A 115,343-nucleotide genomic window follows, 5' to 3' on the forward strand; every position below is an offset into this window, starting at 1 on the left:
CCGGACGGATGCGTCCTCCGTTATTGGCCCGCTCCATGTGGGCCAGCAGCGCTTCGGCCACCTCCTCTGCGGTTTCCTTCCCGCGTGCGTCAATCACCTCGAGCGAATGCCAGAACAGACGCCCGATGCAGCGGCTGTTATGCCGCCACGCTATCCTTGCTCCATGTGTCAACTCTTCTTCGGTATGCTTATAAGTACCGCTTTGCAGCACTTCTTCATGTATGGCCGATATCCGCTCAAGGATCTCAGGCTCGGATTTCTCCAGCTCCCCGTAGCATAACCGGATGAACGATTCGGCCTGACCTATTAAGTCTTCGCGCAAAACTCCGCAGTCATTATTTCCCATGCCGTCCACTCCCTTGCTTGATCCGGTTCTGCCGGATGTTAGTGATATTTTTCTCAAAACGGAATGAATTTGTATTCCTGTGTCCCTGAAGTTAATAGCATAATCATAGTAACTCCTGCAGGAATAAGCAAGAATCGGACAGGCTGTGGGCAGGGAGACGCAAGCGATCCTTTGAATGCTTATATACCGGAGACCAGCCAGCTCTATAAAAATATAAACTGAAAAAAAATCTAATTTTGTATATTATAGTATGGAGTTTTCAGTTGGCATTATGTGATCAAGTGGCAGCTGTCAAAGTTTGAAATACCTCTTTCGGAGATTGTGGAGGTTACACAGGACGATACTTATGGCGGTTCCGAAAAAAATGCCATTCGAATCGGTACTCCTTACGGCACAACGGACAGGGTTGTCATTAAAACACAGTCCAACATTTATATTTTATTTACCTCGGATGCAGTGGCAATTATAAAAAAAATAGAGGATCTAGGGAATTCTGAAAGTTAACCGCTTCTGTTAAAATAAGAATCTGGGGTGATACATATGAGCAAATATGGGATGTACGCTAAATTTACTGCACAACCCGGCAAACGTGATGTTTTGGCAGAAATCTTGTTGGAAAGCGCGGCAGCTGCTGAGACTGTCGAAGAGTGTGAGCTTTACATCATCAATTTCTCGGAGACCGAACCGGATATTCTCTGGGTTACCGAGGTATGGAGCAATCCTGAGGCACATGCGGCCTCGCTCAGCCTGGAAGCTACCAAAGCGGCTATCCAGCGCGCCATGCCGCTGATTGCCGGTGTGGAGTCCACAAAGCTCAAGCCTGTTGGCGGCAAAGGGCTGTCGTTTAATTAAAACGCAGACGAACTTAGTGAAGAATATAAAAGGCAATAAATGCAGCCGCTGCAGGCTGCGTTTATTGCCTTTTTAGCGTTATCTCAACTCAGCTATTCAAAAAAATCTATAACCATAGATTTATTCCATTTCAGCCAGCCTGGCAATAATTCTACGCTTACGGTACAGCATCCGCGCGGCCTCAGCCACATCCTCCAGCGCCTTCCGGTTTAGATATGCGCCAAAAAACATCCCGGCGACGGGAACGGCCTGGAGCATCTTTTTCCAGCCCCAGTTATCGCGGTAGACCGTAATAACCTCCTTCCAGCCCTGGATCTTGGAGACGGCAGCATTCGCTCCGGCAGTGATATCGCCGTTGCCTCCGGCCTGCAGATTAAGCTCCTGCAGGATGGTCCGTTTCCCCACAATATCCGAAGACGCGAACTGCATCACCTTCACCGTAAAAATCCGTTCCGCCTTGTCCGTAGGATTATAGCCATAGCATAGACCGATTTCCTGAATGACCTTCAGCGACAGGCCCAAGATAGCGGGAATATCGGCAGCAAGCGTGAAGAAACCCCCGAACCCGGTTGTAGCCCCTTGCGCCGTTGCTACATTCCGGCTGCTCTGACTCAGCTTCAATGCGGCCTCATCCATCACAGCGAGCGGAAACGGTCCCTTCTCGCTTCCCCCGGCAGCCCGGCTGGACGACTCCAGGAGCGAGCCCACCTTACGTCCAGCCACCAGATAGTTGCCCCCGTTCTGGATATAACTGCCCAGTTCATCCAGCAGCCTGCCCAGCTTCTCGTGTATCACCTTTGGTGTGATTTTGTCCAATAGCTTGAACGGCAAGCGGGTGATCCGGTCCCAAATCATCAGCTTGTTCTGCTCTTTTTCCCATTTTACAATTACGGCAAGTGCGGCCTGCAGCTCCGCAGCCGTTTCAAAGCGTGGCAAGCCTTCGGCAGTTTCCGGCATAGGGTAACCTCCTAAAAGTTTTGTGAGCGTTTCTTCACTGAGTTTACTTCGTACAAAATCCACACGCAACAGCGCCTCTTATCTTTATAACCGAATTAACGGCTATTGATTGCCTCATCCTACTATTCGTTTCCGGGTCAAGCCAAACAGGCATTTCCGGAGACTCACCGGAAATGCCTGCGGCTGCACATACTGCCTGGGAAACACCATCATTGAGCTGGGCTCTAATCCTTAATCTGGCTCTGCTGCACTTCCAGAGCGGCTAACCTTTCCTTCTCATCCTGTAGTCTTTCTTCGGTTAGATCAACGCCATGGCCGCCCACCGAGCCCTCCGGGGCATGCTTGACTGCATTTTCGGCATGCTCCAGACTATTCCCCGCTTGGGCAAGAGTCTGTTCATTCGGATGGCTTAAAGCCTGCGTTACTGAGTTATGCAGCTTGGTCACAGAATCTTGTGCCTGGTCCACCGTGCTGTTCGTCCGCAAACTGGATTCATAGTGCCTCATAAGTTGAATACTCCCCCTTCTGTCACGCTTCCGATCCTCTTTAGCATGGATAAGGGGAGGTTTTCTTATACACAATATCTACATCAGGAACATGGCGACAATCGTCGTCGCCGAAAGGCCCAGCAGCACCGGCTTCAGGTTCCGCCGGGCCAGCTCGAACGGGCTGACGCCGCAGATGGCGGCTGCCGGAATGAGCGCCCACGGAATCAGTGTACCGCCGCCGACCCAGATGGCGGCCACCTGTCCAAGGGCGGTCAAGGTCGCCGCGCCGGAATGAATCGCGGCGGCAAACATCTGGGCAATCGGGCCGACCAGCGAGATGCCGGAAAAGCCGGAGCCGTCAAGGCCGGTGATCGCGCCGATCGCCGTTAATGTTACGGCTCCTACCGCGCCATTCAGCGGAACGTGCGCTGCAAGGGCGACGCCAAGATCATTCACGATGCCGTGTGAGCCGCCGGGCAGTGTGTTCCCAAACAGCTCGGTGAAGGCCGAATCACCGAGATAAAAGAAGGCCGCGATGGGGATGACCGGGCCAAATACTTTAAAACCAAAGATAAATCCCTCGATCAGGTAAGAGGTGATTTTCTCCAGCCCCTGGTTATGATGGGCCTGCAAAGTGATCGTAATCAGGATCAGCACGGCGGTTCCGCCAACCAGGGCCGTAGCATCGCCACCCTGCAAGTCAAGGATAAACATCGCCACTACATCGAGCAGGAACAGTAAGGGGATGGTGATTGCCAGCCCTTTTTTCAGACCGGGGCTCATCAATACCGGAGCGGTCTCCTCCGCTCCTGCTGACAACGGACCTGAAGAACCTTTGACCGACACCAGCCCGTCTCTCCAGGTTCCATTTCTCTGATCTCTGCGCATCATCCAGAACGCCGTGACCGTAGTGACCAGTCCCATCACTATAACGAGCGGCAGGCTCGCCTCCATAACACTGGACACCGGAAGGCCTGCGGCATCTGCGGTCAGCTTCGGTGCCCCCTGAATTATATAATCACCGGATAAGGCAATCCCGTGGCCGAACAGGTTCATCGCCATCGCTGCGCCAAGCGCGGGCAAACCCACCCGGACAGCCACCGGGAGCAGTACCGCCCCGACCAGCGCCACCGCAGGTGAAGGCCAGAAGAAGAGCGAGGTAACCATCATAATCAGCCCGATCCCCCAGTAGGCCATCGCTGGTGTGCGCAGGAACCGGGTAAGCGGAGCCACCATCGTTTCATTAATGCCGGTAGCCCTCAGAATCCGGCTCATGGCCACAATAATGGAGATGATCATAATTGTGCTCATCAGCTCTTTGGTCGCATAGACAAATGAATTGAAGATTCCCGACACCGAACCGCTGAGCGTACTTGTTGCAAGCAGCCCCAGGGCAAAAATCCCGGTCACACAAATCATCGTTGTATCGCGCCGCCTGATCAGCAGCGTCATAATAAACACAATAAAGACCAGATACACCCAGTGAACCGCAGATAATTGAATGCTCATCATCTTTGGCGCCCCCTTTCCTCCTCAAGCAAGATGGTGCTATATGCTATGCGGAGGGTTGGGCTATTGTTCTACTGCCTCTTGTCTGACTTGCTGTTTCTGATCAGCAAACTTAGCTTTAGCAAATCCCTGGAGGACAGAGCTCTGATGGCAGCAGGAAGCGCTGGCTCCCCTGGCTGGGTAACAGGCTGCTTCCCGCTACCCTCCGGCATGACCCATTCGGTTTCATTCCGCGCTACTGCAGCAATATGTGCCTGCTCCGCTTTTTCCTTCAGCTTATCTGCCTCGATTCGTCTGCCTTTCTCCACTTCCCCGGGAGAAGCTACTGATGCAGACCAAACCGTATATGTACCATCTTTGTGTATAATCAGACTGTGCCCTGTCACTGTGACCCCATGCAGCTCTTCCATCTGGGCCAGACTCTTCAAATCTTCATGGATATAGCTATCAATATAACCGTAAACCTTCTTCTTTATGGAAGGGTCCTTGCTCATTAGATGCAGAATGTTTGGTGCCACCACCACTTCCTGCAGGCTGCCGCTTATACCTCGCTTGGTAATGTCCTTATCATCTGCCGGGATGGTTTCGATACTGACTGTAAAGTCGTAAATATCCCTAATCTTCTGCGCCTGTTCCTCAGTCATAGCCGTAACGGAAGCCAAGGTTTCAGAGAAGCCAAGGGAGGGCGCTGCTGTGGTATCCTTGATCTTGGACTGCGGCGGTCTTTTAATTGAGCTTCGCTGAACTCTTGATATTGAAATGTTCATTCAGCATTCCTCCTTCCTGCATAAACAATGCACTATACCCTATTTATCGGCGCATAAGAAAGAGTTATTAAACCGTGCAAGCTCCCGGCAAAATCTATAAGACTAACCAACAGTGCCGTCGTAACTGCGCTGAATCCGCAAAAAAACCACCCCGGCGCTTAGCCGAAATGGTTGATTAAAAAGTATTGGGGAAACTCATTTCCCTAAAGCGCTGCTGGCAGCATCTTCACCGCCAAGACGGCCGGAAGTGAATGAATAGCCGATGCCGACACCATTACCAACATAGGTATCGTTGAACAACACGCCTTCCGACTCCAGTCCGACAGCGTACAGGCCTTTAACAGGCACACGTTTGTCGTTCAACACCTGGAATTGGGTGTTGACGAGCAACCCGCCGACAGAGCCCAAGTTGTTGATCTCGGCAATAATTGCATAGTACGGACCGCTTTCTCCCATAGGAAGCAGATAGTCCTTCGCTTTGCCGAATTCAGTATCTACGCCTGTCTTGGTCGCTTCCTTGTATTTGCTGAAGGCATCTGCGAATACAGCCGCGTCCATTCCGGCATTCTTAGCCAACTCTTCAATGGTGCTGCCTTTATAGCCATCTCCATTCTCTACCATGGAGTCAAAGACTTTGTCCGCATCCTTCCAAGGGTTCTCCAGCGTGAACTGCTTCGCAAATGTTGCGTAGAATTCCGGCGGCATTCCCGGCAGACTAGGTGCTTGTACACCGTTCATCCCTTTAGCCTTCAAAGCGTCGATCTGTGACTTGGAGACAATCACGTAATGATAGGCACCGTTAAATGCACTCGTATTGGCGGCTGCCACTGCAGTAAGCGTAGCCGCTTCGTCTCTGAATCTCGCCCCGGACGAGCCTACATTCATGAAGTTCGGCAGGTAGGAAAGCATCAGCGGGTAGCTGGCCTCAAACGGCTCATATTGTGTCTTCAGCTTCTCTGTTGCTCTGGCCAGCGTCTGGTGAAGCATTTGTCCGCCGAAGTTATCAGGAACCTTGGCCCCGGCAGCCCAGGACATTTCCAGGCCTTCGCCGATATTCTGGCCCAGTCCGCCATTTATGCCCTCAAACCCGAAGGCTTCCTTAACCATTTCCTTGTTGGCAGCATAACCGCCGGTGGCCATCACGATGCTTTTGCCGGTAATCTCCAGCGTTGTACCGTCTGCCTTCTCGGCTACTACACCGGTCACTTCTCCATTACTGCCTGTAATCAGCTTCTTGGCCGTAGTTTCTGTGATAACCTGTCCGCCTTTTTTCTCCACCGATTCTGCCAGCATCGCCCGGAGCAGGTCCTGGCGGGTCTCGTAGGCCGGAAGCATATGCAGCTGTTCACCTGCGAAATTGATAAAGGTGGTTTTGTAGCCTTTTTGATTCAGCCAATCATAAGTATCCCCGGACTTCGTCACATACTGGCGGATCGCCGCGGCGTCCACACGCCAATGGTTATTGACGATCCAGTCGGAAATTTCTTTCTCCACACTGATCTTAAGCCCGCTGCTGACGGCAGCAGAGGAATTGTAGAATTTACCCGCCCAGGATAAATTGCTCGCTCCGCCGATCGTTGCCGTCTTCTCGATAATAATGACCTTTGCGCCTTTATCCGCTGCGGATACCGCCGCAGACACGCCAGAGGCACCCGCGCCCACAACGACAACATCGGCGGCCAGCTGTTCTGTCTTGCCTTCGCCGGCTTTGGCAACAGTTCTGGATTTGAAGGCTTCCACATTGCCGCCTGCCTGCTTCAACGCATCTTCAACAGCAGTCAGGATCGCTGTGCTGGATTCGGAAGCGCCGCTGACGGCATCGATGGCCAAGGTTTGACCGGCTATGATTTCTTCCTTCACTTTATTGATAGCTTCAACGCCGATGCCTGCTGTTTCATTTTGGCTTACGACCTGAATGTCCGTAATCTTCTGGGCTGCATCCAGTGTAACTTCCACCTGAATTTTGCCGTCTTTGCCATCAGCTTCCGCCTTGTACGTTCCCGCTTTGAAAGAAGCCGGGATTTCACCCGAATCGGCTGTTGGCTGCGTCGCTTCAGGCGATGCAGACGGCTGCTCCGAAGCGGCCGGTTCACTTGAATTGCCGCTGCAGCCTCCGATGATCGACAGGATCATGACCAGGCACAGCGATAACATGAATATTTTGGTAATGGATAGCTTGCGCATTGCTTATTTGCCCCCAGTATAGTTTTGTGGCCGTCCTTATTTCTCTCTTCCCGGACCGCCCATGCGTATGTCCAGAGTGTAAACCTTGGTGCAGCACCAAGGTCAATGAATTATATGTGAAACTTTTCTCAAAGTGGGGGGTAGGACGGGAAACCCTCTGCTTTTTGAAGAAGCAGTCAGGTTGTTATTCAATAGGCAAGTTTAGATCGGGATATTAATCTCCAGATAGGTTTTGTTCGTTCCGCTCCTTCGTTCTGTGAACAGAATTTTTCCGATAATGTCACCCGTGATGGCATAGCGGTGCTCTTCGGCATAATCCAGCATGAATTGAAAAGCACTCCGTTCGATGTACTCTTCACAAGAGGTTGCAATCACCGAAGATATGCAGGTCGCCGGCTGAAGATATTCAACACTTTCATTCAGGCTCACTTCAAGCTTCTCCTGGTCCTCCTCCAGCAAGGCCAAGCCCCAGCTGTAATCCAGCTCCGCGCTCCTGTAGATACTTTCCGTATTTTCAATCCGGAAGGAATAGAACGTAAAGGGCAGCAGCTCCATCCAGGCTTGGACCGTTCTTTTCAGGCAATCCTTCTGCAGCAAATGATTTTTGTTCGTCTGCTGGATTCTGTATATTCCCGGCAGATGCTTGATCCGGCACTTATAGAAAGAATGGCTGATTACCTTCAGCTCCTTATGGATCTCATTGATCTTGTTCAGCAGCATCGTGCTGCGCCTGATTTCCGCCTCCAATTGCAGCTGCGCGGCGGCGATCGACTCCACTACCTGCTCCGAAGGCGCATCATTAATAAGCTCGGCGACATCCTGAAGCGGAATCTGCATACTGCGGTACCACCGGCTGGACAGCAGATTCCGGGCATCCAAATCATCAAAATAACGGTAGTTGTTATGATGATCTTTCATGGGTCTGACAATATCATGCTTCTCATACAGCCGCAGCGTATCAGCCGTTATCCCTAGAATGGATGCGAACTCCCCGATTGAATATTTCATGAAATCCCCCCAGTTTGTCGAAATTTATATTTTATATCCTTAATGATAAGGGGTTTTGACGGGAGCCTTTGTGGGTTATATCACATCGCCATATTTCTCACACCGTAGAGCAGAAATCGGACTTTTCCAGTCGCCGCCGCCAATAGCATCGTTTATACTAGACTCTACTAGAGAACGTAATCAGCGGAGGAGATTTCATGCCTATGAATCTAACAGAAAAGGTGGCAGCCCTCCCTTTATCGCCCGGAGTCTATCTGATGAAGGACAGCCTCGGCCATATCATCTATGTCGGCAAAGCCAAGCAGTTGAGGAAAAGGGTGCAGTCCTACTTCTACAATTCCAAGGGGCATTCGCCCAAGGTAAACCGGCTGGTCAGCAACATCAGGGATCTTGAATATAGAGTGACCGATACGGAATTTGAAGCCTTTATGCTGGAGTGCCAGCTCATTAAGGAAATTAAGCCGATGTACAATAAAAAAATGAAAAATCCGCTCGCCTACACTTATATCACCATTCGCAATGATACCGCCTACCGGCAGCTTGAAGTGGGCTATGATCCAGGACAGGCTGAGAACAGCCTATCCTTTGGTCCCTTTACAAGCAGAAGCACGGTGGAACGTGCGGTGCAGGGTATTAAGGAATGTCAGAAGATCCTCTGCAGCAGTCCGCATGCCAAACAGACGCTCTGTCTCAACCATTCTCTGGGCCTATGCATCGGAATGTGTGGAGGCGGAGAAGCGCTGGAGAAATACAATGTCATTATCGACCGGATCATCGCCCTGCTGAATGGAGAGGACACGGGTATCCTAGAGGATCTGGAGCGGCGAATGGATGAGGCGGCGGAGAGATATGATTTCGAGGCGGCGGCCAAATACCGCGACTATGTCGGAGCTGTCCAGTCCCTGCTGCAGAAGGAGAAGGTTACCCGTTTCACGTCAGAGAACCAGAACATCGCCGTCCTGGAGCCGGTGAACGAACAACTTCTAAAGCTTATTCTGATAAAAGGCAGCCGCATTCTCTTCCGGGCCAAGCTGGAAACCGGACATCCGGATATGTCGCAGCTGCAGGCCGGCATCCAATCCGCTATTGCGGAGACTTTCACCCAGTTGACACGGGAATCGCCGGAAGCGGTCAACCGCCATAAAATTGACGAAGCTCAAATCATCTACAGCTATTTAAAAAGCAATTCCGGCAGCTATATCCTTGTTCCCCAGGAGCTGCTTCATCCAGAGCATCAATCGTCTCTTCGCGAGGCGGTGCGTGAACTGCTGGAGAATTATTTCGTGCTGTAACAAAAACGGCTGAATGAGCTTTCCATAGGAAAGCTCGCTTCGGAAGCATAACCAGTCACCGGATTTCCACCGCGTATAGCAGGTTATATCAAGAAATCTGGGGACAACAGCGGCCGGAACTCCAAATATTCACCGCAGTTACGTCCTCGCCAAAATGGGAAATCTTAAATTCAATCTATAGGAGGAAAACACTTGACTCTCAAAAGAACTTATACCTTATTAACAGCAGCTCTTCTACTTCTTGTACTGGCAGGATGCAGCAGCAATGCCGAGCCCGTCACCATGGAGCCGGATACCTTCTCCAAGCAGGATATGGCCATCTACAAGGCGGTTAACAGCAAGGAACGCGTCAGCTACGGCATGAGCCGCAAGGATGCGGAGAAGGTGCTGGGGACCGGAAATAAAGGGATTCCGAATTCGTATACATATGATCCCGGAGTGAGCGTGATCTACAGGGATGATAAGGTCGTATCCATAGCGCTGCGGAAAGAATCCCAAGGGGTATATAGAACTGCCCGGGGAGCTGAAGCCGGCATGAGCCATGCGGGTATTAAAGAGTTATATGGAGAGAAATATGCGATAGAGAATGCTGAGAATTATATGGATTATTACTACGATACAGAAACACGTCAACTTGTGAAAAGTTCTGTACAGGAGTTGAATTCGCTCTCGGGGGAAGCGCTCAGAGGCATACATATGGTTTCGACAGTCTATGATGAGGAAGGAAAGGCCACGATAATCATACTGATGGATAGGCAGGCAGCTACTACTATGAAATAGTTCCTTGAGAAGGAGTACACAAATACAGAAACTAACAATTATTATAATAACTTCCGATTAAATAATGTATTACATTATTTAGGAGGTTGGTATGAGCGATTTTTTCCAGGATTTTAAGTTGATCGAGAGCAATGCGGAAGAATTTCATATTTTGACACCGGAGTACATCTATTCTGAGATTGGAAAAGAGAATGAAGCACTTGTCGTCCAAGCACTTGCGAGAGGAGAGGATTTTCCGGCAGAAGTCCGTCATGGAAAAATATTTTCAATCGGGGATATTGAATCGGTATCCTCGAACAAAAAGGGAATGTTTACGAATATTGTAACTAGATCTAGTTTCGGAAAAACAGAGACTGACTTTATCGTAATTACGGATCCCGACATTCGCGAAGATTTCATCAGGTTATTACACATACATATGGGTAGTGAATATAAATTTAACAAAAAGCAGCTAACAAGCGTCACAGCTTCCTTAAAGCCCTTATTTTTTGTGCTAATCATTCTGGGGGTAGGGGCTGTTATGACTAAACTTTCAATCAATGCTCAAACTGAACCTATTGAGGAAGGTCGCATTTTGAAAGCTAGGGTTCGTGTTCTTTATTATTTACTGGGCCTGATTAACCCCGTCTGGGTAATGGTTTTTACCGGGATTGCCTTGTTCATTGCACTTGTAATCGTCATTCGCAGAATTGCAAATCCGCCACATATTATCCAAATCAAGCCTGCTAAAAGAAGGGTAGCTTATTTGGCCAGATTTCGATGAACTGTTAAGTTAACTAACTATGCAGGTATGCGGCATGGCATTGCTGCCCTGTATTCAAAAAAGAGTCTGCCCTCCGGTTATGACCGGCGAGGGCAGACTCTTCTTATATTCAAGCCAGCCTGAGCATTGACAGGCTGGCTTTGTGCGGTTCAGGCCAGTGTTTACGCCTTCGCACCGTTCAACATTTCACTTATGCCTTCGCTAAGCGGCGTGAGCGGACGCTGCAGCAGCTTCCCGAAATCGTCGCTCTCGATGTCCAAAGCACCTTCGCGGATCGCGGCTTGAATCGCGACCACAATCGGGAGCGCTGCTTCCGGCACGCCCGCTCCGGCCATAACGCTGGAGTAGGTGGCATCATCCACCTGCTGCACAGCAACGTCCTTGCCCAGCACGCTGCCGACTATTGCAGCCAGCTCTGCCTGGGTTGCCGGCTTGCCGGACAATTCGTACACGGCGTTCTCTGTACCTTCGCCAGCCAGAACAACGGCTGCTGCCTCTGCATAGTCGCGGCGGGTAGCCCAGCCAACCTTGCCTTCGCCGGCCGAAGTCAGCCAAGGGGCTCCGGCTTGAACGGCCTGAATGGAGCCGATCTCATTCTCCAGATACCAGTTGTTGCGCAGGAAGGCATAAGGAATGCCTGACTCAATAATGAATTGTTCCGTTGCACGGTGTACCGGAGCAAGGAACAGAGTACTGTTGTCGGCATGGCCAACGCTGGTGTACACGATGTAACCTACGCCTGCCCGCACAGCGGCATCAACTGCTGCCTTGTGCTGGCGGATTCGGGTATCATTGTCGCCGTCTGCTGATACGATCAGCAGACGGTCCACACCGGCAAATGCCGCATCCAGCGTCTCGGGCTGATCGAAGTCACCATGACGGACGTCGACTCCACGAGCCCGCAGGCTCTCAGCCTTCTCCGGGTTTCTTACACTGGCTACAAGCTTCTCAGCCGGTACGGATTTCAGCAAGGTTTCTGCTACGATAGAACCAAATTGTCCTGTTGCTCCTGTTAATGCGATTGTCATGTTAATTCCTCCATTGGATATATTTATTTGAATGACGTATTGCATTTCATGCTGTGTTGAGGTTTTGTTGATCCTGTAACCATTGTAGTTACATGTAGATAAAATGTCAAATATATTGTTTCCAGCCTTTATTATTTTCAAAAAAAAGGGAACTACTCCGCTTTTACTGCGTCTGTATAAATAAATTCTGAAGCTCATGCTTCCGAAGTGAGTTTGTACAAAGTCGATTCAAGGATGTTATGCTAACAAAACTTTTAGGAGGTTATTCATGAACAAGCTGATTGTTTATTCGTTGGCTGGGATCTTAACAATTGGAATTATGGCATCTTGTGGTGATAAATCCGGCACAAATGCTGCATCGCCAGCGGTGAGTGCTGAAACTGAGATTTCGGCAGCCCCTCAGGCAACGGCTCAACCAACCGCACATGCGACTGATCAGCCCGTAACTACTCCTCAGCCCAGTCAGGGGACTTTTACTACAGGGGTGTTTCTAGAGTTAGATACGATCGAAGATCCCTTATTTAACGAGGAGATTAAGAATCTATTGAATACAACATTGGAAGCCTTGGCTAATAAAAAGGAGGATGCCTTCCGCAGCGTGTTCAAAGACAGTCAGTCCGCGGATGCATTTATGTATTTGTTCGGGAAAGATTATTATTTTGATACTATAGGTACCGTTGAACAAGATAAAGAAGGAAGAGTAATCGTAGAAATTAGAGGGAAAGTTAAAGACAGCGGTGAAATAAAAGAGCCTAATTTGTTCTACTATTTCATGAAGGACGCAGACAATCACTGGAGTTTGCGGGCGATTGATTAATCGCCCGGCTCCCGTGCCCGCCATATGACGGCGGGAACGGGGAGTGATCTTTTAGAAAGGAGAGCCGATTATGCACTCACCGTTTTGAAATAGCGGTACACCTGCTGAAGCTTCTTCGCGTGCTTACCCCGCGGGCTCTCCATGCTGCCGAACTCGAAGAATTTCACCTTGCGGATACCCACGTAGTTAAACAACGCTTTACGCATCAGGGCTTTGTGCGAATTATTCAGCCACAGCAGCGGATAATGCGCCGGACCTTTCATGCTGGATACACATACCACCGATTTCCCCTTCAACAGCCCTTCCGGCAGAAGCCCGCCCTTATCCTTGTACGCAAATCCCGAAGCAAACATCTGATCAATATAGCCCATTAGCATTGCCGGAGGCCGTCCCCACCAGATCGGGTAGACCAGCACGATTTGGTCCGCCCAGATCAGCTGTTCCCTATACTTCGCCAATGCCGGATCACTGTGCATATCCCTCCTGCGTTTGTGCTCATTGAAGACCAGCACTGGGTCAAAACCTTCCTCATATAAATCCAGCACCTTAATTTCCTTGATCTTGCCATTCTCCTTGCTCCCCCGGATCACTTCCTGCAAAAAAGCATAGCTGAGGCTCTTGTGATTCGGATGTGTATAGATAACCAGTGTGTTCATATTCGCTGCCCCTTTACTTATCATTTGATAACAAAAGAGTAACACATCCCAATTTTAGTTGTCAAATGATAATTGTATTTTGATAATTATTTTGCTATGGTGTCCTATAGAGGTGATCCTATGGACCAGAATAATTTATTCCAGAAATTCGTGACTTTCACCACCGCTGTCCATCAAATAACAAGCGATATATCCAAAGGCGTGAAATCCGAGGCGCTAACGCCTGTTCAGTATAAAATTCTTGAATACATTGCCGTGAGCCAGCCCGTCACGCTCAGCGAAATCAGCGACTGCATGCATATGTCCATGCCCAACACGAGCCGTGAGCTGAAGAAACTAAGCGAAAAACATCTATGTCACAAAATCACCGATCCCGCCGACCGGCGCAAGCAGGGCATCACCCTCTCTCCTGAAGGCGAAACCATGATGAACGAGGCCTTCCAGCACATTGCCGTCCGGTTTGCTGACCGCCTCGCACATGTTACAGCAGAGGAACGCAAAGAGATCGAGCACGCGCTCGATCTGCTGCAGGAGAAAGTATTTTATTGAGCGGAATCTCCGTTACCAACATTTAACACAAAACCATTTCGGCTTGGCATCGTCCAACTGTATAGAATCAAATCTATCAGTAAGGTGATGAATACATGACGAAAAGCAAAACTGTACTATTCTCTTTATTGGGCCTGTCCCTCTTCTACTCGGCTTCTGCTCATGCAGACTCGGTGATCCAGACGCAAATCACACCGAAGAAGATCTCCATCTATTTGGACGACAGGCAACTCCAAGCCGAGGTTCCGCCGGTCAGCCTACGTGGCGCTGTGCTGGTTCCAATGCGCGGACTGTTCGAAGAGCAAGGGGCCAAGCTGAATTGGAATAACACGGCAAAGATCGTTACTGCCACCAAAGGTGACAAGAAGCTAACCTACCGCATCGGGGATACCACCGCCCAGTTGAACGGGCAATCGCTCACGCTGGATGTTCCCGGTCAAATTACGGATGGCTACACTTTAATTCCACTGCGCTTCGTCAGCGAAGCACTCGGAAGCAGCGTAACATGGGAGCCGATTACCCAGTCAGTGCGGATCTTTTCTCCAATAACCTATGAAACCTCCATCCTCTGGGGTGTCAACTTGCGGAGTGCCCCGGACGCCCAAAGCGGCTCCGTCCAGTCAGAAATGCTGCCTAGCGGTGCGAAGGTTCATGTGATCCGTGAGGTTAACGCTTTATGGCTGGAAGTGCGGACCGAAGACTACCAAAGAGGGTACATATCGGCGAAACCGAAATACAGCGATTATACCAGTGCTTCTCTGCTGGATAAGCAGGCCGAAGCGCTGATATCTTACGGAAAGACCTATCTGGGCACCCCGTATGAATTCGGGGCTTCTCCGGATCAGACGAAAACCTTTGACTGCTCTTCGTTTGTGAAGCGATTATTCGGGGACACCCTGTCCATTGAGCTTCCGCGCGTATCCTACGACCAGGCCAAAGAGGGCAAGAAAGTCGGCATCGACTCCTTGCGCAAAGGTGATTTGCTGTTCTTCAGTGCACGCGGCCTCGATATCGGCCATGTGGCCATCTATGCCGGAAACAATCAGATTTTGCATACCTATTCCAAAGACCTGAATGTTCACGTTGAAGCCTTTGACGGCCAGTGGAGAAAACGGTTTGTGACTGCCCGCAGAATTCTATAGATCAATTAACACCCCCTCCAAGGCGCATGAATTAGATCCTTATTGCGCCCTTTGAGGGGGTGTTGTCTTGCCGGCCGTTCGCAGCACTAAGCGAACAAAAGCCCCATATATAGATTGAACTGAAAAGTTTAGAGTAAAGGGCCAGTCGCAACTTCGGTGAATATTTGGACTTCCGACCGCTGTTTGCGGTTGAAATCCGAAGACAAAGGCGGGCGCTATCGCTGCCACAGTTCCAAAATTTCCCACCGTCGCTCCGCTCTCTTTCTTCAAGTTTCAAGTTCATTCTATATAACGGGCGAATAAGCTGGTTCACTAGAGAGATAACGGCAACGGGACCTCTAATATTATTTAACCTCTTATTTTATCTGGCCCGCATGCGGTGAATTCAAATGCATCTTTACCTCTCATTCCGCCATCTGTCCCGCATACGGCCAATTCAAATGCATCTTTACCTCTCATCCCGCCATCCGTCCCGCATACGGTGAATTCAAATGCATCTTTACCTCTCATTCCGCCATCTGGCCCGCATGCGGTGAATTCAAATGCATCTTTACCTCTCATCCCCCATCCGTCCCGCATACGGTGAATTCAAATGCATCTTTACCTCTCATTCCGCCATCTGGCCCGCATGCGGTGAATTCAAATGCATCTTTACCTCTCATTTCACTTTAGCAACTTGTAGGGGATGTAAGGTTCTTTACGTGCAGTATTCCTCACAGTGTTCACCGTAACGCGAGCTGAAACACAACGCGCCTACGTATCACCAAGTTTTATCTACACCCTTTTTTAGATTGCATAATTTGTACAAACAAAGGTGCCTTTACAGGAGCTTTACAGCAGCTAAATCAAGACTGTGGGTGGCACCGTTCCAGCCATTCATTCCGAATGAATTTTTCTCTTGCAGGTAACGTTGCGTCACCCGTTATACTTGAAGTAATGATTGTTATTCTGCCGCAAAGTTGAGGTGATGGACAGGATGCACAAAGGCTTAACCACCGGACAAATCTCCCGGATAACCGGGGTGACCGTCAGGGCGCTGCGGTATTATGACCGGATCGGGCTGCTGAAGCCCTCCCAATTCGAAGGAGACACCCGCCTGTATAACGAGGAGGATATCGCCAGACTCCAGAAGCTCTCGGTGCTTAAATTTATTGGGCTTTCCCTGGAAGAAATGAGCACCGTGATGGAGATCGGCAGCGGGAGTGATCTGCGCAGCGCTCTGCAGCTCCAGAAGCAGCTTATCCGTCAGAAAATAGATCATATGGAGAGTGTAGTCCAGGCCATCGATGCCTCCATGGACTATATGGAGCAACAAGAGCAGGCAGCGGACTGGGAAGAGCTGGCCCGGATCATCCACATGATCCGCACGGAAAGGGATTGGGGCCGGCAGTATCAGAATGCCGCCCGGCTGCAGGCGCGAACCCGGTTGTATGATGAGTTCAGTACGAACCCGCAAGGGTGGCACCGCTGGTTCTTTGAATACATGCTGGAGGCAACGCAGGAACTGCTTTCATCCTCTACCCTTCCTTTGCGGGTGCTGGATATCGGCTGCGGCGATGCGGCTCTTTGGGTTCGGAACCGGGAGCGGATCCCGCCCCGCTTGGAGATCACGCTTGCTGATGCCTCCCCGGGGATGCTGGAAGCTGCGCGCAGCGCACTTGGGGCGGCGGCTGGAAGATTTCAGTTCCGCCAGGCCGATGTTATGGCCATGCCTTTTGCGGATAACGAATTTCAGATCGTGATTGCCAATCACATGCTGTACCATGTAGAGCAATTGACGCCGGCATTCGCGGAAATTTCCAGAGTGCTTAGCCCCCGGGGGAGCTTCTTCGCCTCCACGATGAGCAGCCGGCACTTGCGGGAGATGGAAGAACTCGCCCGCGAATTCGATCCAGCCCTCCGGGTACTGGATGACACACTGGAACAATTCAACCTGGATAATGGCGCAGAGCTATTGCAGCCCTGGTTCCCGGCTGCACGGGTTGAACGTTATCCAGATTCTCTTGTTGTGACGGAAACCGGTCCGCTGATCAGCTATATGACCTCTACGCCCATGAATGCGGGCAAGGTGCTGAAGGGTGAGACGCTGGAACAATTTATAGATTTTGTAGGGCGTAAGATGGCAGACCAGGGAAGCCTGGCCTTTGCCAAGGATATGGGCGTGTTTACATGCCGTAAACCCTGACGGAGCGGCTGGATACAACTAAAAAGGAGGCTTCACCTATGAACCCTAACGTGCGAATCAAGCAAATTGACCTGTTATCAGACAACTGGTATACACTGAAGAAATACACCTTGGATTACCGGAGCAGCGACGGGACCTGGGAAGAGCAGCAGCGCGAGGCTTATGACCGCGGTAACGGCGCGGCCATTCTGCTCTACAACCGCAAAAAGCAGACGGTTGTCCTGACCCGGCAATTCCGTCTGCCCACCTATATTAACGGCAATACATCCGGCATGCTGATTGAAGCCTGTGCCGGACTGCTGGATCAGGACAGCCCGGAAGAATGCATCCAGCGCGAAGCCGAGGAGGAAACCGGCTACCGCCTGTCGGAGGTGCACGGCATCGGCGGAGTGTATATGTCGCCGGGCTCGGTAACGGAGATGCTGCATTTATTCGTCGCGGAATATTCCGACGAGATGAAGACGGGGCGGGGCGGCGGACTGGATGAGGAACAGGAGAACATCGAAGTGCTGGAGCTTCCTCTTACCAAAGCGATGGAGCTGGTGGAGAGCGGTGAAATCCGGGACGCCAAGACCATTCTTTTGCTGCAGCATGCTAAGCTTCACCGGCTGCTCGAACCGGAGGAGCCGAAACCTCTGCACATCCTCATTGCCGGTCCTTACCGCTCGGGAACCGGAGACGATCCGGCATTAATTGCAGCTAATATGCAAGCCATGAATGAAGCTGCCTTGCTGGTGTACAGGCTCGGCCATCTGCCGGTGCTGGGCGAGTGGTATGCATTGCCGCTGATGGAGGCGGCAGGCTCAACAGCCATCGGCGACAAGGTGTTCAATGAAATGTTCCACCCTTCCTCCGTGCGGCTGCTCGGCCATTGCGATGCCGTCCTGCGGATTGGCGGGCCTTCCCAAGGCGCCGATGAAATGGTGCGGATCGCCAAGGAGAGCGGGAAAAGAATCCTGTATGGGTTAGAGGATGCGAACACTTCCTTATGCCATATGTAAGGAGCTGTCCACCTAAGGCCATAGGGAACAACTCCCTGCTCCCCTGTCTACAGTTTCCTGGCGAACTCATTTAGTTTCTCGGACATTCCTTGAATCTCATCCATAAACGCGGATGCTGCTCGGAGGACCAGGAAGGAACGGCCCGGCCGGTGAAGTTCGAATGGGTGCCAGATCCTGAATTTGAGTCTGTAAAATATATTGTGTAAACTCTCAAACCCATTAAAATGGAAGTAAGAGAAAGGATGGGGAGAACACATGGGACTTTGGTCAAAACAGCAACTTCGAGAATTTATTAAGGAGAATAATCTGGTTACAGCACAAGATGCACAGAATGCCTTAAAAGATCTATTCGCAGAGACAATTCAGGAGATGCTGGAAGCCGAAATGGATACCCACTTGGGCTATGGAAAGCATGAAGTGAAGGCGAAGCTCACGCCAAACAGTCGGAACGGAAAGAGCCGTAAAACGGTAGTGAGTGAGTACGGCGAACAGGAGATCACCGTCCCTCGGGACCGGCTGGGGGAGTTTGAGCCTCTGGTCGTCAAGAAGCATCAATCGAATGTAACGGGCATCGAAGAGCAGATTATCGCCTTATATGCCAAAGGGATCAGCACCAGAGAAATTCAGGATCATTTGGGGCAGATGTATGGCATTGAAGTCTCCCCTACGCTCATTTCCAATGTGACGAACAAGATTGTGCCTCTCATTAAAGAATGGCAGAATCGTCCGCTGCAGGGCGTCTATGCGGTTGTCTATCTGGATGCGATCCACTTCAAGGTCAAGCAAGACGGGGCCATTATCAACAAGGCCGCCTACATGGTCATTGGCATCGATCTGGACGGAAATAAAGACGTGCTGGGCATGTGGATTGGTGAGAATGAGTCCTCCAAGTTCTGGCTGAGCGTGCTGAATGAGCTTAAGAATCGCGGGGTCCAAGATATCCTCATTATCTGCGTGGATAATCTGTCCGGATTCTCCCAGGCGATTGCGGCCTGCTATCCCCAAACCGAAATCCAGAAATGTATTATACACCAAATCCGCAGCTCCACCCGTTACGTGTCGTACAAGGACATTAAGAAAGTAACTGCCGATTTAAAGCCCATTTACAAGGCAGCTACCGAGGAAGGTGCCTTGCTTGAACTTGACCGTTTCGAGGAAGTTTGGGGAGCGAAATATCCCCTAATCCTCCGTTCATGGCGAACGAATTGGGACGAGCTCGCTACCTTTTTCAAGTACCCGCCCGAGATCCGCAAACTCATCTACACCACCAATATGATTGAGAGTTACCACCGTCAGCTTCGAAAAGTGACGAAGGGAAAGAGCATCTTTCCTACGGATGAAGCCTTGCTGAAAATGCTCTATCTGGCTACCGTGGACGTCACCCGGAAATGGACAGGACGTGTCCAAAACTGGGGCCAAATGCTACTCCAGCTGTCGGTCTTTTTCCCCGATCGGGTCGGTCAACACTTGCGTTAGTTTGAGAATTCCCCCTCGGGGGAACCTATGCTTAAAAGAGTTTACACAAAATTATTGACAGACCCCTGAATTTCCGCCGCACCGTTTATGCTGATTCCCATCAGAGACACAGCAGGGAAATATATATCTGTGCCCTCCACAACAAAGAAGCGTCAAAGACACCTGTGGTGTTTCGGCGCTTCTATCTATTCCTTAATGTTCTTTATTATAAGGTTGCCTGTTCAGCGTGAGCGACGCCTCGCTCCCGTCCATGAACCCGGCCTCTATACATAACTCCACCAATTGATGAACACCGTTATACTGCTGGCGGTTGCGCCGGTCAATCTTAACCAGTGCCTCTACCGTAACTTCCTTCACCTTCTCCACACTGTTCTGCTCCAGGGCTTGCACAAGCTCTTTCATCTTATCCAAATAATACACCGTGGTTCTAAGCGTTCGAATCAGCATGATTTGCCTTGCGTGTACCGGAGTGTACAGGCGGTAACCATTCTCCTGATTTCTCTCCGGGGACAGCAGCCCTTCCTTCTCCCAGTGCCGGATGGCGGAGGTCTGCACATTCGTGATAGCCGCCACTTCTCCGATGCTCATCTTATGCTTCATTCCTTTGCCCATAACCGGATGGAGTCCGGGGTCCTGCAGCAAGGCGAGCGTTCTGCCGGCGGTGACTTTCTCTTCCTGCAAACGGGCCTGCTCGGCGCTTACCAGCCATAAGGCAGTGTCCAGCTCCCCTTTCTGAATATGGCGAAGCACCTCATAGGTCAGCGGGTAGCCAAAGCCGGGAAGCATGGACCGAAGACAACGGAAATACGCCATATGCAGCCCGGTGTACAACCGGTAGCCGTTCGGAGCCCGTTCCGGTGGCGGAACCACGCCCCAAGCCTCGTAATGTCTTAATGCACTGGTGCTGATACCAAGCGACTTGGCAATTTCAGCGGGTTTGTAGATAACCATCTGCCGTTCACCTCTTTGCATACCTGATGATTGTAACAGTAGCAAAACTCCCCCGTGATGGCAAACCTTCAATCATAACCTTAAAGTGCCCTGACAGCCTTCGGGAATAATACAACCTCTGGGGACAAGGGGCCTTCCGCTAATGCTTCTCTTTTGCATCAATGTTGTATATTGGTTGGTGTAATAGATTAAGCAGTAACTAATAGCTGAAATGGAGGGCTGATCATGCTTACAGCAAAATTACATGATGGAAGTGAAATTGAGGTCGTAATTACGGGTGAAGGACCGAACCTGCTGCTGCCGGTTAATCCGTATCCTGTTATAGGTCCCCAGGCAGCGGAAATGCTCAAATGGGGGGCCGATCCGGCACTGGGACGTTCACTGATCGACGCGCTCAGCGGTAAATACCGGGTCATTGCCTTTGACTATGAAGGGCATGTCCAGAGCAAGCCGAAGCCGGATACGCTGACACCCGCCAACATTGCCAAGGACTTTCTGTCTATTGCCGATGCTGCACAAGCGCCGCAATTCGCCTATTACGGCTACTCTTGGCTGGCGCTTAGCGGACTGCAGCTGACTCTTCGCACAGACCGCATCACCGCGCTTGTCATGGGAGGATTCCCTCCCATCGGCGGACCCTACAAGGAGATGCTCCGGGTAACGATGGCTGCGCATGAGCTGTCTCAAGCCTCACATCAGCATCCGGCCCCTTCGCCGGACAGCCAGCGCGAAACCTGGGACGACTTCGACTGGTCCACGGTGGAAGTCACCCTGACCGAAGCCCAGACGCGGCAGTTCGTCACGTTGTATGGTGCACTACAGTCATTCGATGACCGTGCCGCGCAAACCGTGCTCAGCTGTTCCCGGATGTGCTTTGCCGGTGCTGCCGATACTATTGATTATGATCAACGCTGGGGAGGTGTGAGGGTCGACATCGCCGGACCTTTTCTCCGGCAGCGTGAAGTGCTCGAAGCGCTGGGCTGGAAGATCTCGGTGCTGCCAGAGCTCGACCATACCGGGGCCATGCAGGCGTCACACGTCCTTCCTATCCTGATTCCCTGGCTGGATTCAAAGCTGCTGTAGCCATGCGGAAATAAATGATTTGAGCGCAGGATCAAAGCCGGTATTTTCGGGTAAAGGTATGCAACGAATCCTATATCAGCAGGACAGAAAGGATGTTGTGCATGCAGCAGGCTATGATCATCATTAATCCCTCCGCCGGCAAGGAGGATGCGCTTGAATATATTAGTCAGGCAGAAGAAATTCTACAGAATAACGGATACATGGTTACGGTCAATGAGACGGTAAAAGAAGGCGACGCCACCCGCTTCTGCATTACTGCATGCCAGGAAGGTTATGAGCTGGTTGTTTCCATCGGCGGCGACGGCACGCTCCATGAAGTCATTAACGGGCTGTTTGATCAGGAGCACCGCCCGCGGCTGGGTATAGTTCCGCTTGGAACGATCAATGATTTTGCCCGCGCCTTGCAGGTTCCCCTGGATCCCGGACAGGCCATCGCTGCACTCACCTCCTCCAGGATTCAACCAGTCGATGCCGGCCGCCTAAATGACCGGTTATTCGGAAACGTCGTCGCCGCCGGTTCACTCGCCGAAACGCTGTCAGGCGTATCGTCAGATGACAAATCGAGGCTGGGAGCCTTTGCCTATTTCAAGGAAGGCTTCAAAGAGCTTGCCGGAAGCGGCAACCCGGCTCATTCCTTGACCATCCAGTATGATGGCGGGATATGGGAAGGCGAATCTCCACTATTCGTCGCCGCTCTTACCAACTCCGTAGGCGGATTCGAAAAGCTGGCGCCGGGTGCTCAAGTTGACGATGGCCTGCTTCACTGCTTTATCATCAAAGACCTCAATATCTTCAATACGCTTACAGTCAGCATCTCCTTGCTGCTGGGCAACCTGAAGGATCATAAGGATGTCATTTATTTCACGGCCAGCCATGTCACCCTAAGCTCACCCGCCCCCGTCCGGACCAATGTGGATGGCGAAGAGGGCCCGGCTCTGCCGATCCGGTTAAGCACCCTTCCCCGTTATGTTCAGGTAATCGTTCCTGAAGAAGAGTAGCGGGCACTCCCAGGGGAATGCCCTATCCCCCTCCTCATACTTCAGGCTTATACTGGTTTAATTTCCCTTCGTAAATCAACTGCAGCCGGTCGCTCTGCCGAAAATCATCGGGCGTAACGAGCGCTGGAAGCTTGTTCCATAGCTTGATGCCGGAACGGTCCAGAACTTCCGCAACAAATTGCGAGCAAAAGTAGGAGTTGCTGAATTCGACCGGCTCCTTCAGTGCGATACCGATAACACCGAGGATGTTATATAGATACTTCTGCTGGCTGCGGATAAAGATGTGCAGCACACGTTTCATTTTCTCCACCTCGCGGTCCGTGACCTGAAGCTCGTAGATGACGCATGTTGTATTCGGATATTTGCTGAATGTGCCTGTCTGAATATCCTCCTTCACAAATCCGCCATTCAGAGGATTGCTTGGATGCTTTCTCCCGAAGCTGTACATTTCCGAAAGCCCGCGGTCAAAAGCGATCGAGGCGTGATTATACGGCGCTTTCGTGTAGCCTTGAATGAGCTTCGTAAACAACGTGCCGGTATTCGTAAGCAGGATAAAGACCGATTGATTACCTGTCATTTACAAAATTTCCCCTTATCAAGTTTGGAAGTTTCCTTCATAATAACATATGATTCCTTTAATGGAATCCTACCCTGCGACAAGTTGGTGATAGCTATAGACCGCTCCTTATTAACATTAGTGCTTATTTTCGCTGCCCTTTCGGCCATCCATTTAATTTATGTTGTAGTGAGCAGACTCCAGAAGAACAAGGACTATACCGGCATCGGCTTCCGCATCAAAACCTGGTGGGGCATGCTCCTTATCTTCTGCCTGGCCACCTTGTTCAATCCGGTCGTCTCGCTGCTGTCGCTGATGGCGCTCACTTTCTTCGCCCTAAAGGAATATTTCTCGATGATCCGGACCCGAAAAGCCGACCGCCGGCTGTTCCTCTGGGCATACCTGGCGATTCCTTTGCAGTTCTATTGGATTTATATTGAGTGGTACGGGATGTTTATCGTCTTCATTCCCGTGTATGTATTTCTGCTCCTGCCGCTCCCGCGGCTGATCAACAAAGGCACGCTCGGCTTTCTGCGCAGCGTCAGCTCCACCCAATGGGGACTTATGCTGATGGTGTTCGGGCTTAGCCATCTGGCCTACTTTCAATTTGCCACTCCGGAATACGGAGCCGGACTCGTCCTGTTCCTGGTCGTATTAACCCAGCTCAATGATGTCATACATTATCTGGCCTCGATCTATTTCGGCAAACACAAGGTGGTTCCGACCGCCAACCCCAACCTGACCTGGGAAGGGTTCATCTGCGCATTTGTGGTAACAACAGGGGTATCCTATCTGATCTATCCCTACCTTACGCCGCTTAACCCGGCCTTCGGATTTTTGTCCGGCATGCTGATCAGTCTCAGCGGTTACTTCGGCAGCTTAACGGTTTCGGTGCTGAAACGGGATTTGCTGATCGGAGATGATGACAAGTTCGATGCGCTCAAAAAAAGCTATTTAAGCCGGGTCGACAGCCTGACTTACACCTCGCCGGTCTTCTTCCATGTCATCCGTTATTTCTTCGATTTCATGTAGGAGAAACAGCAAGCAGCACGCCTCCGCTGGCCGGAGACGTGCTGCTTGCTGCATTATACTACCGTCTTTTACTGCTGAACTTCGCCCTCAGCTCCGGTCGGTGGAGTACCCCCGCCGCCAAATCCGCCTTCAGGTCTCGTTCCGCCGCCGCCTCGGCCACCACCCATGCCGCCGCCCATACCGCTCGTGGCAGTGGTTACTCCGGATTCATTCAACCAGGTTACGCTGCTGGAGATGTCGAAGGATACCCCTTCGGTACCGCCGCTATAAGCGCCGCCAGTGTACAGGCCATCTACTGCCGTACCTGTCGAGCTTCCGCCAGTGAAGAGAGTGTACGACCCGCCTTCTTTAAGATCCGGCGAGCTGACGACTACTGATCTGTAGCTCTTCGATGGAGCAAACGTAGCGATCGTATTGCCGTCGCTGTCCTGCAGATGAACCAGTTGTCCAGCCTCCTGGGAATCCGTGAACGTCATGGCGATCGAGTATTGGCTGGATGCATCACTTGGAGCCTGAAGCATCCCCGCACTTCCCGCTACTACCAGATAACCGCCGGTGATCTCGAAGGTTCCGTCATAGTCCAAAGCGCCATTGCCATCAGCAGTTGGACCATTGGTGATCACAGTACCGCCTGTCATCACGACCGATCCGTTCGAATCCAAACCGTCCCCTGCAGCATCAACGGTTAATGTGCCTCCGCTAATCGTGAGCAGGTTGTTGCCGGAGCTGGTGAACTGATCCTGTCTCTGTGTTCCTTCCGCAGAATTATCGTCATTGCCTCCGGCAACATTCACACCGTCATCGGACGCAGTCACATCAATCTCACCGCCTGCAATGGTGATATTCGCACCTTCAATTCCTTCATAGCTCTTTGTAATATTAACGGTTCCACCCGACAGGCTTGTCAGGCTGTCCGCATGAATACCGTCATCTCCTGCGGCAATCTGGAGTTCTCCATCTGCGATGGAGACATTGCTGTTGCTGTGCACCGCATCATCGGCGGAATCAATCGTGAAGCTTCCGCCGTTCACCGTAAGATCTCCCCCGGCTTTCAGCCCTTTAGCGCTCGTGGATTCGGTTTCTGTTACAGTTGCCGTATCAGCGGATGCCGCTGTCGTGTCACTCGTTGCAGTCGTTGCGGTCGTCGCAGCGGTTGCGGCAGGTTCGGCTGCCGTATCTGCCGGTGCCTGGCCCGAACCCGTACCGGCTGCGGGAGCCTGAGTACCTCTCATACCCCGGCCGCCGCCCATTCCCATACCTCCTCCTTGGTCGCCCGTCTTCACTTCGGCGTTAGCATTGCCGCCGCCCGTCAGAAGGTTAAATGTCCCTCCATCAGCAACCAGCGTTGTCTCGGCCTGGATTCCGTCATTGCCGGCCACAATATCAAACGTTCCGGCCGTAATGGCAATGAATCCTTTGTCGGCATCCTCATCGTTGGTCGATTTGATCCCGTCTCCCTCGGCATTGATAGTCATTGTGCCGTCTTGAATGGCGATCAGATCTTTGCCGACAATCCCGTCATCGGCTGCCTGCACTTCTATCGTGCCCGACACAATCTTCAGGTCATCCTTACTGGTGATTCCGTCCTTGTAGCTGGCGGTAACCGACAGCTTGCCTGTTCCGTTAATCGTCAGGTCTGCCTTGCTGAAGATAGCCGCACTTGGCTCATCGGTAGTGTCATCAGCCAAGATATAGGTGGTGCCGTCGGTAATCTTGTTGTCCGTCCCTTCCTGCAGGGTCATAATGACCTTGCCTGCTTCCTTAATGTAGACCGGTGCGCTGCTGCTGTTATGAAGCGTAGCGCCGTTCAGCACGAGATGAACACTTCCTTTATCCTGAACATCAATAATGATCTGTCCTTCATTCAGCGTTCCGCTGACAACATAAGTACCTGCCGCTGTAATGGTTACTACTCCCCCGGAGGCTGCTGCGCCGGAACCGCTAACGGCTGCGCCCGTTCCATTCAACGCTATCGTGGTGGAGCTGTCCGCGCTCCATGCTATAGCGGTATCTTCTTCGTCAAAGGTAACCAGATCCGCTGCCTTGACACTTGCCAGCTGTACACTGGAAGCCGTTGTGCTCTGTGCGGATGCCGTTGTTACGGCTGCTGATGTTGCAGGGGTTGAGGCCGATTGTGTTGCGGAACTGGCTGCGCCGCAAGCCGACATTACAGCAGCGAGCAACAGCACCAGTCCTACTTTACTTCCCATGATAAATTTATTCATATCAATCAATCCCTTCATTCTTTTAGTATTCTGTGAGAGTCGGGCTCATCGTCAGTGACAGATCCAGGTTGCCGTTGCGGCAGCGGATCGCATCCAGCAGTTCCTTCTGGCTCGTGTGCTCATCAATCGTCACGGCGTAGACCAGTTCATATAAGCTGCCAAGCTCAGTGGTGCGGATCTTTTTCAGTTCATAAGCGACATTGAATTTGGCAAAAACCTCTGCGAAAGCTTCCTCGTAACCCAGGTTCTCGGGAATGGTCACTTTCAGCGTTTTTTGCATTGTTGTTCTAACACCAAAACCTGTGCGGTTCAGGATAAACATAATAATGCAGAGAATAATGGTAAATAGTGCAGCATAACCGAATGCGCCTACGCCGCAGGCAAGGCCGGAGGCCATGGTGAACAGGACAAAGGTGATATCCTTAGGATCACCCGGCGCGCTTCGGAAGCGGATGATCGAGAACGCCCCGGCCAAGCTGAAGGCTCTGGCGACATTGCTGCCGATCAGCAGGATGATGATAGCCACAATAACCGGCAGCAGCACCATCGTGAGCGTGAAGCTTTGCGAATATCCCGCCGGGCTTGTTTTCATATAGGTCAGACTAATAATCGCGCCTAGGGCGATAGCGGTCAGGATGGTTAGAATGGCGTTTGTGAACGTTAATTCTGTACTCGTCAGAGCCGCCGAAAAGAGGTTATCAAGCATACAGGACACTCTCACTTTCTGTTTTACTGTTTCTCAGCATTTTTTTATATTCATTGCCGTATTTGGAGAAGCCCGTGCGGTACATTTGGTGTTCGGAGAGCATTTTAGAGAGCCAGACCGGGATCGTTTTTTCCGCCTTCACTTCCATCAGCCATTGGCCCGGTTCCATCAGCGGTTCGCCGTGAGTGCCATGCTCCATCTTGAGATCGTACCGCCGGCTGCGGATATTCGTATCAAACGTGATGCGGAGATCGCGGTTATTTTTGCAGAACATCGCTTTGCGGTCATAGGACAGATACACCATAGGCTGCAGATCATATCGTGTCAGGAAGTATTTGATTTCCTCAATAACCTGCTTGTTCATGTAATCCTTGTATTCCGGCTCAACTCCTGTGCGGACAAAATCATATGCCTCGTGCAGTGTCAGCGAGGTTCTTCTTTTGTTGACCAGGCCGAACACCTTTTTCTTAATCTCCAGATACACCTTCGTCTCTCCACTTGGTATCCCGTAAGCTCTTAACCTAAGCTTTTCCTTGTATTTTGGCTTGGCCAGGCTGTTGCGGATCAGCGTATGGTGTGCCGTGTCATAATACAGATTGGTGATGGAGTAATATTCATGCTGCTTGTTGTAATCGTCAGGCTCCATATATTGAAGCAATTCATTGTAAAGGTGGTTGTAGGCTTCATTGTCGAACAAATACTTGTTCTCATATCGGTTGAAAACTTCGATCGCCATGGGGTTCAGATCCTTTCTTATTCGAATATTTCGTGTGTCCCGCTTGCTTATGAATGTATCTTAGTCCCCAAACCTTTAGCGAAGCTTAAATGGTTTTACACAGGTTTGATTTATTTACACAGGCTTAACAAAAGGGAATATAGCGGCGTTTGCTATATATGAAGAGAGAGCTTCCATTAAGGTTCGCTAAAGGTAATCTTGTTATAATGGCGTAAGCAGCAAGCACATAATAAGCAGAGGATGTTTAACCCTATGAGAATATTAATAGTAGAAGACGAGGTGCATCTGGCGGAGGCCGTCACGCAAATCTTGAAGAAACATAATTATTCGGTAGACGCCGTGCATGACGGCAGATCGGGACTTGATTACGCGTTAAGCGGGATCTATGATTTGCTGCTGCTCGACATCATGATGCCGGAGATGGATGGAATCAGCGTGCTGAGGGCGCTCCGGAATAAGCAAGTGGCTACACCTGTCATTTTTCTGACCGCCAAAGGCGAAATTACGGATATGGTAACTGGGCTCGATTATGGGGCTGATGACTACATCGCCAAACCTTTTTCATCAGAGGAATTGCTGGCCCGGATACGGGCGGTACTGCGGCGCAAAGGCGAGGTTCTGCCGGATGATGCGCTGAAGTTCGGGGATTTGGAGCTGAATACGACCAATCTGCGGCTTACGGTGAACGGCAAGGAAATGAAGCTGAACCTCAAGGAAAGCGAGCTGCTGGAGCTGCTGATCATACGGAAACAATCCGTAACCTCCAAAGAGCAGATTATTGAGAAGCTGTGGGGATTCGATTCCGAGGCGGAGCATAACAATGTGGAGGTCTATATCTCTTTTCTGCGCAAAAAGCTCACGTTCCTGGGTTCGGCCATACGCATCAGCACTATCCGGAACGTCGGTTATGTATTAGAGGTGAATACCTGATGTTCAAAAAGCTTAGAAACCGGTTCCTGATCGTCAATCTGGTCACTATCTCCGTGATGATGCTTGCCGCCTTCGCCGCCATCTACATCATTTCCTACCTGGATGTGCAGGCTAAGAATGAAATGGAACTGCACCGGAGTGTAGAGTTGTACCAGAAACGGAAGGGCAACAATTCTGACGGGCCGCGGGATAACGGCACTGTCACCGGAATGCCGCTGCCGGATGGCGGGGACATGGGCAGCATGGGCGGCGGAAATCCCCCGCCGGAACGATCCGTGTCCTTCATGATTGAAACGGATGATCAGTGGAACCAAACAGGGACGCCAAAATCACAATTCACCATGGAAGACGAGTTCTATCAGCAGGCGCTGCAGGAAGCGGTATCCGCAGGCAAAAATACCGGGCGCTTCACCCTCGACGGCAGCGACTGGACCTTTGAGATACAGCCAACCACTGCCGGGCATATGCTGGTCTTCCTCGACATCACCGCCCGGCAGGAGATTCTGACCAATCTCAACTATACCTTTACTATCGTAGGCGTGGTCATGCTGATTATTCTCTATTTCACCAGCCGGTATTTTGCCAACCGCTCCATCCAGCCGGTCAAAGAAGCCTTTGATAAACAGAAACAGTTCATCGCCGATGCCTCCCATGAGCTGAAGACACCGCTCGCCATCATTAGTACCAATACCGATGTGCTGCTCTCCAATGGGGAGGACACGATTGACCAGCAGTCGAAGTGGCTGCACTATATCAAGTCGGAGACAGAGCGGATGGCCAAGCTGACGAATGACTTGCTCTATTTAACGGAGATAGATGATTCGCGGACGGGCATGATCCATACCCCTTTTGATATCAGCGAAGCGGTCGAGAATATCATTCTGACGATGGAAGCTGTAATCTTCGAGAAGAACGTTGCTCTGGAGTATGATATTGAGCCTCATCTGACCGTTCAGGGCAACAGTGAGCAGATCAAGCAGGTGGTCATGATTCTACTGGACAACGCTGTGAAATATACCGGCCCGAAAGGTGAGGTGAGCCTATCCTTGCGCAAACAGCATAACGATGTGGTGCTGGCCGTTACCAATACCGGAGAGGGCATCGCCCCGGAGCATCTCCCGCGGATCTTCGACCGGTTCTACCGCACCGATGCTTCCCGGGCACGTAAGCAAGGCGGGTACGGGCTTGGCCTGGCCATTGCCAAATCCATTGTCGAGCAGCAGCATAAGGGCAAAATTTACGCCCGGAGTGTGATGGGAGAATCCACTACATTTTATGTCCAGCTGTCTTGAGAAGAAACATAGACTACGATTATCCCTTTATGTCGGTGGTCCGACTTTTTTGCTTCCCATGCATGAAATTATCCGATAAAGGTCAACCTACTGGTTAGCGTTCCTTTGGGGCGCGTTAATAACAGGAGGCGATCAACCTATGGCAAAACCGGATAACCGGGCAGACAATGTTGAGCATTTACAACAAAGCATTCAGCATACAGAGCGGAATTTGAGGGAAGCGGAAGACTACCTTAACGAATTTTCCTCAGAGATCAGCAGCGAGGAACGCAGCCAGATCGAAGCCAAAAATGAACGGCGCAAGGAAAGCATCCGGGGCTTCCGCGCGGAAGTTAAGGACGAGGCAGCTCATTCCCAGGAGTAGTTGACGGCAAACGGCGGCCCACCCGGTTTACCCGGGCTGGACCGCCGTTTGTATGTCGATATTTTACTATTTGCGGGGTTTATAGGCCACTGCGTCTATCTGCACCTTGAGTCCATCCGGACCCCCCACATGGGCAAACTCGGTGGAAATGGTTTTTCTGGCCGGATATTTACCTTTGAACCTGCGTTTGAACACCTCTTCCATGACCGGAATATCCCACACATCCCTAAGCAGGATATCCACCTTTACGACAGCATCCAGCTGCAAATTCACCTGCTGCAATCTCTGGCTCATATCATTCAGCGCTCCTTCAACCTGCTCCCCTGACGATCCGCCCACATTGCCGACACAGAAGCTGAGAAAGATAAAATCCCCCGCTTCAACAATTCCCGAATAAGCATACTCTTCATTTACATCAAGTCTAACGATTTCGCTCATCTAATTACCATCTCCCTATACAAGATACACCGATTATATAGGGTGATATCGGACAACAGAATGTCGCAGATCTCAATTATATAGTTTGAACTTAAGATCTTTCTGGTTTGGGTTATTGTCGTAACTGCGGAGACTGTTTGGACTTCCGGCCGCTGTTTGCGGTTGAAATCTACAGACAAAGGCGGACGCTATCGCTCCGTAAGTTCCAAACTTCCCCTCCGACACCTCCACCCTTTTTAAATTTCAAGTTCAATCTGTAAGAAAGGCGTTTCACCACTAGGCAGTTTTTTCGGTAGAGGCTTACGTCTCGGTGTTTCAAAGACTTCGCTCTTTTTCCGAAGGCGTGTGTGTGCATGCGGAAAGTGTATTTCTGGCTCTGAGCACGAACGGACCGAGTTGCAACTATTTGGGGCTTTTAGCCTGTTACAGGAGGAAAACGGACTCCAGCGCAGTTATTTCTCCCTGCTGGCCGTTTTTAGATAGAATGCAGAGCAAATAAGGTCGCCTGGGTCCGCCAAAGAGAATAAACAGGTGTTTTACTCTCCATAGCGCCTCCTGAGTCCGTTACGAGTACACGAACCCGCTGCGGGTTTTTAGGGACCCTACTTTCAATACTAAATCCCTGCTTCCCCAGAGCTCTTCCAGTTTGAAGACATGCTCTAGAGCAGAATCCGGTTTTCCAAAATATTTTTCAGGCTGATATGCGACTTGGAGGGTCCAAGCTTCATCAGGGAGTCCTGGAATTCCGCCAGTTCGCCAATGGATGCCGTCTGCACTTTGATAAGGTAGTTGTATTCTCCGCTGATGCGGAACAAGTCCGTCACCTCCCAGGCTTGTTCGCAGAAATCAACGAGCTCCTGGCAATATTCTGTTTTGAGCAGGATGAACGTAGTCGTGCCCCGGTTCAGCTTATTTAAATTAAACGCCGCAGTATACCCGGAAATGATGTTCCGCTCTTCCAGCTTGATGATCCTCTCCTTTACGGAGGGTTGGGACATAGAAATTTCTTTACTGATCTGGGACACAGGCATCCGTGCGTTACGCTGCAGCAACTGCATAATCTGTTTATCAGTTTCATCCATTGGATACTCCATATAGGCACCTCCTGAGCAAGTTTTAATATAATAATGCTTTCCAGCTGAAAAACCTTATAATAAATAATCATTTTACTATAAAACCCTTATTATTCGTATGTAATTCAATGTTTCTTTCCCCTATAATTAATTGTATCTTAGTTAGGGGGAGATTAGATGTGAGTATTAAAGGCCTTGCCCATGTGGCAATCCAAGCGAAGGATTATCAGGCAACACTTGCTTTTTATACAGAAGTGTTAGAGTTCAAGGTGGCGCATCATTGGAGTCTGCCTGCTTTCAAGATCAACGAGGCTTGCATGCTGCTCTCACCGGATCAAAGAACCTGCATTGAGCTTTTTGACGATGAAGCGGTGATTGCGGCTCAAGGAAAAAAAGCGAAGCGCGAAGAGGATGTTGCTCACGGTGCGCTGCTGCATCTGGCCTTCTATGTCGGCAATGCCCGGGAAACATATCAAAAAGCCCTTGCTCATGGAGCAAAGGCCTGTATAGAGCCCGACCAATTGTCGCTCGGTGAACCCGCGCTCATTGTGCGAAATGCGCTCGTTCACAGCCCGAACGGGGAGATCATCGAATTCATTGAAGAGGTGGATTGGACTCGTTCCACTGAGGGATGATCTCCTTACATAAAATCATTGAAATTGATCAGCTTCAGCCGCCGGGCTTCCACTACCGCCTCGGCGCGGGAACGGACGCCCAGCTTCTCAAAGATACGCGTCAGGTTATATTCTACCGTCCGCTGGCTCATCAGCATCTTGGAAGCGATATCCTTGTTGCTGTTCCCGTTGGACACTTCCTGCAGTATCTCCTGCTCCCGTTCGTTAATGGATACCTCCTCCAGCATCTTCTCTTCCTTGGACTCATTGAGACGGATATCCCTGCGCCGCAGCTGCCGCAGCAGGGAGACCGGAATGATTGCCTCATCCCGGAGAACGCAGCGGATCGCGTTAAGGAGCTGCTCGCGGGTAACTGTCTTGCTCACGAAGCCAGATACGCCGGAGTCAATCAGCAAGTTGAAGTTCGGGCTGATCTCATACCCTGTATAGATTAACACCCGGCTCTCGGGCTGGACGCTCATCATCCGCTTGGTCAGCTCAAGACCGCTGATTACCGGCATATTCAGATCAAACAGCATGACATCGAAGCTCTCCGACTTGACCAGCTCCAGTGCCTCCATCGCTGAGAGAATCACCGTGACTTTCATCTCCGGGTCCTGCTCAATCATATTTTTGGTTCCTTCACCCACGGAAGGATGGTCATCAACCAGCAAGATTTTTATCATCTAAATCGTCCCCACCCTCTCTTGTCATATTTGCTGACTCCAGCGGCAGCGTGATGCAGACCTCAAGTCCTTCACCGACTACCGATTGGAAGAAGATTTCGCCCTCCAGACTGCGCACTCTCTCCTTAATGCCTGACAGACCCATGTGCTGGTAGGAATCATTCAATTCGCCGAGTTCCATCCCAACCCCGTTATCTTTATACATCAGCCGGATCGACTCCCGTTGCTCAAGTCCAATCTCAACCACTGTAGCTTTGGCATGCTTATTGGCGTTGCGCAGCAGTTCCTGAACGATGCGGAACAGCGCCAATGTCTGTTCATCACTTAATTCTGTTATATGATCCGTTACCTGGAAATTTATCACATAATTTGAACGGATCTGAGCCTGCTCGAACAATTGCCCAAGCGCTTCGACAATGCCCATTTCCTTAAGCAGCGGCGGTCTCATCTCATTGCAGGTCTCGCGAATCTGGTGGATAACATCCAGCAGGCCTTCCCGTACAGTCTCAAGCTCGTGATAGATGTCCTCCGGCATCTGATGGTCGAGCATGACCGTTTCCAGCTTGCGGTACCAGATCAGCTGGTCCTGCAGCGCCGAATCATGCAGGTCGGCAGCCAGCCGGCGCCGTTCCGTCTCCGAGAGATTAAAGATCAGACGCATCACCCACGGTGAGGCTCCCTTTTGCTTCTGAAATTCCTGTTCAAGATCTTCAATCAAGTTTTCGATCAGATATAGATTCTCATACACGATGGCACTGTAATTAGCCAAGGTTTTCAGCCAGCTCAATTCATCCAGATTATATTTGGTACGATTCTCCTTATCCGCCAGCCAGAGGACGTGAAAGGTAGAGCCTTTCTGCCCCATAACAACGCATAATCCTGAAGGAACGGCCATAGTCTCCCCAACGGCCAGTTTATGAGCAGCATCCCGCAGGGCAGAAATTACAGAGATAGGCACTGAACCGGAGTCTGACTTTGAGCTTCCCCGGGGACCCAGTTCTCGGTTTACCTCCAGAAAGGCCACTTTCTTGACCAGTAATATAGAGAGTACTTCCTGCTCCAGCAACCGCTCCAGGTCGGCCCGCTTCATCACCCGCGAAATACGGGTAGAGAACCGGTCCAGGCTTCCCTGGAAGCTGTACAGGTTCTTGTTAAAACTTGGCCTGAACCGAAAATCGGCATACTCCTTGCTGAATAACAGAATCGTAACAATAAAATACACCATCAGAAATAACTGTACCCATCGAACCCACGTATAATTGTGCTGCTGGGTAATCAGAATCCCGAAGGTGGTTATTAGCGAAGTTGGGATAAACGCAATAATAATATGGTATAGAAAACGGCTCAGAACAAAGTCAATATCAAACAGCTGTCTTGTAGTGAACATATACAAGTACACTACGGGAATTGCCAATAGAAAAATTGAGGCCACCTGCGGAGTAAGCAGGGTTATACCAAATAATCTCGGCACGCCAAATAACAGGATAAACGGCATAAATCCAAGCAAATGACCCAGCAAGGTCAGCTTAAATAAATTTCGCAGTGAATCCCGGCGGTGTACCACAAATTTCTGAATCAATTTATAAATAGTGTAGAGATTTGTAAAGATAAAAAAAGGTAACGAAGGCCGTGCTGCTAAGAAGAAAAGCAAGTTAAATCCCGTTACTATTGTGATGATCTGCACAATGATAATCGCACCTGTAATACAATAAAAGCCAATAAATACACTTTTGGGAACGAAAGGCTCTTGATACTGTTTCAAATACCGGTTGAGAAATTGCAGGAAAAATACCGGGACCAACGAGAAGGAGGCAGTAAAGATTAGGTAGCCTAAAATATCCGCTCTCCCCGAAGAAGCCGCGCTGAAATAGGCAAAACCCGTCGATAAGAAAAACAGGATCAGATATATAGCTGCCTTGTCTTCTTTCTTGCGCTTGTAAACAAACAGTGAGAATCCAGCGAATAACAGTAAGGAGGATATCGGCAAAATAAATTCCAGCAGCAGATTCTCAGATCCAATTCCTTTTGCTACAACAAGCTTGATTCTCTCCTGTCCGCCATCAGGCTGATTCCGGACCAGAGTGATGGTGGAAGCCCCTTCTATTACATCAAATCGCTTAACCGAATGAAATGAAGAGGCGGAGCTCCCATCAATTTCTTCTATAATATCGCCCGAAAGAATCTTCCCATATCCCCAGTAACCAGCAGTAGTATCTGCTACCACGTAACGTCCCTGGCCATCCTTTTCGAGGTCAGTCCCAATCATTCTCTGCTGCAATATGCTATGGGATAGATAGACGGCAAGGATGATGACAATGACTGAGAAAGCGGCAACGTTTATTCTTCTCGACAATCCGGTTTCCTCCAAATAAAGCTAGATTAGCACCAATATAGCGCCATACGGGGTTCAGCTTTGCCCTCTCTGCTGCCCAGCACGTCAATTAATGCTCTATGTTCAGTTTCACTCATTCCCGCCAATTGAAGTTGTCCAGTCTGTACACGAGTCCACGCACTTGGATCTGCCATCAACTTTTGAACCATTTCCTTCAACATTTAACATTCCCCCAATCGGTTTATAAGAGATCTTCCTCTTGAATTCAATATATCAGGTGTTGTCCCAACTGGAAACGACAACCATACTAGTACTTTCCGCAAATGTAATTGCGGGGTGATTGCGGGCTTTTGCGGTGGTTTGTGGCGGTTTGTAGCGGGCTTTACGGTACCCTCTGGCTCAGTCTGCCATCGCAAGCATCTGTTCCTGCCAGACGGGGGCAAGCCCCAGCTTGCCTACTAAATCCAGATAATTATAATAGTGGGTTCTCATTCGGATAGAAGAATACAGGAACGTTCCCGATTGCTCGATAATGCGCTCAATCTCTTCTTTGCGGTGTGCCACCTCCTCCAATTCCAGGCGTGCCTCAAAGTAATCAGTGATCCAGTCCTCTCCCTCCGGGATGGACTGAAGCAGATACAGTGTCGGCAGTGTTTTTTTGCGGTTCCAGAAATCATTTTTGTTGTCCCAGTTCAGCAGGTCACGGATATCATTTTTCATTTGGGCTGCTATTCCGAGCTCCTCCGCATACTTCCTTACCTCTTCATGGATTTCGCCGGTTGCCAGCAGTGTTCCAATCATACAGGCGGCCACAAGCAGACCGGCAGATTTCTGCCTTACCATCTCTATGTATTCCTCTTCGCTCTCAATATCGTTCAGCAGATCTGTTGTTTGGCCATTAATGGCAGAGAGCACCTGCTCATTCATCAGCCGCGCGGCACCGCTTGCCCGCTCCTCCGGGAAATCGCTGGTCAACAGCATCTGCTGGGAAAGCGTCAACAGCCCAAGGGCAATATTCAGGGCAATTTCCGGACTCATCCGGCTCCATACCGTTTCTTTGTTATCCTTGTCCTGCAGATCATCAATGATATCCAGACTCAGGATCATCAGCTCCACAGCGGCGCCGGCCCGGTAAATCGCCTTACCGCTTCCGCCAAACGCCCGGTAATGAAGCACTGTCATTCTGCTGAACAGCAATGATTCCCGCAGTTTTTCTTCCACACAGGCTGTTCCTTGCTCCAATAAATGCGGCACGGTAAAAAACGACCGCAACCCTGCTCTGATTTCCAGCTCTATCATTTCTGCACAGCCATCCATCCTCAGAAGCCCCCAATCAATTTCGGTCTCCTAAACGCATCATGGGGTACGTCAAAGTTGCCGCGCGTCAAGCAGATTCCTCTAATAGAAGGGTATTCTATATTCTCTTAGTATTTCCTTCTTCTGAGTGGTATAACATGGGGTATTCTTGTCAAAACCGCCCTGCTTCCACTGTCGACAATAAGGACCCGGCCATTATGCGGCCGAGCCCGTACACCGGGTTACCGGTTCAGGAATATGCCTCAAAGCTTCAGTGATAGTCAGTGATTGAACGTTCAAAAATCAATTCCAAAAAGGCGGAAGTTCCAAATCCATAGGTATTCGGAGCGAAAATTTGAAACAGTTTCCACCCCTCACGGGCATGCTCATGAATAAGTTCGTGATAATCCTCCTCAGGCTTGCTTTGCAGGATTCCTTTTAAATCAACTTTGACAAATTTGTATTGGTACATCTATTTCACCTCCTCCAGAATCAGACAGGAAAGCACCACTTCAGAATGCCCGTCTATTTCTAGCAGCTCCTGAACGTCCTGGTCATAAAAGGTGGCGACAGGCTGGAATTTCCATCCGAATTTATGGGTGCACTGTGATAAACGCTCCGTTAACCGCCCGCCTTCCAGCAAGCTGAGCCGGTACCCCCGTTCTCCGAACAACTTCATGGAGCTTTGGATTTTGGCCGTTACAAACACGGCTGCCTCCGCCGTTCCCTGGATCAGATCGGAATGGAACAGCCGGTTCCAAACGCCGGGGGCTGTCTCCTTCACTCGCTGAACGACCATTTCTGCCGGATTGCAGTAGAACAGCTCATGCCTGCCGGATACCGGACTTCTCGAAAAGATATACAGCCCCGGACCGTTCAGCTTGGCCCCGCCCAGCTCTCTTAAAGGTTCATAATCCAGAAACGGTCTGGACTGGACCTGAAGCTCCTGCAGATGGACAAGCAATTTCATCATGAACGGATGCTCTGCCAGCTCGCTCTTCTGCAGTCCGAAGGAAGGAGAAGAGAAATAACGTTTTGCGGGCTTCACCTCAACATTCCTCTGGGCAAACAGTTGATTCAGCATTTTCATCCGCGAACGGGTCAGCACCTCAAGCTGCGGATTCACATTGGAATTGGAATGATACTTCAGCGCCAGCCGCTCTTCCTCAAGTTCATGCTCCGACCGCCAATCCATAGATTTAACCTGCATGCTTAACACATCCTCGTAATAGATTTGGTCCTGGAGTCTGATTGAAAAGGATGGAGGAGAGATCAGGCGCTGAGAGCGTCCAGGATAACCACAGGTTAAACTACAGTCCAACCGCCATCGACCACCAGATTATGCCCGGTGATCATGCTTGCGGAATCTGTGGCGAGAAACAGTACAGAATTCGCAATATCCTCCGGTACCGCAAACTTGCGGAGCGGAATACGCGGCAGGTTCGTACGCCGGAACTGAGGATCATCCATCTCCTGCTCATTGGACTCGGTAATGACAAAGGTTGGGGACACCGCATTGACTCTAATCCCGTGTTTTGCCCATTCAGCAGCCAGGGACCGTGTTAGATGAATCAGTCCTGCCTTGCTAACGCTGTAGGGCGCATGGTTCTCACTGCCTACTACACCGTCATGGGAAGCTATCATAATGATGGAGCCCCGCTTATGGCGGACCATCGTCTTCGCGACCTCTCTGGTCAGGAAGAACGTACCCTTGAGATTAATATCTACGACGAAATCCCATTGCTCCTCGCTCAGACTCAGCGCAGGCGACAGCAGGTTCACGCCTGCATTGTTGATCAGAATATCGATGCTCTCCACCTGTTCTTCGATAGAACGTATACACCGCTTGATGTCCTCCACGCTGCGCAGGTCAAGGGGCTTGCACAGCACCTCAACACCGTATAGGCGCTGAAGCCGTTCAGCCTCATTCTCGGCATTCTCCAGAAATTCAGGCAGCTCCGTGAGCACTATAGAAGCGCCGGACTCTGCAAAATGCTCAGCGATTTCCGCTCCTATCCCGCTTCCGGCGCCGGTCACCATTGCCCATTGTCCAAGCAGCTTTTTGCCCTCCACGGCACGGATCGGGCGCTCTTTCCACTGTGCCTTGCCCGGTTTAAGCTTCTCCGTTTTCATTGCATTTCCCATATTCTCATCCCCCCTCTATAAGGCCTTTATAGCTTTGTAGAGCAGTTTAGGATTCAGCTTCTGTCCATACAGGAGGACACCCACCTGATAAATCTTCGCCGACAGCCAGCAAGCAGCCAGGGTAGATACGAACAGGATCAGCGTCGGAATTACAATCTCCAAGGCTGTCAGATCTGAGGCACCAATTCTTGCGAACATAACGAACGGGGTAAAGAAAGGAATGTATGAGCCTATCACTGCCAGTGTGCCGTCAGGGTTCAGCATAGCTAACATAGCAACAATGAGTCCTGCCATAAGCAAAATCGAGATAGGCAGCGTCACCTGGTTGATTTCCTCGCTGCGGCTAACCATCGATCCAGTTGCCGCGAACAAGGCAGCAAAGAAGAAATAACCGAGAATGAAAAAGAGAGTTAACAGCATAATTGTGGTTCCGCCCAGAATGGAGAAATCCACCGGCATGCCGAACAGCTCCAGCACCCCTCCCGTACCCGACATCGTCAGGATGAGGTAAACCGCGCCAACAATAATGGCAAATTGCAGAATGCCTGCCAAGCCGACGCCAAACACCTTGCCGAAAAGAAGCTGCACCGGCTTAACCTTCGTAATCAGGATCTCCTTGACCCGCGAGCCCTTCTCTACGGATACAGATACCGCTACATTGCTTCCGAACATGTAGATTAGAAGATACAGCATGAACGTCATCATATAGACCGGCCAATACGTGGCAGTTAAAGATTTGCTTCCGGCCTCCATCTCCTGTATTTGCATCTGAACTGCTGAGGTCAGCTGCTTCTGCTGCTCCTGTCCCAGGCCCAGCTTGTGAATTTGAAATATCGTATACTGATTCTGAACGTAGCTGTTCAGTTCACGGATATAAGGAGCATCATCCGCCTTGTTTACGGTTAAGGAAAGAACCGGCTGGCTGCCTTGATTCTCAATCTGAACAATCCCAAGAAGTGATTTCTTCTCCTCCAGACGCTTCAGCTCCCCGGCCCTTTCATTCTCGGTGATCATCCGCCACTCATAGGAAGGTGATACGTTCTCCTTGAAACTATCTGCGTTCGGGATGGCTCCTGTCCTATCCAGCACATCAATTTCGCCCTTCGCGGAATTCCCGTCATCCTGAGTTAATTTTGGAACCAGTACAAGTGCAGCCACAACCACGATCATAATCAGTGTTAAATAGGTAAAGGCTTTGGAACGCAAGCGTTCCTTGAAGGAGTAAGCAAATACCAGACCAAAATTCCTCATGACACTTCACCTACCTTTTCCACAAATATCTCATGCAGTGTTGGCTCTTTAATCTCAAATTTCAGCAGCCGGATGCCCATCTGGGTTAAGCGCAGCAATAGCTCATTGGCCTCATCCTCATCCCGCACCTTCATCTGCCATTCCTTTGCATCCGCGGTAAGCGGCTGAAGATGTGTTGCCACCAGATGCCGGCTGAGATCCTCGTCGCTGCGCAGCAGCACGTTACAGCGCTCATAAGAGCGTTTAATGTCTGCTATGCTGCCCGATACTATCATTCTTCCGTGCCTAAGAATGCATATATCCTCGCAGAACTGTTCTACATGCCCCATCTGATGGGTGGAGAAAATCATGGTCTTTCCCAGGGACAACTGCTCCTTCACAATCATCGCAAGCATATCCGAGTTAATGGGGTCGAGGCCGCTGAATGGCTCATCGAGAATGATCAGCTCAGGGTTATGCAGCAGGGCAGAGATAATCTGCACCTTCTGCTGGTTCCCTTTGGACAGCTGTTCTACGCGCTTATGCTCATGCTCTGCGACTCCGAGCCGCTCCAGCCAATGCTTCATGGCCTTTATAGCCGCCTGCCGTGACATGCCCTCCAGTCTGGCGAAATAAACCAGCTGTTCACTAACCTTTTCCTTAGGATAGAGGCCCCGTTCCTCCGGCAAATATCCAATGCTAGGACGGTTACCGAGAATCGGTATTCCTTCCCACAGAATGTCTCCCGCATCATAATCCACTAATCCGAGGATGGAACGGATGGTCGTTGTTTTACCTGCCCCGTTTCCTCCCAGAAGTCCAAAAGCCTTGCCGGTAGGGGCATCAATGGTAATATCGTGAATGACCCGGTTGTTCCCATATTGCTTCATTAATCCATTAATCTGTAGTCCCATGCTGTTTCCTCCATTACATCAATTAAATTCGGGTTAAATGGCAGAGCAGAACATATCCGATTCCCGGCAGGCCCGTCTCTATATACTTGTTAGTCCATGTATGTATAACTAAGAAACTGTTATTTTCGGATTTATGAAAGCCTACAGCCATAGGGCTGTAGGCTTGTGAGGTGGCAAGCTACGTTCACAAAACTGCGACAGGATGTTTCAGGCATCCCTCCTGCATAAATAAGTCTGTAGCCTGGGATATGATTTGGTCAGCTTGTTCTTCTTCGACCTGGTAGCGGTCCCTAAGGGCCTGCTTCAATTCAAAGCGATTGGCGCCCGCCATCATTCCTTCCAGCAGCAGTGCCATGGGCTCGCTCAACCTCAGTAATTTCTGGCTGCTAGTCTGGTAGACCGCCGGAGTTTCCCCGATGAAGAACAAAAGTACGGTATCTGCGACTGCCGAGCGGACATTTCCTCTTCGTTCATAGGGGTATTTGTGTGTGCAGGTTGGCAGCGACATCCGGAAGTTGTCCACACTAAGACCGTCTAAAGCCTGCGAATATTTGTTAAGCCCTTTGAGCATTTCAATGGTCTGCATATATAAGTGCATTGTGTTATGTTTCTTGCGGATATTACAATATTGCTGGCGGTTCATGTAGGCGGGCAGGAAACTGCATTTGGTACAGGAAGCGTTGATTTCACAAGTCGCGCAGCCTCTTACTAGCTGCTCCCGATCCGAGACCACCGCAGTCTGCAGCAGCAACCTATCCATAGAATCATCCAGAGTGCCGATAGCGGCGCAGCCTCTGCACCCGGATACCGCCTGATTGCCGTCTACGAACAGCCTCGGAAGCTGCTTCACTGTGCAAGTCTGGGCTCCCGACCAGCGGCAGCTATCCACCAGATACGACTGGATTTCATATCCGTGCCGGAAGGTCCCTGTTCGGCTGAAATGGTCCACATCCTCCAGATAGGCCTCCAGATCTTCAGTGGATGTTATCCTTAGCATCTGGAACTCCACGTTGTTCCTATCCCGTTCCCTGGTTGCCGCTTCTGAATAGCCCATTTGCCGGATGCGGATCGGCTCCATCTGGAGAAAGTCATTCAGCTGCAGAATATATTCAGTTCCTTCCGTCTGCACCACTTGATGAGCATTGGATAAATAGTATTCTTCTTTGTCAGCAGCCTCCGACAATTCCTCAAATCTCCGGTTGCTGCGCTTCCATACCCCATCGGAATCATAATAGATATAACTCGGGTTTTCTCCCCTGTATACTTGGTTATATTCGTATATAAGTGCGCTATTGAGGGCTGTGTACTCCCCAAAATAGTTACTTGGCACTTCTTCCTCTAGCGGTTCTGTGAGCCCGATATGCTTGACCCCGCCGCCGATCGCCTGCTGCGGATAGTATCCGGTCATATAGGCCGTATACTCGTTTAATAAGAACGGAGGCTGCTCTGTGGTCAGATGCTCAAGCATTACAGCGGCTAAGGCTTCCGGGAGAATGACGGGCTGAATGGCTTTGGCCCGGTCCATCGGTTCTGCCCGTGCAGATACCGCCTCAATCACTCCTTCAGTGATCCATCTGTGCAGCAGCTCCGCCGTAAGGCTGGGGTCTGCTTCCCGGTTTCCGTCATCGGTAAGCGTAACGGAGAAGGTCATCGGCTGACTGGTTTGCCTTTGCCATATCATATAATTAATTGCTTCTTCTTTCGGGAAGGCATCCGGCGTGGTGCCCAGGGGAACCTTGATCTGGAGTTGTTCTACCCCACACTGTTTAAATCGCTCAAGCATTGAATATGTACAGGCTTCCAGCGGAACAGTCAGCTTATATCCGGCCTTGAACTCCGCTTCCTCCAGAACCTCCAGAATCTGCTCACTCTGCGCCTCATCCCGGATCAGGTCGAATCCCTCAATAGTAATGACGGGTGCCGTCTGTCTGGATGTCCGGACCGCAAGCTCCAGATCACGCTGCAGCCGCTCCGGAGAATGCCTCCGTATCCCTTGGGCAACATGATGAGGATTGCCGAGCTGATCCGCACATTTCACTGACAGCATCGCCGCCCGCCTCCGGTCTGACATGTCCTCCCATACCCCGGTCAGCTCATCCAGCTCCATGACGCCTGCTGCAGCCGCGGCTTCCTCCTCCGCGGGAAGGGCCAGCGAATCTCCACCAGGCTTTCTGCCAACCATGGCCCGGGATGTAAATCCATTCACAGCAGACCAGCCCTCTACCTCTGTATTCACCAGCCGGGAGAGCGTCCGTTCAGGACTCCACCTTACTAAACCGTCCACTTCTGTTTCCCCGAACACTTCCTCACCGATAACCGCTGCCAGATTACCAAACCAAATGACCCGGTTCCGGCCCTCCTGCTCCTTAAGGGTGGAGGTCAACCGCTTACATAACCGGTAGTTTGACGGTGTTACATGAAGTGCAATAATTTCATTCCCCAATGCAGCAATATCTGCAGTTGTATCATATATGTTAGATAGATTAGGTTCGATATATTGAGTCGCCGTCATGCCTTGTCTTTTGAAGAAGGCTCTGATATACCTGCAATCCAGATGATCACCGGCAGTGAACAACCTGGGTTTCTGCTGTTCGAAGTGTATCAGCGTGATCCCGTTCCCGAAGGATAGTCCAAGCACCATTCATCTCTCCTCGCCGTCTTATGTAACTTTTGGGCCGTATTATTTTTCTTATGGACTAATCATAATTCATATTTTTAGGTTTTACACCGAAAAGCACCCTTCGTCATCCCACAAACATCTTGCGGAATGCAGCAGCAAAAAGCGCAACCAGCTGGCAAAACTAAGCAGGTATAGAATTCTTAACTAAATAAGTTGAACTTTAGACTTACCGATCCGGCATAATATGCAACTGCGGTGAATGTTTGGATTCCGGCCCCTTCACCCGCCAAGACCCCGTCTTGGTGTTTCAAAGACTTCGCTCTTTTTCCGAAGGCGTGTGTGTGCATGCGGAAAGTGTATTTCTGGCTCAGAGCACGAACGGACCGAGTTGCACTTAATTGGGGCTTTTAGCCTCTTATAGTAGGAAAACGGACTCCAGCGCAGTTATTTCTCCATGATGGCCGTTTTTAGAAAGAATACAGAGCAGATAAGGTCGGCTGGGTCCGCAAAAGAGATTAAACAGGGGTTTTACTCTCCATAGCGCCTCCTGAGTCCTTTACGAGCAAACGAACCCGCTGCGGGCTTTTAGGGACCCTGCTTTCATTACTAAATCCCTGCTTCTCCAGAGCTCTCCCAGTTTGAAGACGCTCTGGTTCAACTGATATAAACAAGTGGAAACGGCTTTGCCGTCCTTTTTAAGGACGGCAAAGCCGTTTCAGCGAGAAATAGAAGGACAAGTTATCGTTTGAAACATATAAATTCTTATATTTTTAAAAAAGCCGCTTGGCAGCGGCTCTCATTCCTTCTTAATAATAAGTTTAGCTAATCGAGTTCTGCACGGGAGAATAAGTCACGGATAAGAGCGTCGTCCTCACAAGCTGCTTTGAAGCCCGCTGCAAAGCTCTGCACAGCCTCTCTATTGCTGGAATACGCGCAGAACATATCCGCTTCGGGGTCAAAATGGATGCTGTCTGCGAGCTGGGGCATCTTCTCTTCCAGAAAGACAGATGCCAGGGAAGCCCAGTCATAACCGCTCCCTTCGAAGCCCTCGTCTTCCCGTGTCTGAAATAGTTCGGCTTTATAAGAGCCTGCGTTTAAGATGACTGACATGCCGCCGTTGTCCTGCTCTACCAGAATAAAGGGTTTCAACTGGTCTCCTCCTTCAATTGCCTCCTGAGTAAGCCCATCATCCCTGTCATCCTCAGACACATCATAATCATATTCCTCATCATTCACCAATCCGCGGATAAAGGCCTCAAAGCTGCCGGCCAGAAACGTAATTTCATAATCGCCTTCCTGATCGACATGAATAACCGCAGGTTCGCCTTCTCTGCCGCATAAACGGTAATCCAGCATTACTACATCATGGCCGGCAGATGGGCAGTCGCAAATTACCACCCCAATGTCCGGATACCCCCACTCTTCAATCATAAAGCGGCTGCCCAAATCTCCGCACAGTGAATAGCTTTTCTCCCGCCCGATTCCCATAATACTTGAAATGGCAATATGGTCTTCCGCCCATGAAGTTGCTTCCCCGGTAGGAAAACAGGTGTTTTGCGGGATGCCCCCATTCTGCAGCTTCATCAGTTCGATATAGGAGGCCGGCAGCTTGTAACCCAGCTCCTGCTCCACTGAGGCAATCATCTCCTCCGTCGGCGGCTCGGATACATATTCTTTTAAAGCATAATCGCTGTTCTCCCAAAAGTCCGAGAAATCCGCTGGCTCAAAGGAGTTGCTATCACCGCTCTGTTCCTTGGCCATTTGTGCAGCCGCAAAACGCTTCTGCTCCCTTTTCTGCTTCTCGGCACCGCGTACACTCCAATTGAATAGCATTAGCGTATCCTGGTCTCCGGGATCCAGTTCGTCGGCCTTTTTAAAGGCTCTGGCAGCTTCCTCATATTGTTTCAAATAGTAGTAGGAATACCCCGCACGAAAATGCCATAACGGATCATTCGCTCCCTGCCCGGCAATAGCCAAAAGCTGTTCCAGCGCCTCTTCGTATCGCTCCAGATTATTCAGCGCTCTCGCCAATTGGCCGATGACCGCATAATCTCTGTCTTGTGCAGGAACCTCCATAATGCTGTCGACGATTTGTTGATATTCATCCGCCTCATGCCAAAGCGTTAGTTGGTTCATCCAATGATTGTCCATAGTTTACCCTCCCATTATTCTGCTATTTCAAAAATGGAATCGATGATAATCGCATAGAAGTGATTAATTATACTCTAACCGTTTGGATAATAAAATCAACCTCAGCGCATAGGTGAACCGCAGCCTCATTTCGTATAAAATAGATTTAACATTGTTTACAAAGGAGGGCCCATTTCCATGGCCGTATTCATCAACGAGCAAATCAAAGCATCCGAGGTGGTGCTGACCGGCCTCAAGGGGGAGAAGTTCGGCACGTTATTACGAGCGGAAGCGCTGGCAATGGCCCGCTCCGCCGGTGCAGACCTGGTCTGCACCTCGCTGATGAGCAGCCCCCCTCCCTGCAGCCTGATCGCTAAGGGCAAGGGAAAAGCGGCCGCGCAGAAGGAAGCCGCGTCCCGCAAAGCGGGCGCTGGACATGCCGGAAGCCAGAGCGGCAGCGGGAAAGCCAAGGAGCTTCGTTTCACCGCTCACATCGAAGAGCATGACTACGATACCAAGCTGCGCCAGGCAGACAAGCATCTGCGCTCCGGCAAGCCGGTGCAGCTAGTCGTGAAGGCGAACGGAGCGAAGGAGGCGGCAGCAGCCAAGGCAGTGCTGGAGCGGCTGCTGGGCGATTTGAAGGAAGCCGGATTGAAGGAAAGCGGCATCCAAACCAGCGGCAAAGGTTCGCAGGTAAAAGTAAATCCGCGATAAGCGGAAAGCCCCCGTTCGGGGCTCCCCCCCAAGAGCTGACGCCCATACTGGGCGTACAAAAAAAGCAGTCCATCCCCTACAGGATGAACTGCTTCCAGCTTGAAGATTAACCTTGCTCCTCTTGGACGTTCCCCAGTCTAGCCCGCATCTGGGCATAAGCTTCCGGGGTGCCCACATCATCAATCGTGCCCTCCGTATAGTAGGCCCGCATCTCTTGGCGGGAATGCAGCCACTCGGGAAAATAACTCGGCGCATCCGGGTTGCCGCCATCGGCAAGATAACGGGAGAATAACGGCAATGTAGATCGCTTGTAGATATAGAGTGCAAATACGCCAATGTTCGTCTTGGGTGACTGCGGCTTTTCTTCTAAAGAAAGGACACGCCTCTGTGCATCCAGCTCTGCCACGCCAACACTCTGCAGTTCCTCAATATCGTCCACTGTCCGGACCAGAATGCAGTCTTTATCGACTTTATGAAAATAATTCAGATACCCCTCAAGGCCAAAGCCGAGCACGTTGTCGCCCGCCAGCACCAGCAAATCCTCCTGCAGCTGTTCCCGCCCGATGACAAACTGGATATCGCCAATCGCTCCTAACCGTCCCTCTGGAGAAGAGGTTCCGTCATTCAGAATACGAATCGGCTTCGGCCCCCTGTACTGCTGATGCCACTGCTCAAAAGCATGAAAGAAGCGGTCATTCGTCACAATCAGAATCTCCGTAATCTCCTCCAGTACCTCCAGACGGTCAATCAGCAGATCCAGAATTGTACGGTTTCCTTGAACCGGCAGCAGCGGCTTCGGCGTATCCCTGGTTAACGGATAGAGACGGGTCGCATACCCCGCAGCCAAGATCAATGCAATCATTCCTGTTCGCTCCTCTACCTTGGAAAATGTCCCTCTACTATATACCACACGCCACCTCATTGAACCAGAGTCTATCCTTAATCCTCTATGACAAATTTAAGTAAATATCGTGCTAATGGTGGGAGGTTCTTTGGTTTTGTAGTTTATGGAGGTGGTTATCAATTGTTCCGAGTGTTGTAATATCCTGATAGCGCTTAATCTGCTCATCCGTTTGAACGGTCAACCAATTCCAGGCAATTCATAGTCCAGTCAAGCGCCTCTGGCAGTCTGTCTTCCCGCCTATGGTATAGCGCCAAGTGATAACAATAGCTGTAATAATGCGAGATATTCTCTGCATCCTCATAGTCCCCAAATCCGGCACTCTGTTCCGCGAAAGTATGCAGCAGATCATCCACATCAAACCCATACTGGACCGCAGCCTGCAAAACAGTCCCAAGCCCTGGCAGTAGCTCCTCGGGATTATCCTGCAAGAATCGCGCATACCCCTCCAGCAATTCCGTCTTGCCGGACAGAATCTCCACGATGTATAAGTTGGCACGAGCCAGAACCCGGAACTCCTCGGCAATCTCCCGCCCTTCCTCCCCCAAATCCTCCATCCAGCCCAGCTCGGCATAGCGGTATATGGATTCTCTGGCCTCATCATACTTCCCCTGCTTCTGGCAAACGATGCCCCGCATCAGGTGACTGAACCCGAAATAATAGACCAGCGGACGCTCTGTATCCAGAATCGGTACCGGAAGCTTCTTAGCCTTGTGATACTGCCGTTCCTCATAGATGCACTGCGCATAGCTGTACAGAATACCCGCCGTATTCAGCATCTTGTCCCAATCCTCGAAGCGATAAGCCATCTCCAGCATTTCAACTATAATATCCGGCTTCAGTGATTTCAGAATGGAAGGGCGCACGGTTGGGGCCTCCTTTTTATCCATTTTCAGTTAATTGTATAGCCGATTTTATATTTGGTCAATATAAATAGTACTTTTAAGTACAATTAATCAAATAATAAGTTTGCACTTGATGATCTGTAATGGTCAGTGTACCTCTTCTAACCTTAAGTGGAGGTGATGACATGAATTTACCAGAAAGTGTAGGAAATCGGATACGAGAGCTCAGAAAGGCAAAAGGATGGACCCAAGAACAACTGGCCGAAGCAGCATCGCTTCATTACAGTTACATAGGTGGAGTAGAACGGGGAGACCGGAACATTTCTTTGGAAACTCTGGAGAAAATAATAGCCGCCTTCCAAGTTCCGGCTGTAGAAATTTTTCGTTTTGAGGATGAAGCTGACCGCCGTAAGGCTTTAGATGAACATATGACTTTGATCAGTGATAGAAGTACAGAGGAAATAGCAGCACTCACTAAGATTAATCGGGAAGTTATTGCTGCTCTGGGGATCAGATAATGAATATCTTGACCAGGCATAGTAGAAACAAAGCTTAGAATGCATATACCGACACTATCCAACGAAGTTGAAGAGTATAACGTTAAGTTATTTAATCTATTTGGCAGTCTAACTGTATGTAAAAAGGCACCTGTTAGGTGCCTTTAGATTATTTTCCAGATACAGGTCTCTCAGCAAAAATCAGACTAGCTTTTCTTAACTGATCTGAACCATCCTTTGACCAAAAGGAGATCATATTTAATCCACGACGTTTACGGTCGCCTGTATATTGACTTAAATCTAGCATGTAAGCAATATAAAGTTTTCCAGCTCTATCTCGAACAGTAACCCTTGGATTTATTCGATGAATAAGTCGAAGATCAACTAACTCCTCTATATCTTTCGCTCCATCTTGATTCCAATCACGTTCTACCAAAAAACAATTTGTACCCGTATTAAAACAAAACTCTCTTACATTTTCAAAAAGTTTTTCAAGTCTCTCTCTTTCATCGTTCGTATCCCTTTTTAATTCTTCTCTTTTTGAAGAGTCATGCTCACCAGCAGCACGGTTGACATCCTCAGCTCCTATTTTAGGTCCTCTAAACCCTCCACCTCTTTCCCTTGCTACCTCTACTGATCTACGAAAAATAGTTAGAAAATCTCTTGCTACCCCGCCACTCGCAAGTACCAATCGATCCATGGCACTTTCTGCCATAATGATTCGAGGGTTTTGCGAGCCTGCCTCTTCAGCTATTTCCTGTAATACGCTTGATAAAAAAGTTCTTGCAATTGAGAATTTTTCAAGAGTAATGTCCAGATCAATTTCATCTGCATCATCACCAAGTTTTAAACCCTTAGGCGGATCACTATGAAGATACCAGTCTGTGCGGTGACGAATCGTCCCAGCCTTTAACCATACCTGATTTCCTTTTGTTGCTCTATGAAAATAATCAAGTACATTTGCTTGATCAGATCTTCTTATATGATATAAATCATCTAACATCAAAAATGCATCAGTACCAGCTAAATCTGAAATCTCTTTAAATAATTTTCGAAAGTCAAGCATATGTCTATGCAAATAATTGACCTTAGATCGACGAGAAGCTTCAGTTACTTCTATATTAGAATCATTTTTTCTTGTTTCTTTTGAGTTTACACCCGCTTTAATCCCTTTTAACTCCACCCCAAGTTCTCCGGTATTTTCAGCTTCTACCGAGTCACCAGATGACCATTTATAACTAAGGTCCGCCTCATCTTCGGAATGTAAAATAGTATTCAGATTTTCAATTTGTTGATTTAAATTTATTACTAATTGTCCACTTTTCGTTTTATTTAGAGGAGATCGCTCAGGCTGTGCTCCAAAAACTTTCTTCCACCATGAAATTTTATTCGTAGAATTCAAACCAACTTCTTGAACCCACTCCTTAAAAGATTCGAGAGTAGCTATTAATACACTAATTAAAACATCTGGGTAACTATGACTCTTAAACTGTTCCATATCGACAAAAGCAACAGGTGTTCTTTTTAGAGATAAGTCTCGTTTGGCCTTTAAAAGCAAACTAGTCTTACCTGATCCCCTACGTCCAAATACAATATGATTTCGTTTTGACATAGCCCTGCTCAAAGTACTCCCTGCTGGTTCTATGAATCTTGTAGTACTCATTACAGTTGCTCTGGTTGCTTCTTCAACTGCACGTACTAAATCATCGATTTCTGGTTTATTTAATATATCCTCACTTTTTTTCACAGCCACCAAAATCACCCTCGACATTTAATAATACAAGTATATATGTATTTCCAAAATTCAATAATAAAAATGTCGATTCAATATATTCAACTTCTAAATGCCAAATAATTCTCTCAATGCTTAGATATTCCCAACGCGATAACATATATTTTCATGAAAGGTAAAAGTTACTCCCGAATAATCTTCCGATTGCCTAGGGGCCGCTCTCTCATCCTTTAATCATTCTTTCCTTTGGGATTGTCCTGCAAATCATCCATAATCACCCGGATATCCTCCACATTGCCTACACAGAAGCTGAGAAACACAACGTCCCCCGCCTCCACCAATCACGAGAATGCATACTCCTCATTCACATCATGCCTAACGATCTCGCCCATACCTGTGCTCGTCTCCTTATCATTTCAAGATACGTTTATTATAGGAGGGGAAATCGGACAGCTGTGTCGTGGTTTGATATGGAGATTAACATTTTACATCTTACTCAGAATACTAATAATTCTCCCCGCGATAATAGCGCTCCAGCTTATGCTCCAAGTGAATGAGTTGAGCTTTTTTCTTTTCAATATCGTCCAAAAGGGCTTGCTTCTGGTCCTGGATGAGTTTGGTTCTCTCCGGCAAGGTAGATGTTCCGGCTTTGACCATATCGTAGTATTTTTTGATCTCCTCGACACTCATTCCCGTTTCCCGCAGACATTTCAGAAATAGCAGCCAATCAATCTCGTTGTCGGTGTACAAGCGATTGTTTTGCTCGTTGCGGACCACGGGCTCCAGAAGACCTTTTCGTTCATAAAAGCGAATCGCTCCAATATTTATCCCTACTTTTTTGGCAACCTGTCCAATGGTGAAAATTTTTGCTCACTTCCTGACTTTTAGTGTTGACCTACACTTAGTGTAGCATAGTAAGCTACAAATTGTTGATAGATCATATCTTGCAGAAAGAAGGATGAAGATGACAAAAACCGCTTTTGTAACAGGTGCCAATAAAGGGATCGGCTTTGAAATCGCAAGACAGCTTGGTGAAGCCGGATGGAGGATATTGCTTGGCGCACGCAGCATCGAACGGGGGAAGGACGCAGCTTCTAAATTAACCAGCCAAGGGCTGGATGTGGAGTTCTTACCCATTGACATGACGAATCTCGAAAGTATTGAGCAGGCAGCCGATACGATTCGCAGCGATTATTCTGATCTGACGCTTATCATTAACAATGCCGGCATGCCGGGGGCGTTCTCCGGTTCATTCAGCGATACCCGGGAGGAGCATTTGCGGAGCGCTTTTGAGGTGAATTTCTTCGGCACCTTCCGCTTGAACCAACGGCTTTTTTCCATAATTAAAGAGAATGAAGGAACGATTGTGAATGTCTCCACCGATATGGCGTCACTGCACTTCATGCAGAATTCGGAATACGCACTGAATGCGTTTGACTACAATTCCTCCAAAACCGCAAACAATGCGATGACTGTAGCCATGGCCATAGAACTCCAACACAGCAAAGCTCAGGTATTCGCAGTAACCCCCGGCTTCACGAAGACGGATCTGAATGGTAATGCGGAAGGCGGGAAATCCAAAGAAGCTGGGGCGTCCATTATTGTGGGCTATGCCACGGATGGCAAACGCCATAACGGAGAGTTTTTGGATGTGAATGGGGTTTACGCGTGGTAATGCTGGTAATAAACGTGCTGTAACCTGCTTGGCTATTAATGCCCAATAACACAAAGGCTCCGTTACCGGAGCCCTGGGCTTTAACCATCTATTACCCTTCCATACCTGACGTGTTCTCCCAACATTCAATGTGATCCAGGCCTTTAATACTATCTTTAACAAAGACCGGGTTTTTCCCAGCCTGTTTCTGCCGCTTGTAATCATGAAGGGCAGCAAAGGCTACTTTGGATAGGAGAAGGATGGCAATCAAATTAACTACCACCATGAGCCCCATAAATAAGTCAGCCAAATCCCATACCAGTTGAACCTTGGCAACCGAACCGAATATAATCATGGCCAAAACACTGTATCTGTAGAATATGACTACTGATTTCTTTGAGTTTAAGAACTCTATATTCGTTTCTCCGTAATAATAATTTCCAATTAACGTGCTGAACGCAAATAAGAACACCATGATAGCCAGAGAACCAGATGCCCAAGAACCGATATGCTCGCTTAGTGCAGCTTGCGTAAGCTTGATGCCATCCAGCCCAGGCTGCTTATACGCATCGGATAGCAAAATAATGAAGGCGGTGCTCGAACAAATAAGCAACGTATCTGTAAGCACACCGAACGCTTGCATAAGTCCTTGTTTTACGGGATGACTTGTCGTTGCCGTTGCTGCAGCATTCGGCGCACTTCCCATTCCCGCTTCGTTCGAGAACAAACCACGCTTCACCCCTTGCAGAATCACCGCCCCAAGAGACCCTCCTATGACTTGCTCAAATCCGAATGCACCCTTCACAATAAGCGCCAGAACCTCCGGCATTTTGGTAATGTTAATCAGCACAATGCATAAGGCAACAGCGATGTAAATCACGGCCATAAAGACTACAATATACTCGGACAATTTGGCAATACGTTTGATGCCGCCAAAGATAATACTTGCAAACGCAACAGCCATTAGAAGCCCCACAATAAAACGATTGGTGCCGAATGAATTTTCAAAAGCAACGGTAATCGTATTGGACTGGACCGCGTTAAAGACGAGGCCGAAAGACAACGTGATCAGCACGGCAAATAAAGATCCCATCCAACGTTTCTTCAAGCCTTGCTCCATATAATAAGCAGGCCCCCCACGAAATCCCGTTTTATCTCTAACTTTATACACCTGTGCTAAAGTACTCTCAATAAAGCTGGATGCTGAACCAATAATCGCAATAACCCACATCCAGAAGACAGCGCCCGGCCCACCTAAGGCAATTGCAATTGCAATTCCTGTTATATTGCCTGTCCCCACCCTGGCTGCCATGCTGATACAGAATGCCTGGAACGATGAGATGCTGTCTTTAGATTTAACATTAGACTCTTTTAGAACAACAAACATTTCCTTGAACATGCCCAATTGTACAAATCTCGATCGAATGGTGAAATAAAAACCACAACCAATAAGAAGAACAATCAGAAGCTTAGACCATAAAAAATCGTTTGTTAGACTGATACCCTCTAATACTTGTTGCATGTAATTCCGCCTCTCATCCTTTTATGCCGACACCTCAGCTGCTTACCCTCTCTAACATAGTATTTTCAAATATAGCAGTCATAATTTCAAAAGCCAATAAAAAAGTTATGCAAAATACTTCCATATGAGCACACTCTGATGAATGGAACAAGCTGATGGCTTTTCTGAAGGAGATTATTCCTGATCCAGCGGCTGCTGTATCCCGTCCTCATAGAAATCGAACACCACCTGCTGCTGCGTGCCTCTTACCGCATAGAACACATCGGCCAGCGACTTCCCTTTCCGCTTCTGCCTCAGCTCATTCTCCAGCCACTCCCGGGTCAGCCCGTTCCGCTTCAGGTTGTCCTCCACCAGCACGCCATCCATAATCAGCTCCACGGGAAAAACCTGCGATTGCAGCGCCAGCCCCAGATCCTGCTTCGTGACGAACTGATATGCTTCCTTCTTCAGAACAGAGACCTGTCCGTTATCCTCAAGCACCGCATATTCGACCTCTTCAATATTAAAAATATCCTTCTCTCTCAGCGCCTGGTCCAGCGAATCCAGCGTATAGTGGATCTTACGCATGTTGGCCTCCATGATTTTGCCGTCCTCGATCAGCACGGTGGGGGAGCCGGAGATCCAGCTGCGCAGGCTGCGGCTTTTGAGCGCAATGAAGGAGAGCAGGAACGAGATGGCTGTAATAACAACCAGAGACAGGACAAGATATGAGGATTTCAGGCTAATATTGAAGGCCAGGTTGGCCGCCAGGGAGCCCAGCGTAATGCTGGTCACGAAATCGTTCGACGTCATGCTCGAAAGGGTCTGCTTCCCTAAGATTCGGGGAATGAGCAGCAGCAGTCCCACTGCGAGAATGGTCCGCATTAGAATTTCTACATAGTTCATCTTCAATCCTCCTCCCCCCCATTATTTCCAAACGGGTTCAAAAGAAACAGCAGGGCTTGAGAATCCTCCCCTGTAGGGATGCGCTGCGGACCAGATGATTATTTGAGCAATGTAAGGATCTCTTTCACAAAATTATCGGCGAATGACCGTTCAGGACGGGATTTCAGCATTACCGTGAGTCCTATCAGTGACACGACCAGTGTCTGTGCCAAACTTTTGGCGTTAATAGAGGCATCCAGCTCGCCTGAACGCACCCCTCGTTCAATCGTTTCCTGAAATATTACCGAAAGATACATCTGGTGCTCCCTCGTCAGGATTTCAAACTTCTCATCATGAGGTGCAAGCTCCACCATTGAATTGATGCAAAAACACCCCCAATTCGCACCATTTCCATATTCTTTTGCCACCAGAGCATCAAAAAAATCACGGAACGCCTCTCTAACCGTTACATTCTTTTGAAGGCTGGCACGAACATCAGAAGCGTGGGCACTTGTGTATTTCCGCAAAGCTGCCTCAAATAGTCCTTTTTTATCTCCAAAGGCCGAATAGATGCTTGGCCGCTGAATGCCCATAGCGGATGTTAAATCGCTTAATGAGGTCGCTTCGAACCCCTTTTCCCAAAATAGCTGCATAGCTGCATCCAGTGCCTTTTCCTCATTAAATTCGCGAAGCCTAGCCATAATGCACCCCTTTACGTATCGAACGGTATGTTATTCGTCTATAATACCATAGATTACTTATCAATAATCCACATTTTTTAGCTCGCCTCCCGCATAATTTCCCTTTAAGTCCTTGACAAATAGCATTTTATAGCAGTATATTTTCTAAGACCAATTACGTACCAATCAGTATGTTATTATTAAATTGCTCAATACTAAATTCATGGAGGTATAAGCTTTGAAGAAGCTTAATGCAGAAACGAAGTTGATTGCAGTAGAGAATACAGGCACCGGATGGGAGCCAGCTCAAGCAGAAGCCCCCCGCTCTGCAATCCCCCGTTACGTGCCGCTCTTGTTTGCCATCGCCTGCGGGCTTGCTGTTGCCAATATTTATTACGCACAGCCTTTGCTTGACGCTATTGCGGATGAGTTCCGCATCCCCCATTCATCCGCCGGAATCGTTATTACAATCACACAAGCATGTTACGCCCTGGGGCTGCTGCTGCTGGTGCCGCTCGGTGATCTTCTGAACCGCCGCTCGCTGATCGCCGGACAGATGCTTTTATCCGTCCTGGCTTTAATTGTGGTGGGGACTGCCTCTTCCAGCATCGTATTATTCATAGGTATGGCCATTGTTGGCCTGCTCGCCGTAGTGACGCAGACGCTCGTTGCGTTCGCGGCAACCCTTGCGGCACCAGCCGAGCGCGGACGTGTCGTCGGTCTCGTAACCAGTGGAATCGTCATCGGCATTCTGCTTGCACGGACGTTTGCCGGCCTATTGACGGATTTAGCCGGCTGGCGCTCTGTTTACATAGTCTCTGCCGGATTATCGCTGCTTATGGCTGGCGTATTGTTCCGGGTACTGCCTCATGATGAGCATGAAAGAGAGTCATTATCCTATTTGCAGCTGCTGCGCTCTACACTCACCTTGTTTTTACAGGAACGGGTCCTGCGCATTCGCGCTGCCCTTGCCCTGATGATTTTCACTGCTTTCAGTATTTTATGGACCTCGCTTGTGCTGCCGCTTAGTGCTCCGCCGCTTTCTCTTTCACACACTGCGATTGGAGCGTTTGGCCTTGCGGGAGCCGCCGGGGCGTTAGCGGCAGCGCGGGCAGGGCGGCTTGCGGATCTGGGGTTAGGACAGCGGACCACTGGCGCGGCACTGATTCTGCTGCTTGTGTCATGGCTGCCTATCAGTTATACCGAACATTCACTTTGGGCCTTAATCGCTGGTATCCTCCTGCTTGATCTGGCAGTGCAAGCGGTACATGTCACCAACCAGAGCATGATTCTCTCTGTGCGGCCTGAAGCGCGAAGCCGGCTTACCGCCGGTTACATGATTTTTTATTCTATTGGCAGCGCCACCGGGTCCATTGCGTCGACTACGATCTATGAACACATGGGCTGGAATGGAGTATGCTTGCTGGGCGCAGTTGTCAGTGCATTGGCCCTGCTCTTCTGGGCATTGACCCGCCGATTGTACTGATTCCAACATCACAAAATTAACCCTGCTATAGCTCGCAGAAGCTCTCCAACACCAACATTGACGTGCCCTGCCCAGACTCCTACCCCCATTTCTACTGGGCCTCAGACCAGTAGAAAGACTGGGCGGAGGTTAGTTCAGATCAGGGTGGAGGGATTGCTATACTATTCCATGGATATACATACATTGGAAAAAGAGGGGTTAATCATGAAAATTAAACTGGCCAGCACACCTGCCTCCGCTACGGGCGGACAGGAAGAACGAATGCGATTTGCCCGTCGGGGACTTCTCGTTTTTTTCACCCTGCTCATTCCCATCTCTGTCATCGGCTATATTTTGGGTATGAAAAACCCCGCTTTTATACTGCTCCTGATGTGGGCGCCGGGCCTTGCCTCAATCTTCGCCCGTTTGATCCTGCGCGAAGGGATCGCTGATATCTCCTTAAGAGTGGGTGGACGCCGATCGTTAAAGAAACTACCTTTTGTACTTCTGTTTCCTGTCTTTATTGGCTTCGTAGCCTACGGTATTGCCTGGATCACTGGACTCGTGCAATATGTTACGCCTGAAACCTATATTAAGGCTCCCCCTGCTGTAGTCTTCACGGCACTTCTGCTGGTGCAGATGGTCGCCGGTACCGCAATGGGGCTGATCGGCAGCCTCGGCGAGGAATTGGGCTGGCGGGGTTATATGCTGACACGGCTGATTGATGCGCATGTTCCTTACCCGATATTGACGAGCGGGATCATCTGGGGACTATGGCATCTTCCCTTAATAATTGCTGGACTCTATTATTCCGGCCCCTATCTCGCTCTCTCCATCGTATTGTTTATGGTTACAGTAACCTCATTCGGATATATCATTGGACGTCTCCGCCTCACTACCGGCAGCGTCTGGCCTGCTATCTTCCTGCATGCTTCTTGGAATGCTGTGATCCAAAATGTCTTTGATACCTTTTCTGAAGGGGATCAAGTGCTGTTATGGACGGGTGAGTCCGGCGTATTCGTGGCCCTTGCCCTGCTGGTAGCGGCATTGATCCTTTCACGCATACCGATGAATGTAAAAAGACTGTGAAGGTTTAAATGCGGATGCGGATTAAATCCCATAATTACCATATTTTCTATATATAGCGAAATTGATTATGATTTCAAAAAGACACAAAAAGCACCCATCCCTTTAAGGGTGAGTGCTTTGCTCCCGCAGAATAAATTATGCTGTTGCGTATTTTCCCTTTAGAAATGCTTGAAATTCTTCAATATCCGCGAAGCGGTTGATCTCCACTCCCTTGGAGCGGAAAAGCCCTTCCAAATCAGCATTTAACCGTTCCACAGCGGTTTGTAACGGCGATAGGTCATCCGGGTTCAGCAATCCAGCCAGCTCCGGGAATCCCAACCGCCGGTATACGTCCTCATAAGCCGAATGAAGCATCAAATCGCTGGGCCAGATTCCCGTCTCGGCAAGAAATAAAAAGCTGGCGATCTCCTCCTGTGCCTGTATGGCGGAAAAGAATGCCGTATCATAATCATTCCTTTCGCAAGCGGTAATGATTTTGTCCAGAACGCCCTTCACCTCTTCATAACAACCCTTCATGCGGTCGGGGTAAGAAGGTGCGTCATAGCCCATTTCCTGCTCCGCTGACAGAATAGCAAATATACCCGCTACCAGTTCCTCACAAGCTTCTACAATCTCGCTTGTTACGCTGCTGCGCATAATGGTTTCCATCAGCGGCTCCAGGCGGGGCGGTTGTAACGGAAGACTGAGAACTTGCTCCCGGTTTTTGCCGAAGCCGCTTTTATAATATGTTCCATTCAGCAACGCCAGGCTTTGCAGCCCCCTCGTTAATACGCCGTACGCTTCTGTTCTGTAATAAGCTATATTCCCGGATGCACCGGCGCGGCAAAGGTTATACAGGTGTGTGTATACATTGCAGAACTCGGCTTCTGCTTTTCCGACCCTGTTGCTTCTGTTTTCGGGGGATTGCATGCTGGAAATAGGTTCACGCAGCTTCATGAGTCTTTCACGGTCTTCCTCTGAGCGTACGTACAGCAGCTTGCAGTCAGCGATAATCGAAGTTTTGAATTCCTCAAATGAGGCCATGCTTGCCGCACGTTCCCAACTGATTGGCCAAAAGTCGAAACTGATGTCATCAATAATAAACTGAATGCTTGCCCCGTAACCTTTAGGCGTAGCCGGAATGAAAAAGAAGTCCAGGTCCGAGCGTTTAGTAGCCGTCCCTTGAGCATATGACCCGTAATAAGCAACCAGCGCGATATCTTCGGAATAAACTTTTTCAATATGATTTACAAGCGTCTTGGCAACATCAAACACATTCAACATTGTATTTCCTCCCGTTGTGTAAGCCTTGCCCCGTCATCATAGCAAAGTTTAATCCCCCCGTTTAGGCAGAGTTCAGCTATAATTTTTGTCTACTGTGCAGAAGAACCGGCTATGTCCTTTCTTATCAGTTGCAAAAAGGCCCTCCTAATGGGGGCCTTTGCATTCCAACTATTCAGCATGACGTCATTACACTGAACTGCATGATTCTATCTCCGGCAACTCAGTTCTCCGCACTCACCAGTCCGCGAATAAAGGCCTCAAAATTATTGGCCAGCTTCGTGATCTTGTAGTTATTATCCTTGTCCACATGAACAACCTCCGGTTCGCCGTCATTCCCGGATGAGCGGTAATCCAGCATTACCACTTCATGCTCTGCGGCAGGGGTGTCGCAAATGACTACACCAATCTCAGGGTAGCCGCCCTCTTCAATTCTAACCCGGCTGCCCGCAGCGCCGCACAGCGATTGACTCTTATCCCGTCCAATGCCCAGAAAACCGGAAATTTCGAGAGACTCTTGTCCTAAAGGAATACGCGTGTTGTGTGGAATCCCCCCGTTATGTAATTTCATCATGGAAGTATAGAACGCAGGCAGTTTGAAGACCAGTTCTTCCTCCACGGAAGCAATCAGCTCATCCGAAGGCGGCGCTGATACGTAGGTATCGAGCGCATACTCGCTGTCATCCCAAAAGTTCGAGAAATCGAATTTTTGTACAGGCTTCTTGACAGTGGACTTCTTCTTAGCGGCTTTACGGCGGCTGAGTGCCAGAAACTCCAGGGTATCTTCATCCTCAGGGTCCAGCTTGTCAGCGATTTCAAACGCTCTGATGGCTTCATCATATTGCTTCAGATAGTAATGGCAGAAGCCCACGCGGAAATGCCACAGCGGATCCTCTTCACCCTCTTCGGCGATTTCCTCAAAAAGCTCCAGTGCCTCTTCATAACGTCCGAGATTATTCAGCGCTCTGCCCAAGTGGCTATTCAGCACATAGTCCCGTTCCTCCGGATCAATCTCCTCAATCGCATCGACGATCTCCTGAATCTCGTCTTCTTCATGCCACAATTCCAGTTGTTCCAACAGATTTTCACTCATTATTTATGCCTCCCAGTTCGATAACTACTACTTATAGGAATTATACCATTTCCAGCCTGATTCCAGCCAACCAAGGACGAAGTGGACTTTATACTGCACCGGAAGACGCACAAGATGATGTTTAAATCACAGCAAGATTTATCAAAATCGGTTCAGATGTATGTTATATAGTATTACTTGCCGGAAGGGGTGAACATACTGTACTACCATTTGATCCATACGAGCATTGAGTATATTGAACAGCATCTCGAAGAGAAGCTCAGCCTAGAACGGATTGCACAGGAAGCGGGGTTCTCCAAGTATCACTTCCACCGTATTTTTCGTAAATATGTCGGCAAAAGTGTCTATGAGCATATCCGCAGCCGCAGGCTGAGCTGTGCGGCAAATCTCCTGCTGTATTCGGAGGAGCGCATTCTTGATATTGCGTTGCAATATGGCTTTGAGAGCCAGGAGGCCTTTACCAGAGCTTTTAAGGAAATTTATGCTTTACCGCCTGCCCAATACAGAGCGCAGATGAAACTGCTTATTCAAGAAAGAGAGGTCTACACAATGTCAGAAATTAAAGGCTGGAAAGTTACCGGAACGACTCCGGAGAAGTATAACGTGACGCTGGATACCCGAATCCACTATAAGACCACCCCCTCTGTCTGTCTACAGTCTACGGCCGGAGAAACATTCGAGTTCAATGATTTCGGTACAGTGATGCAGCAATTCCAGGCCCAGCCGTATACGGGAAAGCGGATGCGGTTTGCCGGCTTTGTCAGTACGGAGAATGTCACCGACTGGTGCGGTTTATGGATGCGGATTGATGATAAGCTGCAGAACCTGTTAGCCTTCGACAACATGCAGCACAGAAGCATCCGGGGGACCACGGAATGGAACCATTACGCTTGTGTGCTGGATGTACCTCCCGAAGCCGTATGTATCAATATCGGAATCCTGTTGACAGGCCCCGGGAAGGTATGGCTGGGAGATTGTGAATTTGAAGAAGTAGGCAAGGATATCCCGGTAACGGATGGCCTGGTGGATGCAGAAGTCTTTCCGCCGGAACCGCAAAACCTGAAATTTGACCAATAGTTCTTATACCACATAGGTTTGGGGAGGCCGTAATTTTGTTTTCCATCATCGGAGAAGTATTAAAGACAGGTATTAAACTTCTGACAGAACTGTTTTCAGGGGAATTACCCGGATATTTCTATACATGCTGCATAGGACTTACCCTGTATATCCTCATTTATTCCTATTGGGAGAAACAGGCGCAGGCCACTGCAGGAAGCTATTCAAAAAATGTTCTTATAGAAACAGCTTCCCATCTGATCGCCTGGATCGTGGCCATGCTTATCGCAAAGTTTTTTGCAGGTATTATCGACCAAGGGGTTGCTCCGATGGAGGACCGCACCTACTATACCGCCGGTATGCTTATGGTGATCACGTATGATCTGTCCGTAGTTTTGTCACTGATTACCCAGAAATTGAACATAAAAAGAGAGGCCGGGGAAATAAGCTCCTTTCTCTTCGGTCTGGGTCTGGCTTATGTCATCTTCCTGCTGGCCGGGGAATATTGGTTTGCGGAGTTGACGATGTCACAGTCCTATCTGATCACCTTATCCATTGTCACTGCCATTTTTGCTGCACTGTTCAAGATTTCGCAAAGGGAAGAGTTTGGTTAGATACCCTGCCATTATTCCACAAGGCCCTGAAGGGAGCGCAATGTTCCATTAAGGACTCGAAATCCCCTTCGCCCGCAAGACAGCCGTTCTCCATCACAAGAATTTTGTCGACCTCTTTAATAAAATTCAGCCTATGGGCTATAATGATCACCGTTTTGTGCTGAAATTCGCGGAAGACCGTTTCCATGATGCTTTTCTCCGTAATATTATCGAGGGCTGATACCGGTTCATCCAGAATGACAACATTTCGCTTCTGCAAAATAGCCCGGGCAAAGGCCAAACGCTGTCTTTCGCCTCCCGATAATTTGAGGCCTTTCTCCCCTACCAGGGTATCCAGCTGCTCCGGCAGCTGCAGCACCTTCTCTTTCAAATGAACCTTGTCCAGCACAGCATACAGCTCTTCATCCGGATGGCTCTGCTCGAACACCATATTCCCCCGGATGGAATCGTCAAAAATCGGACTGTCCTGAGAGAGATAGGAGATATGTTCGTAATAGCCGTTCAGGCAAATCTGATCCAACTCCACGCCGTCGAGCAGCAGCTGGCCTCCGCTCTTTTTTAACAGTCCGGCCATTAATTTGATGATCGTCGATTTCCCGCTTCCGCTCAGTCCCACCAGAGCAACCGACGTTCCGGGCGCAATCGAAAAGGATAATTGACGCAGAACCGGAACCTCTCCATACCCAAAAGACACATCTCTGAATTCAAAAGCACCCCGCAGCTCTGTAACTGCTGTTCCGGCTTCCAGATTCCGGTCCTCCGGCGCATTGATGAACTGCTCAAACCGCTGGTAGGTTACTTTATTCAGCCGATAATTCACGAACAGCACATTGAAAATGGCAATCGGCGTATATATTTTATCAATAAACATAAACAATGCGACCATCACCCCAAGAGAGGCCTGACCTGACACCACGTTTCTCACCCCGTAGATCAGCACAATCACTTTGATGACAGTAATAAACAGTTCGAAGATTGCAAAAAAGGACTCATGAATCATTTGCAGCTGAGCACTTTTATGAATGATATTTCTTGCGGTATCACTTATTTTGCGGATCTCCTGCTCATACTTTCTGTTCGTCCGGAAGACGACCAGCTCCATAAATCCACGAATGGAATATCTGGACATGGCTTCTTGCTCTTGAAGTATGGTTGACTTGATCCGGTACAAAACTTTGAGCAATACGTTTGTGATCAGGAAGATCACAACATAGCCGGCAGCAATCACCAGCATGATCCGCATATCGTAGAAGCTGATGAAGATCAGGCTGAAGATGATCGTGGGCAGCAGCTCATGCAGGGTTTTGAGGAAAAAGGAGTATATAATGCTGTTGCCGGCCGCTGCGCCGTTCTCAATCACTTTGATCATTTGGCCCGTACCCATCTCCTGATAGGCCAGATAATCAATTTTGGATATTTTGGATAGCGCCAGGATCTTCAATCGCTCCGTGATGCTGTTCGACAGATGAGCGCTTGGATATTCATCCACATAGTTAAGGACGACCACCAGGCCCAGCAGTACCCCATAGCTCACAATAAAGCCCGATATTTCTCCTAAAGATGTTCCTTTCACAGCCCTATCCAGGATCTCCTGAAAGACCACAATCCCCAGACTACTTAAGAATTGAATGGCAAAACCTAAACTGATGTACAGCACAATCCACCCTTTCAGATGGACAAGACATTTTCTCAACATCACAGATATCCCCAATCTTTCAAATGAAGTATATAAAAAAGCCGGGACTTCCCTCGCCGTTCAACTCCAGAGAACCCCCACAATTCAAAAATGTGTGGCCCAAAGTTAAACCGCTTAGTGTCCCGGCTCCGTAAAATGACTGCCCGACACCATTCCGAATGCTAGTAATAGTCGATCAAAAAGACAGACTGCCCCCTTGATAGCTGGTACGCGTGTTACCCAGCCCGATTACTAGTTCCTCGGAACGATACGGAAAGACATCCATTCACCTCATTTGTCAGATTCTCCATATTATATATTTCGTATTGTTATTATTCAAGAGTGAAAAGCAAGGATACTGCCCTTTCTTGTCGAATACCTATGCCTTGAAGGCAACTGCGTATTGTCACAATATCTGCGAGGGTGGAGGAGTGTATCTTATGGCTTACACGATTAATAATCTGAAAGATAACAGCAATGTAGTGATTAAGGAGCAGCTTGGCGGATTTACGGTCATCGAATATAAGGAGGATCTGAGCAGCACCACACTGCTGGAAGCCCAAAACAACTTCTTCATGAGCAAAAGCAATATGCGCAACAAGCAGCTTATGATTGAACTGAGCAACAGCGAGGTTATGCTGGGCGCAGGGGCGATGCAATATATGATTGGCAATATTGAAATGACCTCCGGGGTTAAGGGTGTTGGAGGGCTCATGAGAAACATCGTCTCCAGTGCGGTGACCGGCACCACGGCAATCAAACCGCTTTACAAAGGTACGGGAACGATTCTGCTGGAGACCACCTATAAATATTTGTGGCTGATTGACGTCGACAACGACCATATCGTCATTGACGATGGCATGTTCCTGGCTTGCGAGTCGACACTGGACGTTGCTGTCACTGCGCGTAAGAATGCATCCTCTGCCGTACTGGGAGGAGAAGGACTGTTTAATCTAAGTGCCAAAGGAAAAGGCATTCTGGCACTGGAAGCCCCCATTCCTTCCGAAGAAGCCGTCGTCATCGAATTGCAGAATGATGTACTGAAGGTGGATGGAAACTTTGCGTTAATGTGGTCCAATTCCCTGGACTTCACCGTGGAGAAATCCGGCAAAACCCGGATGGGCTCTGCGGCCTCCGGTGAGGGACTGGTCAATGTATACCGGGGCACGGGTATGGTGTGGCTGGCACCGCTGATTCAGTACAAAAACAGTCTGTTCCAAGCGAATCCCACATCTTAATCCGTAAACTAACTTATATTTGGAACAAGGGCCATCCGCTTGGATGGCCCTTTGTCTTCTTCGGTATCGGGGAATTTAATTCCCTGCCCTGTTACCCTTTTTTTATCGGTGCGGTAAGGACCATCTGCCCCCGTGGTGCTTCTCCACTGGCATCTGGCTCAAGGCTGATCGCCACTGTATCGTATTCCTGCGGTTTGAATGAATAATAGAGCGCGCCATTCCCCGCGCGTGATACAAAGGTTCCTGCATTCTGCGGGGCATCTCCCTTGATCAGCCATACCTGAAACACTTCCGTTCCTGTCAGCTCCGGCAGATTCTCCGCTTGAACGACAAGATGGGTGCCGCTGCTGTCAACGACGATCGTCGCCAAACCGCTGGCCACAATATCCTTGGCCGCCGGACTCAGTGCGACCGACTCATGAACCTTAAGCTCCTGTGCCGGCTTCGTGCCGCCGGCAATCTGCTGCTGGAGCTGGTCCACATCCTGACGCAGCTGTCCCGCATAAATCATCATAATCAGCACCGCTGCGGCAAGACCCAGGCTTACGTACCGCCAGAATGGGATTTTTTTGGCGGGCGCAGCCGGGGGCACTGTCTTCACTTCCCGTTCTACAGGAAGTGCCTGGACCGGCTCCTCTTCTATTGAACGTTTGACCTGTGCCGGAGCATCCGTTACCAGTACCCGGGACATTATCCGTGACTTCATTCCCGAGGGCAGCTGAACAGGCTCTGAGGCAAGAGGAAGCAGGTCCATCACGCTGCGATATTCCTTCACCCGCTTGCTACAATCTGTGCACTCCATTAAATGAGCCTCGAATTTCTGCATTTCATCTTCAGGCAAGGCTTCCAGAACATACAATTCAACCAGTTCACATCTATCGTTCGCCTCTTCAGTCATGAACATACTCCCTCCTTCCCCAATGGCTCAATCGCTTCTGGAGCTGTTTCATTGCCAATCTTACCCTGCTCTTAACCGTGCCCGGCGGAATGGATGCAAGGTCTGCTGCCTCCTGCTGGGTTAAGCCCTGATAATAGATCATATCCAGAGCCTGCTGCTGATCCCTGCTCAGCTCTCTCAGTGCTGCCCTTACCTGCTCCCCGGCCATCAGCAGCTCGGCCGTTTCCTCGGTCATCGTCGCCTGATCCTGGATCAGCTCCAGACTCTCTGATCCGGGTTGCTGCGGAACCCTTGTGCTCCGCTTGCGAAGATGGGCTATGGCAATATTGCGGGTCACCGTGAACATCCAGGTGGTGAGCTTCCCCTTGGCCGCATCAAAGTGCTCCGCATTCTTCCAAATACGCAGGAACAGCTCCTGCATCACTTCCTCGGCCGCCATCGAGTCCTTTACTATCCGGTAGGCAAAGCTATAGATTACTTGTTCATATCGGTCGTAAAGCCTTTCGAGGGCATCCGGGTCTTTTTGCATTATGCGCTCAATCAATTGCCCATCGTCAGCTGTATCAAACAATTCCAGTCCTCCTTTTACAAAGTAAAATGGCCATTCTTATGTGTGTTTAAGTTTTTAGACCGGCTGCTTAGCCCAGCCGGAACGAAGCCACTCCGCCGATTGTTCCATGTAGCCCAACTGGTCCACAGCATCAAAATGCTCAATAGCCAGCGTATCATCGTAACCGCTCGCCTTCAGCCGGGTCAGAATCTCTTCAATCGGGATGAAGCCATACCCGGCGGGCGATGGGAACAGCCGCGCTCCACTCATGGCCAGCTTCGGCATGCCGCCATTCTGTTCATCCAGTGAGCGGTCTTTGCAGTGGACATGGACGACTCTATGCTTAAGCTTCTCAAAGGCTTCCAGTTCATCCTCACCACGGTAAACGAAATTCCCTGTATCAAAAGTGATGTGCAGCTTAGGCGCATGCTCCAGGAACCAGAGCAGTTCCTCCGAGCCGGAGAACGGCGCGCGAAGGTCATCGAAGTCCTCCATCGTCACAAGAATGCGTTTACGTTCAGCATAATCACAAATCGCTTTCAAAGCCCCGGCCATATTATGCAGCGCCTTATTGCGCTCCTCGGCACTTGCAGATTCATCAATGAATCCGGGGATCATGAGCACTTTCCCCGCTCCCAAATATTCCGCCGTGTCGATAAATTCAAACCCTGGATTGGTATCGGGGTCATTCCCAAAATCAAAAAAGCCATACATCGACGCGACCGAAATACCCGCTTGTTCCAGCCGTTTCTTCATGACCTCTTTGCCGCAGCCTAAGGCCTCTTCAAGATCCAGCTCTACCGCACTGATGCCAAACTCCTGTGCTTTATCCAGTACTTCCTCCAATGTCAGCCCGGTTTGCTCGCTTGCCCTTACAATATGATTGTAAAACACAGATAGGTGCACAAGAAACCTCCTTTCATGTCATTCGGCTAGAAGCTGGCACTATTATATCACTTTAGATCACCCTAAATCACATGGGTCGAGGAACAGGATGAAGCGGTTCACACCCCACCCAAAATATTGAATAATGATTTAAATTATGTTAATATGCGAACATAAGTTCCTATCAAATAGCTCAACTAGAGGGGCAATTCACTATGGAAAACAAAGATGATGCTGAAATGATCACAGACCGCCAGATCCTGGAATTAATGCAGGCTGTCAGGCAAAAGGACCCGGAAGCGATGCTGGAGCTTATTCAGCTCTATAAGGAAGATATAGTAAATATAAGCAAGTTCATTCACATGCCCAAAGAAGATGCTGTTTCTGAAATCATCCTTGAATTTCTGGAGTATATCCAAAGGAGCGATTGATTCTGATATAATGTATTTTATTTCCTATACTAATTTATGGGGTGCTCTATATATGTCAATTCAAGCCGTATTATTTGATTTTGATGGGACGCTTGCCGATACTTTGCCGGTATCCTTCAGTGCCTTTAAAGCCGTATTTAAGCAATACGATAATCGAGAGGTTACGAATGACGAACTGGTTGCCATGTTTGGCCCGACAGAGGAAGACATCATTGGCGGCAACTTCAAAGATAAAGCCTCCGTTCTGCAAGGTATTCAAGATTATTACTCGTTATATGAGCAGGGGCATTTTGAAGAAGATTTCCAACCCGACCAGGGAATTATGGATCTGCTTCATTTATTGAAGGGACAAGGTGTGAAGCTTGCTGTAATCACGGGGAAAAGCAGACGCGCGTTTGAGATATCAACCGGGGCTTTGAACATGACGGACTTTTTTGATATCACGATTACAGGGGATGACGTGGATAGACCCAAGCCAGACCCCGAAGGTATACATAAAGCATTGAACATACTGGGCCTTGATCCGGCAGATGCTGTATTCGTAGGTGACAGCAATGCAGACATCCTCGCAGGCAAGGCTGCCGGACTGCGCACTTACGGTGTCCGCTGGTTATCCACTTACCAGAGCCTGGTCTACGATGTTTCGCCGGATGGAATTTTCAGCAATGTAGCGGAATTCCGCGAACTTCTTGCTAAAGAGATCCCCATTCAAAAAAATTAAGGGTTGAAAGATGCACAAAAGCGGCCAGCGAATGTTATCGCTAAAGCCGCTTTTGTCTTTTTATACCTTTTTCACAAACTCTGATTTTAATTTCATGGCCCCAAACCCGTCAATTTTGCAGTCAATATCATGATCTCCGTCAATCAGACGAATATTTTTTACTTTTGTGCCTATTTTCACGACCAAAGACGTTCCTTTAACTTTCAGGTCTTTAATCACTGTTATCGTGTCGCCATCGTTCAGGACATTTCCATTGGAGTCTTTAACAATCTTTTGATCTTCGCTGTCCCCGGCCTCTGCTTCCAGACTCCATTCATGGGCACATTCCGGGCATACGAGCAAGCTGCCATCCTCATAAGTGTATTCCGAATTACATTTTGGACATTTTGGTAAATTCGACATAGTATTGTTGTTCCCCATTTGCTGTTTTTCTACTATAGTCCCATAATCCTCACCTATTGGCAATCCTTAAAGAAACCACTCCTGAGCGGAGTGGTTTCTTTAGATTCAGGAACACTGGACAGATCCTTGGCATAGGTCCTTATGAGGTACGTTTTAACGCATGTTTTCTTCTTACCACATGAATTCTCTTTTTTCTGGCCAAACGTTGCCTTCTCATTGCCAATTTGCGTACTTTTCTCTTCTTTGCACGATGTCCTTTAATCAGCCTTACCCGCTTGAGAGAGCGGAATTTGAGACGGATCAATCTTTTTCTTCTCAGTCTTAATTTTAACCGCAACACTCTGCGGCGTTTCAGTCTGTGCCGCTTTACGGGAGGCTTCACCGGAACTGGTGGGGCCACCTCAGGGACCAGTGGTGGTGGCGGTGGTGGCGGTGGCGGTGGCGGTGGCGGCGGAAGCAGTATTTCTGCAGGCTGATGCACCTCTTCCACATGCTGTATCTCTTCTACATGATGGATTTCCTGAGCGGGTAGCTCAGGGGCGATGTAGACCGGCTCCGGTTCATAAACTGGCTCTGGTGTGAATTCTTTAGACCAGGGAGTCATGGAAAGGAACCTATTGTACAGCGGTGATGCGGGAGACTCCGGCTCCCACCATTTGGTGTCTCCGGCGAAATGAACAATTTTATTATTTAAATCCAGTTCATCATGGGCGAATGTATTAAACCGCAGATCCATCTGCAAAAAGTTGGAGCTGTATATGGCATTCAGAACATCCTGATCAGGCATGGTCATCGTTGGATAATAGCGCAAGAAATGAAGCATTTCTCCATACCAGTTCGGATGCTTACGAATATTATCCAGTTGGAACAGAATGACTCCCGAGTTGAAATACACCTCCGCATTTAATCCAAGTGAAATAAAATACTCCAGCATATTTTCGCCCTGATCCAATACTGCGCCCAAATAGCGTTCTCCCAGATCGATGCTCCACAATTCGTTAATATCCATATTGACCAAAATGTCGCAGTCCAGATAAATAACCCTGTCAACCTGAAGAATTAGCGGAAACAACAAACGGTACATACTGGCTATCGTCCAATAGTCTATTTTTTGCACACCGGACGCAACCTCTTTCAAGTCCTCAGGAACAGTAACATGATAAAAATAAATGTTGTGATAGAATGTTTCCACCAGCTGGGTAAGCTTCCACTTGTTTTCTCCGCTTAAGGTATCATCGTGCACAATGTGCACATTGATCGGTTGCTGGGTATTGGAAAAGATTGATGCAAGTACAACACCCGCATGTTCGGTATAGCTCCCGTCTTTGTCATTGATCGTCAAAACCAGCTCAATCATTCTCAAGGATCACCTGCCCTTAAAAGTATACTCCTGCACATTTGTCTGATGCATTAGACTACTTTAAGTGTATGTTTATCCCTGTGTCTGGATTGGACTAATCCCCAGTACGTATCTAAATTATTTTGAATCGCCGTTCTGCGGGTCAGAATGGAGTCTTGTGACTGTTGAACGATCACCCAGAATATGACGGGCCGGCTGCTCGTGAATTTCCTGTTCGGCCAGATGAACATGTGATCCAAACACACTTCCCGCCGCATGGACATGGGACAACCGCACCTCATCCGTCAAAATACTATTGGTTATAATGCAATCTTCGACGACACAATTCGGCCCAATATACACATGGGGTCCAATCACACTGTTCATTACGAGGGCGGTTGGATCAACAATGACGGGAGGAATCCACTGAACCTTACTGTCCTGATCAGAGCGGTCTGCAAAGTTCTTTGGATCATGATCCATCTTGTAGCGATTCGCCTCAAGCCAGCGTTCATGGGTACCGATATCAAAAAATGGCGCCTCCGTCACACTGTACGCCACATGTCCGCCTTGTGAGATGAGCATTTGAATGGCATCAGTCAACTCATATTCTCCGCGGGGAGAAGGCGTAAGTCTCTCAATGACCGGCCAGATGGCCGCAGTTAAAGCATATACGCCGACAATAGCCAAGTTAGATTTCGGAGATTTCGGCTTCTCCTCCAGACTGACAATTTGCTGTTCCTCAATCACGGCAACACCAAATTGACTGGGGTCCTCGACCCGCTGAAGCAATATCGAAGCCTTAGAATGATCCGCGTCCAGTGAGCCAATCAAGGGCTCTATGTCACCTTCATATAAATTATCGCCAAGCATTAATACAAAAGGAGAATCCGCCATAAAAGACTTTGCACTTTTGACCGCATCCGCCAGACCCTTAGCTTCATCTTGCAGCAGAAAGGTTAAAGAGGCGTTCCACCGCTCCCCGTCCCCGATCGTTTCCCGGATCTCCCCTTGTGTAGCGTTCACTACGATTCCAATATCGGTAATACCGGCAGCAACAAGCTTCTTAATGATGGAGACAAGAATATACTCCCCGTTAACAGGCAACATGCATTTGGGTTTGGTATAAGTCGAAGGCCGAAGTCTTGTTCCCTTACCGGCGCATAAGATTAATCCTTTCATAACCATCCTCCTTACTCTTAAAATCTGCAATCTTTGAAACTCAGTGAAATGGAGTCTCTTTATATTTTATGCACAAACTGTGAAGGGGCTTGGGTATATAATAAGCAGCAATAACCTATTAATCTATTATCTGGTTTGACTGCACGAAATGGCCTTTTTTGTAGAACAGTATCCTTCAGCTAACCGTATGTTTGCTCGTAATAGCACTTTGTTTAGCGAATAGACACCTCCTTTGTCACCCTTGCAGGGAGTCGCTTAAAGACAACGAATTGGTTATAGCAAACACCCCGAAGCGGAGGAATCGAAATGGAAATGTTAAAAACAAAGGAAGCTGCAGAACTGCTGTCCGTTAGCCAGACGACAATCAAACGTTGGGCCGCCATGTTCCCTAATTTCTTTCCAAAGGACCGATTTGGGCACTACATCTTCACCGGGCAGGAAATCGGCCTGCTACAATCTATTAAAGAGCGAATCGAGCATGGGGAGACCTTGGATAGTATTGATCTGGGGGGCAACAAACAACCTGAGCCGGCAGAGCCGCTGCAAGATATGCGCCCCCTGCGCACACCGGATAAGCCTATGGAAGAGCTGTTATCCCGCATCGTTCATATTGAACACTCCCTTGACCAGAAAGCCGACGAAGTGGTCTCGGTTCAACTGCTCCGGCAGCGTGAAGAACTCGAGGACCTGCGCCAGATGATCCAGCAATTGGCTGTATCCATAGAAACAATTCAGAAACCAAACAGCAAAACATCGTCCTCTGAAGAAATACGCCCTATTGCCACTGCCAAGCTTCAGGCTCCACCCAAAAAGCGCGGCCTTTTGCGCACTTTATTCTCACTGTAAGGTACATGCAGCCTGAGTCCTGATGAATACAGCACTCGGGCTGCTGCTTGTCAACGCAAAAAACCGTCCCCAGAGGGACGGAGTTAGCTATATTAAGAATGATGTAGTTGATCCGGCAGAAGCACGCAAGCCTGTATAGCTGCTGCTGCAGCTTCATGGCTTAGGGTTGGTCTTTGTTCGCAAGCTGCTCCTGGGCAAGACGGACCATTTCCCGGACCATCGCACCGCCGATTTTCCCGCCAATATGTCCGGCTGATTCCGTAGTCAGACCGCCATTGTTGCCTGGCTGCAGAGGAATACCCAGCTCCTTGGCCACTTCGTATTTTACGTTGTCCGGGTGGCTGGGATCAACGGCATAACCTTCGCTCTTCATCACATCTGCTTTGAACGTCTGCATCCCCTGTGCAGCCCCGGGCACGGCATATCTTCTATTTCTTCTGGCCATCCTCATGCACTCCCTTGATGTCTTTTCCCTAACATACCCTGAAGGCTTGAGAGTTATCCCTGTTCATCCTCAACATCCAATGAAAAAACTTCCTTGAAGCCCCTTTTGCCCTCAGAAGTAATCTTTATGGCTCGTGTGTTAGGCAGACGCTGCACCCAATTCACCTCTAACAGCTTCTCCAGAAGAGCACTCCCTAATGCTCCGGCAAGGTGGTGCCGTCTTTCACTCCAATCCAGACATTTGTGTGAAAATGAGCGGCGTTTTTTCTTAACCTGTTCAACGTCTATTTGAAAGCTTGCAAAAAAATCCTCCCCCTCTTCAGTTACAGCAAACCCTTCCTTATCTTCACGCAGAATACCTGCTCTAAGGAGGGCATTGGTTAATTGAACTCCTATACTCCCGGCGAGATGATCATAACAAGTTCTTGCGTAACGCAGTGCTTTATCCTCTGAAGCTTGTCTTAAAGACTTAATTGGGACGGGTGGAGCGAGTGATAACAAGGATTCCATCACCTGGGCTACCTCCTGATTACGAATCCCATAGTACCGGTGTCTCCCTTGTTTCTCAACGGCAACTACGTTAGCATTGACCATTTTTGCTAAATGGAAACTTGCTGTTTGAGGCTGGATGCCTGCCATATAGGCTAACTCACTTGCTGCATGAAACCTTCCATCCAGTAAAACAGTTAATATTGCTGCACGGGAAGTTTCGCTCACCAGAGAAGCAATCACAGCTACATTCGAATTTGCTTTCATTTTCGCCCTCCATTTTTGCATTCCACATTTCGATGATGATTGAACTATTTATATTATACAATTAGGGAGGATGTATACAAAATAGGAGGAGAACGACTAATGAACAATACGAACCAGATGCCACAGACAGAATTGATTAAACCTAAAATTCTCTATTATGGAACTCCGGTCATATTGCTAAATACATTAAATGAAGATGGAACAGTAAATATTAGTCCTATTTCTTCATCATGGGCATTGGGAGATTGTATTGTACTAGGGGTTGGACTGGAGGGGAAAGCGCTTGAAAATTTAGAGCGGCTTCCTGAGTGTGTAATTAATATTCCGGGCCCTTCCCTTTGGGAGAATGTAGAACAATTAGCGCCTTATACCGGCAAAAACCCCGTTCCAGAGCATAAGCAGAAATATGGATTTTCCTATCAAAAAGACAAATATGCTATAAGTGGATTGACTCCTGCCCAGTCTATAGCGGTACAACCTGCACGAATTATGGAATGCCCGCTACAAATTGAAGCCCGCGTAAAAAACATTCGGATTCCTGAGCATTCTCCGGACTTTGCTATTATTGAGACCCAAGCTGTCCATGTACATGCGCATAAAGAAATTATCCTTGAAGGAGATCATATCGATCCGCAAAAATGGAGTCCGTTAATCTATAATTTCCGTCATTATTTCGGCCTGGGTCATCCGCTCGGTAAAACCTTTCGGTCAGAAACATAAAACCCGGACATTCCATAAAAAAGAAGACAGACTGCCTAGGGTTCCTTCGCAGTCTGTCTTTCTACCCTATTCCCTACGCTCACGGCTGCATCCCATCTTCGATCCGCTTCATGAAATCTTCAACGGCGCTGTAACCGAGCTGCTTCAGGTACCAATTGTTGGCGGCTGCCTCGATCAGACCGGCGACATCACGACCCGGCTGAAGCTGGACCTCGATATGCGGAATTTGGACGCCAAGATATTCGGTGAACTTAGGTACCAGCTCCAGCTCATTATTCAGAGAATTCTCCCGCCATGGGGACAGCTCAATGTCGAGTACGATTCGTGTCTCGTCCTGAAAAGCCCTGCGCCCGTATTGGCGTACGACATTAATCAGCCCGATGCTCCGCAGCGCCAGGAACTCGCGTGTTGTCTCATTATGCGTCCCGAGCAGCGTAGCCGGCCCCAGCTTCTTAAGCACCACTATATCGTCCGCCACGAACCGGTGGCCTCTTCTAATAAGCGTGTGTGCGGTTTCGCTTTTGCCGATCCCGGACTTGCCCCTGAGCAGTATGCCTATGCCCGATACGTTGACGCATACGCCATGGATCGACAGCTCGGGCGCAAGTGTCTTCACCAGATAGCTGTCCAGCTTGGCGATGAACTCGGTTGTCGTCTCTGCTGTCCGCAGCAGGGGAATGCCCTCCTGGTCGCAGAACAGGGTCAGATAAGGGATCTCCTGCTGGCCTGTCGTCACAATGAAACACGGCGGATGATATTTGACGATATTCCCGATATGCAGCCTGCGTTCTTCTACGCTTAGCGTCAATAAATAATTAATTTCCTTGCGCCCGAGCACTTGCACCCGCTCCATGGGAAAGAAATCAAAATACCCCACAAACTCAAGCCCCGGTCTATGCGTCCGCGGACGGGTAATTAAACGGTCCATACGGCTGGAACCCGCAAGCACCTCCAAATGAAACTTTTCCGTAAGACTTTGAACGGTGATCGACTTCATATTGTTCTCCTCCTGCGGCTTATCTGGATACGCCTACTTATTCAATAGTGCGGTTTCGGATATATTCAACGGCCGAATGGTACTTTCCTGTATTAATCCCCTTAATATCTTGTAATCTTTCCATGCTGATTATATATTAAAATCAATATATAAGACTCTAGACCCACATTGATTCAAATTACTAATAATAGCAAGAGGGTGCACCAATTGGCTTTGGAGTCGTGGATTGATTTGATACTTTGCTTCATTTTATTTCTTTTGTTCGTATACATATTTACTTCAGTCACAATTACAAATCTGCATAAAGTATATTTGGCATTTCATTTTTCCATGATGATATGGCCTTACTGCCAGTTCGCCATCAGATCCGCCCGGGACCCCATTTACCAATTGTTTTATGTGAAGCTTGCCTTTGTGGATGCTTCTCTGCTGACTGCCGGCTGGATCTTCTTCACCATTCTTCTCTCAGGCCAATCGCAATTTCTCAAGCGGAAAATATTAATGCTCCTGTTCATCCCGGCTATCATCTCATCGCTCGGTGTGGTGCTGAATCCGAATGGCTGGTTTGTTCTCCCTGTAAACGGCGGATATGTCGAAAGAATCTATGGTCCTATTTTTTGGATCAATATTTCGATTCTCGTTATCCATGCCATCGTATCCTTATATATCATTTATGTAGCCCTGGTCTCCGATCAGGCGCCCCGGATTAAAAACCAGGTCATGTACATGCTGAAAGGGATACTGGCGGTGACCGTATTTCTTATGCTCGATATCTTCCTGAATGTTGTACTAGATGATTATTTGCCCGTCATCCCGGGGTTCACCTCTTTGGGTATTGTGATCTCAGCTATTTTCTTTGTGATTACAATTCATCAGGATAAAGTGTTTGATATTGTGACCATCGCCCACCAGGATATTATAGATACGTTGGAGTATGGGATTCTAGTGCTTGATGATCATGAAAAGGTGGTGGAAATCAATCAGGCCCTGCACCCCCTCCTGCTAATGGAAGCCGGTGACCTGTTCGACATATCCGGCATCTTGCCCGGCAGCACCGTAGAGAACGCAAACTTCCTGCTTCGTTACCGGGAATGTCCCGATGAGGTGGCTGAGATTGAGTTCTGGAAGCCTGACATCCAGCTATACATCCACATTCATGCCGCGCCCATTATGGTTAATGCTGTCAGGGTGGGGCGGATCATCACGTTCCAGGATATGAGCGAACTTCGCCGGCTCATTGAGGAGACTAATCATCAGAACAGCATCCTCCAGGAAAGAAACGAATCTTTAATCAAGGTCCAGGAGGAGTTGTTTCAGACCAACCGCAAGCTTACGAAGATGGCGATCACCGACAGCTTGACAGGATGCTATAATCGTCACTATTTAACCCAACAGCTGGAGAGTGAAGTGACCAAGAACCGGGAATACCGGGCCCCGTCCACACTTATCCTGATAGATATTGATTTCTTCAAAGCGGTCAATGATCGTTACGGTCATTTGGCCGGAGATGCGGTGATTTGCGGTACGGTGGATATCCTGCAGCAAACGATTCGGCAGGATGACATCTTAGCCCGTTATGGCGGAGAGGAATTCATTATTTATTTACCGGATACGGATGAGTCACAGGCACTGCTCCTGGCCGAACAGCTCAAAGCGAACATAGAATTCAATAAGATGAGTATCGAGAATGTGGATCAGCCTGTGTCGGTCACCATTAGTATGGGTCTTCTAAGTATCAGTGATTTCACGGCCCGGCAGCCAAGGGACGCGGCTGCCTACTTAAGTGATTTGTTCAAATCGGTGGACGAAGCCTTATACGAAGCTAAAGATCAAGGCCGCAACCGGATTGTTTCCATTCGAGGATAAGGACTTATAGCCGGAGCGCTACAAAAAAGTTGAACCGTACGAAACGGTTCAACTCAAGGATGGTTTATGGGGTCGTTTGCGGTTCTTTTTCACTTAGACCAAGTGTCTGCGTTAGAGAAGCCAGAATCTCCTGGAGCAATTCCGGGTTGTCCTCCAGTGAAATGCCGTAAGAAGGAATCATTTCTTTTATTTTCGGCTCCCATTGCCTGATATGCTGCGGGAAGCATTTCTCAAGTACTTCCAGCATCACGTGAACGGCAGTAGAAGCACCTGGAGAAGCGCCCAACAGCGCAGCTACCGACCCATCGGCGGCACTCACTACTTCGGTACCAAATTGGAGCGTTCCTTTACCACCCTCCGTATCTTTGATCACCTGCACACGTTGGCCTGCTGCCACCATACTCCAGTCTGCACTTTTGGCGTTGGGAATAAACTCGCGTATTTCATCCATACGTTGTTCATTCGATAACATTAGCTGCTGGATCAGATATTTGGTCAAAGACATTTCTTTTACACCAGCCGCCAGCATGGTGAGGAGATTATTCGGTTTTACCGAACCGATCAAATCCAAATTCGAACCCGTTTTCAGGAACTTTGGCGAGAAGCCGGCAAACGGTCCGAACAGCAGTGCCTTTTTGTTGCCGATATAACGGGTATCCAGATGCGGGACAGACATTGGCGGAGCCCCAAGCTTGGCTTTACCGTATACTTTCGCATGATGCTGTGCGACGACTTCCGGATTGTGGCAGACCATAAATAATCCGCTTACCGGAAATCCGCCAATATGTTTGGACTCTGGAATGCCGGTTTTTTGCAGTAAGGATAAGCTGCCGCCTCCAGCCCCGATAAAGACGAATTTGGCGGTATGGTACTCAATTTTACCGTTATCCAGATTATGCACTTTAACTTTCCACATACCGTCGCTGGTCCGTTTAATATCCTTGATCCCATGCTTATAGTTGATTTCGACGTTTTGGCTTTTTAGATGATCAAACAACAGGCGCGTCAAGGCGCCAAAGTTGACATCTGTTCCCGAGTCGATCTTGGTTGCAGCTACCGGTTCATTCGATGTACGGCCTTCCATCATCAGCGGAATCCATTCCTTCAGCTTCGCAGGGTCATCGGAATACTCCATCCCCTGAAACAGAGGATTTTTTGATAGCGCTTTAAATCGCCTGTTCAAATAAGAGACGTCCTTTTCCCCTTGCACCCAACTCATGTGCGGAAGCGGCATAATGAAGTCCTGCGGATGACGAATCAGGTTGCGTTCCACCAGATAAGACCAGAACTGTCTGGAAAGCTGGAACTGTTCATTGATTTTTACAGCTTTACTGATATCTATGGATCCGTCGTACTTCTCGGAAGTATAGTTGAGCTCACACAGTGCCGCATGGCCCGTACCTGCATTGTTCCATTCGTTAGAGCTTTCTTCTCCCGCGCCTGCAAGCTTCTCAAACACTTTAATTTCCCATTCCGGTGCTAACTCTTTCAGCAAAGCTCCCAAAGTCGCACTCATGACTCCGGCACCAATTAAGATAATGTCTGTTTTTTTCTGTTCGCTGCTCATAAAAAACCTTCCTTATCTCTTTTATATTTGCAAAAAAGAGCCAGACCGACTGCTTAGGGGCTGTAAGAGGCAAGGCTCCACTCAGGAATACTATTAAAAACGTTATCGGCTGTTATCAGATAATTATATACAATTTGAAGCAAATAAAAAATCAAAAGTTTACACAATCCGTATGACATTTATATGCAGATGTTTGATATGGGAATACCGGATGATTCGCTTTCGGCTTGACTCGTTACGTTTACACTTGTAAACTATAACTATCGTTTACAGACGTAAACAAAAATTATTGAAAACAGGTGAAGACAATGCAGGAATCCCCACGCATTACCGAGGCCGAAAGCGAAGTGATGAAGCTCCTCTGGCAAAAAGAGCCTTTGTCCGCTAATGAGATTATTTCCAAGCTGACGCAGCAGATGCAGTGGTCGGATCAGACGATTAAAACCTTTCTGAACCGGCTGCATAAGAAAAAGGCGATTGCATTCGAGAAGTCCGGCCGGAACTATCTCTACTACCCGCTGGTTTCACACGATGAATACTTAAAAACTGAAAATCGTTCTTTCCTGGACAGGGTTTATAAAGGGGCCGTCGGTATGTTATGCGCGAAATTTCTCGAAGAAGAGAACCTCTCTGAGAAAGAAATTGAGGAGCTTCAACAACTTTTGGAGAAAAAGAAGAACTCATGAAGTCTATCGACACCCTGTTCCTCCTCTTCCTGGCCGCGTCCCTGGCTTCAACGGTCATCCTGCTATTGTTGCTCTTGGCCCGGAAGCTGTTCCTCAAGCGCCTTAGCCCTAGAATCCTGCATGCATTGTGGTTTATCGTTTTGATTAAGCTGCTGGTTCCCTTCGCTCCGCAAAGCCCTGTCAGCCTATTCAATCTAATACCGCAAGCGTTGCCTGTTGAATGGAGTCTGAATCAAAAGAATACCCTACCGATGCTTTCCTCCGAATCCGACTCCAGTACGAAGGTGACAGTAACGGATAGTGGAGAAAAAACCTTGCGTCCAGACACTGTCCCGATCCGTTCGGGAGAACAAAGCTCGTCTATTGCACAGCCGCCCCCTCAAGAGAACATCTATGAGAAAGTTTGCGATGGGCTGAGCGGGTTAGCAGTAAGCACGCTAGTTTGGCTTGGAGGACTCCTTTTTTTCGGTTCATACTCCCTGTTCTTCACGCTCAAATTCAGAAGCAGGGCCGGAACCTCCCGCAAGTCAGACAACCCGGAGGTGCTCTCCGTTCTCGCGGCGTGCCTAGAGAAATTAGGCATTCGCCAAACCATTCCCGTCTATGAAACGAGCAGCCTTCGCAGCCCATGTCTCTATGGCTTAATGAAGCCGAGAATTTATTTGCCCGAAGATATCGTCGTAATTGCCGATACAAGGCAGCTCACACATATTCTGCTGCATGAGCTGACCCACTATCAACGCAAAGACTTATGGTTCAATTCCCTGTGGACGTTAGCGGTCTGGCTCCATTGGTACAATCCGCTGGTTCGGCTGGCCATGAAAAAAATGAATGCCGATCGTGAGGTCGCCTGCGACGCAGGCGCGCTCGAGGTGCTGGGTGAAAAGGAAGCTGCGTCGTACGGTATGACACTTCTTATGCTGTCGCGCTTATTTTCCAGAACCTCTGCCCCGCGGGTCAATCTTTCGCATTTCTTTGAGCACCAGAATGAAACGAAACGGAGAGTGACGATGATCGCCAAGTTCAAAAAAGGTTCGTACAAGCTATCCGCCGCCGCTATTCTCTTGGTTCTTGCCTTGAGCATCGTCTTGCTCACCAATGGAGCACAAGATGCAAATGGCACCCAGCCGGATGTGAATACCCATGCAACAGACTCCCAGAAGCAAACTGTTTCTTCATTCAGGATCGTCAGACCGATGGACTCGTTCAAATGGTTTAACCGTCTAGACCGGGCGATCGTTTTTTCCAAATTCGACTTTAAAGTACCTGACTATCTGCCCGAAGGTTACCAGCTTGAGAATGTGGCATTGAATAAGCTATTCTCCAATCCGAACAAAGTTGACCTCATTGATACAGTAACCATTACTTATGTATCCCATTTCGGACAAGAAGACGAGAAGCAGTTCGAGATGCTCGCCTCCAAAGGCAAGGGTAATATGCTGGAGCACAATTTATTGTGGGGTGCTCCATACTCCCAAGAGGACACAACCTCTCCTTCTTACCGGCAGGAGGTGGTTGCGATGGGTAATATCCAAGGCACTCTATTCACGGCAACAGAAGTCAACGGGCGTAAGCCGGGGACGGGCATAAGCTACATCTGGCAAGACAAGGATATAGCATATGCGGTCAATTCCTACAGCCTGTTCACACAAGAGGAGCTATCGAAAGTCGTGCAATCCTTTGTTTCTCCGCAGCAGGTTCAGCATGTCCGCTACGATGGGGAGGGAAATTCTTTTCCTCTATACGACGAAAAAGATTTGCTCGAAGCGAAGAATATTCTCGGCTTTAACGTGAAGTTCCCGTTCGGCTTGCCCGACACCCAGCTTACGCTGGCCGACTCGGTATTGCTGAAAGCCGGAGACCAGAACACAGGGTTCTCGTTCAGCCAGACCTCGGATGCCCTGTGGAATGACTATCGGGCACCTCACGATTCCAAAATCTATGATATGAATGATGTACTTTCGCTTTATCAGAGTAAAGCTCCACTGTTCAATACGTCCAAGCTCTCGTTCATTCGGAATCTGGAGATAAACGGCATCGAAATTTCAGCTTATGCCGATAACGCTCATATATACTCTGGCCCTTTCTATGCTGACAGCGGCTCGGACAAAACAAAGATAAAAACTCAAACTTATTACTTCTGGGAGCAGAACGGTCTGTACTATGCTGCCAACTTCCTGGGTATGGATAAAGACCAGGAACTAAACCTGAAGGCTTTAGTTCTCGCCCCTGTTCAATAGGTCTGAGTAGCTTCTCCTTGTTGTTATATCGGATTGGCGGAAAGCAAGAACATCAGAAAAAGACGACATTCATTCGCAGCTTGGCGAATGAATGTCGTCTTTTAGGAGGTACCACTGTTACTCTATTAGTTCAATATGTGATTTCAAGTCTAGTTGCAACGAATTTACAGAATACCAATTCCTGAATCCAATTCCAATCGCACTTAAATCAGAAAGCATATTTGTTCTGTAAACTTCTACAATGGATGTATCTTGATCAGCAACAGAAAATACATAATCTCCATTATTCTCAAGTCTCACTTGTAATATCTCAACATTCCGAGCTACATTATAACTAAATATCGGATCAATAGATTTGGATAAAACAACTTTTTCATTGTTAAAAATACCCCAAATATATGTCTCACCAAGTTTTGTCCTAAAGATAATACCCGCTTGATATGCAGACACTTTAGGTTCTTGTGCAATAGAAATCTGTACATTATATATAAAATTTTGATTAGGCTTTATATGATACATAAATTTAGGAGAATTATTGTAATCATATTCTTTATCAGTTTGAATACAAAACTTAATCATATCTTCGTCAGACTGTATAATACCTTCTTCATTGTTTTCTGCGTTCCATTTCATTTCAGGCATTTCTTTCTGTTGTATTTCCCGTAATGAATAAAGCATAATTAAAACTTCTTTTAAATAAGTTTTTAAGGAATTCTCTAATATTATTGCTTTTTCTGAGTTCACTTGTACACTAAAGGATCGGTTTTCTGTAATTAAGCTTTTTAAATAAACCGAAATAACTGTTTTCCATTCTTTAATAAGTTGCGCGGATGTCTCCTCTATTTTCTCTATTAAGGTACTATTTATTGAAAAACGCTTAAATTGTATCACTAATTCTGCGTTAAGGACTTCCTTTGATTTAACCATTCCTAATAACTTGGTGCCAATGTATTCAGTAGTTAATCCGCTATTGTTCTCTTGGTGCTGTTCCATGGCTATAATCTCATTATATATCGGTGCATTTAGGATCTCGTTTATGCAGGTAATAAGTAATTCTGATTCTAGTGGTTCTACATGTAAGCTTTCAATTGAGAAAAAGTATTCTGTATTATATGTTTCATGAGAGGATGTCGCCAAACTTTCTAACATTTCCGTAGTGATAACAAATTCATCATACTTATAACCTTCATTTTTCTTTTGTGCACTGTCCATAATATAATAAACCCCTGTTGTGGCATTGTACCCTTTAATTAAAAATAAATGCATCCAATCAGATACATTATAATGATGACTGTAATAGAGCGCTTTCAAGTTGCCGGAGACAAGAACTGGTCTTTGGAGATTTATTTGTTCCCTAATAATCGTATGTATATCTTTGCACAGGGGGAAATAATGTACCTTTAGACCTAAAAGACTCATAACTTTTTCAGTGTTCTTACAAAACTGGCTGAAATCAATTTTTAAATTCGAACTATGGTATAATTCAAAACACTTCTGAAGAATTAGATAATAGTTTGAAAAGTAACTCCTTTTCCCCTCTGCAACAATTAATAACGTTTTTTCTAGACAATTCACCTGATCAAGTAAATAATTATCTTTGTTTGGATGAATAAAAGGTAAAATTAAAGTCATACTCATAATCTCCAATCTGATTAGAATAATGAGTTACACAGATCTTCAACGGTTTTTAAAGATTATAATATCTAAAGCTTCATCATTAAATTCAATAGCAAACTCAATTTCAATTAATACCATTCAATACCTCCTACTCAATTTAGGAAATCGTTTGCACAACTTTACAATAGCATACCATTTATATGACCATATGGGAATATAATACTAGTAAAAAGCTGCTTCGAATGAAGGGATTAAGTGAAAGTGCTATTTTAATGATCAGGCTGCTCAGAGAGATTGGGACCACCTGCCTTTTTATACCGATCAAAAAAGACATTCTCCTCAGAAAAATGAGGAGAATGTCTTTTTGAGATCTTAATGGACTTTTTCAGCGGCCTCCCTTTTGGGTGGAGGTTTTGCTCATTAGAGCTGTTTACTTGTTTGCCAAGAAAGCATCAATTTGAGCTTGCAGTTCAGCTTGGATTTTATCAATGCCAGCCGATTTCAGTTGTTTGTTCAGCTCTGCAAGGCCTTTGTCGATATCATCAATTACGCCGTACTCAAGCGGAACAGCATAGCGGAGCATCACATTGCCTATGTTGGCGATTTGCGTTTTCACTTTGCTGTTGTCGAATACAAACGTTTCAAGCGGATAATGGTAGACTTCTTTTGCTTCCCAGCCATTCACCAGATCGGAAATTTCTTGCGGGAAGGCTTCATTGTCACGGTTGAGCGGTGAGTTGAAGCTCCAGTTCGAGAAGCCGGTAAAGTTCGCATTTTTAGCGGTTGCTTTATATTTGTCGTCGCCCACCGCTTCATAGTGTACACCGCTTACGCCGTACATCATCAGATCATGCAGCTCTTTATCATTTTGCATCAGATCGATTAACATCAGGGAACGTTCCGGATTCTCGGAAGTTGCATGGACCGACGTTCCGTTTTGTGTAGAAATAGCTACAGATTTCTTTTTGCCTTGGTTGATGTCGGCCAGCGCTACTTCATAAGGAGAATTTTCTTGGCGCATTAAAGCCATGAGTGCTCCAAGCGTTCCGTTGTTGTGCGTAATCGATGCCGTTTTGCCTGCTTTGAAATCCGCCTGATGATCGTTTTTGCTGTTCAGAACGTTCTTCGACCATGCATTGTTATCGGCAAGATCCTTGTAATACACGAGCAGATCTTTGAACTCCTGCGTTTCATATACGTTAAAGATTTGCCCTTTTTCATCCGTCAATTTAAAGGCAAACGGAAGGTCCAGATCAAACATATTCCATTCGTTTTGCTGCTTCAGCAAGACACGGTCCAAATTATGAAATTTCCAGTCCCCTGTTTCCGGAGTGAAAGGCGATACGCCCTTCTCCTTTTGAGCTATTGCTTTCAAATAAGTAGCATAGGTTTCCGGGCTGTTGATTTCTGGCAGATTGTGTTTCTTACGCAAATCTTCACGATACAGAATCAGCTTTTCGACGGACTCCCCTCTGTTCTGCGGAACCATGTACAGTTTTCCGTTTACTTTCGCCTGATCCCAGCCCACATCAGACATCGCAGCCATCGTTTGCGGCATATATTTGGTAAGCAGCTCATCGGTCAATTCCAGGAATCCGCCTTTCAGCGCCTGATCATTGTAGCCGGCCCAGTTTGCTGAATAGATGAGGTCAAAATCTTCATCCGCCGCCAGCTTCAGTGGATATTTTTGCGCCCAGTCAGACCAGTCCAGGAACTCGCCTTCGACCGTGGCATTGATTTTTTCTTTCAGCTTTTTATTAATTTCAGCAAAAACGATATCATAGTCTACAGGCTTGGGACCCACAAAAATCATTTTCAGCTTCACTTCTTTGGAGGTATCAATGGCGCCTGAGGTGTCTGAGCCGCCTGTCGTATCGCTGCCTGGCTCTGCTGACTCTGATGCATTGTTAGTAGCCTGAGCAGGTGCATTGGTATTGTTCTTTCCGCCGCCGCATGCACTCAAAATCATTACGAAGGTTAAAACGAGCGCCAACATGATCAATCTATTTTTCTTCAGCATTTCAAACCTTCCCCCTTATGTTTAAATATATTGATTAACCGGGTTTCCCCGGGTTCACCCTTTCACAGCGCCAATCGTCAAGCCTTGGACGAAGTACTTCTGTACGAACGGATAAGCTAGCAGAATTGGCCCGGTCGCTACAACCGTCATCGCCATCTTCAAGCTTTCGGTCGGAATCGAAGTAGTTACGACGGCTCCCGCACCCATCATAGCTTTTCGCATGCCATCCATATTGCCAAGCATTTTATATAAATAATATTGGAGCGGCATCAGGTTTTCATTGGATATAAATAGCAGCGCGTTGTACCAGTCGTTCCAATAGGCAAGTGCAAGGAACAATCCGATTGTAGCAAGCGCAGGTTTAGAGAGTGGCAGGATTAGGCGGGCATAGATCTTGAAGTCGCCTGCGCCGTCAATTTTGGCCGATTCGACAATTGCCTCCGGAATGCTGCCCATAAAAGACTTCATGACAATGATATAAAAGACGTTGAGCATCATTGGAATCACTAAGGCCGCCAGAGTATCCTTCATATCCAGGTAGTTGACCATAAGCAGATACCACGGGACCAGCCCGCCACTAAACAAAGTTGTAAAGAAGAAGAAGAAGGAAAATTTGTTGCGCCACTTGAAATCTTTTCTGGACAGCGCATAAGCGGTCATCGAGGTCAGAAATAAGCCCAGCAGCGTGCCAATTATCGTAACGGCTATTGTCACCAAGTAGGCCTGAATCATTTGCTCGGGATACTTAAACAAAATGCTGTAGGCTTCCGTAGAAAATGCAGTCGGTATAAATTGATAGCCTTCCGTAATGATTTTATTTTCTTCCGTAAAGGATGACGATACGACAAGCACAAAGGGGAAAATACATAATATCGCGAGAAAAATCAGGGATACATAACCAATACCTGAGAATATTTTACGATCGAGCTGCTTCATATCGTTACCTCCATTTTGAAAAACTAAACTCCTAATGCGCTTAGAACAGGGCGCGGTCTTTGTCGTATTTACGGACAGCAAAGTTCACAGTCATGATCGTCACGAATCCAAGAACAGATTGGAAAACGCCAGCCGCAGCCGACATGCCGATGTCATTAGAAGTAATCAGCGATCTGAAAACGAAAGTGTCGATAACATCTGTCGAAGAGAACAACAAACCGTTGTTGCCGATCATGTTATAGAACATCCCGAAGTCACCGCGGAAGATATTCCCGACCGCCAGCAGCACCAGAATAATAATCGTCGGATAAAGATTGGGAATCGTCACTTTCATGATCCGCTGAAAAATATTGGCACCATCAATTTCAGCCGCTTCATACATCTCGGTATCTATGCCCGTAATCGCGGCCAGGTACATCACCGTTCCGTATCCAAGACCTTTCCAGGCAGAAACGAGAACCAGGATATACGGCCAGTAGGAAGGTGTATTGTAAATATCGACAGGCTCCAGTCCTAAGCCTCTAAGCAGCGCATTCACAGTGCCGATATCATAGTTGAGCAGGTTATAGGCAATCGCCCCGACAACGACCCATGAGATAAAGTAAGGAAGAAACAGCGCCGATTGTGTAATTTTCCGGAACCATTTGCCGCCGACCTCAAACAACATGATTGCTGCAAATATTTGCAACGAGTTGTTCACAATAATAAACGCAATGTTGTACAATGCTGTATTTCGCGTGACCCGCCAGGCATCTCCCGATTCAAAGAAAAAGCGGAAGTTGTCAAGTCCGTTCCAGGCACTCCCAAAAATACCGCCAGCGTAGTCATAATGCTTGAAGGCAATAATGATGCCTGCCATCGGGACATAGGCAAACAGAAGAAAAAATGCAACCGCTGGTGCCAGCATCAATAAGAGAACCCTATAGTTTTTTAAATCGCTCCAAAATGTATGCCCTTTCATCTTTGCACCCCTCTCTTCTCTATATCTCTGATTATAATAGGGCGGGTGCAGCGGCATAATTCAGCGAAACAACTAAACCTAATACTAATTCAACGATTCGACAAAAAATAAGCCCTGTCCCGTCCGGAACAAGAGCCTCACGAATAGATTCAAATTTTGTTTTTCTTCCGGTACTCGCCGGGCGACATGCCCATGTACTGCTTGAACTGCCTATTGAAATAAATAATATTTTTATATCCCGCCTGTTCTGCAATTTCATATATTTTCTTCGTCGGATCTTCGAGCAGCTCGCATACCCGCTTCATTCGCAATTCACTCAGGAAATCGCTGAATAGACTATTGGTTTCGACTTTAAACAGATGACCCAGATAGTTGGGCGTAAAATCGAAATGAGCGGCAACCTCGTTCAGCGTTACTTTTTGCTCCAATCTTCCTTTCACATATTCCGTAATTTCATCAATTAGCTTCCGCTTTTGTCTTTGCCGCTTCAAATACAGCAGCTCCGACAGTTCAAAGAACCTTCTTCTCAGCCACGAAAGGATATCATGCACCGTTTCGAACTGAAACAGCACAAAAGGATGATGGGAATCCCAATTCAAAATCTCGTACAAATGCTCATTCATTTGCCGCAGATCGGCATGAAGCTTGGAGGTAATCCGAATAATGATGTCGTAAATGTCGTTTTTCTGGGAGATCGGGCTGTCTCCGGCAAACAGCTGCAGCAAGCAATCGTCAATGGTTGTAAGGTCGTAGTCGAGCATAGCCTTAAGCATCCGGTCAACAATAACCTCTACATCCGCAGCGATCTTTTCCTTTGGATGCCACTCGGAGGCGTCTTGGATGAGCCTGTTCTTCCCGACAATCCATTTGATGCTTAAAGCGGCCTGAGCCTGCCGGTAGGACTTATGCAGCTTGTCGAGTTCGGTTGTGTACATCCCCCGGCCGATGGTAATGGAAAAGGAAAATTCCTGATAGAACGCCCGAATCAGCTCTTCCATCAAAGCTGTGGAATGTTGTTCCTGAACCGCAGCCAATATCACAAAGTGATAGTCATAGGTGGTGATGACCATGCCTAAATTTTGATCGTGAGCGAACTTCCGGATGAAATGATTGGCGCTGCTGCTCCATATACTTCGTTTCTCTTCCGTCCATGACTGGATTTTCCACGCCATGTCGTCGATCTCAACGATGGCGACCGCGGACGCATCCTGTAAATAGGGCTCAAGGAAACTCTGAATATGCGTCTCGACCTGCCCCGGAGTGGACTCGTTAAACCAGCGCAGCAGCAGCTCCTGATTGACAAGCGTCAGCGTCTCCGACAAGGAGATATGCTGCTTCCGGGCTTTCTCAATTTTGGCGCAGAGTCCGCTCAGCATATCGTTTAGCTCATCGTCATCGACGGGCTTAAGCAAATAACCGGATGCGCTCAATTGAATCGCTTCTTTGGCATAGCTGAAATCCTGATGTCCGCTAATAAAAACAATATGGACCTCAGGGTTGATCTCCTTCGCTTTCCGCGCAAATTCCACTCCTGACATAATGGGCATACGGATATCGGAGAGAATGATGTCAACAGGATAATGCTCCATCACTTTGAGAGCGGCAAACCCGCTCGCGGCCGTTCTAACGTTATGCAAAGGCAAATGCTCATTGCCCGCCACACGCCGTCTGAGCCATTCCAAATCGACTACTTCGTCATCCACCAGCAGAACGTTAATCTCCATCACCATGACCCTCCTACTCCCCCATAACTTCCCGGATTTCTGCATTATCGACCGGTAAAATAATTTGAACTGTCGTTCCCGCCCCAAAATGGCTGCCAATCTGAATGCCGAAATCATTACCGTATCTCAGTTTAATTCGTTCTTCCACGTTTCTCAGACCATAGCTGTCAGAATGAAGCGGGTTCGACCGCATTGTTCTAAGGGTATCCGGCCGCATACCGATCCCGTTATCAATGACCTTAAGTTCAATCCGGTCACCAAGCCGCTTTCCGGTAATACGGATCGCAATCGTCTCACCGAACCAGGCGTGCTTGAATATATTCTCGACAAACGGCTGCAAAATCAGCTTAATAATGGGAATCCGTAAAATTTCCGGATCGATATCATAATAAACCTTGAAGGCATCCGCATACTTTACTCTCTGGATTTCAAGATAGGTCCTTACCTGCTCCAACTCTTTTTCCAGAGAGATATACACATGTCCTTCGTTTAAGGTAAGCCGGTAAAATTTGGAAAGTCCTTGTACCATCCCCGTTACCTTCTCAACTTCGCCCAAATTGGCCAGACTGCCAATCGTCGACAGTGTGTTGTACAAGAAATGCGGACTGATTTGGGCTTGCAGCACATCCAGCTCAGCTTGTTTTTTCTGGATGCCCTGCTCGTAGACGTCGCGGATCAGTTCCTGGATGCTCGTGGCCATTTGATTAAAGCTATTGGCAATGTAGACAAATTCATCATTTCCTGAAAAGCCGATTCTTTTGTAAAAATTCCCTTCCTGAAACGACTGGACCAAATATACGATCCGTTTAATTTTTTTGCCGGAGATTCGGGCTACCAGGAAGCCGATAACAGCCATAACCAAAAAGCTGATGGAACAGACGGTGCCAATCACCTTCTGCATTCTGCTCGCGTCTTTGTTCAAATAAGTGTGCGGTACCCTTGCCTCGATGGCATATCCCGGTATCGGAACATCTTCGCTAATAATCAAATAAGAATCTTGCTTCGCATGCTCATCTACAATACCCTGTTCATATATAGTCGATCCTTGCATCCTGTCAATCAAACGAAGGTCAAGCCCCTGTTCAACCGGAAAGGTATCGAAATTGCCAAAAAGCTCGTCAATTCTCGCCGTGACACGAATATAACCGATAACGGCCGGACCATTTGAAGAAACGAGCTTACGGACATACGAAATGTTGCCCAGCTCGCGATCGGTGTCTGCCTGAAGCCACACGCTGTCTTTGCTATCCGTGACGATCGACTGAAACCACTCCGCATTTTCGATCGTCCGGTAAGGAAGAACATAATAATCGCTTCTACCGATCGGCATCGACATATCGTCACCGGTTATTTCAAGCATCGTCTCATTCACGGTATAGAGCGCAAGTCTTAGCTTGTTCCCGTACAATTGCAGAGGGGCCTTCATATAAGGAACGATATCGTCTCTCATCTTAAGCATGTTATCTAAAGGCTCCCCCTTAAACTGAAGAGCATTTTGAAAGTTCGAATTGAGAAACAGCGAATTACTCATTCGTTTGATTTCATCCGTCTGGTATTCGATGTTGTTCCTTGTCTGCTTCAGAGCGGTCCTGATATTCGTTTCCGCCATCTCTGTCCTGGATTGAATAAGCATCGTATATGCGATATAGCCGACCAGCACATCTGTCAGCAATACAAGAATGAGATATGGAATCATCATCTTGTAGGTGAACGGAATATACTTTTTCCTGAACCAGAACCTCTTCATGGGCATGCTCCCTTGTAACCGTGTCAATGATATACCTTTGTTTTTATCCATTCTACAATGAACTGAAAGCGGTTACTAGAGAATGCATTTGGAAATTCGACTTTTAACGACAAAAAAAGCCCGCAGCACTATAATCAGCACCCTCTCCATGGTGTGTTCCTACCATGGCCGGAATGATGATAAAACAGGCTGTGCGAGCTTCAACTCCATACCTTTCTACCTATTCAGAAGAGGCAACGTTAGCTTGTTCATTCATGAGCATGAACCAAACCTTGTTTTAAGCGGTCCAACTGCAGAAGATGATGACGGTAGTGCATTTCAACTAGCAGAAACCATTCCTCTGCGCACAATCCACCGAATCGCGGATGGGGCACTGTATTTTGTTTGGACGCTTCCCCAAGGGTCGGTTCAATCTCCTTCATTCTCTGGATGACCGCGTGCAGCCCTTGAATTAGCTGCTCTTTGCTTTCCGGCTGCTGCGGCGTATATTGAGGGGAAGGCGGAACCTGAACACGAACGGGCGGGAAACTTCCTTGAGCGAATATTGCCTCACCTGCTTCGGTTTTTCCCGCTTGAGATACCAGGGAGTCTTCGCTTGGCACCAGGCATTGATCTACATTGCGAAGCTGCATATACAGCGCTGAGTTAATGAGATGTTGAACCATCTGTCCGATAGACCACTCGTTGTCGCTTGGCTTTTGCTTCAGCTGCTCCATACTGAATGGTTCCAGTTCATGAATATAATGTGCCACAGTTTCCTCAAAACGTTGTAAGGCTTCCTTAGTTGTAACCATCATGTATTAGCTCCTTTAATCATCTTTTGTTCTAAGTATACAAAAACGCTACTGACACCCTTATGTCAGTAGCGTTTCAACATGTTCTCAAGTTCGTCTCTTACCCGATATCGGAAGGATTCCGGCTCCAGTACAACCACTCCCGCTCCCCAGCCGAGCACGGATTGCAGCAATTCCTCCGCCTGCCTAACACGAAAGGTTACCAGCAAGCCTTCCGGTTGATCCTCTATCGTATCTATATAGAAGTTGTTTGACTCCCTTACCTTATCGGCAATGTCAGGCTGGACCCGGATGCGCACACGGATGTTGCGGTCGTCTGGAGGCCGGTATGCCTCCAAATTAAAATCTGCTGGAAGCTTGAATCCAGCTTCCAGTTCAATAAGCTCTGTCATCCGGGACAACCGGAAATGACGGATGTCTTGACGCAATTCACACCATGCGATGAGTACCCATGCCCCATGAAGGAGCACAAGCCCATAAGGAGCAACTGTACGAACGCTTTGGCGGTTTCCATCGGCTTCGGCAATTTTTTTGGAATAGTGGAAGCTTATTTTTCTTTCCTCCAGGATCGCCTGACGAATCGCTTCCAGGTATGCCTTCTCTTGTATTCGTGATACATCCTCAGCAGACGTACGCAACCGAATGCTCTTACGTATCCGGGCAGCCTCACTGCGGACCGGTTCCGGGAGGATCGCCTCAATCTTTCCTCTGGAAGTACGGGACTTACGGCCATAGTGGACATCAAACCACTGCTCGATAAAATCCGTTCCGATAAGTAACGTCACAGCTTCTTCTACCGTAAAGCTGACTGGCGGCAGGAAATACCCCTCCATTAAGGAGTATCCCTGTCCTGGCGCCCCTATCACGGATACACCTGCTTCACTTAAAGCCTGAATATCCCTATAAATGGTTCTCACGCTTGTTTCAAAGGTAGCGGCCAAATCCTCGGCCCGCAGCACCTTATTACGCTGCAGCTCAAGCACTATGGCTAACAAACGATCCGTTTTGTTCATGCGGCTGCACCCTTTCCCGGCTGTTTACCGTTACTTACAATACGGATCACTATATCATCTATAGAGCAAAATTTACAGGAAACCCAAAGCATATTTACTTTGAATCATAAACTCAGGGGGGGTGAAATGGAATTCCCGTCTCTTGTGCGATCGAAGCAGCTTCTCCATTTACATCCCTTGCAGCCTGTTCGTAGAATCCTCATAATGCCCTGCCAGCCTTAGCTTGAAAGTGGTCCTAACGCTTGGCGACAAGGCCTCCACCTGTAAAATGGCCGTGAGCAGCTCTTTATTCCGTATATCCTTATACATAACATCATTGACCCTTGCAATGGAAATTTGAGAGGGATGAGTTTTGGAGCAAAAGAAAGGGCTATCCATGCTAACCCACCCTTCCTTCAGAACACGCATGAGAAAACCGGTTCTCCCCAGATTTTGAAAAAGAAGCGGCAGCTGAGGGTTGCCAAACTTTTTAGCCAGCTTATGACATGGGGGGCGGGGCTGGGTAATCTCAAGCAACGCCTCCCCCCACATAAAAATATCGCCGATATGTACTTCCGGTTCCCTCATACCCTGTACTGTTAGATTTTCTCCGAAGGAACCAAAGGGAAGCTCCCTGCATAGCTCCTGTTCCCAGTCATCGTAATATTCTTCAGGATAAGCGCAAACCGCTTTGTCTAGTCCACCATGTCTGATTTTGTTCGCCTGTTCATCTCCTTGCAGACCTAGAGCGGATAAGAACACCCGGTCTTTTGTTGGCTCCTTCGTGATCGCAGACAATACTCGTTTGCCTTCACATTCAATCCATCCGGTTTTTCCAATGTTCACAGAACAGATTTGCATTCTGATTCCACTCTCCTTAAACCGCTGTATCCGTCTGCAGCTCGTTTTGCACTAGAGCGACTTTCTGATTCTGTGCATTACGGATTAGTTGATAGATGGCCACTCCACAGAGAACCAGCAGACCAGCCACAAGCGAAAACATCAGACCCCCGCCAAAATGCTCAAAGATCAGTCCGAAGCAAATGGGGCCGAGGATTTTGGGAATTTGCATATATAAGCCAAAGATAGAGTTATATCTTCCTCTCATGCCTGCAGGTGCAGCAATGGAAACATATTTTTGCAAATGGATGATGCCTATAATTTCGCCTACGGTAAAAATCAGCTCCGTGACCACTAATACGAGGAAAGATGCAGCAAATCCATAACCCAGACTTACGATGGCAAACAGCACATAACTTATCAATATCATGGACTGCGGTGATTTGTTTTCCGTCTTCTTTGGCAGCCAGACCATGAGCAGAATCACAACAATAGAGTTAATTGTCATAAGTCCGGCAAAGATGGAGGAGGCATTAGAAAAGTTAGTTTTCAGATGCAGCGGAAGAGTAGTTTCCACCTGTGAGTACAATAATCCCACAGGAAGCGCGAACAAGGTCAACAGGTACAGCAATCTATGTTCCCGGTATGGAAGTCTGGTCGAATGGGCCGCAGGCTTATCAGGCTGCAGGATCTCTTCCGGTCGTGTTTCCGGCACCTTCCACCAAATAAGCAAAGCGAACAAAACAAAAGAAGCCGAACAAATCACAAAGATAACACTCTGGTTCAATAGATACACGGCCAAGCCCAGCAAGGGCCCCAGCGCACCGCCAACATTGACTGCACCATGAATAAGGGCAAAGGCTTCCGCACGTTTCTCCTCGGGAACAATGTCAGAAATCTGGGCATTGGCTGCCGGCAGAAACATCGGCATCCCCATGCCCCCAAGTACAGAAATCAGAATCAGCATCCACAGGGTATCGGCAAATATAAAACCAAGCATGGACAAAGCCTGAATAACCAAGGATACAAGCATAACCGGCTTGCGCCCGTAACGGTCAGCCAGCCCCCCGCCCCAGAAGCTGAGCATAATTCCCGCCAGCGGTTGAAGACCTACAACCAGCAGAGGCATCAGCACAGTTCCACCAAGCTTATCCGAAATATAAAAAATGAGAAAAGGCCGGATCATAAATGTAGTTAATGCACATAATCCGGTTCCAAACACCCGAATCCATAGTACGGGGTCATGTCGTCTAAAATAAGAAAACGTAAGCCGCATGAAAGAATCAACCTCTCTTCATTCTATTCAATAATGCCCATATGTCCGTTACTCTCAAGCGACAACTCCCAGGTGCGCAATTCATAATTCTCTTTGCCCGAAAGGACATAAGGATCACGCTCTGCTATCTGCACGGCCTCTTCTCTGGACGCAGCGCGGATAATGACCATACCGCCGGCATAATCCGTAAACGGCCCGCACAATACCAGCTTCCCCTCCCGGTCAAGCTCACGTAAATGGTTCACATGGGCGCGAATGAGTTCAAGACTCATTTTTTCATTCGTTGCATGGCTGAGCAAAATAACATAACGAATATCTTCATCTCTGGTAACATAGCTCATTTGTACATTCCCCTTTTTTATTAGACTGTGATCCGGTCTGCAGACTCCGGTGCGGAATGCAGCCAGCAGTGTGTATCATCAGCTAAATAGTCGTGATACAGGCCATAAGCAACCCCGCGGCAGCCCCCGCATTTTTCCCGAATTCCGCATTGCCCGCAGTTTCCGCCCAGGTTGCTCCGGTCACGCAATTGCTGGATAACAGGCGCGCTGTCCCAAATCTCTTTTAAGGGGCGCTCATGGACATTGCCTAAATGTATCGGAAGCATAACACAGGGAGTGACCCAGCCATCTGCAGAAATATACCCTTGCGCCATACCGGCTTGGCAGCCTCTGAAGCCCTCCTGGCAGGCTAAAGTGGGATCAACCAAAGCCATTTGCGCCAAGTGGCTGCTGAACTTCATACGCCCTTTAAGCTGCTCCCTCTTGTTCACCCACAGCATCGCCAAAGATCTCCATTGCCCGGGAAGCAAGTCCATGCTTTGACTTCCCCGGCCTACAGGCACGAACTGGGACAGATTGAATAGATGGACTCCTTTGGATAAGGCATATTCAATGACCTGCTCGGTATGATGCACATTTTCCTTGTGAGGAGTAAAGCAGATATGTGTCTGGAGTCCTGACTCCAGAGAAGCATCAATAGCACGTTCTACACGATTAAACAGCCCCTTCAGCCCTCTCACTTCATCATGTGTCTGGCCTATGCCATCGAGGCTGATCTGGATGCGCTGAAGTCCTAATGCTCTCAGTTCCTTCGCTCTTTTCAGATTCAGACCCCAGCCGTTGGTTCCCAGACCCACCTGCATATGATGATGAACGGCATGTTCGATGATCTGTTCGATATCTGCCCGAAGCAGCGGCTCCCCGCCGGATAAGGCCAAATCAATACAACCCATATCCGCCAGCTCGTCAATTAACTGCAATGCCCGCGCCTGATCCAGTTCTCCCGGAAGACAGGTTCCAGAGCTTGACGAGCAATGTATGCAGTGGGCATTACACAAATTAGTAACCGACCAGACCATATGTACAGGATAGCGGAACCATTCCTCCACCATGTTTAGACCAGCTCCGTTTCTTGTGATTATCCGTATATTTCAAAGCACTCCTGGTTGTTAAAATACTGCGCAATTATATTTTGAAGGTCACCTATACTGATCTGATCAATGAATGTCAGAAGTTCGTCCAGAGGAATCATACGTCTATGCCGCATCCAGGCCTGGGCAATTGAGACCGAACGGCTGTGGGATACGGAAGCATCCAGGGCCATTTGTGTTTTTACCTTTTGCTTGGCACGGTTGTATTCGCGTGGTGTGATCCTTCCAGCCCCCATCTGGCGCAGCTCGCCCAGCATCTTTTCTCGAACCCCCTCCAGTTGAGCTGCACTTGCCAAACCATAGATTTTGAACAGTCCTTTGCCGCCCAATACGGAGTATACACAGGTGATCTGCTGGGCGAATCCAGGGGCAACGATCACATTATAAAGCCTTGAGCCGATGTAATTATCGTCGCCCAGCAAGGTGCATAGCAAATGGACTGCGTAATGTTCTTTATCTTCAAGCGGCGGGAGACTCCAGGCCCATACTGAGTAACATAGATCTGCACGCTTTTGCGAAAGGTTAACCACCGCAGGTTGTGCCATTAGAGGCTGTTCAAGCCCGACCGGAAGCATAGGCTCCTCCCAATCCTGTAAAGCCTGCAGGCAGGGCTCCAGTCCGCTGCATTTCTCAAGGCTGCCGGAAATCACCAGCAGAATATTGGAGGGAATATAATGCCGCCGGTGAAATTGTCTAAGCTCCAGAGCGCTCAGCTTTAGAATATCTTCATCGAGACCAATCAGCAGCTTGCCGAGACGTCCCGGATACACGTATTGATGGAGCGCATGAGTGAGTCTGCTTCGCGGTTCCTCTAATTGTCTTGATAATTCTTTGCGGATAATATTCTGTTCCAGACCAAAATCTGCTTCCCGCAATAGAGGCTGACGAATCATATCCATTAATGGAAAAAAGATTCCGGGCAATTCTTCAGGGATGGAACGGCTGTAGAAGCAAGTATATTCCCAGGTGGTAAAAGCATTCATAGTCCCTGTCATTTGAGTGAATTCGGGACTCATGGCTCCCTTCGGATAAAGCAGCGATCCCCGAAAAAGCAGATGCTCCAGCGCGTGTGCTATACCTGTCTGTTTCGGGGACTCATGTCTTGCCCCGCTCAGTACAAAAAATCCGGCCGTCACACTTGCCATTGAAGGCATATCCTCCGTGATTACGTTCAAACCATTTGGATACTTCCACTGCGAGTAGGCCATAACGTCCTCCTAATGAATCAATACTAGCGCTGAAGCGGATACCGGACCCAACGTCACCACACCCATTTCTGCAGTCGGGGCGGCGTTCTGTAAAGCGGACTGAATCGCCTCCGGAGTAACCGAACTTATGGCTTCTTTCATGGCCGTTAACGTCCCGGGGTATCCCGGATACCATGAGGCGGTCAACAGCGTGTTCATTCTGGAAGCTGTACTCTCTGACCTTAGGACCATCTGGTTTAAAAGCTGGTTTTGGGCGGCCTTGACCTCCTCTCTGCTCATTCCGTTATTCCTGATTTTCTCCATTTCTTGAACGATGGCAGATGCCGCCCAGGATACGGAATTCGGTCCGGTGGCCAGATAAAAGGTCATGAGTCCCGTGTCCCTGAAGGACATCAAGCTGCTCCGTACTTGATAGGCCAACCCTTTTCTCTGCCGGATACTTTCAAAAAGTCTGGAACCGTCTCCTCCACCCAGCGCCTGTGACAACACAGCAAATGCGAAAAAATCAGGATGTCTGCAGGATACACAGGGCAACGCTGCTGCCAGATGAACGAGTCTGCCTTCCTGTTCGATGGAATACGTACAGGATTGCCAATAAGGGGATTCTTCCCGAGGAACGATCAGTGAATCCTGTACAGCGCCGGCTTCACCGATTTCATCCAGCAGCTTCTCCAGTCGTTCCTTTGAAATGCCTCCAACCACAGCAACCACACAATTATTTGGAACATAAAGACGTTCATAGACGCTCTTCACCTTGGGGAAATCCAGCCTCGCTATATCTTCAACCCGGCCTACAGCTGACCGTCCGATCGTTTTACCCCCGGACATTTTCTCACGCAATACATCCATTACGTACGCATTTGGTTCCTTCCGGCGTTTACTGGAAAGAACTGCTGCATACTCCTTGCTGGCCGCAAAGGTCTCAGGGCACAAATCAAACTCCAGAATATCATGCAAAAACAGTTTGAAGACCGGCTCAAATTGATCACAAAGCACTGTAGTCCAGTGGCGTGTCCATTCTATATTGGATGAGGTTTTCAAATTAGCTCCGAAATCCGCCAAAATATCATTGAGATCCTCTTCCTTCTGTTCTCTTCGCCATATCCAATGTTCGAGAATCCGCGAACTGCCTATTTCATCTTCCGCTTCCAGCCTTGCACCCGCACCCGATAGCAGGCCCAGCGATACCGTGTTCATACCGGCTAACGGAAGATGAATAATTCCCAATCCACTGCTTAACCTCCGGAAGGTTGTTCTGCTCCGACCCATTGGCTGCCTCCTTGTAAAAAGAACCTCCGGCAGCGCCCGAGGCTCCTTGCTTGCTAAATTACTCTCCAGGCAATAACAGATAATTCCCCTAAATCTACAATATCCAGTTCTTGAATGGCTGCCAGCAAATCAGCGTCTTCCATTTCCGCCATATTGTCACGGGCGATGTCCCACAGCAGTTCTCTGGTTGCTTCCATTTCCTCACCTCCTCTCTATAGGGCTGGTCAGGCTGCCTGGAGCAAGCCTCGTTTCAATAGCTTCTGAAGTAATCCGTTCACTTCCCCGCGTCCCTGGTCACACTGGAAGGCTGGAATGGATTCCTCAACAAGCCCCGTAATCTCGGCAACCCGGGCGGGCTGCTCACATAGCTTCAATATGGTATAGGCCAGACGTGATAACACATGAAGCTCGTCCGTAGCCGGGTTGTACACCACGTACTTGCTATTTTCCTCTTTGCGGGTAACAATATTGGATGCGAGTGTTAGTACCGTATCCGAAGTTAAATTTGGCATCTTATCCTCTCCTTCTACACTTGAACTGCTTCAGGAACCACCCAGCAATAAGGATCGCCCATTGAAGCATCGTTATGATAGGCTAATGCCGCAGAGCGGCATCCTCCGCAGATGAACTTATGCTCACAAGTGCCACAATTTCCTTCGTTTCTTGTCGTCCTGTCCCGAATATTCGCTAGGACCGGCGAGTAGCTCCAGATGTCCTGAAAGCTCTGCTCACGCAAATTGCCTGCTGTGAGCGGTAAAGTCACACAAGGGGTGACATCACCGTTAACCGTGATACGGGCGGTAACATAACCTGCACCACAGCCTATATATTGTGCTGCCTGCTCTGGCGGCAGCATCAGTGCAACACGGCAGTCATGCCAGTATATCTTCAGCTTTCCGGCGTACTCCTGCTGCATAGAGATCCACTCCACAATCACATCGCGAAGCTCATTTGGCGTAAGCGCCAATGCCTGATCTCCCCGTCCTGTGGGAATGAACTCAGATAAATTCACTCCATTTGCACCGAGCCGGGCGGCCAATTCTACGACCCTACGGCCATCCCTGAAATTAAGCCGGGTCGGCGTATACCCAACAGTTACATTAATCCCATGCTTCACTAATGTTTCTATAGCGCTAACAGCTTTGTCATACAGTCCTTTGACACCGCGCACCTGCTCATGTACTTCTGCGGTTGCTCCATCAATACTGACACAAATTCCAGACACCCCTGCCTCGATGATCCGGCGGCACATCTCATCATCAATCACAGCTCCATTGGTGCCGATCGAAACCATCATCCCCTTCGACGAAGCACGGGAGGCTATGTCCATCCAATCGGGCCTGAGCAGAGCTTCTCCCCCGGAGAGTCCAAGCAGGAGAACACCGGCCTCAGCTAATTGATCGACTACAGAAAGCGCCTCTTCTGCGTCTAATTCGTCGGGATGCCTGCGGCCTGCGCCTGAATAGCAATGTACACAACTGGCGTTGCACAAAAGTGTAATCTCCCAGACCAGGTAGAACGGAGCTTTGAACTGATCCTGTATTGCTGCAATATTACTCATATTTCCCTCCCTCACCGGGACCGTTTGCTCCCGGCTTTCAATATGTGCTACTAAATTAACATATATTAGAAGCGGGAGGATCGTACATTTGAGGTATTTTTATAATATAATTTGGATATTAAGCCGCAAAAAGGATCACCTCCTCAGTCAACCGGGAGATGATCCTTTTCTATTACTCACTAATTATTATTTAAGCAGCTCGGCAAAAAAGAGAGAAACGGCTTCCTTTTGGTTGTGTACCCCAAGCTTGCTCAAAAGATTACGGATATGGGTTCGTACCGTTGTATAAGAAATGTGTAGCTCTATAGCAATCTGCTGAGTTGTATGGCCTCTGGATAATAGGCCCAGCACTTTATTTTCTTGAGAAGTTAGCTTTTCCATGAGGGAAAAGATCGCGGCCTGTTCGAGGGTCACCCAGATTAACCGTTTATCGTAGCTGCTGGCCCGTATATTCTTCAGGAAAGGAACCCGGACCGAACCACGTTGAACAAATACCCTGCGTGATCCGTTGCAATTGTTCATATGTTGCGTAGCACTTAGAACCTGGCAGGTTTTACAGAGGCTGTTCCCGGTAGAATCACTGAAGAGATCAAGGGAACGGCAGGCCTTGCCGACCGCTTCTGTGGCCGAAATACCAAGCAGCGCACCAAGCTCCGCACTCCATTGTAAGACTTTCCCCGTCTCATCGATGATAAAATAGCAGTCAGAAGTGCGCCTGATCCAACTCATATCCTCTACATTGGTTACGAAAGGCGCTTTGAGCTCTCCCATCTCTTTACCCCCATTTTCCAAACAGTGATTAGTGAAGTTTGTCTGGATGCAGGTTCCAAAAAGAAAAAATAATTGCATTATTTTCTATTTATTTGATTATAGCATTGCTTTCGAGACTGTCAATTCTTCATCTACAAAGATATCTCCAAATGACCGAAGCGGAGGAAATACCCCCACTTGGGATTCCCCTGCGTGAAGCTAAGCTGTTCTAAAAGATCTCTAATCTGTACCTCCCGGCACTATCGCTCCTACAGTTCCAAATTTCCCCTCCGTTACTTTTTCCCTTTTGTGTAGTTATTAAATTCATTCTATATAAGGATACAAAAACGCTACTGACAGCCTTATGTCAGTAGCGTTTTAACATGCTCTCCAGCTATTTAATGGCTATATAAATCTGCACTTCAGTGTTTGCTGGATCCGAATTCCTGGAATCATAAAGCTCAAAATCGCCCGTATAGGTTCTCACTTCCGGCGATTGCTTGAAATAGGCCCATATCTCCCGCCACGCCTCAGGCACCACTTCATACATAGGTCCCTTCTTTGACGTGAATACGATGTACTTACTTTCGGGTATTTCCACAACCGCATGATTATCATCATCCTGGACGAATTCATTGTCTGTTTCATGTCCAATTACAACGGTATAAGCTCCGTTCACGTCGCTTTCATAATCCGTATACAACGAGTATAGGAATTGAGGATTTCTGATCCCCTCCGCAGAAACAAGATTACTCTGAAAGTAGGTGTCCCAAAGCTGTGGCAATCGTCCGTCCGGTCCCGTTTCTTCAGCGTTTGTTGTACGTACAGCCACTCCAGTAAGGATCAGCTTGGGCTTGTGGGTCGTATAAGTGTTCATGGTTGAATCCTCTCCTTTCTCCAAAGTATACATGGAGAAACTCGACATCTGACTGTCATGTTTATGAAGAGAGATCCTTGGTTAGTATTCATCACTGAATTTGCTCTACCTCATACAAGGACTTATCCGATGCCGGAAGGAATGGGGTCCACTCTCCCGTTGTACAGATCAGAAGCCGGTGCATGGCACGCGTGCATGCGGTATAGAATAGCTTGCGCTCGCTCTCCAAATGATACGTCTGCGAAGATGCGTCGTAGATTAGAACGGCATCAAATTCAACGCCCTTGGCAAGATATACGGGAAGGATCAGGGTTCCCTTCTCAAAGTTGGGCGTACTCTTCGTCACAAGCTTCAACCCCTGGCAGCCCTGAGCTGTAAGGAGATCATAAGCAGCTTTGCTTTCGGCCGCTGTCTTGGTGATGATCCCGATGGAGACCAAGCCTTCCGCCCGAAGCGCCGCAAGATGCTCAGCTATTCTTGCTGCCCGCTGCCCGCCACTGCCCATCTGAGAGAGGAGCGGTTTCCTGCCACTGCGTTCAAAGGCTACAATCTCCTTGGCGTTAGGCAATAAAGACTTCGTGAATTCCACAATCTCACGCGTTGACCGGTAACTGCGAACCAGACGGAATACGCTCGTTTCAGATTTGCCATACAATCCGATGAGCGGTGATTCTTCGCCGTACAGTTCTGTGGCCTGAGCAAAGATAGCCTGTCCGAAATCGCCAAGCACCGTCATGCGGGCACGGGGAAACATTTTTTTGAGGAACTCATACTGAAACATCGAATAATCCTGACCCTCATCGACGAATACATGCCGGATCTCCGTGTTCACCCGAACGCCCTCGATGAGCTCCTTCAGGTACAGGTACGGTGTCGCATCTTCATAGAAGAGCTCGGACCGGCTAAGCTTCTCCTTGGTTTGCTGACAGATTTCCGGCCAGAGCGGGGGAATTCCAGCTTCATTCGTCATCTCCGCCAAAACATTCTCTTCTTCAAAGAACTGGATGTACAGCCCAATCATGTCTATGAACAACATCCGCTTCACACTTCGCTTCAGCGGTTTAAATTGCTCCTTCACGACCATCCGGCGCAGCAGTGCTTCCTCCCGCTCAGCATAATCGAAATCGCCCTCGTCCAGCCTCCGATTGCCGCGCTGCATTTCGCGGGCTTCTTCATATTGTTCGGCAAAGTCAAACACACCCCTGTCTTTATGCAGTTCATTAAACGCTTCGGCGTACTGATCATTGTCAAGATAATCAAGCTCCTCCTGCACCCAGAACGCCTCACGTTCCTTGTCCTCCAACAGAGAAATTTCACGCAGTAGCCATTCCTGCAGCAAAGCGATGCGGTTGGATAAGCGAATGGAAGAATCATAGCTGTAGAATTTCGATTCCATTTGCTTAGCTGTGATCAAATCGCGATCCCGGAAGCGTATGCTTATGAATCGCATGCCCTTCCCTTCCAACCCCTGCGCATACTTCTGGAGCGCTTGAAGAAAGTCCACAGATGCCTTGTATTGGATTCCTTTCAGCCGGGCTTCATACCCGCGGTCAGATTGTTCTTCCAGCACGTATTCTATCTGGTCGAAGGGATCCTCTAAGCGAAACGTCCTGCCAAGCCAGTAATCGAGATATTCATGGAAGGTCGTCTGCTGCATGTTCTCTTCACCGAGTTCAGGAAGTACGGTAGATACATAACTGTTAAACATCGGATTAGGCGAGAATAACACAATTTGGTCAGCCCTCAGCCGTTCGCGGTGTTTATACAGCAGGTACGCCACCCGCTGCAGGGCCGCCGAGGTTTTCCCGCTGCCAGCCGCCCCCTGCACGATGAGCATCCGGCTGTTGTCATCGCGGATAATGGCATTCTGTTCCTTCTGGATCGTCGCGACGATGCTCTTCATCTGATTGTCGGCACCCTTGCCAAGCACCTGCTGCAGCAATTCATCGCCAATCGTTAAGCTCGTGTCGAATACGTTCTGCAGTTGATCTCCGCGAATCTGATACTGCCGCTTCAGCTGCATCGTTCCAGCGATAGCTCCACCCGGCGTATCATATCCGGCCGTGCCCGGTGAATAATCGTAATACATACTAGCAATCGGAGTACGCCAGTCATACACCAGAAAACTCATGCCATCTGAGTCAATGAAGGATGATACACCGATGTAGACCTGCTCGGCAGTGTTCAAGCCATCCTCATGAAAATCGATGCGTCCGAAGTAAGGAGAGGACAGCAGCCGTTTCATATTTTTCCATTGCTGTGCGCGCAACCGCTGGCTTCGCTCCCGTTCGGACAATAATGCTTCTTGCTGTCTGATACTGTAGAAAGTCTCTTCAAAATCTTCACTAGTGCTTGTGTTCACAGTCACTTCTTCCCAAAAAAGCTTGCGGATGTCCACCACTTGGTCATGCAGCCCGGCCACCTCCGGCTCCAGTTCGGTGATCTTCGCTTGCAGTTTTTCCATAACCTGCTTCAGCCGTTCCTGTTCTTGCTTCCAATCCTCTGCACTTATCATCTTCCTGCATACACTCCTTCATTCGAATTTGTAAAATGAAAGTTTGACAACCCGTATTACTGTGTGGTAAGATTAAGTTGTAAATAAGATAGGATTATTAGGCTATTCATCAAATAAATGATCAGTAATTCTCCAATCATATCATACTATTTCTGTGTGCACAACTTAATCGAACATGATTCTTATGAAGGCCCTTCAATTTGAGGGCCTTTTTCTTTTTTAGGGAACAAACCCAACCATTGAATGCGTAATGTGCTCACCTGCAGTAGATAATTTCTAAAACAAGGAGAGTGGTTAAATTCTCGCCACCTATTTTGAAGCACGCGCCTGCTACCAGAAAAATGGTGATAATCTGGTCAATTTGAAACCCTCACTTGCCGGATTAGGTATCGCCAAGATGTGCTATGACACTGTTCTGGAATATGGCCTTCAAGCGAAAATTGCTGTTGATCATAAAGTTTCCACACCTGCGGTTGAAAAAACAATTGAAGCCACCATCTATTTAAGTGGCGTGGGGGCTGAATCCGGCGGTTTAGCCGCTGCACATGCCATTCATAACGGAATGACCGCTGTTCCCTCACTGCATCATGCACAGCATGGCGAAAAAGTAGTGTTTGGTTTATTAACACAGCTTATTTTAGAAAGTGCACCCAAGGAAGAACTGGAAACGGTAATCAACTTCATCAAAGAAGTGGGCTTACCCTTAACATTAAAAGATCTCGGTCTGGATCAGTTTAGAGAGGACGAATGGCGGAAAGTGGCGGAAGATGCATGTGCTGAAGGAGACACGATGGGCAATATGCCACATCCCGTAACTCCTGATGATGTATTCCAGGCCATCATTGCGGCAAATGCATTGGCAGAATATTACCATAATTAAAATCTCATGACCTATTGAAACGCTAAGCAGCCAGTTGCCGGGATGGAACCGACAGCTGGCTGTTTTGTAAGATATGCCATTCCTGAAATCGTATCTCCTTCCGCCGCTCTTTTTCTAAGCAACGCTGGGTTAAAGCCGCTGAAACAACTGCTCCCCTTTTGTCTGCATATATCTATACATTGCCAGGCATGCCGCTATCATAATCATGCCAACCCCTAACAAGAGGAGATTTGCATTTACCTGCGTCAGAAGAAGGGATAGTCCCACGGGAACTAATAAACTGATGAACCCTATGAGCATAGATACAAGAACTGCTGCACTTTGTTTGATTGCCGTAACTTCACTTTTCCACTCCAGGTTAGGTAATTTCAGGTTAACAATAATGCCCATCAGCGCGGAATAACAAGCGTAGATCAAAGGGATAACAAGCAATAATAAGCTTTCTATCCATCCCGTGCGCAACGATATCATAAGCATTACACTACTTATACTCAGGACCGGTAATGTGATGGTGAGATTCACGGCAACTTTGCTAAGCCATATCGCTTGTTTCGATACGGGTGAGCTTTTTAGTATCCATAAATTATTGCCTTCAAGCGAAATGGAACTTGATGTTGTGCAGCTTAACACTACAAATAAGGATAGTAGGATGGGAGCCAGCGTACTCAGGTAATGGGATAATTGCGGAATTTCAATCATTTCCCCCAGCTTCTCCGAACTGACAAACAATAAGGCAACCGACATCACCAGTAATAGAATCATGCCTATACTTGTATTCAGCACATAAACAGAAGATCCAAAATATCGGCGCAACTCCTTCTTATACAGTGCACGAAATGGAGAGGAGGATTCTAACGGCTTCATGGTATATTTGCTGCCTGCATGGCTGGTCATTAGACCGGTATGAATCGCTTTATATCTTGTACTTAACACAGTGGCAAATATAATAAAGGAAAGTACGGATAACGCAATAAATAATAACAATGATCCTACCTGATACGAGCAGACCGCATCGACATACATCGCTGCAAGAGGATACAGCTTAAATATCATATCGGCCAGCTCAGTCCCCATATCAGCAAGTGCCTGCTCGTTTCCATTGAGTGTAAATGAACCGACCATAAGTACAATCACAATGGCAAAAGTTAATACAAGACTGATCAGCCTGCTCGCTTTAAACCGGGAAGAGATCCAGCTAATGCATGAACCAATAATCGTTGCCGCAATAATCGGCAGTAATGGGATAAATAAAAGGGTCATTAGAAAAAACAGATAAAATAACGTCCCCGGATTCACTTTTATAGCATATACCACACCTGCTGGTAGCATGACCATCAAAGAAAAGAACAAATTCAGCACATAGAGCTGAAGAACACGGCTTGCCACAACATGACTCGTCTTGACCGGCAGTGACATCACCAAATCGTAGTCCTTATAGCTGAATAATACACCGCTTGCCTTATAGACCGTGGTGAAGAACCCTACAATAGAAGTAACAGCCATCATAATGGCCAGCAATAGATCCATTCGCCCCATTTGTTCAAACGTCACTGCCAACATGAAGCTGTATCCAAATGAAACTACTGCTACCATAAGCACTCCCACAAGAATACCAAAGGCGAGTAAAAGCGATTTGCGTCTTTCTTTAACATCTTTTGTATGCAAAGCTTTATTCAACCCAAATGAAGAAAACAACTGCAGCTTCGTTAATCTCCAGATATTAATCATTGTCGATCAGCTCCATGAATAATTCCTCCAGGCTATTTTCGCCCTTTACTTCTTCTGTCTTGCCATGGGCTATCAATTGGCCCCCTTTTATGATCGCTATCTTATTGCAGAGCTTCTCTGCCACATCCAGCACATGCGTGGAGAAAAAGATGGCACTGCCGTTGCTGCACAGCTCTACCATAATTGTCTTTAGCATGTGAGCCGCTTTTGGATCAAGGCCAACAAAGGGTTCGTCTAACACCAACAACTTTGGTTTATGAATAAGTGCAGAGATAATCGCAAGCTTCTGCTTCATTCCATGGGAATACGATGAGATCATATCACCCAAATGGGCCGTAATTTGAAAAGCATCGCTGTATTTTTTAATAAGCTGCTCACGATCCGCTTTGGATACACTAAAGAGATCACCGATAAAATTCAAGTACTGGATGCCGGTAAGATGATCATACAGATCCGGGTTATCCGGAATATACGCAATCCTCGCCTTGCAAGCTACCGGATCTTTTTTAATGGAGATACCGTCTATTTCAATATCCCCTTCTTCAAAATCAAGCACGCCCACTACCGCCCGAATGGTTGTTGTTTTACCTGCTCCGTTATGTCCGATAAAGCCATAGATATCGCCTTGCTCCACCACCAAATTCAAGTCATTTACTGCCTTTTTTCCACCCTTATAGCTTTTGGTAAAATGTTTGATTGTAAGCATTCCCCTTCACCCTTTCAATCCGTTTCTTCCCATACGCTCTTCCCGTAGAATAACTATAGTACGAATAGCACCGCCCGAACGTTCATTTGCCTGTATAGATATTAAAAAAAGCCCACCCCCTTAGGATGGACTTTCTCATTATTAAAAAATCAAGCGCCAGCGTGGCTTCACACTTCTTCTACTTTCTGAATGCCGCGCAGCCATATTCCACGGATGGATAACGTATCGGAAATAGTCGTGGTCGGGTCGCCGTCGACCAAAACTAAGTCTGCCCTTGCCCCCTGAATGATACGCCCGCGGTCATTCAGGCCGAACCGGCGTGCTGTTTTTGAAGTAGCGGACTGAAGAGCTTCTACGGGCGTGAATCCCGCTTCCACCAATAGCTGCATTTCATGGTGTACACTGGCCCCATGGGCAAGCCCGCCAAGCGAAGGAACCGGCACGGAGACATCCGTACCCACAAGGATATCTACACCTGCATGATGAAGGTCCATCACATTCCGGTAGTTGTCTTCCATGCTGCCTTGCGGGTAGGTATGGAAGCTGGCATTCAGCGTATCCACCCATTCCGGACTGAGCCTGGAACTCACACGGTGATCCTTGGCCAATTCCGCTGCGGAGTTACCGATAATGGAGGAGTTCAAGACCAGACACGGTGTAACGAAAGCACCGGCCTCAGCGATCATTCTCACCAGATCCGAAGTATTGTCCGGGCGGTCGATGAATAAATGGGCCAGACCATCGACCCCGACTTCGATGGCTTGCCGGGAGGAGTCCGCAGTCAACACATGGGCAATCGCAATCTTGCCGTACCGGTGCGCTTCCCCTACGGCTGCACTTAGAATATCTTGGCTTAAGACTGGCAATCCGGGGGCGGCCAGCACCGTCCCTTCCTCAATCATAATCTTAATATAGTCGGCTCCCTCCCTGACTTGTTCGGCCACAAATACCAGCGCCTCATCCCTGTTCGATACCGCAGCAGCCGCTTCTCCGTGATCGTGATCATGGGCATGAGCAGCCAGCATAGCATTGCGGTCTTCCTCGCTCATTTTCTCCAATTCCTTCAGTACAAAATCCGGGATTTCCCCATCCCCAGGCATAAGTTCATCGGGATGCCCTCCAGGAGGTGTGACCCCCATTCCGGCAGACCGTACATCGGCAATATCCTCAATCCCCTGGAGCTGTGCCTCGCGGCCGTTTTTCGTAAACCCGCCCATCATTTCCAGTTCAGTCGTCACACCGAATTTCAGTGCGTCACGCAGGCCCTCTACGGAAGTGTGAACGTGGGCATCGATCAGACCCGGCAATAAAGTCCCTCCTTTCGCATCAATGGTGACCGCATGTGCCGGTACTTCACCGCCTACCGATAGGATCTGTTCGCCTTCAATCAGGACCGTCGTGGCTCTGATCACGTTCTCGCCGTCAAATATGCGCGCATTGGTGATTGCTGTAATCATTGTGATACCTCCTATAATGGGATAGTGTTTGTTATTGATTGAAATATAACAGTTAGACTTCTAACTGTCAATCGTAAAATTAAATGAAGTCTAACCATTTTGAATTTGACAATTTAGGGACCGAAAATTAAGATGTTCTTATAATTAGAATTCAAACTATAGCAAGGGAGTCCGGCACAGGATGACGAAGCAAGCTTTGCTTACCCCCTACTCCGATTTAATCCGGGAGATTGGATTGAAAATCAGAGGTATGGCCAATGTCAGATTATCGGAACTGGGACTGAATGCGCAGCAAGGGCAGATGATGGGCTATATTTTTGAACATCAGGACAAAGGTGTGATCCAGAAGGATTTGGCCGAGCGTTTCAACCGTAAGGGAGCCACCATCACCAGCATGCTTCAGGGGTTGGAGAAAAAAGGGTATATCAAGCGGGTGATTCCGGAAGATAATGAACGGCAGAAAAAAATATATTTATTGCAAAAAGGGGCCGACCTCGTCGAAGAATTCCGCGATATATTCATGGAAGTAGAACGATGTGTTACCCAGGGCCTTACCGAAGAAGAAAGCGCGGCCTTCTTGAAGTTATTAATCAAAGTGAAAGAGACCTTGTAGCAAGACAAAGCCACTCCTGCCCATGTGAGTGGTTTTTTTTACAAAAACCTTCTTCTATGCATCAAGGTAATTTGCGCTGCTATGTATTCAGAATTATATTGGATGCCATCCTTAATCCACCACATAATAATCCCCAGCAGTGATGATACCACAATATCGACTGAAACAACCTCCTTTGTGGGTTCTATTCTTCTCGCGTTTCTTCGTGTTTCTATCGTATTTTTCAACAGGTTGGACAAGTGATTTTTGAAGCCTTTATGCTCAACGAATACAGCAAAGATCTTCCGGTATTCATAAAAATAATTTAAGAATGTAACCAACTGCTCCTGTTCGTTGCTGCTCTTCACTTGTAGTAACGGTTCAACTTTCATGGACAGGTCATCAAAGATTTCATGTACGATCTGGCGCAACAAATCGTTAATATCCTCGTAATGCAAATAAAACGTTGCACGATTTAGTTCTGCCCGGCTGGCAATTTTTTGGACGGTCAGCTGCGAAATATCCGAATTTTCTTCCAATAATGAAAAAACGGCCGTCTTCAGCATCTTTTTCGAGCGAATGGCTCGTGGATCTACTCTCTTTTGTGCAGACATTTCATCCCTCGATTATCGTTTATTTGTCACTTCATCTACTAATCCGCCCGTTCTGTCGATTAGTCAACATTTTCAATAAAATTGTAAATAGGAATAATTCTTAATTACTGATATGATTCATTTTATTGACACTGTGTCGAAAAAGCAATGAAGAGGGGATTACACTGTGCAAGAAGACGTTAAGAAAATAAATAAAGGAATCTTACTAACCATCTTAATTTTGGGTTGTTTCTTATCCACACTCAATCAGACGTTATTAAATGTCGCCTTAAGCAATTTAATGGATGTATTTCATGTCACGGCAACGACCGTACAATGGATTTCAACAGGCTTTATGCTGGTCAACGGGATATTAATTCCGATTACAGCCTATTTAATGAAACGCTATACAACGCGGCAATTATTTCTAAGTGCCATGTTATTTTTATTAATGGGCTCAATCATTTGTGCAGCGGCGCCAAGCTTTATAGTGCTCTTAATAGGACGTATGATCCAAGCGGCCGGCGCAGGCATTATTATGCCGCTCATGATGAGTGTTGTGCTCGCTATCTTCCCTATTGAGAAACGCGGCAGCGCTATGGGGTTGCTTGGACTGGCGATGATTTTCGCTCCTGCCATTGGACCGACGCTCTCGGGATTTATCGTCGAATATCATTCTTGGCGCTGGTTATTTATTGGCCTCATCCCCCTTGTCGTCATTGTCATAGTGCTGGCCTTCAAATATTTAGTGAATGTATCCGAAACGTCTAAGTCGAAGCTCGATGTAGTAAGTGTCCTTTTATCAACCATCGGATTTGGCTTAATCTTATACGGCTTCAGCAGTGCAGGCAGTAAAGGCTGGGACGATGTACTAGTGATCCTCTCCATAGGGATTGGGATCGTTGTAACGGCCCTATTCTGTATTCGGCAGATCAAGTCCGATGACCCGCTGTTAAACCTGTCTGTCTTCAAAAATAAAATCTTTACCTTAACGTCTCTAATTAACGTGCTAGTCACGATGATGATGTACGCAGATATGATTCTATTGCCTATTTATCTGCAGAATGGCCGTGGATTCACAGCATTTGATGCAGGGCTTCTATTATTGCCGGGTGCGCTTGTAAATGCTTTGATGTCACCCGTCACCGGTAAATTATACGACCGTTTCGGTGCGAAGCCATTGTTCATCATCGGTTTACTGTTTATTATTCCATCCATGTGGGCGGTAACAGATTTATCTGAATCGACAACGTATATGTATTTAATGATTCGTACGATCTGCCTGCGAATTGGATTAAGCTTCATTACCATGCCACTTAATACGGCGGGACTAAATGCGCTGCCCAAGCAACTCGGTACACATGGTACAGCAGTGAATAATACCGTCCGCCAAATTGCCGGGGCGATTGGTACGGCTGTCGTGATTACAATTTATACAGTGCAGGCAACAAGCCATGCAGCTACAGTGCTCCAGCAGAATCCTTCTACACCTGCTGAGCTCCTTAAATCTCTTACATCAATTTTAGGGGCAAGTGACGCCTATTACTTCATGATGATTTTATCCATTGCCGCGTTTGTTATCACATTATTTATGCCCACGAAAAAGAAGATCATGATTGAAAAAAAAGCAAACGCAGCCAGCAAGGAAGAACCTCTGTTGTAACACGCATGAGCTAGCAATATCAGTATATGAAGAAGAGAAGCCACTCTTTATGCGGAGTGGCTTTTCTTTTATTATGTTCGCAAACCAAAAATACGCATAGCGCATTCGACTGTAAATTGAGTTAATCCGTCATGCAAATCAAGATAAATTAATCCTGCCCCATTAAAATAAGCAAAATAGGTCCAGCCAATGACTTTCGCATCCCCTTCACTTAACTCTCCCAATTCTTGTCCTTTACGAATGAGTGGCTCAAGTAAATTTACAAACTTCTCGCCAAACTCCGTCAAAGCTTTGGTCAATTCAGGGAATTGGTTCGGCTGCCCTAACACCTGCTGGAGCAAACGCAGATATGTGCCTTGCTCCACAACCATTCGCATTTGAACCTCGATCAGCCTTCTTAACGTCTGGGTGGGTTGATTGTCTTCACGAATGATGGACTCGTAGAACAAAAGACTTTCCTCTAACGGTTCCAGTACCAGCGAATGGATTAGCTCTTCTTTACTCGAAAAGTATGTAAATACAGAAGCGTGACTAACTCCCGCTTCCTTTGCAATGTTTGAAATGGTAGTTAAGTTGAAGCCATTCGCGGCAAATAGCCTTTTCGCAGCATCACAAATTGCAGCTCTTTTCTCCTGCCGGAGTTCTTCATTAATTTTACGAGCCATAAGCATTACTCACCTCGGGTTTATCTTACCATATTTATTAAATACAATTGATTAATTGACTGGTCAGTTATATAATAATTTACAGAAACACCCTTAAGGAGGGAACGCGCAGTGAGCTTATTTCATAACGAAACCACCGTCCACGCTTCGGATAACGGCCTTACAGTCAGACATATCGTACTTGAAGGCACCAACAGTGATATTGGAAACTATATTGGAGAAATGGCATTGGACCGATACACCTTGCATCGTCAGATCCCCGGTGATGACCCGGTAAGAATTCGAAACCAGCATAAGTACTTGAAAACGAACTATCCCGAGCACTACGAACGAATGAAGGGGATTGCTAAGGCTTTTGACGTCCAGTTAGACGAAGGCTTGTTTGATTGCAGCGGTATTATGTATCAGAAACAATCAATCGGATGTTCTTCTATTTACTTTCCCAACCATACAACCGCTACTGGTGCGGCAATACTCAGCCGAAATTTCGATTTTCCGGTGGTGGCTGTAAATGAACCTTATATTTTTGAAATCTACCCGGATAAGGGATACCCCTCACTATACATGTGCAGCTTCGAACTGGTCAGTGGAGTGCTGGATGGAATTAATTCCGAGGGATTGACCGTCGCCGTCTTGGCAGATGACGAGAGCTTTATAACCCACCCTGCAGAACCAAACGGCGGGTTGCATGTGGCACTTCATGAATTGCAAATTATGCGTTATTTGTTAGACCGGTGCCGTAATGTTGACGAAGCCAAAGAAGCGCTGCTGTCTCTAAAACACAGCTACGCGCAATTGCCGCTGCATTATATTATCGGGGATCGTTATGGGCAATCTTTCGTTTGGGAGAGTTCCTATACAGCAAACCGCTATTACATCCTAAACGGAGATAATAAACCACAGGTGGTCACGAACTTCTTGTTGCACCGCTATTCTTCCGAAGACAGCCTCCCGGACGATCCCAAGCCACAGGGAATGTACCAACGGTTTGTTACCTTGCAGAAGGAGTTAAGTGAGAAATCTCATTATACAGAGAAAGATATGAAGCAAATTCTTTCCTGCGCTCATGTTTGTCTTCCAGAAGCTTATCCCCACCGGACTTTATGGCATAATTTATACAACACGAAAGACTGCAGTATGGACATCAGTTTCTACGCTGGCGAAGGTGTAGCGGAAAGTAAACCCTTACGCACGGATTATTTTCATTTTCAGTTGAAATGAGGGCAGTTTCGTTTCAAGGCCATCTATTGCAGGATGGCCCTTTATCACCCATTATTTGTACCTCTAGTTCTCTCTTGCAGTTCTAATTACGGCTTGTCTCTCCGGTAAATATCAATGCTTTTATACCCTTCACTCAGAATCCTCTTCATTTCCGCCCGCCGTTTTTCTCTAGTCTCCTCTTGTGCGGCGCTGTATACATAACGGGCCCAATCCTTTCGGTAGCCGGGCGTAAGGGACTGGTAAAAAGCCAGTGTCTCCGCACTATCCGTCAGATCTTGCTCCACAGCGGGGATCATAGAGGTGTAATCGTCCACACGTTGACTTGGCTTTGAGGATGCTTCCTTGTTCTTCCGCGCCTCCTCTTTGAATCCAACTACGGTAAACACATCATTTAAGCCCACCATACGTGCAAACTTCAGGTTGCTCGTGCCAATATAGCCGTCCTCATCGGCTCCTACCCCTTCAAAAAGACTGTCTCTGTGAATATAGGTCGGATAAACCTTATTCCCCTTTTTGGGATAAGCGGCGAACAAATAGCCGCCTGTATTTAAATAGTTGTGATCAATCACTTTCTGGACGAGATTCTGTAGCGACTCCATATTGAGCACATAAGCAAAAATCAGATCATAACTGCTGGCTGTTAATTCAGTGTCATGCTCTGCTAATCCCGCTAAACTGTCGTCGTCATTCTCTGGTCTGTACAATACAGCAATCTTTTTGAATTTGTGCATATTTAGCTTTTCTACAATTGTTTTAGCCATGTACGGACCCCCGTTAAATGTTGTCTTTATCATAAAACAGCCCCCAATATCCCTAAAACGTGGGATTGGAGGCTACTTGTGAGAAAATGTTCTTTGCTTTAAAACTTGAACGTTAGCTGTTAACAACTATCACTTCGCGCTGCGGTCCACGAGTTTATGAGGATCAACTTTATTGTCCATTAATAGCGGGGTCTTTGCACCTTTAGCAATTTGATCCCAGGCTACCACTTTAAAGTTTTGGTTAAGCTCTTTGCCATTGTTAATGTTGGAATCATCCTGTGCGATGAAAATGCCATAAGGGAACTGTTCGCCCAGTCCGAACCCGAGTACATCAATACCATCAGTCACTGAGGTGCCATCGGTCAATGCGCCATCGGCGATATTAAAGCTAGTGAGGTAAGCGTTATTGCCTTCACGGTCATATATCGCGTAGCTGTCACTGCCTTGGCTGGAGGCGATTAAATAACCGTTGCCGTCGGCACCGTAATAGAGAGTCAACCCTTCAATATCATCCTGCAATCGGCGTCCGTCCGCAATATCGACAGTGGATAGAGGTTTTGTGCCGCTGTCAGGCTCTGCATTATATTTGTATATCGCGTAATCCTCTTCCGCTATATACATCATGCCATACTCATCATCGGCTACCATTCCTTCTGATTGCGTAGCCAGCTTAAACTCGCGAACGAGCTTACCTGAAACTTTGCCCTTCCCGTTCTCAGTCAGCTCATATTGCTCAAATTCGCCTGCTTTACCCAGAACCAGAGCGTAATACTTATCCGATTTCAGGCTATGGTAAAGGCTGAAGCCGTATACCTCTTCCATCTTCGCTTTAATGGGCTCTGCTGCGATGTCAGTCAACTTCCCGGTTGCCCCATCCATGGCAAAAATATCGATCGTGTTCGTAGAACGGTTCGTCGCGCCAACAATATCTACTTTTTTATCGCCAAGCAGAAAATTATAACGTATATCAATATTATT

General features: G+C 48.1%; 111 protein-coding genes and 1 pseudogene (2 of these 112 running past the window's edge). 37 read left to right on the plus strand and 75 right to left on the minus strand.

Annotated features, from left to right (window positions below; translation table 11 throughout):
* A protein-coding gene (locus tag NST07_RS32965) for a nitric oxide synthase oxygenase (RefSeq protein WP_342480810.1) crosses the window boundary here: on the minus strand, window positions 1–346 show its beginning. Its footprint begins 1,220 nt before the window's first position; only the first 346 of its 1,566 coding nucleotides appear in the window; it begins with the start codon at window positions 344–346; the stop codon falls past the left edge of the window.
* A gap of 273 nt (window positions 347–619) precedes the next feature.
* Between NST07_RS32965 and NST07_RS32970 the strand changes: the two genes are divergently transcribed.
* Together NST07_RS32970 and NST07_RS32975 are read left to right on the plus strand one after the other, a co-directional pair.
* Window positions 620–850, plus strand: a complete 231-nt coding sequence (locus NST07_RS32970) for a hypothetical protein (protein WP_341097170.1) — start codon at window positions 620–622, stop codon at window positions 848–850.
* Window positions 851–886: 36 nt separating this feature from the next.
* Entirely contained in the window at window positions 887–1,198 is a 312-nt protein-coding gene (locus NST07_RS32975; RefSeq protein WP_342480811.1) for an antibiotic biosynthesis monooxygenase, read from the plus strand.
* A 120-nt stretch (window positions 1,199–1,318) separates the two neighbouring features.
* Here the strand turns inward: NST07_RS32975 and NST07_RS32980 are convergent, their stop codons facing one another.
* The 6 genes from NST07_RS32980 to NST07_RS33005 form a co-directional block, all read right to left on the minus strand.
* Window positions 1,319–2,155 carry an EcsC family protein gene (locus NST07_RS32980; RefSeq protein WP_341380135.1) on the minus strand — a complete coding sequence of 279 codons (837 nt, stop codon included), beginning with the start codon at window positions 2,153–2,155 and terminating at the stop codon, window positions 1,319–1,321.
* A gap of 224 nt (window positions 2,156–2,379) precedes the next feature.
* Window positions 2,380–2,661, minus strand: coding sequence for a hypothetical protein (locus NST07_RS32985; protein ID WP_341097175.1), 282 nt, complete (start codon window positions 2,659–2,661; stop codon window positions 2,380–2,382).
* A 78-nt stretch (window positions 2,662–2,739) separates the two neighbouring features.
* On the minus strand, window positions 2,740–4,152 hold the full coding sequence (locus NST07_RS32990) for a hypothetical protein (RefSeq protein WP_341380434.1): 1,413 nt from the start codon (window positions 4,150–4,152) through the stop codon (window positions 2,740–2,742).
* Window positions 4,153–4,223: 71 nt separating this feature from the next.
* The gene (locus NST07_RS32995) at window positions 4,224–4,919 is read right to left on the minus strand and encodes a DUF6033 family protein (protein ID WP_341097177.1); all 696 of its coding nucleotides are present in this window, start codon (window positions 4,917–4,919) and stop codon (window positions 4,224–4,226) included.
* Between the two features lie 195 nt (window positions 4,920–5,114).
* Entirely contained in the window at window positions 5,115–7,103 is a 1,989-nt protein-coding gene (locus tag NST07_RS33000) for an FAD-binding protein (protein ID WP_341097179.1), read from the minus strand.
* A gap of 201 nt (window positions 7,104–7,304) precedes the next feature.
* The gene (locus tag NST07_RS33005; RefSeq protein ID WP_341097181.1) at window positions 7,305–8,111 is read right to left on the minus strand and encodes a MerR family transcriptional regulator; all 807 of its coding nucleotides are present in this window, start codon (window positions 8,109–8,111) and stop codon (window positions 7,305–7,307) included.
* A gap of 203 nt (window positions 8,112–8,314) precedes the next feature.
* On the opposite strand from NST07_RS33005, the gene NST07_RS33010 reads away from it, so the two are divergent.
* The 3 genes from NST07_RS33010 (at window position 8,315) to NST07_RS33020 (ending at window position 10,946) form a co-directional block, all read left to right on the plus strand.
* On the plus strand, window positions 8,315–9,403 hold the full coding sequence (locus tag NST07_RS33010) for a UvrB/UvrC motif-containing protein (protein WP_342480812.1): 1,089 nt from the start codon (window positions 8,315–8,317) through the stop codon (window positions 9,401–9,403).
* A 192-nt stretch (window positions 9,404–9,595) separates the two neighbouring features.
* Window positions 9,596–10,183: a hypothetical protein gene (locus NST07_RS33015; protein WP_342480813.1), complete on the plus strand. Its 588-nt coding sequence runs from the start codon at window positions 9,596–9,598 to the stop codon at window positions 10,181–10,183.
* Window positions 10,184–10,274: 91 nt separating this feature from the next.
* Window positions 10,275–10,946: a hypothetical protein gene (locus NST07_RS33020; protein ID WP_341097185.1), complete on the plus strand. Its 672-nt coding sequence runs from the start codon at window positions 10,275–10,277 to the stop codon at window positions 10,944–10,946.
* Between the two features lie 161 nt (window positions 10,947–11,107).
* Here the strand turns inward: NST07_RS33020 and NST07_RS33025 are convergent, their stop codons facing one another.
* Window positions 11,108–11,974, minus strand: coding sequence for an SDR family oxidoreductase (locus NST07_RS33025; protein WP_341380142.1), 867 nt, complete (start codon window positions 11,972–11,974; stop codon window positions 11,108–11,110).
* A gap of 268 nt (window positions 11,975–12,242) precedes the next feature.
* Here NST07_RS33025 and NST07_RS33030 point away from each other — a divergent pair, with 268 nt between their 5' ends.
* A complete protein-coding gene (locus tag NST07_RS33030; protein WP_342480814.1) occupies window positions 12,243–12,791 on the plus strand; it encodes a hypothetical protein in 549 nt (182 codons plus the stop codon).
* A 68-nt stretch (window positions 12,792–12,859) separates the two neighbouring features.
* Here NST07_RS33030 and NST07_RS33035 read toward each other — a convergent pair whose 3' ends face one another.
* Window positions 12,860–13,447, minus strand: coding sequence for an NAD(P)H-dependent oxidoreductase (locus NST07_RS33035; RefSeq protein ID WP_038597923.1), 588 nt, complete (start codon window positions 13,445–13,447; stop codon window positions 12,860–12,862).
* Between the two features lie 120 nt (window positions 13,448–13,567).
* Between NST07_RS33035 and NST07_RS33040 the strand changes: the two genes are divergently transcribed.
* Together NST07_RS33040 and NST07_RS33045 are read left to right on the plus strand one after the other, a co-directional pair.
* Window positions 13,568–13,996 carry a MarR family transcriptional regulator gene (locus NST07_RS33040; RefSeq protein WP_341097189.1) on the plus strand — a complete coding sequence of 143 codons (429 nt, stop codon included), beginning with the start codon at window positions 13,568–13,570 and terminating at the stop codon, window positions 13,994–13,996.
* 95 nt (window positions 13,997–14,091) lie between these two features.
* Window positions 14,092–15,138 (plus strand): stalk domain-containing protein, encoded by a 1,047-nt coding sequence (locus NST07_RS33045; protein WP_342480815.1) that lies wholly within the window; start codon window positions 14,092–14,094, stop codon window positions 15,136–15,138.
* Between the two features lie 348 nt (window positions 15,139–15,486).
* On the opposite strand, the gene NST07_RS33050 is transcribed toward NST07_RS33045, so the two are convergent.
* Window positions 15,487–15,699 carry a hypothetical protein gene (locus tag NST07_RS33050; RefSeq protein WP_342480816.1) on the minus strand — a complete coding sequence of 71 codons (213 nt, stop codon included), beginning with the start codon at window positions 15,697–15,699 and terminating at the stop codon, window positions 15,487–15,489.
* 415 nt (window positions 15,700–16,114) lie between these two features.
* Between NST07_RS33050 and NST07_RS33055 the strand changes: the two genes are divergently transcribed.
* From NST07_RS33055 to NST07_RS33065, 3 genes are all read left to right on the plus strand, one after another.
* Window positions 16,115–17,323 (plus strand): MerR family transcriptional regulator, encoded by a 1,209-nt coding sequence (locus NST07_RS33055; protein WP_342480817.1) that lies wholly within the window; start codon window positions 16,115–16,117, stop codon window positions 17,321–17,323.
* Window positions 17,324–17,361: 38 nt separating this feature from the next.
* Entirely contained in the window at window positions 17,362–18,324 is a 963-nt protein-coding gene (gene nudK / locus NST07_RS33060; protein ID WP_342480818.1) for a GDP-mannose pyrophosphatase NudK, read from the plus strand.
* A gap of 255 nt (window positions 18,325–18,579) precedes the next feature.
* Window positions 18,580–19,800, plus strand: coding sequence for an IS256 family transposase (locus NST07_RS33065; RefSeq protein WP_342479894.1), 1,221 nt, complete (start codon window positions 18,580–18,582; stop codon window positions 19,798–19,800).
* A 192-nt stretch (window positions 19,801–19,992) separates the two neighbouring features.
* Here NST07_RS33065 and NST07_RS33070 read toward each other — a convergent pair whose 3' ends face one another.
* Window positions 19,993–20,751, minus strand: coding sequence for a MerR family transcriptional regulator (locus tag NST07_RS33070; protein WP_341097198.1), 759 nt, complete (start codon window positions 20,749–20,751; stop codon window positions 19,993–19,995).
* A gap of 225 nt (window positions 20,752–20,976) precedes the next feature.
* Between NST07_RS33070 and NST07_RS33075 the strand changes: the two genes are divergently transcribed.
* Both NST07_RS33075 and NST07_RS33080 read left to right on the plus strand, forming a co-directional pair.
* Window positions 20,977–21,834 carry an alpha/beta hydrolase gene (locus NST07_RS33075; protein WP_341380151.1) on the plus strand — a complete coding sequence of 286 codons (858 nt, stop codon included), beginning with the start codon at window positions 20,977–20,979 and terminating at the stop codon, window positions 21,832–21,834.
* A gap of 101 nt (window positions 21,835–21,935) precedes the next feature.
* Window positions 21,936–22,832, plus strand: a complete 897-nt coding sequence (locus NST07_RS33080) for a YegS/Rv2252/BmrU family lipid kinase (RefSeq protein ID WP_342480819.1) — start codon at window positions 21,936–21,938, stop codon at window positions 22,830–22,832.
* A 34-nt stretch (window positions 22,833–22,866) separates the two neighbouring features.
* Here the strand turns inward: NST07_RS33080 and NST07_RS33085 are convergent, their stop codons facing one another.
* Entirely contained in the window at window positions 22,867–23,409 is a 543-nt protein-coding gene (locus tag NST07_RS33085; protein WP_341097202.1) for a hypothetical protein, read from the minus strand.
* A 96-nt stretch (window positions 23,410–23,505) separates the two neighbouring features.
* On the opposite strand from NST07_RS33085, the gene NST07_RS33090 reads away from it, so the two are divergent.
* Window positions 23,506–24,420, plus strand: a complete 915-nt coding sequence (locus NST07_RS33090) for a phosphatidate cytidylyltransferase (RefSeq protein WP_341097818.1) — start codon at window positions 23,506–23,508, stop codon at window positions 24,418–24,420.
* Between the two features lie 68 nt (window positions 24,421–24,488).
* Here the strand turns inward: NST07_RS33090 and NST07_RS33095 are convergent, their stop codons facing one another.
* Genes NST07_RS33095 through NST07_RS33105 form a run of 3 tightly spaced genes read right to left on the minus strand, consistent with a single transcriptional unit; the run spans window position 24,489 to window position 28,087 of the window.
* Window positions 24,489–26,630 carry a carbohydrate-binding domain-containing protein gene (locus NST07_RS33095; protein WP_342480820.1) on the minus strand — a complete coding sequence of 714 codons (2,142 nt, stop codon included), beginning with the start codon at window positions 26,628–26,630 and terminating at the stop codon, window positions 24,489–24,491.
* A gap of 37 nt (window positions 26,631–26,667) precedes the next feature.
* The gene (locus NST07_RS33100; protein ID WP_341097204.1) at window positions 26,668–27,351 is read right to left on the minus strand and encodes a DUF4956 domain-containing protein; all 684 of its coding nucleotides are present in this window, start codon (window positions 27,349–27,351) and stop codon (window positions 26,668–26,670) included.
* The gene (locus tag NST07_RS33105; protein ID WP_342480821.1) at window positions 27,344–28,087 is read right to left on the minus strand and encodes a polyphosphate polymerase domain-containing protein; all 744 of its coding nucleotides are present in this window, start codon (window positions 28,085–28,087) and stop codon (window positions 27,344–27,346) included. Before NST07_RS33105 ends, NST07_RS33100 begins: the two co-directional genes overlap by 8 nt.
* Window positions 28,088–28,339: 252 nt before the next feature.
* On the opposite strand from NST07_RS33105, the gene NST07_RS33110 reads away from it, so the two are divergent.
* The 3 genes from NST07_RS33110 to tlp all read left to right on the plus strand — a co-directional run bounded on the left by NST07_RS33110 (window position 28,340) and on the right by tlp (window position 30,673).
* Window positions 28,340–29,017: a response regulator transcription factor gene (locus NST07_RS33110; protein WP_342480822.1), complete on the plus strand. Its 678-nt coding sequence runs from the start codon at window positions 28,340–28,342 to the stop codon at window positions 29,015–29,017.
* On the plus strand, window positions 29,017–30,309 hold the full coding sequence (locus tag NST07_RS33115; protein WP_341097207.1) for a HAMP domain-containing sensor histidine kinase: 1,293 nt from the start codon (window positions 29,017–29,019) through the stop codon (window positions 30,307–30,309). Before NST07_RS33110 ends, NST07_RS33115 begins: the two co-directional genes overlap by 1 nt.
* A gap of 139 nt (window positions 30,310–30,448) precedes the next feature.
* On the plus strand, window positions 30,449–30,673 hold the full coding sequence (tlp, locus tag NST07_RS33120; protein ID WP_341097209.1) for a small acid-soluble spore protein Tlp: 225 nt from the start codon (window positions 30,449–30,451) through the stop codon (window positions 30,671–30,673).
* Between the two features lie 66 nt (window positions 30,674–30,739).
* Here the strand turns inward: tlp and NST07_RS33125 are convergent, their stop codons facing one another.
* Window positions 30,740–31,111, minus strand: coding sequence for a RidA family protein (locus tag NST07_RS33125; protein WP_341097210.1), 372 nt, complete (start codon window positions 31,109–31,111; stop codon window positions 30,740–30,742).
* Window positions 31,112–31,770: 659 nt separating this feature from the next.
* Window positions 31,771–32,205 (minus strand): Lrp/AsnC family transcriptional regulator, encoded by a 435-nt coding sequence (locus NST07_RS33130; protein ID WP_341097212.1) that lies wholly within the window; start codon window positions 32,203–32,205, stop codon window positions 31,771–31,773.
* Between the two features lie 158 nt (window positions 32,206–32,363).
* On the opposite strand from NST07_RS33130, the gene NST07_RS33135 reads away from it, so the two are divergent.
* Window positions 32,364–32,819, plus strand: a complete 456-nt coding sequence (locus NST07_RS33135) for a VOC family protein (RefSeq protein ID WP_341097215.1) — start codon at window positions 32,364–32,366, stop codon at window positions 32,817–32,819.
* A gap of 5 nt (window positions 32,820–32,824) precedes the next feature.
* Here the strand turns inward: NST07_RS33135 and NST07_RS33140 are convergent, their stop codons facing one another.
* The 11 genes from NST07_RS33140 to NST07_RS33190 all read right to left on the minus strand — a co-directional run bounded on the left by NST07_RS33140 (window position 32,825) and on the right by NST07_RS33190 (window position 46,172).
* Entirely contained in the window at window positions 32,825–33,484 is a 660-nt protein-coding gene (locus tag NST07_RS33140) for a response regulator transcription factor (protein WP_076113545.1), read from the minus strand.
* Window positions 33,462–35,837: a sensor histidine kinase gene (locus tag NST07_RS33145; RefSeq protein WP_342480823.1), complete on the minus strand. Its 2,376-nt coding sequence runs from the start codon at window positions 35,835–35,837 to the stop codon at window positions 33,462–33,464. The genes NST07_RS33140 and NST07_RS33145 overlap by 23 nt, the downstream gene beginning before the upstream one ends.
* Window positions 35,838–35,863: 26 nt before the next feature.
* The gene (gene comX / locus NST07_RS33150) at window positions 35,864–36,037 is read right to left on the minus strand and encodes a competence pheromone ComX (protein WP_342480824.1); all 174 of its coding nucleotides are present in this window, start codon (window positions 36,035–36,037) and stop codon (window positions 35,864–35,866) included.
* A gap of 178 nt (window positions 36,038–36,215) precedes the next feature.
* The gene (locus tag NST07_RS33155) at window positions 36,216–37,133 is read right to left on the minus strand and encodes a polyprenyl synthetase family protein (protein ID WP_342480825.1); all 918 of its coding nucleotides are present in this window, start codon (window positions 37,131–37,133) and stop codon (window positions 36,216–36,218) included.
* 250 nt (window positions 37,134–37,383) lie between these two features.
* Window positions 37,384–37,584 (minus strand): DUF4177 domain-containing protein, encoded by a 201-nt coding sequence (locus tag NST07_RS33160; protein WP_341380159.1) that lies wholly within the window; start codon window positions 37,582–37,584, stop codon window positions 37,384–37,386.
* Window positions 37,585–38,322, minus strand: coding sequence for a hypothetical protein (locus NST07_RS33165; protein ID WP_342480826.1), 738 nt, complete (start codon window positions 38,320–38,322; stop codon window positions 37,585–37,587).
* A 95-nt stretch (window positions 38,323–38,417) separates the two neighbouring features.
* On the minus strand, window positions 38,418–39,257 hold the full coding sequence (locus NST07_RS33170) for a glucose 1-dehydrogenase (RefSeq protein WP_341097227.1): 840 nt from the start codon (window positions 39,255–39,257) through the stop codon (window positions 38,418–38,420).
* A gap of 15 nt (window positions 39,258–39,272) precedes the next feature.
* A complete protein-coding gene (locus NST07_RS33175; RefSeq protein ID WP_341380163.1) occupies window positions 39,273–40,508 on the minus strand; it encodes an ABC transporter permease in 1,236 nt (411 codons plus the stop codon).
* A complete protein-coding gene (locus tag NST07_RS33180) occupies window positions 40,505–41,401 on the minus strand; it encodes an ATP-binding cassette domain-containing protein (RefSeq protein ID WP_341097232.1) in 897 nt (298 codons plus the stop codon). Before NST07_RS33180 ends, NST07_RS33175 begins: the two co-directional genes overlap by 4 nt.
* Before the next feature lie 184 nt (window positions 41,402–41,585).
* Window positions 41,586–44,042, minus strand: a complete 2,457-nt coding sequence (locus NST07_RS33185) for a hypothetical protein (RefSeq protein ID WP_342480827.1) — start codon at window positions 44,040–44,042, stop codon at window positions 41,586–41,588.
* 801 nt (window positions 44,043–44,843) lie between these two features.
* On the minus strand, window positions 44,844–46,172 hold the full coding sequence (locus NST07_RS33190) for an Imm51 family immunity protein (protein WP_342480828.1): 1,329 nt from the start codon (window positions 46,170–46,172) through the stop codon (window positions 44,844–44,846).
* Between the two features lie 177 nt (window positions 46,173–46,349).
* Between NST07_RS33190 and infC the strand changes: the two genes are divergently transcribed.
* Window positions 46,350–46,865 carry a translation initiation factor IF-3 gene (infC, locus tag NST07_RS33195; protein ID WP_342480829.1) on the plus strand — a complete coding sequence of 172 codons (516 nt, stop codon included), beginning with the start codon at window positions 46,350–46,352 and terminating at the stop codon, window positions 46,863–46,865.
* A 106-nt stretch (window positions 46,866–46,971) separates the two neighbouring features.
* Here the strand turns inward: infC and NST07_RS33200 are convergent, their stop codons facing one another.
* Both NST07_RS33200 and NST07_RS33205 read right to left on the minus strand, forming a co-directional pair.
* Window positions 46,972–47,727, minus strand: a complete 756-nt coding sequence (locus tag NST07_RS33200) for a sugar phosphate nucleotidyltransferase (RefSeq protein WP_342480830.1) — start codon at window positions 47,725–47,727, stop codon at window positions 46,972–46,974.
* 203 nt (window positions 47,728–47,930) lie between these two features.
* Window positions 47,931–48,632 carry a DNA-binding protein gene (locus NST07_RS33205; RefSeq protein WP_342480831.1) on the minus strand — a complete coding sequence of 234 codons (702 nt, stop codon included), beginning with the start codon at window positions 48,630–48,632 and terminating at the stop codon, window positions 47,931–47,933.
* Between the two features lie 164 nt (window positions 48,633–48,796).
* On the opposite strand from NST07_RS33205, the gene NST07_RS33210 reads away from it, so the two are divergent.
* Window positions 48,797–49,129 (plus strand): helix-turn-helix transcriptional regulator, encoded by a 333-nt coding sequence (locus tag NST07_RS33210; RefSeq protein WP_341097243.1) that lies wholly within the window; start codon window positions 48,797–48,799, stop codon window positions 49,127–49,129.
* 148 nt (window positions 49,130–49,277) lie between these two features.
* Here the strand turns inward: NST07_RS33210 and NST07_RS33215 are convergent, their stop codons facing one another.
* The gene (locus NST07_RS33215; RefSeq protein ID WP_341097244.1) at window positions 49,278–50,861 is read right to left on the minus strand and encodes a hypothetical protein; all 1,584 of its coding nucleotides are present in this window, start codon (window positions 50,859–50,861) and stop codon (window positions 49,278–49,280) included.
* Window positions 50,862–51,344: 483 nt separating this feature from the next.
* Complete coding sequence (locus tag NST07_RS33220) at window positions 51,345–51,704, minus strand: MerR family transcriptional regulator (RefSeq protein ID WP_341097820.1); 360 nt, start codon at window positions 51,702–51,704, stop codon at window positions 51,345–51,347.
* 100 nt (window positions 51,705–51,804) lie between these two features.
* On the opposite strand from NST07_RS33220, the gene NST07_RS33225 reads away from it, so the two are divergent.
* Window positions 51,805–52,515, plus strand: coding sequence for an SDR family NAD(P)-dependent oxidoreductase (locus NST07_RS33225; RefSeq protein WP_341097247.1), 711 nt, complete (start codon window positions 51,805–51,807; stop codon window positions 52,513–52,515).
* Window positions 52,516–52,606: 91 nt separating this feature from the next.
* Here the strand turns inward: NST07_RS33225 and NST07_RS33230 are convergent, their stop codons facing one another.
* The 3 genes from NST07_RS33230 to NST07_RS33240 form a co-directional block, all read right to left on the minus strand.
* Window positions 52,607–54,016 carry an alanine/glycine:cation symporter family protein gene (locus NST07_RS33230; protein ID WP_341097248.1) on the minus strand — a complete coding sequence of 470 codons (1,410 nt, stop codon included), beginning with the start codon at window positions 54,014–54,016 and terminating at the stop codon, window positions 52,607–52,609.
* 174 nt (window positions 54,017–54,190) lie between these two features.
* Window positions 54,191–54,901, minus strand: coding sequence for a DUF421 domain-containing protein (locus NST07_RS33235; RefSeq protein WP_341097249.1), 711 nt, complete (start codon window positions 54,899–54,901; stop codon window positions 54,191–54,193).
* A 98-nt stretch (window positions 54,902–54,999) separates the two neighbouring features.
* Window positions 55,000–55,581, minus strand: a complete 582-nt coding sequence (locus NST07_RS33240) for a TetR/AcrR family transcriptional regulator (RefSeq protein ID WP_342480832.1) — start codon at window positions 55,579–55,581, stop codon at window positions 55,000–55,002.
* A 310-nt stretch (window positions 55,582–55,891) separates the two neighbouring features.
* On the opposite strand from NST07_RS33240, the gene NST07_RS33245 reads away from it, so the two are divergent.
* Together NST07_RS33245 and NST07_RS33250 are read left to right on the plus strand one after the other, a co-directional pair.
* The gene (locus tag NST07_RS33245) at window positions 55,892–57,046 is read left to right on the plus strand and encodes an MFS transporter (protein WP_342481999.1); all 1,155 of its coding nucleotides are present in this window, start codon (window positions 55,892–55,894) and stop codon (window positions 57,044–57,046) included.
* 204 nt (window positions 57,047–57,250) lie between these two features.
* Window positions 57,251–58,114: a type II CAAX endopeptidase family protein gene (locus NST07_RS33250; protein ID WP_341097254.1), complete on the plus strand. Its 864-nt coding sequence runs from the start codon at window positions 57,251–57,253 to the stop codon at window positions 58,112–58,114.
* Window positions 58,115–58,249: 135 nt separating this feature from the next.
* Here NST07_RS33250 and NST07_RS33255 read toward each other — a convergent pair whose 3' ends face one another.
* On the minus strand, window positions 58,250–59,377 hold the full coding sequence (locus NST07_RS33255; RefSeq protein ID WP_341097255.1) for a nucleotidyltransferase domain-containing protein: 1,128 nt from the start codon (window positions 59,375–59,377) through the stop codon (window positions 58,250–58,252).
* Between the two features lie 220 nt (window positions 59,378–59,597).
* Window positions 59,598–60,467 (minus strand): SMI1/KNR4 family protein, encoded by an 870-nt coding sequence (locus NST07_RS33260; RefSeq protein ID WP_342480833.1) that lies wholly within the window; start codon window positions 60,465–60,467, stop codon window positions 59,598–59,600.
* 210 nt (window positions 60,468–60,677) lie between these two features.
* Here NST07_RS33260 and NST07_RS33265 point away from each other — a divergent pair, with 210 nt between their 5' ends.
* The gene (locus NST07_RS33265) at window positions 60,678–61,544 is read left to right on the plus strand and encodes an AraC family transcriptional regulator (RefSeq protein WP_342480834.1); all 867 of its coding nucleotides are present in this window, start codon (window positions 60,678–60,680) and stop codon (window positions 61,542–61,544) included.
* Window positions 61,545–61,579: 35 nt separating this feature from the next.
* Window positions 61,580–62,137 carry a DUF5823 family protein gene (locus tag NST07_RS33270; protein WP_342480835.1) on the plus strand — a complete coding sequence of 186 codons (558 nt, stop codon included), beginning with the start codon at window positions 61,580–61,582 and terminating at the stop codon, window positions 62,135–62,137.
* Here NST07_RS33270 and NST07_RS33275 read toward each other — a convergent pair.
* Complete coding sequence (locus NST07_RS33275; RefSeq protein WP_342480836.1) at window positions 62,106–63,833, minus strand: ABC transporter ATP-binding protein; 1,728 nt, start codon at window positions 63,831–63,833, stop codon at window positions 62,106–62,108. The two genes, NST07_RS33270 and NST07_RS33275, sit on opposite strands and share 32 nt — an antisense overlap.
* A 419-nt stretch (window positions 63,834–64,252) precedes the next feature.
* Between NST07_RS33275 and NST07_RS33280 the strand changes: the two genes are divergently transcribed.
* A complete protein-coding gene (locus tag NST07_RS33280; RefSeq protein WP_341097264.1) occupies window positions 64,253–65,050 on the plus strand; it encodes an AIM24 family protein in 798 nt (265 codons plus the stop codon).
* A 91-nt stretch (window positions 65,051–65,141) separates the two neighbouring features.
* On the opposite strand, the gene NST07_RS33285 is transcribed toward NST07_RS33280, so the two are convergent.
* From NST07_RS33285 to NST07_RS33295, 3 genes are read right to left on the minus strand one after another with little or no spacing between them, the layout of a single operon-like run.
* Window positions 65,142–65,948 carry an anti-sigma factor gene (locus NST07_RS33285; protein ID WP_341097267.1) on the minus strand — a complete coding sequence of 269 codons (807 nt, stop codon included), beginning with the start codon at window positions 65,946–65,948 and terminating at the stop codon, window positions 65,142–65,144.
* Window positions 65,941–66,519, minus strand: a complete 579-nt coding sequence (locus tag NST07_RS33290; protein WP_342480837.1) for an RNA polymerase sigma factor — start codon at window positions 66,517–66,519, stop codon at window positions 65,941–65,943. The genes NST07_RS33285 and NST07_RS33290 overlap by 8 nt, the downstream gene beginning before the upstream one ends.
* Before the next feature lie 54 nt (window positions 66,520–66,573).
* Window positions 66,574–67,404, minus strand: a complete 831-nt coding sequence (locus NST07_RS33295) for a sugar phosphate isomerase/epimerase (protein ID WP_341380184.1) — start codon at window positions 67,402–67,404, stop codon at window positions 66,574–66,576.
* A gap of 194 nt (window positions 67,405–67,598) precedes the next feature.
* Here NST07_RS33295 and NST07_RS33300 point away from each other — a divergent pair, with 194 nt between their 5' ends.
* Window positions 67,599–67,814, plus strand: a complete 216-nt coding sequence (locus NST07_RS33300; RefSeq protein ID WP_341097272.1) for a hypothetical protein — start codon at window positions 67,599–67,601, stop codon at window positions 67,812–67,814.
* A 52-nt stretch (window positions 67,815–67,866) separates the two neighbouring features.
* A complete protein-coding gene (locus NST07_RS33305; protein WP_341380186.1) occupies window positions 67,867–68,535 on the plus strand; it encodes an HAD family hydrolase in 669 nt (222 codons plus the stop codon).
* A gap of 60 nt (window positions 68,536–68,595) precedes the next feature.
* Here the strand turns inward: NST07_RS33305 and NST07_RS33310 are convergent, their stop codons facing one another.
* The 3 genes from NST07_RS33310 to NST07_RS33320 form a co-directional block, all read right to left on the minus strand.
* The gene (locus NST07_RS33310; protein ID WP_341097822.1) at window positions 68,596–68,937 is read right to left on the minus strand and encodes a zinc ribbon domain-containing protein YjdM; all 342 of its coding nucleotides are present in this window, start codon (window positions 68,935–68,937) and stop codon (window positions 68,596–68,598) included.
* A gap of 139 nt (window positions 68,938–69,076) precedes the next feature.
* On the minus strand, window positions 69,077–70,294 hold the full coding sequence (locus NST07_RS33315) for a glycosyltransferase family 8 protein (protein ID WP_342480838.1): 1,218 nt from the start codon (window positions 70,292–70,294) through the stop codon (window positions 69,077–69,079).
* Between the two features lie 120 nt (window positions 70,295–70,414).
* The gene (locus NST07_RS33320) at window positions 70,415–71,458 is read right to left on the minus strand and encodes a sugar phosphate nucleotidyltransferase (RefSeq protein WP_342480839.1); all 1,044 of its coding nucleotides are present in this window, start codon (window positions 71,456–71,458) and stop codon (window positions 70,415–70,417) included.
* 306 nt (window positions 71,459–71,764) lie between these two features.
* On the opposite strand from NST07_RS33320, the gene NST07_RS33325 reads away from it, so the two are divergent.
* A complete protein-coding gene (locus NST07_RS33325; RefSeq protein ID WP_341097282.1) occupies window positions 71,765–72,304 on the plus strand; it encodes a MerR family transcriptional regulator in 540 nt (179 codons plus the stop codon).
* Window positions 72,305–72,464: 160 nt separating this feature from the next.
* On the opposite strand, the gene NST07_RS33330 is transcribed toward NST07_RS33325, so the two are convergent.
* Entirely contained in the window at window positions 72,465–72,749 is a 285-nt protein-coding gene (locus tag NST07_RS33330; RefSeq protein ID WP_341097283.1) for an alpha/beta-type small acid-soluble spore protein, read from the minus strand.
* A gap of 53 nt (window positions 72,750–72,802) precedes the next feature.
* Entirely contained in the window at window positions 72,803–73,504 is a 702-nt protein-coding gene (locus NST07_RS33335) for a helix-turn-helix domain-containing protein (protein ID WP_341380190.1), read from the minus strand.
* A 99-nt stretch (window positions 73,505–73,603) separates the two neighbouring features.
* On the opposite strand from NST07_RS33335, the gene NST07_RS33340 reads away from it, so the two are divergent.
* Window positions 73,604–74,224, plus strand: coding sequence for a flavin reductase family protein (locus tag NST07_RS33340; RefSeq protein ID WP_341380192.1), 621 nt, complete (start codon window positions 73,604–73,606; stop codon window positions 74,222–74,224).
* Window positions 74,225–74,303: 79 nt separating this feature from the next.
* On the opposite strand, the gene hprK is transcribed toward NST07_RS33340, so the two are convergent.
* Complete coding sequence (hprK, locus tag NST07_RS33345) at window positions 74,304–75,221, minus strand: HPr(Ser) kinase/phosphatase (protein ID WP_341097287.1); 918 nt, start codon at window positions 75,219–75,221, stop codon at window positions 74,304–74,306.
* 198 nt (window positions 75,222–75,419) lie between these two features.
* On the opposite strand from hprK, the gene NST07_RS33350 reads away from it, so the two are divergent.
* Window positions 75,420–77,087: a diguanylate cyclase gene (locus tag NST07_RS33350; RefSeq protein WP_342482000.1), complete on the plus strand. Its 1,668-nt coding sequence runs from the start codon at window positions 75,420–75,422 to the stop codon at window positions 77,085–77,087.
* 64 nt (window positions 77,088–77,151) lie between these two features.
* Here NST07_RS33350 and NST07_RS33355 read toward each other — a convergent pair whose 3' ends face one another.
* The gene (locus NST07_RS33355) at window positions 77,152–78,654 is read right to left on the minus strand and encodes a malate:quinone oxidoreductase (RefSeq protein WP_341097292.1); all 1,503 of its coding nucleotides are present in this window, start codon (window positions 78,652–78,654) and stop codon (window positions 77,152–77,154) included.
* A gap of 308 nt (window positions 78,655–78,962) precedes the next feature.
* On the opposite strand from NST07_RS33355, the gene NST07_RS33360 reads away from it, so the two are divergent.
* Together NST07_RS33360 and NST07_RS33365 are read left to right on the plus strand one after the other, a co-directional pair.
* Complete coding sequence (locus NST07_RS33360) at window positions 78,963–79,340, plus strand: BlaI/MecI/CopY family transcriptional regulator (protein WP_038598023.1); 378 nt, start codon at window positions 78,963–78,965, stop codon at window positions 79,338–79,340.
* On the plus strand, window positions 79,337–81,580 hold the full coding sequence (locus tag NST07_RS33365) for a M56 family metallopeptidase (RefSeq protein WP_342480840.1): 2,244 nt from the start codon (window positions 79,337–79,339) through the stop codon (window positions 81,578–81,580). Before NST07_RS33360 ends, NST07_RS33365 begins: the two co-directional genes overlap by 4 nt.
* Before the next feature lie 117 nt (window positions 81,581–81,697).
* Here NST07_RS33365 and NST07_RS33370 read toward each other — a convergent pair whose 3' ends face one another.
* The 20 genes from NST07_RS33370 to helD form a co-directional block, all read right to left on the minus strand.
* On the minus strand, window positions 81,698–83,212 hold the full coding sequence (locus NST07_RS33370) for a hypothetical protein (protein ID WP_342480841.1): 1,515 nt from the start codon (window positions 83,210–83,212) through the stop codon (window positions 81,698–81,700).
* A 415-nt stretch (window positions 83,213–83,627) separates the two neighbouring features.
* Window positions 83,628–85,217: an ABC transporter substrate-binding protein gene (locus NST07_RS33375; RefSeq protein WP_341380199.1), complete on the minus strand. Its 1,590-nt coding sequence runs from the start codon at window positions 85,215–85,217 to the stop codon at window positions 83,628–83,630.
* Window positions 85,218–85,271: 54 nt separating this feature from the next.
* Window positions 85,272–86,153 carry a carbohydrate ABC transporter permease gene (locus tag NST07_RS33380; RefSeq protein ID WP_038598028.1) on the minus strand — a complete coding sequence of 294 codons (882 nt, stop codon included), beginning with the start codon at window positions 86,151–86,153 and terminating at the stop codon, window positions 85,272–85,274.
* Between the two features lie 40 nt (window positions 86,154–86,193).
* Window positions 86,194–87,114: an ABC transporter permease subunit gene (locus tag NST07_RS33385; protein WP_341097300.1), complete on the minus strand. Its 921-nt coding sequence runs from the start codon at window positions 87,112–87,114 to the stop codon at window positions 86,194–86,196.
* A 149-nt stretch (window positions 87,115–87,263) separates the two neighbouring features.
* Window positions 87,264–88,838: a response regulator gene (locus NST07_RS33390; RefSeq protein WP_342480842.1), complete on the minus strand. Its 1,575-nt coding sequence runs from the start codon at window positions 88,836–88,838 to the stop codon at window positions 87,264–87,266.
* 13 nt (window positions 88,839–88,851) lie between these two features.
* Complete coding sequence (locus NST07_RS33395) at window positions 88,852–90,585, minus strand: histidine kinase (RefSeq protein ID WP_342480843.1); 1,734 nt, start codon at window positions 90,583–90,585, stop codon at window positions 88,852–88,854.
* Window positions 90,586–90,833: 248 nt separating this feature from the next.
* Window positions 90,834–91,379: a DinB family protein gene (locus NST07_RS33400; protein WP_341097823.1), complete on the minus strand. Its 546-nt coding sequence runs from the start codon at window positions 91,377–91,379 to the stop codon at window positions 90,834–90,836.
* A 65-nt stretch (window positions 91,380–91,444) separates the two neighbouring features.
* Window positions 91,445–92,392, minus strand: a complete 948-nt coding sequence (locus NST07_RS33405; protein ID WP_341097304.1) for a YafY family protein — start codon at window positions 92,390–92,392, stop codon at window positions 91,445–91,447.
* A gap of 168 nt (window positions 92,393–92,560) precedes the next feature.
* Entirely contained in the window at window positions 92,561–93,232 is a 672-nt protein-coding gene (locus NST07_RS33410) for an MOSC domain-containing protein (RefSeq protein ID WP_342480844.1), read from the minus strand.
* 16 nt (window positions 93,233–93,248) lie between these two features.
* Window positions 93,249–94,487 (minus strand): MFS transporter, encoded by a 1,239-nt coding sequence (locus NST07_RS33415; RefSeq protein WP_342480845.1) that lies wholly within the window; start codon window positions 94,485–94,487, stop codon window positions 93,249–93,251.
* A gap of 23 nt (window positions 94,488–94,510) precedes the next feature.
* On the minus strand, window positions 94,511–94,828 hold the full coding sequence (locus NST07_RS33420) for a YciI family protein (protein WP_342480846.1): 318 nt from the start codon (window positions 94,826–94,828) through the stop codon (window positions 94,511–94,513).
* A 20-nt stretch (window positions 94,829–94,848) separates the two neighbouring features.
* Window positions 94,849–95,880 carry a radical SAM protein gene (locus tag NST07_RS33425; RefSeq protein WP_342480847.1) on the minus strand — a complete coding sequence of 344 codons (1,032 nt, stop codon included), beginning with the start codon at window positions 95,878–95,880 and terminating at the stop codon, window positions 94,849–94,851.
* 26 nt (window positions 95,881–95,906) lie between these two features.
* Entirely contained in the window at window positions 95,907–97,127 is a 1,221-nt protein-coding gene (locus NST07_RS33430) for a pitrilysin family protein (RefSeq protein ID WP_342480848.1), read from the minus strand.
* A 9-nt stretch (window positions 97,128–97,136) separates the two neighbouring features.
* The gene (locus NST07_RS33435) at window positions 97,137–98,396 is read right to left on the minus strand and encodes a pitrilysin family protein (protein ID WP_342480849.1); all 1,260 of its coding nucleotides are present in this window, start codon (window positions 98,394–98,396) and stop codon (window positions 97,137–97,139) included.
* Window positions 98,397–98,449: 53 nt separating this feature from the next.
* Complete coding sequence (locus tag NST07_RS33440; protein WP_156130981.1) at window positions 98,450–98,593, minus strand: hypothetical protein; 144 nt, start codon at window positions 98,591–98,593, stop codon at window positions 98,450–98,452.
* Window positions 98,594–98,620: 27 nt separating this feature from the next.
* Window positions 98,621–98,908 (minus strand): PqqD family protein, encoded by a 288-nt coding sequence (locus NST07_RS33445; protein ID WP_038598046.1) that lies wholly within the window; start codon window positions 98,906–98,908, stop codon window positions 98,621–98,623.
* A 14-nt stretch (window positions 98,909–98,922) separates the two neighbouring features.
* Window positions 98,923–99,957: a radical SAM protein gene (locus tag NST07_RS33450; RefSeq protein WP_341380214.1), complete on the minus strand. Its 1,035-nt coding sequence runs from the start codon at window positions 99,955–99,957 to the stop codon at window positions 98,923–98,925.
* 186 nt (window positions 99,958–100,143) lie between these two features.
* Window positions 100,144–100,806, minus strand: a complete 663-nt coding sequence (locus NST07_RS33455) for a LuxR C-terminal-related transcriptional regulator (RefSeq protein ID WP_341380215.1) — start codon at window positions 100,804–100,806, stop codon at window positions 100,144–100,146.
* Window positions 100,807–101,101: 295 nt separating this feature from the next.
* On the minus strand, window positions 101,102–101,584 hold the full coding sequence (locus NST07_RS33460) for a GyrI-like domain-containing protein (RefSeq protein WP_341097316.1): 483 nt from the start codon (window positions 101,582–101,584) through the stop codon (window positions 101,102–101,104).
* Window positions 101,585–101,675: 91 nt separating this feature from the next.
* Window positions 101,676–104,099 carry an RNA polymerase recycling motor HelD gene (gene helD / locus NST07_RS33465; protein WP_341097317.1) on the minus strand — a complete coding sequence of 808 codons (2,424 nt, stop codon included), beginning with the start codon at window positions 104,097–104,099 and terminating at the stop codon, window positions 101,676–101,678.
* A 301-nt stretch (window positions 104,100–104,400) separates the two neighbouring features.
* On the opposite strand from helD, the pseudogene NST07_RS33470 reads away from it, so the two are divergent.
* Window positions 104,401–104,979: pseudogene (locus tag NST07_RS33470) on the plus strand (iron-containing alcohol dehydrogenase); the annotation flags it as partial.
* 129 nt (window positions 104,980–105,108) lie between these two features.
* On the opposite strand, the gene NST07_RS33475 reads toward NST07_RS33470, so the two are convergent.
* The 3 genes from NST07_RS33475 to NST07_RS33485 form a co-directional block, all read right to left on the minus strand.
* Window positions 105,109–106,707, minus strand: coding sequence for a hypothetical protein (locus NST07_RS33475; RefSeq protein ID WP_342480850.1), 1,599 nt, complete (start codon window positions 106,705–106,707; stop codon window positions 105,109–105,111).
* A complete protein-coding gene (locus tag NST07_RS33480) occupies window positions 106,700–107,413 on the minus strand; it encodes an ABC transporter ATP-binding protein (RefSeq protein WP_342480851.1) in 714 nt (237 codons plus the stop codon). The genes NST07_RS33475 and NST07_RS33480 overlap by 8 nt, the downstream gene beginning before the upstream one ends.
* A 167-nt stretch (window positions 107,414–107,580) precedes the next feature.
* On the minus strand, window positions 107,581–108,870 hold the full coding sequence (locus NST07_RS33485) for an amidohydrolase family protein (RefSeq protein ID WP_342480852.1): 1,290 nt from the start codon (window positions 108,868–108,870) through the stop codon (window positions 107,581–107,583).
* 181 nt (window positions 108,871–109,051) lie between these two features.
* On the opposite strand from NST07_RS33485, the gene NST07_RS33490 reads away from it, so the two are divergent.
* Window positions 109,052–109,483 carry a MarR family transcriptional regulator gene (locus NST07_RS33490; RefSeq protein ID WP_342480853.1) on the plus strand — a complete coding sequence of 144 codons (432 nt, stop codon included), beginning with the start codon at window positions 109,052–109,054 and terminating at the stop codon, window positions 109,481–109,483.
* A 38-nt stretch (window positions 109,484–109,521) separates the two neighbouring features.
* Here NST07_RS33490 and NST07_RS33495 read toward each other — a convergent pair whose 3' ends face one another.
* On the minus strand, window positions 109,522–110,076 hold the full coding sequence (locus NST07_RS33495; RefSeq protein ID WP_342480854.1) for a TetR-like C-terminal domain-containing protein: 555 nt from the start codon (window positions 110,074–110,076) through the stop codon (window positions 109,522–109,524).
* A gap of 166 nt (window positions 110,077–110,242) precedes the next feature.
* Here NST07_RS33495 and NST07_RS33500 point away from each other — a divergent pair, with 166 nt between their 5' ends.
* Window positions 110,243–111,718 carry a DHA2 family efflux MFS transporter permease subunit gene (locus NST07_RS33500; RefSeq protein ID WP_342480855.1) on the plus strand — a complete coding sequence of 492 codons (1,476 nt, stop codon included), beginning with the start codon at window positions 110,243–110,245 and terminating at the stop codon, window positions 111,716–111,718.
* A gap of 71 nt (window positions 111,719–111,789) precedes the next feature.
* Here the strand turns inward: NST07_RS33500 and NST07_RS33505 are convergent, their stop codons facing one another.
* On the minus strand, window positions 111,790–112,383 hold the full coding sequence (locus NST07_RS33505) for a TetR/AcrR family transcriptional regulator (RefSeq protein ID WP_342480856.1): 594 nt from the start codon (window positions 112,381–112,383) through the stop codon (window positions 111,790–111,792).
* Window positions 112,384–112,494: 111 nt separating this feature from the next.
* Between NST07_RS33505 and NST07_RS33510 the strand changes: the two genes are divergently transcribed.
* Complete coding sequence (locus NST07_RS33510; RefSeq protein ID WP_342480857.1) at window positions 112,495–113,604, plus strand: C45 family peptidase; 1,110 nt, start codon at window positions 112,495–112,497, stop codon at window positions 113,602–113,604.
* Between the two features lie 86 nt (window positions 113,605–113,690).
* On the opposite strand, the gene NST07_RS33515 is transcribed toward NST07_RS33510, so the two are convergent.
* The gene (locus NST07_RS33515; protein ID WP_342480858.1) at window positions 113,691–114,365 is read right to left on the minus strand and encodes a YdeI/OmpD-associated family protein; all 675 of its coding nucleotides are present in this window, start codon (window positions 114,363–114,365) and stop codon (window positions 113,691–113,693) included.
* A gap of 129 nt (window positions 114,366–114,494) precedes the next feature.
* Window positions 114,495–115,343 carry the 3' portion of a phytase gene (locus NST07_RS33520; protein WP_341097327.1) on the minus strand. The gene runs 555 nt beyond the window's last position, so the window shows 849 of its 1,404 coding nt (coding positions 556–1,404); its start codon lies beyond the right edge, outside the window; it ends in the stop codon at window positions 114,495–114,497.

Source organism: Paenibacillus sp. FSL L8-0340, assembly GCF_038593145.1.
Taxonomy (GTDB): Bacteria; Bacillota; Bacilli; order Paenibacillales; family Paenibacillaceae; genus Paenibacillus_AQ.

Coding starts and splice junctions, on each gene's coding strand:
- hprK (WP_341097287.1), bottom strand. CDS start 75,221: ATGAAGTCGATCACCGTTCAAAGTCTTACGGAAAAGTTTCATTTGGAG.
- NST07_RS33390 (WP_342480842.1), bottom strand. CDS start 88,838: ATGGAGATTAACGTTCTGCTGGTGGATGACGAAGTAGTCGATTTGGAA.
- NST07_RS33130 (WP_341097212.1), bottom strand. CDS start 32,205: ATGGAGTATCCAATGGATGAAACTGATAAACAGATTATGCAGTTGCTG.
- NST07_RS33255 (WP_341097255.1), bottom strand. CDS start 59,377: ATGTTGAATGTGTTTGATGTTGCCAAGACGCTTGTAAATCATATTGAA.
- NST07_RS33070 (WP_341097198.1), bottom strand. CDS start 20,751: ATGGTTATCTACAAACCCGCTGAAATTGCCAAGTCGCTTGGTATCAGC.
- NST07_RS33475 (WP_342480850.1), bottom strand. CDS start 106,707: ATGATTAATATCTGGAGATTAACGAAGCTGCAGTTGTTTTCTTCATTT.
- NST07_RS32985 (WP_341097175.1), bottom strand. CDS start 2,661: ATGAGGCACTATGAATCCAGTTTGCGGACGAACAGCACGGTGGACCAG.
- NST07_RS33370 (WP_342480841.1), bottom strand. CDS start 83,212: ATGACTTTAATTTTACCTTTTATTCATCCAAACAAAGATAATTATTTA.
- NST07_RS33190 (WP_342480828.1), bottom strand. CDS start 46,172: ATGGACAATCATTGGATGAACCAACTAACGCTTTGGCATGAGGCGGAT.
- NST07_RS33315 (WP_342480838.1), bottom strand. CDS start 70,294: ATGATTGAGCTGGTTTTGACGATCAATGACAAAGACGGGAGCTATACC.
- NST07_RS33035 (WP_038597923.1), bottom strand. CDS start 13,447: ATGAACACACTGGTTATCTATACACATCCGAATCACAAGAGCCTCAGC.
- NST07_RS33030 (WP_342480814.1), top strand. CDS start 12,243: ATGAACAAGCTGATTGTTTATTCGTTGGCTGGGATCTTAACAATTGGA.
- NST07_RS33115 (WP_341097207.1), top strand. CDS start 29,017: ATGTTCAAAAAGCTTAGAAACCGGTTCCTGATCGTCAATCTGGTCACT.
- NST07_RS33280 (WP_341097264.1), top strand. CDS start 64,253: ATGGCTTACACGATTAATAATCTGAAAGATAACAGCAATGTAGTGATT.
- NST07_RS33155 (WP_342480825.1), bottom strand. CDS start 37,133: ATGGATGGCTGTGCAGAAATGATAGAGCTGGAAATCAGAGCAGGGTTG.
- NST07_RS33325 (WP_341097282.1), top strand. CDS start 71,765: ATGGAAATGTTAAAAACAAAGGAAGCTGCAGAACTGCTGTCCGTTAGC.
- NST07_RS33515 (WP_342480858.1), bottom strand. CDS start 114,365: ATGGCTAAAACAATTGTAGAAAAGCTAAATATGCACAAATTCAAAAAG.
- NST07_RS33230 (WP_341097248.1), bottom strand. CDS start 54,016: ATGCAACAAGTATTAGAGGGTATCAGTCTAACAAACGATTTTTTATGG.
- NST07_RS33235 (WP_341097249.1), bottom strand. CDS start 54,901: ATGAACTATGTAGAAATTCTAATGCGGACCATTCTCGCAGTGGGACTG.
- NST07_RS33330 (WP_341097283.1), bottom strand. CDS start 72,749: ATGGCCAGAAGAAATAGAAGATATGCCGTGCCCGGGGCTGCACAGGGG.
- NST07_RS33310 (WP_341097822.1), bottom strand. CDS start 68,937: ATGTCGAATTTACCAAAATGTCCAAAATGTAATTCGGAATACACTTAT.
- NST07_RS33385 (WP_341097300.1), bottom strand. CDS start 87,114: ATGAAAGGGCATACATTTTGGAGCGATTTAAAAAACTATAGGGTTCTC.
- NST07_RS33505 (WP_342480856.1), bottom strand. CDS start 112,383: ATGGCTCGTAAAATTAATGAAGAACTCCGGCAGGAGAAAAGAGCTGCA.
- NST07_RS33100 (WP_341097204.1), bottom strand. CDS start 27,351: ATGCTTGATAACCTCTTTTCGGCGGCTCTGACGAGTACAGAATTAACG.
- NST07_RS33430 (WP_342480848.1), bottom strand. CDS start 97,127: ATGGCCTACTCGCAGTGGAAGTATCCAAATGGTTTGAACGTAATCACG.
- NST07_RS33140 (WP_076113545.1), bottom strand. CDS start 33,484: ATGATAAAAATCTTGCTGGTTGATGACCATCCTTCCGTGGGTGAAGGA.
- NST07_RS33075 (WP_341380151.1), top strand. CDS start 20,977: ATGCTTACAGCAAAATTACATGATGGAAGTGAAATTGAGGTCGTAATT.
- NST07_RS33175 (WP_341380163.1), bottom strand. CDS start 40,508: ATGAGGAATTTTGGTCTGGTATTTGCTTACTCCTTCAAGGAACGCTTG.
- tlp (WP_341097209.1), top strand. CDS start 30,449: ATGGCAAAACCGGATAACCGGGCAGACAATGTTGAGCATTTACAACAA.
- comX (WP_342480824.1), bottom strand. CDS start 36,037: ATGTTGAAGGAAATGGTTCAAAAGTTGATGGCAGATCCAAGTGCGTGG.
- NST07_RS33420 (WP_342480846.1), bottom strand. CDS start 94,828: ATGAGCTATGTTACCAGAGATGAAGATATTCGTTATGTTATTTTGCTC.
- NST07_RS33445 (WP_038598046.1), bottom strand. CDS start 98,908: ATGCCAAATTTAACTTCGGATACGGTACTAACACTCGCATCCAATATT.
- NST07_RS33260 (WP_342480833.1), bottom strand. CDS start 60,467: ATGAGTGAAAATCTGTTGGAACAACTGGAATTGTGGCATGAAGAAGAC.
- NST07_RS33305 (WP_341380186.1), top strand. CDS start 67,867: ATGTCAATTCAAGCCGTATTATTTGATTTTGATGGGACGCTTGCCGAT.
- NST07_RS33170 (WP_341097227.1), bottom strand. CDS start 39,257: ATGGGAAATGCAATGAAAACGGAGAAGCTTAAACCGGGCAAGGCACAG.
- NST07_RS33405 (WP_341097304.1), bottom strand. CDS start 92,392: ATGAACAAAACGGATCGTTTGTTAGCCATAGTGCTTGAGCTGCAGCGT.
- NST07_RS33105 (WP_342480821.1), bottom strand. CDS start 28,087: ATGGCGATCGAAGTTTTCAACCGATATGAGAACAAGTATTTGTTCGAC.
- NST07_RS32995 (WP_341097177.1), bottom strand. CDS start 4,919: ATGAACATTTCAATATCAAGAGTTCAGCGAAGCTCAATTAAAAGACCG.
- NST07_RS33085 (WP_341097202.1), bottom strand. CDS start 23,409: ATGACAGGTAATCAATCGGTCTTTATCCTGCTTACGAATACCGGCACG.
- helD (WP_341097317.1), bottom strand. CDS start 104,099: ATGATAAGTGCAGAGGATTGGAAGCAAGAACAGGAACGGCTGAAGCAG.
- NST07_RS33460 (WP_341097316.1), bottom strand. CDS start 101,584: ATGAACACTTATACGACCCACAAGCCCAAGCTGATCCTTACTGGAGTG.
- NST07_RS33400 (WP_341097823.1), bottom strand. CDS start 91,379: ATGGTTACAACTAAGGAAGCCTTACAACGTTTTGAGGAAACTGTGGCA.
- NST07_RS33365 (WP_342480840.1), top strand. CDS start 79,337: ATGAAGTCTATCGACACCCTGTTCCTCCTCTTCCTGGCCGCGTCCCTG.
- NST07_RS33040 (WP_341097189.1), top strand. CDS start 13,568: ATGGACCAGAATAATTTATTCCAGAAATTCGTGACTTTCACCACCGCT.
- NST07_RS33375 (WP_341380199.1), bottom strand. CDS start 85,217: ATGCTGAAGAAAAATAGATTGATCATGTTGGCGCTCGTTTTAACCTTC.
- NST07_RS33300 (WP_341097272.1), top strand. CDS start 67,599: ATGGAAAACAAAGATGATGCTGAAATGATCACAGACCGCCAGATCCTG.
- NST07_RS33240 (WP_342480832.1), bottom strand. CDS start 55,581: ATGGCTAGGCTTCGCGAATTTAATGAGGAAAAGGCACTGGATGCAGCT.
- NST07_RS33435 (WP_342480849.1), bottom strand. CDS start 98,396: ATGGGTCGGAGCAGAACAACCTTCCGGAGGTTAAGCAGTGGATTGGGA.
- NST07_RS33225 (WP_341097247.1), top strand. CDS start 51,805: ATGACAAAAACCGCTTTTGTAACAGGTGCCAATAAAGGGATCGGCTTT.
- NST07_RS33285 (WP_341097267.1), bottom strand. CDS start 65,948: ATGACTGAAGAGGCGAACGATAGATGTGAACTGGTTGAATTGTATGTT.
- NST07_RS32990 (WP_341380434.1), bottom strand. CDS start 4,152: ATGAGCATTCAATTATCTGCGGTTCACTGGGTGTATCTGGTCTTTATT.
- NST07_RS33320 (WP_342480839.1), bottom strand. CDS start 71,458: ATGAAAGGATTAATCTTATGCGCCGGTAAGGGAACAAGACTTCGGCCT.
- NST07_RS33050 (WP_342480816.1), bottom strand. CDS start 15,699: ATGAGAGGTAAAGATGCATTTGAATTCACCGCATGCGGGCCAGATGGC.
- NST07_RS33415 (WP_342480845.1), bottom strand. CDS start 94,487: ATGCGGCTTACGTTTTCTTATTTTAGACGACATGACCCCGTACTATGG.
- NST07_RS33495 (WP_342480854.1), bottom strand. CDS start 110,076: ATGTCTGCACAAAAGAGAGTAGATCCACGAGCCATTCGCTCGAAAAAG.
- NST07_RS33340 (WP_341380192.1), top strand. CDS start 73,604: ATGAACAATACGAACCAGATGCCACAGACAGAATTGATTAAACCTAAA.
- NST07_RS33160 (WP_341380159.1), bottom strand. CDS start 37,584: ATGTACCAATACAAATTTGTCAAAGTTGATTTAAAAGGAATCCTGCAA.
- NST07_RS33455 (WP_341380215.1), bottom strand. CDS start 100,806: ATGCAATTATTTTTTCTTTTTGGAACCTGCATCCAGACAAACTTCACT.
- NST07_RS33480 (WP_342480851.1), bottom strand. CDS start 107,413: ATGCTTACAATCAAACATTTTACCAAAAGCTATAAGGGTGGAAAAAAG.
- NST07_RS33025 (WP_341380142.1), bottom strand. CDS start 11,974: ATGACAATCGCATTAACAGGAGCAACAGGACAATTTGGTTCTATCGTA.
- NST07_RS33335 (WP_341380190.1), bottom strand. CDS start 73,504: ATGAAAGCAAATTCGAATGTAGCTGTGATTGCTTCTCTGGTGAGCGAA.
- NST07_RS33125 (WP_341097210.1), bottom strand. CDS start 31,111: ATGAGCGAAATCGTTAGACTTGATGTAAATGAAGAGTATGCTTATTCG.
- NST07_RS33200 (WP_342480830.1), bottom strand. CDS start 47,727: ATGATTGCATTGATCTTGGCTGCGGGGTATGCGACCCGTCTCTATCCG.
- NST07_RS33275 (WP_342480836.1), bottom strand. CDS start 63,833: ATGTTGAGAAAATGTCTTGTCCATCTGAAAGGGTGGATTGTGCTGTAC.
- NST07_RS33110 (WP_342480822.1), top strand. CDS start 28,340: ATGAGAATATTAATAGTAGAAGACGAGGTGCATCTGGCGGAGGCCGTC.
- NST07_RS33440 (WP_156130981.1), bottom strand. CDS start 98,593: ATGGAAGCAACCAGAGAACTGCTGTGGGACATCGCCCGTGACAATATG.
- NST07_RS33185 (WP_342480827.1), bottom strand. CDS start 44,042: ATGGTGCTTGGACTATCCTTCGGGAACGGGATCACGCTGATACACTTC.
- NST07_RS33080 (WP_342480819.1), top strand. CDS start 21,936: ATGCAGCAGGCTATGATCATCATTAATCCCTCCGCCGGCAAGGAGGAT.
- NST07_RS33010 (WP_342480812.1), top strand. CDS start 8,315: ATGAATCTAACAGAAAAGGTGGCAGCCCTCCCTTTATCGCCCGGAGTC.
- NST07_RS33490 (WP_342480853.1), top strand. CDS start 109,052: ATGACGAAGCAAGCTTTGCTTACCCCCTACTCCGATTTAATCCGGGAG.
- NST07_RS33005 (WP_341097181.1), bottom strand. CDS start 8,111: ATGAAATATTCAATCGGGGAGTTCGCATCCATTCTAGGGATAACGGCT.
- NST07_RS33450 (WP_341380214.1), bottom strand. CDS start 99,957: ATGAGTAATATTGCAGCAATACAGGATCAGTTCAAAGCTCCGTTCTAC.
- NST07_RS33355 (WP_341097292.1), bottom strand. CDS start 78,654: ATGAGCAGCGAACAGAAAAAAACAGACATTATCTTAATTGGTGCCGGA.
- NST07_RS33360 (WP_038598023.1), top strand. CDS start 78,963: ATGCAGGAATCCCCACGCATTACCGAGGCCGAAAGCGAAGTGATGAAG.
- NST07_RS33000 (WP_341097179.1), bottom strand. CDS start 7,103: ATGCGCAAGCTATCCATTACCAAAATATTCATGTTATCGCTGTGCCTG.
- NST07_RS33045 (WP_342480815.1), top strand. CDS start 14,092: ATGACGAAAAGCAAAACTGTACTATTCTCTTTATTGGGCCTGTCCCTC.
- NST07_RS33095 (WP_342480820.1), bottom strand. CDS start 26,630: ATGGGAAGTAAAGTAGGACTGGTGCTGTTGCTCGCTGCTGTAATGTCG.
- NST07_RS33395 (WP_342480843.1), bottom strand. CDS start 90,585: ATGAAGAGGTTCTGGTTCAGGAAAAAGTATATTCCGTTCACCTACAAG.
- NST07_RS33410 (WP_342480844.1), bottom strand. CDS start 93,232: ATGCAAATCTGTTCTGTGAACATTGGAAAAACCGGATGGATTGAATGT.
- NST07_RS32980 (WP_341380135.1), bottom strand. CDS start 2,155: ATGCCGGAAACTGCCGAAGGCTTGCCACGCTTTGAAACGGCTGCGGAG.
- NST07_RS33020 (WP_341097185.1), top strand. CDS start 10,275: ATGAGCGATTTTTTCCAGGATTTTAAGTTGATCGAGAGCAATGCGGAA.
- NST07_RS33165 (WP_342480826.1), bottom strand. CDS start 38,322: ATGCAGGTTAAATCTATGGATTGGCGGTCGGAGCATGAACTTGAGGAA.
- infC (WP_342480829.1), top strand. CDS start 46,350: ATGGCCGTATTCATCAACGAGCAAATCAAAGCATCCGAGGTGGTGCTG.
- NST07_RS32975 (WP_342480811.1), top strand. CDS start 887: ATGAGCAAATATGGGATGTACGCTAAATTTACTGCACAACCCGGCAAA.
- NST07_RS33180 (WP_341097232.1), bottom strand. CDS start 41,401: ATGGGACTACAGATTAATGGATTAATGAAGCAATATGGGAACAACCGG.
- NST07_RS33055 (WP_342480817.1), top strand. CDS start 16,115: ATGCACAAAGGCTTAACCACCGGACAAATCTCCCGGATAACCGGGGTG.
- nudK (WP_342480818.1), top strand. CDS start 17,362: ATGAACCCTAACGTGCGAATCAAGCAAATTGACCTGTTATCAGACAAC.
- NST07_RS33425 (WP_342480847.1), bottom strand. CDS start 95,880: ATGGTGGAGGAATGGTTCCGCTATCCTGTACATATGGTCTGGTCGGTT.
- NST07_RS33210 (WP_341097243.1), top strand. CDS start 48,797: ATGAATTTACCAGAAAGTGTAGGAAATCGGATACGAGAGCTCAGAAAG.
- NST07_RS33250 (WP_341097254.1), top strand. CDS start 57,251: ATGAAAATTAAACTGGCCAGCACACCTGCCTCCGCTACGGGCGGACAG.
- NST07_RS33485 (WP_342480852.1), bottom strand. CDS start 108,870: ATGATTACAGCAATCACCAATGCGCGCATATTTGACGGCGAGAACGTG.
- NST07_RS33065 (WP_342479894.1), top strand. CDS start 18,580: ATGGGACTTTGGTCAAAACAGCAACTTCGAGAATTTATTAAGGAGAAT.
- NST07_RS33380 (WP_038598028.1), bottom strand. CDS start 86,153: ATGAAGCAGCTCGATCGTAAAATATTCTCAGGTATTGGTTATGTATCC.